Origin of the sequence: Niallia endozanthoxylica (assembly GCF_008710145.1) — a bacterium.
Taxonomy (GTDB): Bacteria; Bacillota; Bacilli; order Bacillales; family Cytobacillaceae; genus Bacillus_BD; species Bacillus_BD endozanthoxylica.
The window spans coordinates 1-115,343 of record NZ_VYKL01000018.1 but is presented as its reverse complement, the minus strand read 5'-3'; the positions used below and the strand labels follow the sequence as shown (position 1 = coordinate 115,343).

Genomic DNA, 115,343 nt, shown 5'->3' with positions numbered 1-115,343 from the left:
AAAGGCTCAAGGAACAACCCGGGCTATTATTTCCATGCAAAAAGCAACGCGTTTACATGAAGGAGGAATTTATGCCATTGGCAATGCGCCAACCGCGCTGCTGGAGTTAATTCGTTTAATGAAAGAAGGGGAAGCAAAACCGGATTTAATTATTGGAATGCCCGTCGGATTTGTATCAGCAGCAGAGTCGAAAGCGGAGTTAGCGGTGCTGGAAGGAATTCCATTTATTACGAACGCAGGGAGAAAGGGTGGCAGTACCGTGACAGTCGCTGCACTTAATGCCATTTCGATTATGGCGGATGAACGAGCAAAAGAAACAAAATAAAAAAGACCCTTCACAAATGCGCCACGGCTACACAACGGGAGCCTGTGCAACAGCGATGACAAAGGCAGCATTGCAAGCTCTCGTTGTGGGAAAGGTACCAGATGAAGTCACGATTTATTTACCGGCTGGCCAGTATGCAACATTTAAAGTATCCGCATTTCACCTGTCAGAAGACGGGGTAATGTGCGAAACAATTAAAGATGCCGGGGACGATCCTGATGCTACACATAGAGCACGAATTCAGAGTACCGTTCGTTATTCAGAAGAAAAAGGCATTCATTTAGATGGCGGGATTGGTGTAGGGCGAGTGACAAAAGCGGGACTACCTGTACCAGTTGGTCAAGCAGCGATAAACCCCGTACCACGTAAAATGATATATGGGGTTGTACAAGAAGCAATTGAAAAATTTAAATTGGATTGTGGAATTAAAGTAATCATTTCTGTTCCGGATGGAGAAAAAATTGCTGAAAAAACATTGAATAAGCGGTTAGGCATTATCGGCGGAATTTCGATATTAGGTACACGGGGAACGGTGGTTCCATTTTCAAGTTCTGCTTATATGGCAAGTATCGTACAAGCGATTAATGTAGCAAAAGAATCCGGATGTGAGCATGTAGTCATTACAACGGGTGGACGCAGTGAAAAACATGCTATGCAGCAGTATCCTCATTTACCAGAAGAAGCATTTATAGAAATGGGCGATTTTGTTGGTTTTACATTAAAACATATTGCACGGAAGAAGATTCCGAGAGTCTCGTTAGTAGGGATGATGGGTAAGTTCTCAAAAGTTGCCCAGGGTATTATGATGGTTCACTCCAAAAGTGCACCTATTAGTTTAGAGTTTTTAGCAGGTATTTCCAATAAAGTAGGTGTTGATGAGGAGATACAGCGAGAAATTTTACAGGCGAATACAGCTTCACAGGTTGGAGAGATGCTTCAGGGAAACGAGGCATTCTTTACGGCACTTTGCAAGAACTGCTGCTACTATGCATTGAATCATATGAATACTGACATCAACGTATCGACAACCTTGTATACCATGAATGGAGATTGTTTAGGAAAGGCTGAGAATATTGACAAATTGGATGAAGATGATTGGTATAGGGGATAATGGCGCGGAAGGATTGCTCCCCCAATATACTGAGTGGATTAATGAATGTGATGTACTTGTAGGCGGGGAACGTCATTTACAATTTTTTTCAAAAATGAATAAAGAGAAAAAAATAATTAAAGGCGGTTTGTCAGCATTAACAGCTGAATTACAGCAAGAAACACGAAATGTCGTTATTTTAGTGTCCGGTGATCCACTGTTTTATGGACTTGGCAGTTTACTTGCGAAGAAGCTTCAGTTAGAGATTTATCCTTATACCAGTTCGGTACAGCTCGCTTTTTCTAAAATGCAGGAAAGCTGGCAGGATGCGTATATTATCAGCTTGCACGGCCGTTCCATAAAAGGGTTTGCACAAAGAATTGATGGGCGTAAAAAAATGGCTATTTTAACAGATGAAACGAATTCTCCGCAGGCAATTGCAAAATATTTAAAGCGATTCGGCATGACAGAATATGATGCCTTCGTTGCTGAAAATTTACAAGGTGAAAAGGAGCGGTGCCGCTATTTCACTTTGGACGAAATGGAGCAAACCTCCTTTTTTCCATTGAATGTTGTGATTTTGAAACAGCGTGAAGTAGTGGAACGTTCTTCTCTTGGAATCCCGGATGATGCATTTCTTCAGCGAAAGCCAGATAAAGGATTAATTACTAAAAGGGAAATTCGAACTCTTTGTCTGCAAGAGTTAGGGCTTAAGGAGAATAGCATTGTTTGGGATATAGGAACCTGCACAGGTTCGGTTGCGATTGAAGCAGCGAAAATAGCTCGGGAAGGTGCCGTTTATGCCATTGAAAAAAATGAAGGTGACCTTGAAAACTGCCTGGGAAATCAATTAAAACATCGTACAGATTTTGTTGCAGTGTTGGGGAAGGCACCCGACCGTCTAGATGAATTTCCAGATCCAAATGCGATTTTTATTGGTGGCAACGGTGGAAATATGGAGCATTTATTGCAATCATGTATTTCACGCTTAAAGCCACATGGACGCCTTGTTATGAATATTGCAACGATTGAAAATCTTGCAGAAGCGCTGCAGCATCTAAAATCATTAGGTTGTGAAGTATCCATATTACAGGCGCAAATTTCAAAAAGTAAACCAATCTTAAATTTAACGCGTTTTGAACCATTAAATCCAATCTATATTTTGACAACAAAGAAAGGAAAAGAATCATGAGAATAGGAACTTTATTCGGATTAGGTGTTGGGCCAGGAGATCCAGAATTAATCACAGTAAAAGCATTTCGCCGATTGCAGGAAAGTCCGGTCATTGCTTATCCCAAAAAATTAAAGGGGAGTAAATCTTATGCTCACCGTATTGTTGAAGTGTATATAAACCCGGCAGAAAAAGAAATGCTTGGTTTAGTATTCCCCATGACAAAAGATGAAGATACACTACGTGCGGAGTGGACAAAATCAGTAGAAGCTATTTATAGCTATTTAGTTCAAGGAAAAGATGTCGCTTTTGTAACTGAAGGGGATCCGATGCTGTTTAGCACATTTATACATTTAATGAACTTAATGAAATCGATGTACCCTGATGTTCCGATTGAAACGGTAGCAGGCATTTCGTCGTTTAATGGTTCTGCTAATCGCTTAGGGATTGCATTGGCTGACGGTGATGACCATGTCGCCATGATTCCTGCTACGGAGGATATGGAAGAAATGCGCCAAGTGATTGAAAACCACGATGCGATTGTCTTTATTAAAGTAGCAAAAGTTATAGACGTAATGCTCAATCTTTTGGAGGAAATGAATTTATTAGAAAAAGCACATGTCGTTACAAAAGTTACATCTGATGAAGAGGTAATTTGGAAAATCAATGAACTACGGGATGCAGAATTAAATTACTTGTCATGTATGGTGGTGCGCAAATAATGAGGAAAATGTGGATTATCGGAGCAGGTCCGGGCGATCCGGATTTAATCACGGTGAAAGGTTTAAAGCTATTAAAAGAAGCGGATGTTGTGATGTATACAGATTCACTCGTAAGCGAAACTTTGGTAGCGGAAGCGAAGGAGTCGGCAGAAATTATCCGTACAGCAGGGATGCATCTTCAGGAAATGGTGGATTGTATTGTCGAGCGTGTCAATGCAGGTAAAAAGGTTGTACGTTTACATACAGGCGACCCAGCAATGTACGGGGCAACGATGGAGCAAGTGGCGCTGCTGAAGACGCATGATATTAGCTATGAAGTTGTTCCAGGTGTAAGTTCTGTTTTTGCATCTGCAGCAGCGGTTGGTGCAGAGCTGACGATTCCTGATTTAACTCAAACACTCATTTTAACGAGAGCAGAAGGGCGTACACCTGTGCCAGAGCATGAAAAATTACAGGCGCTGGCAAGCCATCACTGTACGATAGCAATGTTTTTAAGTGCGACATTAACAAAGAAAATTACTAAAGAATTGCAGGCAGCAGGCTGGGCAGACGATACGCCAGTTGCTGTTGTGCAGCGTGCTTCGTGGCCTGACCAAAAAATTGTGCGGACAACACTGTCTGAATTAGATGAAGCAATGCGTGTCAATGGCATTCGTAAGCATGCGATGATTCTAGCTGGCTGGGCATTAAACCCGCATATTCATGAAAAAAATTATCGTTCGAAGCTTTATGACAAAACCTTTACTCATGGCTTCCGCAAAGGTGTGAAGGAGAATGATTAGTTTACGTGAAGGTGAAATTCCTAATATTGTAAAGCGCAAACCATATGCCCTCGTTGCCATAACGAAACATGGGGTGGCACATGCAAGAAGCTACACTGAAAAATTCCCCTATGCGGACCTATATTATATGAAGAAATTCGAGCAGGGTGACGAAGAGGCCCGTCAGATTCAGTTATTTGATGGTACGGTTCGCCTATTATTACCCGCTTTGTTCCAGCAGTATAAAGGAATCATTTGCATCATTTCTCTAGGTGCTGTTGTTCGTATGATTGCTCCGCTTTTGATTGATAAAAAGAAAGATCCTGCAGTGTTAGTAGTAGATGATAAAGGCCAATATGTCGTCAGCGTTTTATCAGGTCATATTGGCGGTGCCAATGCCTTAACCCATGAATTTGCAAAAGCAATTGGTGCTGTCCCAGTTGTAACAACAGCTTCAGATGTGCAAAAAACGATTCCCGTCGATTTATTTGGCGCCCAATTTGGGTGGATGTGGGATAGTGAAGAAAAATTAACACCTGTTAGTGCATCGGTTGTCAATGAAGAGCATGTTGCGATCGTGCAGGAAACGGGTGAAAAAAATTGGTGGATGTACGATCGCTCAATGCCTGACCATTTAAAAGTTTATCCAACGATAGATGAAGCGATTATGGCAAAGCCACAAGCAGCACTGCTTATTACAGATCGTTTAATTGAGGCACATGAAGAGATGCTGCTCGAGAACGGAGTTATATATCGTCCAAAATCAATTGTACTTGGCATTGGCTGTAATCGTGGGACGACAATGGCAGAAATTGAACAAGTCATAGATGAAACATTAGCTGAGCTGTGTTTAAGTAAAAAAAGTGTCAAAGCTGTTGCGACCATCGACTTAAAGAAAAACGAAAAAGGCCTGCTTGAATTAACTGCCAAACATAACTGGTCGTTTGTAACTTATACACCTGACCAGCTAAATGAAATACCGATGCAAAACCCATCGGAAACAGTCTTTAAATATACAGGTGCATATGGAGTCAGTGAGCCGGCCGCATTGCGTTATGCAAATGCAAAAGCGTTACTGCTGGAGAAAAAGAAAAGCGGAAATGTGACTATATCCATTGCACGTGTCAACTTTGAGGAGGAAGCACGATGAATCGATTTGTTCTAGCCGGCACAGGAAGCGGTGTTGGAAAAACAACATTCACAATCGGCATTATGCGCACGCTTATGAAGCGCGGATTAACAGTCCAGGGTTTTAAATGCGGTCCGGACTATATTGACCCAACGTATCATACAGCTGTCACAAAACGCCCTTCTCGTAATATTGATAGTTTCATGATGTCCCATGATACAGTCCGTGCTATTGTCGCAAGAACGAGCCAAGATGCAGATGCAGCTATTATTGAAGGGGTGATGGGCTTTTATGATGGTAAATCTCCATTATCAAATGAAGGATCTGCTGCTCATATTAGTGAGATTACCAAAAGTCCCGTCATTTTAATTGTCAATGCAGCAAGTATGGCAAGAAGTGCAGCTGCGATTGTTAAAGGATTTCAAATGTTAGATGAAAACTCCACTATTGTTGGCGTTATTGCCAATCAATTAGGAAGTAAAAGCCATTTTGAAATGATCAAAGCAGCCATTGAACAAGAATGTGGAATTCCCGTCATTGGCTATCTGCCAAAAGGAGCCGTACCTTTGATGCCAAGCCGTCATCTGGGTTTAGTACCAGCCATTGAACGTGGTGATTTAGATTCCTATTTTGATAGTCTTGCAGAAGCTATCGAAGAAACAGTGGATATTGAACAACTTCTGGAAATGACAAAAACACAATCATTGGACGTTTCTGAATCTATCTTTGATGCACAGCCGCAAAGACAAGAAGTACATATTGCAGTCGCAAAGGATGCTGCCTTCAACTTCTATTATGAAGAAAATCTAGAATTACTCCGTACGTATGGTGCCACGTTGCATTACTTCTCTCCCTTACAAAATGAGGAAGTTCCAGAGAAAGCAGAGGGGCTGTATATCGGCGGCGGTTTTCCGGAAGAGTTTGCAGAAAGCTTAGCGAAAAATGAAGAAACGAAGCAATCCATAAGAGCAGCGCTTGAGCGGGGCGTGCCAACATTAGCAGAATGCGGCGGTTTCATGTATTTAACAGAGGAAATTGTCAATCGTCAAGGGCAGGTCTTCCCGATGCTCGGGATCATTCCGGGACGTGTGCGGATGCAAGATAAATTAGCGGCACTTGGATACCGGGAAATTACAGGTGTTCCAGGCAACTTTCTAATCAATGAAGAGGAGCAGGCAAAAGGGCATGAGTTCCATTACTCAACGTATGAGGGGGAGCATACATCACCTGCTTATTTTAGTAAAGGCCGTTTTCGTGCTCAGCAAGAAGGTTATCTACATAAAAATATTGTTGCTGGTTATACACACTTTCACTTTGCGTCGAACCCACAGCTTGTGAAAAATTGGCTGACAGCATGTTTGGAGGATAAACAATGAAATATTTCCCATTATTAATGAATATTGACTATAAAAAGGTTGTTATTGTTGGGGGCGGACATGTAGCTCGTCAAAAAGTAGAAGCGCTGCTGCCAACAAAGGCACTAGTGACAGTAATAAGCCCAGCTGTAACTGAAAAATTGCAGCACTACATCAATGAAGGGCTTGTGACATGGAAAGAAAAAACATTTGTACCTGCTGATTTAGATGATGCAGCACTGATTTTCGCGGCTACAAATGACGAAGAAGTAAATAATGCTGTGGAAGAAGCGGCACAGCATTGGCAATTACTCAGCCGTGCGGATGCAAAAGGGCGAGTGGATTTCATCAATCCAGCAGTTGTTCGACGTGGTGATTTCGTATTGACTGTATCGACGTCTGGAGCAAATCCAGGTCTGACACGTCAAGTAAAGACGGATTTAGAAGAGCAATTTGGAGTACAATACGCGCAGTATGTTTCATTTTTAAAGGAAGCACGTCAGCGGATTTTACAAGAGTTTACGGGTGATGAGAAAAAACAGCTATTAGCAGCGCTTCTGGAACCACAGTTATTACAATGGATGGAACAAGGTGAAAAACAAAAATGTGAAGAGTGGCTGCTTAAGCGTATAGGAGAAAAACAGTGAGCGGATTTGTATATATTGTAGGAGCTGGTCCTGGTGACCCAAAACTATTGACCATTCGTGGACTAGAGTGCATTCAACTAGCAGATGTGATTTTATATGACCGACTAGTGAATGCTGAATTATTAAAACATGCGAAAGCAGATGCCGAACGGATTTATTGTGGAAAAGAACCAGGCAGGCATGGAATGATTCAGAATGAAATTCATCGTGTGCTAGTGGAACAAGCCAATCTTGGCAAGCAGGTTCTCCGCTTAAAAGGCGGTGACCCGTTTGTCTTTGGACGTGGTGCCGAGGAAGCTACGATTTTGCGGCAAGCCAATATTCCATTTGAAATCGTACCTGGTATTACAGCGGGGATTGCCGCGCCTGCTTATGCTGGGATTCCAGTGACACATCGTGATCATGCTACAAGCTTTGCAATCGTTACAGGTCATGGCCGCCCGGAAAAGGAGCAGGACTTTTTAAATTGGTCCGCGCTTGCTCAAATTGATACGGTGGCCTTTTATATGAGCATAGGCAATATCGCGCATATATCGAAAAGCTTAATAACCTATGGCAAAAGTGAAACCACTCCTGTTGCCGTTATTGAATGGGGCACAACCAAAAATCAGCGTACCATTACAGGCAATCTCTCCACGATTGCCCAAGATATTCAAATCCATCGTATGTCAAATCCATCCATGATTTTAGTTGGCAATGTGGTTAGTGTTAGGGATCAAATGGCCTGGTTTATAGAAAAGGAGCAGGAATTATGTTAGATGCATTAAAAAAGCGCCGTGCGATTCGTCAATTTGAAACGCGTGAAGTGGAACGTGACAAAATTGAGACATTATTAGAAGCTGCAACATTTGCACCAAATGACCGAATGCGTGAGCCCTGGCATTTCTATGTATTACAGGGAGACAGCTTAAAACGTTATGGGCAGGTGGCGCTTGATTATTTACAAAAACGTTTTCCAACAAAACCACATTTAGTGGAAAGCTCAATGGAAGCCATAGCAAAAACACCACTTGTCATTGTGGTGACATCTGCGATTGTCGATGGAGATGAAGGGGCAACTAAAGATAATACCTTTGCAGTCAGCTGTGCAATTATGTCGATGTGGTTAATGGCCGAACAGCTGGGTTTAGGCATGGTATGGCGTACACGTGGTGTCGGTTTAGTGCATGATACAGCATTACATGATTTTATTGGTGCAACGGATGGGGAGCAATTAGTAGGGACCTTATGCATTGGGTACCCTGCAGAAGAAATTACGTCTGCGAAAAAACGTACACCATTTGCAGAAAAAACAACTTGGCTATAGGGAGGTTTGTACATGACACGACAGGGGATGCTGTTAGTTTATACAGGAGAAGGCAAAGGAAAAACAACTGCTTCACTTGGTGTGGCATTACGTGCAATTGGCCGCGGCATGAAGGTGAAATACTTTCAATTTATTAAATCACCTGAACGTACATATGGTGAACAATTGGCGCTAAGGAAGCTTGGTGTTGAAACCGTGCAATTAGGTATCGGTTTTACATGGACAAAAACACCGGAGGCGCATCGCGAAGCACTTGCTAAAGCCTGGCAGACTATAAAAGAAGAGTTAAATGATGAAACAACAGATGTTTTAGTACTGGATGAGTTGAATAATGCGTTAGCCATCACACGTTTTCCAATCGATGATGTATTGCCCTTACAAGAGGTGTTAGCGGCCATACAAAACCGTCCCAAAACGATGCACCTTGTCATCACAGGCCGTTCTGCACATCCATCTCTACTCGCTTTAGCTGATCTAGTGTCAACGATTGATGCCACAAAACATTATTATGCTGATCAGGATGTCAAAGCGATGAAGGGGCTTGAGTTTTAAACACCAAGGACGCCATGGTTAAATCACAAACTGGCGTCCCATTTACCAGAGAAGAATTGTCCATTTATTATGTCGAGATTGAGGAGAAAATTCAATGATAAAAGGATCCCCTCTACACTTTGATTTTGAAAAGCTGTGGAAAGTAGGAATGTTAGACTGGCATGGCAAGATGCCAGAACGAATGATTGATGATGAGCTGGAAGAAGCTTTTTGGGCTCAGTCCATGAAGAAAAAAACATACAAGCAAACCGATGACTATGCAAAAAAAATGTACGAAAAAATGAAACAGCATATTCCGCAACATTCAACTTGTATTGAAATGGGTCCGGGATGGGGCAACTATACCTTCCAACTCCGTCAAGATGTCACAAGTTTAACGTTGGTTGATGGTTCTGGAAGTGTGCTAGATTATTTAAAACCATACTTTAACAACGATGCAAATGTTCAGTTCGTTCATAGCAAATGGGAAGAAGCGCAAATAGCGCAGCATGATGTTGTTGTTGGGGTGAATTGCTTTTATCGTATGTATGAAATGAATGCGGCGCTGAAAAAAATAAACAGGCTTGCCAAAAAGCGAGCCATCATTGGCTTAACAACAGGACCTATTCAGCCGCATTACGTTATTTTAGATGAGCAGTTTGGCTATGACATTAAATATCCGCGCCGAGATTATATTACCATCGTTAATATGCTTTACCAGTTAGGTATTTATGCAGATTGTGAAATGCTTAAGCTAGAGCGTGAGTTTCGTTATGATACATTACAGCAATTATATGAAGCACAAAGTAAAAAAATCTTATCACCCCGGTTTGATATAGCACATGTGAAAGCATCACTCGAACGTTTTATTGCTATGGAGGATGGCCAGTATGTGTACCGTCATCCATTCTATGCTGCAATCATTACTTGGGAGCCGGCGAAGTTACCTGGCTAATTTTCATTTTAACCTTACTAATACGGGCTTTAATCGGGGTACTGTTGATATAACAAAGAGATATAGAGGATACAAGATGATGGAAGAGGGGGAGGTTACTTTATGACAACATGGAATCTAATGCAAATGCAGCGTCACCTGCTCATTTGTAATGGGGCCACCTGTATGGGAGCAGGAGCTGAAGAGGTCACGCAGCAAATTCGTGATGAAATCCGTAAAAACCGTTTGGATGAGCATATTCATACATCGCGTACACGCTGTAACGGCCGCTGTAAAGATAAATGCGTCGTAATTGATTATCCAAAAGGAACATGGTATTCGGTTCAACAGGAAGAAACCGCACGCAATCTTGTTCATGAAGCAGTTGAACAAGATGCAATTATTTATTCAATGGAGCACGGTGTGCGGAAACGCAGCGAAGACCGCATAAAAGGAATTGAAAAATACAAGAAAGGGAATGGACCGATGAAAAAGGCTGTATTATTTGTTGGACATGGCAGTAGGCTAGAGGCAGGGAATATAGAAGTTCGCGAATTTGTCGGGCAGATGAAAGAATACATTGATCCAGCCCTTTTAGTAGAAACATGCTTTTTAGAATTTGCATCACCAACTATTGAAGATGGGATTCAGTTGTGTATTGAAAAAGGTGCGGATGAAATACATGTCATTCCAATCATTTTATTACATGCAGGGCACTCTAAACTGCACATTCCTGCAGAAATTGAACATGCTAAAGAGCATTTCCCAGATGTTCAATTTACTTATGGCGAAACGATAGGTGTTCATGAGGAAGTTTTTGAAATTTTAAAAACAAGACTTATGGAAGCAGGTTTTGATGTGAATCAGAAGCATGAGGAAACGGCCATTTTATTAATTGGACGAGGCGGCAGCGATCCATATGCTAATGGTGATTTTTATAAAATTAGCAGATTATTGTGGGAGAAATTAAATGTGCCTATTGTTGAAAGTGCCTTTATGGGGGTAACGACGCCAACGGTGCAGGATGGGATGGAACGGTGCATTAAATTAGGCGCAAAAAAAATTATCATGCTGCCGTATTTTTTATTTACGGGAGTTTTAATGGAAAGAATGAATAAAATGGCCGAACAATTTAAAGAGTCTTATCCGCATATATCAATTGATATTGCTCAGTATTTTGGCTATCATCCAAAGTTACGAACGGTACTCTTAGAACGTATGAATCAGGCCTTAAACGGCACTTCGACTGGAATGCAAGATTTAGAAAATTTCCGTAAATACGCGGAAGAACATGGGTATGAACATCATCATCACCATAATTAGAGGATAGACAACCGGATTTTGTTTATAGTCCGGTTTTTCTTAGTAGTATGTTTTTTGTTGTCCAAGAAGAGTGCGAGTGACATATGGTAACGGGTTCCATCAACCTAGTTGTGATTCATGACAATACATTTCAGAGGAGTCAATGGTGCTTTAGGTTGGTCGGAAATTAAATCAAGAAATGTAAGGAGTACAAAGAAGATGGCTAAGACTCTTAAATTGATGTTTCAAGGTACCAATTCGGATGTCGGCAAAAGTGTCGTCGTGACGGCTTTTTGCCGTATATTCGCCCAGGACGGATATAAAACGGTTCCTTTTAAGTCACAAAATATGGCGTTAAACTCTTATATTACAGTGGATGGAAAAGAGATAGGAAGAGCACAGGGAGTCCAAGCCGAAGCGGCAGGGATTCAGGCGACAACTGATATGAATCCGATTCTGCTCAAGCCGAATCGAGATAACCAATCCCAAATTGTAGTCCATGGAAAACCGTATAAAAATATGGAGGCCAGTGCGTATCGCAAGGAATTCTTTCAAACGGGTATTGAGCTTATTAAAAACTCGCTTGCTGTTCTATCAGAAAAGTACGAACGGATTGTCATTGAAGGGGCGGGCAGTCCTGCCGAGATTAATCTGAATGACAGGGAAATGGTCAATATGCGGGTTGCAAGAATGGCTGACGCCCCTGTGATTTTAATTGGGGATATCGAAAAAGGTGGAGTTTTTGCCAGTTTAGTAGGAACCCTTCAGCTCATGGATCCTAATGACCGTGATCGAATCATCGGTGTCATCATCAATAAATTCCGCGGTGATATACGGCTTTTGGAATCTGGATTAACATGGTTTGAGGAATATACAGGAAAACTGGTTCTGGGAGTGATTCCCTATTTGGAAAATTTAAACATTGATGCCGAGGATTCCGTGAGATTAAATCAATATACATCGGTCCGAAATACCGCAAAAGAACTTGATATTGCGGTGATTCAGTATCCGAAAATCTCCAATTTTACTGATATCGATCCCTTTTTTACCGAACCTGATTGCCATGTCCGGTTTATTACAAGAGCAGACCAATTACACAGCCCAGATTTAGTGATTCTTCCTGGGAGCAAGAATACGATTGAGGATTTGCTGTTTTTAAGAAAAAGTGGTATCGCCGAGAAAATCGTGGAATTGCAGCAAAAGAACGAATCTCTTCTATTTGGAATCTGCGGCGGCTATCAAATGCTTGGTGAAAAAATCGAGGATCCGTTTGCCATTGAGTCCCTTCACCAAGAAATCAAAGGTCTCCGCTTACTGCCCATCAGGACGATCATTACAAAAGACAAGACGACCGTGTCATCAAACGGACTCTTACACTTTAACTGCAAACATTTCAACGTGTCAGGTTATGAGATTCATATGGGAGAAACGTGGACGACCCGAGAATCTCGGGGACTAATTGATACACAAAGCCGATTAGATGGCTGTAAAACCGCAGATGAAAGAATCATTGGTACTTACTTTCATGGGATTTTTCATAATGATGAATTTCGTAAGGAGCTGCTGAATCAGATTCGTCAAAGAAAAGGATTGGAGCCGATTCATCAGCGTGTCTCCTTCAACCAATTGCGTGAAGAAGCATTTGATCTGTTAGCGGATCATGTAAGGTCGCACGTAAAGCTTGATTTGATTGAACAAAAAATGAAGGAATTCCCAAAAAGAGGCATCAGCCAATGAACGGTGTTCAAACAGTTATCAGCTCCTTGTTGGTTGAACACCGGATGAAATAAGAACTTTCACAATAAGAATAGGTAATGGAACATTTGGAGAACTTGTTCAAGGGATAAAACTTCACTAGAATTAACAAGTGTGAATTCAAAGGTGAAAGCAATTAAAACTGGAGAAATTTACATTTTTTAAAAGTTCTTTCTAATTTGATGGAAATCCAATATGGGAAAAGTCTATATAGCTTGGAAAGATCTTCAAAAGATGTAACTTCAATTACCGCCCATATTGGAATGACTCCATCGTATTTTTTAAAATGGTGTTGAATAAACTATCCTTTTTCCCTAATTGTGGAATTTATTTCAAAAAGCTAGGTAATTTTAAGTGTTTTATTTGATAACCTGATGAAAAATACTTAAATATCAATAATTTACAATGAGTGGATAAATCCTATAGTTAATGTAGGAAAAAAGTAAATTAACTGATCTGGATGTTTTTTATTCCTTTAATATACGTTTTGCTCCTACATAACGGTCTTTCCAATACTTGGTATTAAGTGATTGATATTTCACTCCTTTTGACGTTGCAGCCAGAAAGTTGCCATTCCCGTCGTAAATACCCACGAAGGAGATACCTTTACCATCCGTATTAAAAAAGACTAAATCTCCTTGCTTTAGTTGTGACTTTTCCACAGATTTACCTAATTGATATTGACCTTTCGATGAATGTGGCAAATTCATTTTTGCGGCAGAAGTTTTGAAAATATACTGCGTATATCCTGACGCATCGAATCCTGCTTTAGGAGTATTACCAGCCCACTTAAATTTTGTTCCAATATAGCGTTTTCCTACTTCTACTACTTCCTGCCCCCAAGAAACAGATGCTTCCGCTTTCAATAAAGGGGTAAATAGAAGAGCAAACCCCAGAATGACAGAAGAAAGAATCAACAAAAGGTTTTTTGGTAATCTGATAGACATTGACATTCAAATTCCTCCATTATCAATTGTTTAGTTTCATCACATATTCATAGAAGTGTTTGGATTTACAGGTTTTCAGCTTATGAACCGTTCTTTTTGCATTTATTATTTTTATCACATCGATAATTCCCCCTTTACAGCTCTTAAAACCATAACTATCTATTTTGGTTGTAAATGCGCAACCGTACCAGTACCGGTAATCATACATTCCATGTCTCCTATGTTTTCAATTAACTAGGGTAGGAGCTTTACTAATTTTCCAGCCTTTCCTTTCATCAAATCGGAACGAAACAAGATATTCATCATGCTGTCCTGTATCTCCAATAGGAACCGTTAACGTATAGATTCTTTCATTCCCGGTAGTAGAGTCATAGACTGCGACCGCATGATTCCATTGAAGGAGAGAGCCGCCGTCTGCTTCTAACTGGGCTAATTTTCCTTTATGAACAATGATTCCTTTATTCCTGATGTACTGTTCAGCATAATCTGTTGTTAAACTCGTTTTTAAATAACCAATCAGTTCCTTTTTTGTGTCGATTTCCTTTGATAGGTAACGATAGGTTTGTTTCTTATATATAAATGTTTTATACTCACCTTCCTTGTAATCTCCGCCCCCTGAAATATAACTATCCAGCATCATCCACTCGGAAACATTTTTTACTACCAGCTCATCGGTTATATAATCTTGCATTTGGACCATTTCCACATGAGGTGCATCGCTACTATGGGCAAATCCTTCTTCTGTTTGTAAAAAAGCACTTCCGAAAATCAATGCTGCTATGCCAGTCATTACAATTTTTTTCACCTTTGTTGCCCCCCAATTGTTTTGTGTGATTTGATATGATTTCATCATATTCCTTTTCGAGCATTAAGAAGTTACAAAATGGTAAACAAAAGGTTGAAAGAAGGTAACAGTTTTGCAGCCTCTAATATTCGTTCAAAATAAGGAAAAAATTCACTTTTAAGTTTTTCATCTTGTTCAAAAGGGTCAACAACAGTTATTTAAATAAATATAAATAAAGTAATATAAATGGATATAAGTTAACAGTCTGCTTTTTGATTTGGTATGGTATATTCATGGATAAATTATTATTAATGAAGGAAGCAACAAAATTGTTAGGTTTTACAACAAAAACTATTCAACGTTGGGATAACGAAGGGAAAATAAGAATTATACGAACACCTGGTGGACGCAGAAGAATACCTTTGAGCGAAGTCGAAAGATTAATGGGAAAAGATAAGACTTCAAATGTTTCAAATAGAAAAATAACAATATATGCAAGAGTTTCTTCCTCTGAACAAAAACAAAAAGGAGATTTGGAAAGGCAAGTCAATTTTTTAAAGGAAAAAGTAGAATCTAATTTTTCAACAACTGAGGTTATTACTGATGTCGGTTCCGGATTAAACGATAAACGAAAAGGTTTACTAAAGTTAATGGAATTAGCAAAAAATCAAGAAATAACCGATATAGCTATTCGTTATAAAGACCGTTTAACCCGTTTTGGTTATGGTTATTTAGAAGAATACTTCGACAGTCATCATGTAACGATCCATGTATTCGATGACGACAAAACGAATAAAACAGTTCAAGAAGAATTAGCCGACGATTTGATTAGTATTATTTCTAGTTTTTCTGGAAAGTTGTATGGTTTAAGCAGTAAAAAACATCAGGAATTAAAAAAAACATTTGAGGAGACGATTGTGGATGTTCAAAACTTATCAAACGAAAATAAAGAACGAACCAATCGTTCTTTCAAATGATAATATGATCCCTGTTTATGAATATTTTCAAGATTATGCACGCGAATTCGGGAAACTGGAACGGAAACTTTTTGTTGATTTATATGTGGGTAAAAAAAACATCAAATCCATTAAAAAAGTTATATTGTGCTGCATACAATCTTACTTCTAGACAATACAACAGCATCAAAAAACAATTGGACGGACGCGTTTCCTCTGTACAGGAATTAAATCTCCTTCATATAGAGAATTTAAAGGGGAGAATAGAAAAAACAGAATCTACTATCAATCGAAAATGGGAACAAAAAGAAAAACAACATCAATCTTTAATAAAGATGAAAGGCAATGAAAGAAACTTTTTTAAAAAGGTAGATAGATATCGCAAATTACGACAACATATTCACCAGAAGAAAAGGAAATTGCATTCTTTAAAGTTAAAATTAGAAAAATGAAACAAAGATATAGAAAACAAAGTTGTTCGTTTATGTTTTGGTTCCAAAGATTTGTTTCATAAACAATTTCATTTAGAAGAAAACAAATTATCTTTTAAAGAATGGAAAAAAGAATGGCAAAATGCAAGAAGTGCTCAATTTACTTTTGTGGGTTCTAAAGATGAAACATTTGGAAATCAAACTTGTACATATGATTTGGAAAACAATATCCGTATTCGAGTTAATACAAAAGAGGAAGAAGTTTACGGAAAACATATCGTTCTACCTAACGTGACGTTTCCTTATGGTCAAGAACAAATTGATAAAGCAAAAGTTCCAACGGTTGGTTATACAAAAGGAAAAGGAAGCAAAGTCAATTATTATCGAGCTTTGACATGTAAATTCATTCGAAATAATAACCAATGGTATTTGAATACGACAGTGGATGTAGATGCTTCCGAGATAAAAACAATACAAGGAAGTGGATATATTGGAATAGACTTCAATGTAAACCTCCTAGCTGTTACAGAAGTGGACCGTTTCGGAAATTATCTTCACTCCTTTCAAGTTCCTTTCCATGCATACCATGTATCAAGTGAACAAGCGGAGCAAAGTTTGAGTCAAGCTTTGAAAGTAGTTATGGAGTATGCATTGAAGAAACAAAAGCCTATTTCTTATGAAAATTTAGATTTTCATAAGAAATAGAAGCAACTAAAAGAAATGTCTACTAAACAAGCCCATTTATTAAGTGGTTTTGCTTATTCTTCTTATAAGAGAATATTGAAAAGCAAATGTGCGATGGCAGGAGTCCAAGCAATGAAAATTAACCCTGCGTACACAAGCCAAATCGGACATCATAAATTCATGAAAAAACATGGAATTAGTTCCCATGAAAGCGCAGCGATGGTTATTGCGAGAAAAGCAATGAAATTTAATAAAATAGAAAAAGTTCCTGTTAAAAATATTCTTCAAAACAAGGATAAAGTTCTTTTGAAAAAGCGTTTTGAACAGTGGAAAGAACTAACAAAACAATGGAAAACTTACACTTTTGGTCAAAAAAATTATCTTTTGTATAAAGTCTTTAATATTAAATGATCATTTATTATTTTGAATAAGTTGCTTTACGATGGCAATGCCACATTGAACCTGTAAGGAAGAAAATGTGCTCATGAAATCGTAGCTTTTGGCAACATTGGATTTAAAACTAGCTGGTATTAGATTACCCATCAGGGCGGTAGAACCGGTCCTCAAAAGTGATAAAATTTATTTTGTCATGAATGTGTGATGTATCTTTAAACCTTTGATGTAGAAGTGGGAACCTTCTCATGCGAATCGTAAGGGGGACACCGTTCTTGCTCTTACCTCTATGTCTGCTTATGTATACATAGTTTCGAACGGTTTAGTTGTACGAAAAAAAGAAAAAATACATTGCTTAAAATTGTAAAAAACAGGATATTTTTTTGCGCATTATCTAAATTTTCATTCTATGTATTAAACATTTAAAGAACAAGAAATGGTCATTTGTATGCAACTAAGGAGGGCTATTCTTTGGCTAAGATATTTCAAACCAACAGACGGCAGCTCCATGAGTAAAATGGAGTGGGTAACCGTTGAAGGTGAGACTGCACAGGAGGAAGCTGTCACGGTTGATCATAGCTTGGAGAAAACAATTGAAGGAATGAGTGTAGCGTTATCTTTTGAACCAGGTATAGAGGCTGAGAAGGAGCTTACGATGAAATTCACCTTAACAGAGGGGGACACGAAAGAACCAATTTCTGACCTTGAACCCTATCTTGGATCGATAGGTCATGTAGTCGTTTTATCTGAAGATGGTGAACGATATTTACATGTCCACGCCTTGGAAAATCAGGGAAGCGGACCTGAAGCACTTTTCGAAACAGAATTTCCGGAAAGTGGAATATACAAGGTTTGGGCCCAATTCAAAAGAAATGATGGTAAAGTTGTTACAGTGCCTTATGTGGTTGAAGTTCCTTGAGACACCGTTTGAGACGTGAGACGAGGGGGTAAGTATCTTGATTCCATTAATAACCACTTTGGTACACAGAATAAACTGAACAGGCAATCAAAAAGCATGGATGAGTTTCCTTTCATCAAGGAAACTCATCCACGCCTCATTCTAGATAAGAGGCTTGCCTGCATCTGGCGAAAGATTTGGGTCGCCGCCTCCAATAATAATCGCACCGTCTGGCTGCTGGTCATTTTCAGCAACATTACTTATGTCCTTGCGATTCGCTTTCCCAGTTAAATCCCGCTTTAAGTCATGTTGAAATTCCTGTGGAGTATGGTTATCCTTGTTCATTCTGCCACCACCTTTTTAGTGCTAGTGTGTGTTTATTGTAATCATTTATGCAAGTTTTAAGGACTTCGATAAGAATGAGGAAAAACAACCTGTTACGTAAATAATTTAAAAGGGATAGAGAAGTTCAAAATGTAAAGATTATGTAAATGTTATTCTTTCACTCTGGTTATCATAATATGTATAATGTTATACTTCTGATATCGAAAACCGATATCGAAGTTCAATATTATTTGGAGGTGAAAACTTGGAAGAAAAGGTTCTTCGGAAATTATTTCTTGGTTTCATTCAAATACACATTTTACATCATGCAAAGGAACATCCTATTTTTGGTGTTTGGATGCTTGAGGAACTGAAAGAACATGGCTATAACATCAGTTCAGGCACCCTCTATCCCATTCTTCACTCGATGGAGTCTGATGGGCTCCTTATTAAAGAAGAAAGGAATGTAGAGGGGAAAATTCGAAAGTATTATTCAACCACAGAAAAAGGAAATAAGGTTCTGAATGAAGCAAGGAATAAGGCATATGAACTTTTTAAAGAAATTAAAGAGTAGGAAAGGGAGATATAATGAAGAACAACAAGGAGAAACGAGGTTTTAAGTCTCTTCTAGAGATTCTTATGGTTTCAACTAGGCTGGGACTAACATCTTTTGGGGGACCCATTGCACATCTTGGCTACTTTCATAATGAATATGTTCGTAGAAGAAAGTGGATGGATGAAAAAAGTTATGCTGATTTAGTCGCTCTATGTCAATTCTTGCCTGGTCCGGCCAGCAGTCAAGTAGGAATTGGGATTGGAGTGGTGCGAGGAGGTATTTTAGGAGGTATTGTTTCTTTTATTGGATTTACCCTTCCCTCTGTTATTGCACTGATTATTTTTGCACTCATTCTCCAAGGAATGGATGTGGGAAATGCGGGCTGGATTCATGGTTTAAAAATGGTCGCAGTGGCCGTTGTCGCACATGCTATATTGGGGATGGCGAAAAATCTAACTCCTGATTTAAAAAGAAAAGCCATTGCTTTATTTGCATTAGTTGGAACGCTTATGTGGCAGACCGCATTTACTCAAGTTGGCATAATCATCCTATCTGCCTTCATTGGCTTTCTTCTTTATAGACAACATACTGAAAATAATGATGCAAAAATACAATTTCCAATATCTAAAAAGTTCGCGGCTATTTGTTTAATTTTATTTTTTAGCTTATTGTTTCTTTTGCCTATTTTGAGAGAGGTCACTTCTTTACATTGGATTGCCCTGTTTGACAGTTTTTATCGTTCGGGTTCTTTAGTTTTTGGTGGTGGACATGTGGTTTTACCATTGCTTGAACGGGAATTTGTCCCTACTGGATGGCTGAGCAAAGACGAGTTTTTAGCTGGATACGGTGCGGCCCAAGCTGTTCCTGGTCCTTTATTTACATTTGCTGCATACCTTGGAGCGGTTATGAATGGATGGGCAGGTGGAATACTCGCAACCATTGCTATTTTCTTGCCAGCCTTCTTGCTTATCCTAGGTACTTTACCATTTTGGGATTCATTGCGTCGCAACCCGAAAATAAAAGGGGCGTTAATGGGAGTAAATGCTGCAGTTGTTGGGATTTTAATTGCCGCATTTTATCAACCTATATGGACCAGCTCCATCCTTTCTCCGATTGATTTTGCATTCGCAGCTATTCTTTTTAGTATGTTAGTATATTGGAAGCTGCCACCATGGGTTGTCGTTGTGACAGGAGCAATCGGCGGGTCCCTTATGACATTAGTTTAAAGAAAAAAGGCCTTCACGTGTGGAGGCCTTTTTTCCTTTGATGGAAAACATGTCTAATGTCTGATTTTGTTATTTATTCACTTGAAAAATAGGTAAATAAAAACTTGCGAATTTTTTGCTCTTATCAATCATGTATTGAAATGCATATAAGAAAAATGCCTTATAAAAGAAATAGAAGAAAAATTGAAATTCATTCAATCGAACAAGTTTAACGAGTTTTATTTTATCCATTACTCTCATGATAATAAAAACGAAAAACGCATGTATAAAGGCATTAAGTAATAAAAACTGTTTGAAGTTTCCGTAAGTCCACTTTAATATCCACAAGGATACTACAAGAAAGGGCCCAATATTAAAAGAAAATTCGCCAAAAATATAGGATTTTGGTTTATTGTAAAAAACCCACCATTTTTGTTTTTTCGCCATTTGAACATTCCAGGCTTCTAAAAGAACCACAAGTACCGATGCAGGAAGAAATTTTTTTATATTACCTCTGCCATAAAAGGATAAAGATAACCATGACAGTAAAACCATTGTGATATTAATTAACACTTGTTTTTTTAATACCATATTCATTTAGCTCCTATTTTTTTCTGTTTTTACATTATTTGCGTTCGCCATTTATTTCTTTAAGATATTATTTGCGTATGCAAAGATATTATTTGTTTTTTGGTCATTATTAATGAGATTTTCAAAAAAGGAAAAGAATGCTTTTTTATAAGCAGAAATTGTTTAAAGGCTTTTGAGGTGGGAACAATGAGTATACTTTGATTTTCAGTAAGGAGCATAAAAATGGAGTCAGGTAAGGAATTTATTGCTAAAAGTCATTTAGTTTTTAGCTTTGTTAGAGGTCTTTTTTTATTACTCGAAGATGATTTGAAAAAAAAGATAAAACATTACGGTTTAGCTGTTCCTGGTTTTAGAATTCTTTGGATTTTATATTTCGAAAATAAAATGAATATGTCGGAACTTTCCTTTATAGCACAAACAAATATTTCAAATATATATCGTCAACTTATTAAACTGAAAGATCAACACTTGGTTGATATAGATAATGGAGAAGATGCACGCATTAGAGAAATTTCATTAACAGTAAATGGCCAACAATACATACATGATTTTTTATCTAAACATGTTTCGGCAACAGACTTACAGATCATTTCTATATTAAAAAAGATGCCTAAAGAAGATTTAGATAAATTCATTGAAGTTGCAGCAAGATTAAGTTCTGAATTAATAGGAAAACCGTTCACGGATTGGGTAACAAATACAGCAGATAAAATCATGGAAATTTAGCTTTATTACACTGAATAAACTTGAATCTGATGAATATATACCTAATCAAATTAGACAAGCCGAAGAAAATGTTAAATATTTTAGGAAAAATTGTAACATTCTATCTTCTTTTGTAGAAAACAAACCATTCCCTAAAAAATTATGTTAAAGTAATAAAAATACATCTGAGGAGGAAAGGGAATGGAGTATATTGACAGTTTCGGTTGGAGCTTAAATATTATTCTACTGATATGTTTCGTTACAACCCTATTGATGCTAATGAAAAAACCAAAAGATTACGATAAGAAAAATAGATAATATTGATTATGGATTTTCCATCGTATTAACGAATTAGATTCAACGTAAAGAGATTTGTAACGAGGATTAGGAAAAATTAAATAAGCATTTGAAAAAGTAATAGTAAGCGCTCTCATCTTTTCATTATCAGAATCTTGCGAGAAGAAACTAAATAAAAGAATCGATATAATTGTTTTATATTTCTTTGTAAGCTGCAATCATTTTCAATCAAAATACAATATAGCAAATAAAGACGTTACCATTTTTCAATGTTTGAACGTTTCCACGCAAGGCTGCCTACCACCGAAGAGGCAGCCTTTTTTATATTTTTCAATAATGTTTAATTCCGTTTAACTGGTTTTATTGAGAGTCAAGGAAATGAACTTAGAACTCTATCATTAAATGTTTCTCTATGAAATCAAAGATTTTATCAGGTGAAAAGGAAGGGATAGATGACAAGGAGGTATCCCTCCTTTTATCCTTCAACGGAGTAAGGTTTATCAAAATTTTGCAACAAAACTTTTAAGCCTTAGGAAGAGGCAAGGCGACTATCAGAGGGAATCTATGTCTAGAGGCTTCATTAATATTAGTTGAATATGTGATATAGTATAACTTATAAGTATTGGAAAGGAGATGTTGTTTTTATGAATAGCAAGCAAAGTTTTGAGATTGTAACAAACGGGGAGGGTTGTGCAAAATAATTCATGCATAGAACCTCCCAAAGGTTATGATCTAAACTTTAGGAGGAAATGAAGTTGAACAAAATTGATATGAAAAATTTAGGACTAACTGAAGAATTAATACAGGAGTCTACAATATATACGAATCTCTTTATTGGTCGGGTTTCATCTCAATATAAAAATTTATATAAGGTGCTGACGGAAAATGGTGAGATTTCAGGTGAAATTTCAGGGAAATTTCGCTATCGTGTAAAAGAACGTTCTGAATATCCTGCTGTTGGAGATTTCGTTATGATTGATCGAACAGATAATTCATCGGGAAACGGAATGATTCACCATGTACTTACACGACGAAGTGTTTTTTCACGTAAGGTGGCAGGTTCTAAGAAAGATATTCAGGTTGTTGCGGCAAATATAGATATCGTTTTTATCTGTATGTCATTAAACAATGATTATAATCTTCGTAGACTTGAGCGTTACCTTTCTATTGCTTGGGACAGTGGTGCTATACCGATTATTGTCCTTACAAAATCGGATCTATGTAAGAATATAGAAGCAAAGCTTACTGACATTTCTTCTATTGCCGTAGGTGTAGAGGTGCTTGTGACAACAAGTACGTCTGATGAAGGGTATCAACCACTAAAAAAATATCTTTCTAGTGGTAAGACGGTAGCGTTTATCGGATCATCAGGAGTGGGAAAGTCGACTTTAATCAATTGTTTGCTCGGTCAAAATCGATTAGATACAAATGAAATAAGAAATGATGATAAAGGCAGGCACACTACTACAAGGCGTGAACTGATACTGTTGCCGAGGTTAGGTGTTGTGATTGACACTCCGGGTATGAGAGAACTTGGGATTATCAATGCCAACTTAACAAAATCCTTTGCTGATATCGATCAACTAGTTTCTGATTGCAGATTTAATGACTGTACGCACAAGAATGAGCCAAATTGTGCCGTGCAAAAAGCCATTAAAGATGGAACACTTTCATCTGAAAGGCTGGAAAGTTATAGGAAGCTTAAAAAAGAAACGAAGTATGAAGGCTTAAATTCTAAAATGATTGAAAAAGAAAAAATAAATGAAATGTTTAATAGCATAGGCAGCATGAAAAACGCGAGAAAATTTATCAAAGAACAAAATCGAAAAAAAGGAAGATGAAAAAAGGAAAGTTCCACAACGATAGTAAAATCGTTGTGGAACTTCCTTTTTTATCTTTGGTTCAAGTGAACCCTAGGTCCCTCCCTAATTATTTTAATAATTGTCCATTCAAAAAATATTCAGATTAAGCTAATATAATAAATACCATATTGATAATCATTATCAATTATATGATTTCTATAATACCCCAACTAGTAAAGTGATCGGATATAAAACCGCATGAATATTTCATATGGAGGAGATTTTCAAATGAATGAGACAGAAATTTTTGGCGTGACAATTATTGGCGGGGGACCTGCAGGCTTGTTCTCATCCTTTTATAGCGGTTTACGTGAAATGAAAACGAAGATTATTGAATATCAAAATCAACTAGGCGGGAAAGTTCATGTTTATCCTGAAAAGATGATATGGGATGTAGGAGCCATGACCCCTATCTAAGGGAACAGTTAATCAAACGGATGACAGAGCAAGCATTAACGTTTAATCCCGAAGTGGTTTTAGGAGAAAAAGTCAAAGAGATAGCTAAAAATGAAGAAGGGCATTGTTAGCATAATAATGAATCATTACGCTGGAGCAACTGTATGAAATGTTTTTTCACGGATGCGTCAAAAATCCGGCTTATCAACATGGCTCACTAACAAAGCTTAAATAAAAGACAGATTTGTTAGACTACTCAAAATATTATATAATAGTATACTAATAGATGACAGGCGCTATCCGGAAACTGGATGGGCCTGTTACTCTTTTATATCGTGTACAGGTTGTTATTTTCTGTACCGGTTCATTTTGAAATTGAAATAGTAGGTGTCTAAATGAAAGATTGGCGTAAAAGCCGGGGATTGTTTTTAACAGCAGTATCGGCAGGAGCGATGTTGAATCCTCTTAATTCCTCTATGATTGCACTGGCAATTCATAATATTCAAAAGGATTTTGGATTATCCTATGTAACGGTTTCTTGGTTAATTTCCTCTTTTTATTTAGCGAGTGCAGTGACACAGCCGATAGCTGGGAAACTTGGTGATCTCATTGGAAGAAGGAAGATGTTTCTGTGTGGGCTGCTATTAGTTGCTATATCTGCTATTGGTGCTCCTTTTGCCCCAGCATTTGCTCTGTTATTGATTATGCGATTGTTTCAAGCAGTCGGCAGCGGGTCCATTTATCCTGCTGGAATTGGCATGATACGTGATCATATTCAAGAGAGACAAGGTGCGGCACTTGGTTTCCTTGCTTTAGTCATGTCAACGATGGCAGCACTTGGACCCACCATTGGCGGAGTTCTCATTGCATGGGGAGATTGGCCGGCCATCTTTTTAGTTAATATCCCTGTTCTGTTTGTATGCTTTTTACTAGGATGGTTTGTCTTGCCTAAGGATGAAATGAGAAAGAAGTTACCACTAAGTGACGTTATTCAAAAAATGGATGTATTAGGTATCCTGTTCTTCTCGATTGGGGTTATTGGACTTCTCTTGTTTTTATTATCCTTTAAAACAAAGGTGGATTACGTATCAGGGGTAATTGCGGTTATTTTCATCTTATTGTTCTGCTGGCACGAATGGAAAACAAAAGTTCCCTTTATCGATATTCGTTTATTTCGTAAGAACCCCAAATTATCTTTAGTGTTTATGCAATATATTGTTGTGAACTTTATTTATTATGGTTTATTTTTTGGATTACCGAGTTATTTTCAGGATGGACTGAATTTAAGCGTCGGTTACAGCGGCTTGTTAATGCTTTTTGTGACAGGAACAGGAATCATTACAGCACCTTTAATTGGCCGCTGGATTGACAAAGTGGGGGTTCACTTACCTATTTTCACGGGAAATCTATTAATCGTTATCGGCAGTGTATTGCTTTGGATCTTCTTTCATCATGTACCAGTGATCGTCATGGCCATAATTATATCTCTCATTTCGGCAGGCTGCAGTTTTGGAAATGTTACGTTACAATCTGCCATGCTCCAAGCCAGTCCAGCCTCTGTGGTGGGAGTTTCAACTGGATTATTTCAAATGTGCCGCCACATTGGCTCGATACTTTCTGCTGTTTCCCTTGGTTTGGTATTTGGCAGCCATTTCGATCCAGAGCATTTCACAACACTGATTCTCGTATTTATTGTGGCAGGTGTCATCATTTTACTGCTCGGTATAAGACATTCCCGAATAAAACCTGATTCAGCAGGTGCTTGAGTTTTATTACATAAAACGGAACATAAAGTGTCAGCATTATCTAGAAATAGGATGGTGCTGACACTTTTTTCTTTTCCGTACAAATCTAAAAATAGATTCCATTTCTTAAAAAAGTCAGACATTTTACAAGAATTTACGGAAAAAAATATTATTATTACTACATAGTGTAGGTACAAATGATATAGAATATGTATTATAGTTAAAATACAGAAAATTTAAAATAGTATTGATGATATATTATTAAGAATGGATATGACAGATAACAGGGGATTAATGATGATCCTATTAAACGAATCAGCAAATTTAATTAGGCTATGCTAAGCCTATTTTAGTATATGAGAGAGCAACGAAGACGTAAGAATTAAGGGAAAAGGATGTTATATTGAATGAAAAAATCACGGCCAATCATAAAAGAAGTTACAAAAGATATTTATTTAGTATCGATTCCTATTCCTTTGATGAAGCAGGTTAATTGTTATTTATTTCGGGGAGAAAAAGGGTTTACTCTTATTGATACTGGCCTTTTTACACAAGAAGGAATAGGGATTTGGGAAGATTTAATTGCATCAGGATTTAAAATAGAAAAAATCGTGCTAACCCATTTTCATATTGATCATATCGGCTTCGCTAAATGGTTTCAGGAAAAGCACCATGTGCCTGTTGTCATTTCGAGACTCGGTTATGAGGAAATGAATCAAAGGAGAAAAGGTGTTTACACCGATTGGGTGATTAATCTTTTTCAAGAACATGATAGTCTTAGGTTTTATCAAACGGTTATTGAGAATCCGATAGCCTTAGAAGAACAGATGATGTATGCCTATGAATTTGAACCGGATGAACTCTTGGAAGATAACCAATATATAATGTTAGGAAAGGAACTGTATGAAACCGTTTGGACTCCGGGACATTCCCCAGACCATTTTAGTTTCTATAACCATGAACGAAAAATAATGGTGATAGGTGATCATATAATGGACCATCTATCTCCGGTTATCTTACTCGAATCACCGAGCGATGTGAACCCACTAATGAGTTATTTTGATTCTTTAGAAAAAATAAAGGAATATTCGATTCAGCTTGCGCTTCCCGGTCATGGTAAATTAATGGAAAGTCTAAATAAACAAATAAAAAAAATTAAATCTGGTCACCAATATCGTATGGAGCAAATAATAGGTTCCCTTCAAAACGAAGAAAAAACAGCAGGTCAAATGACGCAAGAGATTTACAGAAAAACGAGCAGCGTGTTAGGCTATAGTCCCGTCATGTCCACGATTATAAGATGTATTTATTTAGAATCAATTGGGAAGTTACATTCAGAATGCATAAACGAAAAAAGAGTATACAGATTAGCCGACTAAAAACACTGAACATATTCTTAAATGGATAGTGGGTTGGCTGGGACCGAGGGCTGCTTGTACAAACTATATACAAAACAAGCAGTCGCACCACAATCTTCCTTTTTAAAACTAAAATTAATAAGGAAGATTGCCGACATACTGTGTTTCATTTATATGAAAATATGTAAAATTAATAATCCAAAGAAGACGAATGCCGTTTTATAATGAAACCTTCTTCTTTTTCCAGTTGCTTTCTTTTTTCTCAAAAACCCGCTAAATAATAAAAGGAGAAGAAGGCTGAATGTAACTATTCCGCTAATTGTTTTTTGTCCCCATAAATGTCCCCATTTTCCGTAAATCATTGTGATAATATGTATGAAAACAAGGAGCGAAGCAGAAACGGCTACGGGAATATGAAATGTCATCAGTCGTTTAGAGATTTGAGCAAACTTTACCTTTATCGTTCTTTTTTTGCTTTTTCGTATGAATAGAAATACAAAATACATATTGAGGTTCACTAAAAATAGAATAAAGGATACTTGTGCGGCCACTTTTCCTATCATAATCGTGTTAGAGCCATAGCCTTGATATATGCTGCTCCATAATAGGATGGTAATGACCGTTACGATATTAACCGCTAGCCATCTGGCAACCATGGAATCCCTCCAATTTTTCCACCCAATATAGCATACTTATCATTCTATTTCTACTCTCTATAGTGGGGAAGCGGTTAAAATCTACAGGTGTAAGTAATAGGGAAAATATAAATAGGTGCTAGTGTAGTTCCCGAAATGTATTGAAACAACGAGTTTGTTTCGATACACTTCGGGCTTTATTGTTTATCAAATCAATTTGATTTTTTCGCTAATAGTCTCATATATTTTGTTCGGAAGGCCGTTCTTTGAAAACAGTCATTCTTTCTTGATTTAACACCATTTTTACTTTGCTATTAACAGTTTGGATTATTTTCCCTACAAACAAAGCAATGATTAACGTTCCTAATCCTACCGGACCGCTAAGTATAAAGCCTAATAACGTACCGGTTAATTCAACAACTATTCGGGAAACGTTAATACTCCAATCGAATCGATTGTGTAAAGCTAACATTAGCCCATCGACAGGAGACTTAGGAAACTTTGCTTCAATGTAGATACCGATTCCAACTCCGATAGCAAGGGTTCCGAACAGAAAAACCAACCACTGGATAAGAAAGGAAGATGGAATTTCCATCCGATCAAATAAAAGGAATATCCAGAGGTCTAAAAATATACTACGGAGGATGATCGCAAGCATCGATCCATATTGAAATCTTTTTCTTTCAACGACTTTCGTCATCAGTACAATCAAGACTTGTATGGCAACGGTCCAAGTCCCAATTGTTAATCCGAAATAATTGTTCATTCCAATAGCTGCAGCATCCCAAGATCCTACTCCCGCTGCGGAAAAAATGGTCAAGGCAATTCCTAATGCATTGATGGCCAATCCAACTAAATAAATCGCTATTCTGCTAAGCACTTATGGCACCTTCCTAATCTACTAATATTAATAAAAAGTTACTTGCGGTGATATTTTATCTTCACTGAACTTGTTATTCGGTGAAGACCACCAATGCCAATAGTTAATAAGTGAAATACAATGAACTATCCCTATCCCATAGGATGTGACCAGCTGTATGAAACAATTTTGGTAAATCTATAGGCCGGTATTATCATCGATACGATACGTTCAGTATTCTAATTATACCTTCAATTATAACCTTTTCAATATTGGAAATTTTTTATTGTGTTATAGTAACTTATGTACAGTATTTAATATAGAAAAATTATTAATATATACTTAAACTGAATGTGTATTCGGAAGGAGAAAATGACATGACAAATAGTAATGAAGTCAGCAATAAAAAAGAGCTGACACGAGAACAAAGTGAAGAGTTACTTCATGTATTGAAAGCTCGTTTTGAGAAAAATATGCATCGCCATAAAGAGCTTGAATGGGCTAAAGTCCAAGCAAGATTGGAAGTTAATCTAGAAAAACTTTGGTCGCTAAATGAAATGGAAAAAACTGGTGGTGAACCAGATGTTATTGAGTATGATGAAAAGAAGGATGAATATATTTTTTGTGATTTTTCAGCAGAAACTCCTAAAGGCCGCAGAAGTGTTTGTTACGACCGTGAAGCACTGGAATCAAGGAAAAAACATAAACCAGAAACTAGCGCAATGGATATGGCAGCTGAGATAGGCATTGACATGTTAACAGAGGAACAATATCGAGAGTTGCAAAAAATTGAAAATTTCGATAAAAAAACATCGAGCTGGGTGCAAACACCCTCTGATATTAGGGAGCTCGGCGGTGCCCTTTTTTGCGATTATCGCTTCGGTCATGTTTTCGTCTATCACAACGGTGCAGATTCTTATTATTCTGTCAGGGGTTTCCGTGGATCGCTAAGGGTTTGACTTTTGCAGAAACGACAAATGTAGATTTGAGAAAAAATTAACAGAGGAAGGTTTTGTTAAACGGGTACTATCCTTAAAGAAGGACAAGTACCCTTTTTGTTGAATCTTATATACCAACGAATGCAGGAAAATAAAGAAATCTGCCATTTTATCATCGGAAAGTCAATAAAATCTGTAGCTTAATCGGTTATCTATCATTTTTTGTTGTCATCACAGCATTTCAAACACATGATGTATTTCTACAAATGAAAGAAGAAAGGAATGATTTCGTTGATATCAATAGATCCAACCCAAAATACGGAAAAAGAAAATTATAAATTTCTAATAGGAAGTATCATCCCAAGACCAATTGCTTTTGTCACAACAATGACAACAGACGGTGTTTTAAACGGTGCACCATTCAGTTATTTTAATATCGTCACATCCAATCCTCCGATGATTTCATTATCTATCCAAAGATCACAGGGAGAACAAAAAGATACAGCGAGAAACATCATCGAGTCCAAGCAATTTGTAGTCCATATTGTTGATGAACAAAATGTAGAAATGATAAACAAAACAGCTGCAAGTCTTCCTTCTAATCAAAGTGAGATTGAGTTAGCTAACTTAACTCCAGTAGACAGTGTGAAGATTTCTATACCCGGCGTAAAAGAAGCAAAAATTCGAATGGAATGTTTATTAGAGCATGCGTTGGAATTGGGGGGCTCAGATACACCGGGGTGCGATTTTATTATAGGGAAAGTTGTTCAATTTCATGTTGAAAATGATATTTATAAAAATGGAAGGATTGATCCGAGTGGTTTAACTGCGGTAAGCCGATTGGCTGGAAATGATTACGCTAAGATTGGTGAGATTTTTGAAATCAAAAGACCTAAATAGTACCTTTATACACTTAATGCTTTTAATAAAAACCCTAAAATCGACAACGATCGGCTACTCGTTACTCCGTCAGATAAATGAACATCTTTGGAAGTTCGCTTCTGCTCTATACAAAAACGCGATTAGCCTAGCAGCTAACCGCGTTTTCTTTTAAATATTCTCCTTCTTTAAGCTCTCGATAAAGTTTTCATTTTTTATTTTCATAATCGAATACAGCATCGCAGACCCGACAATCAAGAAAAAACACAATAATAACAAATAGGCTGCTCATCCATGGAAGGCTAAATTCATATTCAAAGGTGTATCCTGTGGAGCGATGAATCCCCAGCATGATAAGCACACATTTTATTAAAGCCTTTTGGGGTTATGCCAACGGACCTGAGCATCGCAAATTCACGTTTTCGCAGCAAAAAGCTCGTTTCCTTACGGTCATCTTCATAGAAAGTTTAGTCAGTTTGTAAAAATCAGTAGAATATTAGAGTTTAAATCAGCCTAGGGAGCAATTGATGTTTTTTCACACTCTGTTACTATTAATATATAATCAAACAAATGAAGATAAAGTGGGGAATGATTGATGAAAGAGATGATCTTAATCATAGCAGAAATCATTAACACAATGCATGATGTTATTTTAGATCTAATGGAGTTTGCAAACTTAGATTTAACTGATAAAGATCTGCATCTATGGATTATGGGGATAATTGGAATAGGTATATTTGGCTTCACCCATGTATTCTTTAAATTCCTTTTAAAGTATGGAATCACGGCAATCTCATTTGTTTATACGTTTACAGTCATGATTGTCATTGTATTTGCCATCGAGATCCAACAGCAAATAACAGGCCGAGGGCAAATGGAATTTGATGATGCCGTAATAGGTTTATGGGGCTTTCTGCTATTTTTTGCCGCATTTCTTTCAATAAAAGCCATTCATAAAGGAATGAATAACTTGTTAAATCGGAAAAAGAGTAAACCTAAAAATCGACGGTTTCGATCAGAACAAAATAAACGCTCACAGTAACAAATGAAATACTGTTGATTGATAGAGAATGGCGAGTAATTGTTTCGAAGATAGGCTTAGAACTACAAGCTTGAAATACTAGATTGATCACTAAGTATCAGCTATCTGAATCCCTCTCGTCAAGGAGTACCAAGCATAGCGGAAAGACTGTTAAGAAGGAATGTTTCCACTTAATAATCTTATACAGTTAAAACAAATGATTATCAATTTTGTAAAAGTAAAAGTAAAATAAAAACAATATACATATCATTTTAAATTTTCAAGGAGTGATAGATTTGAAGGCACAAGTAATCCATTCTTTTGGAGAGGCAGCTGTTTTTCAATTAGCTGATGTTCCTGTTCCAAAAGTAAAGCCAATGCATGTTTTAATAAAGGTGAAAGCTACAAGTTTGAATCCGATTGATACCAAAATACGCAGTGGTGTATTTGCTAAATTTGCTCCTGAATTTCCGGCTGTTTTACATGGAGATGTAGCTGGTATGGTTACAGAAGTGGGAGAAGGGGTTACGGATTTTAAAGTAGGTGATGAGGTATACGGATTTGCTGGTGGTGTGAAAGGAACAGGTGGCGCACTAGCAGAATATATGCTGGCAGATGCTAGATTGCTAGCCCATAAACCAAAAAACCTATCATTTGCAGAAGCAGCTGCCATGCCAGTCATATCTATCACAGCTTGGGAAGCTCTTATTAAACGGGCCAATATTCAATCTGGAGAGGAGATTCTAATTCATGGAGGTACAGGCGGTGTCGGACATATGGCCATTCAACTGGCAAAATGGGCCGGTGCAAAAGTTTTTACAACCGTATCCACTCCAGAAAAAGCTCAGATTGCGCAAGAACTTGGAGCCGATGTTGTCATCAATTATAAAGAAACACCGGTACGAGACTATGTAAATAAGTATACGGATGGAAAAGGCTTTAAATATATTTTTGATACGGTAGATCGTGAAAATTTAGAACGGTCCATTGAAGCAGCTTCGTTATATGGAACCATTGTGGCCATTGCTGTAAGCCAAAACTATAACCTTGCTCCATTTCTTTTGAAATCATTAAATTTCCAGGTCGTTTTCATCGAGATACCTATTCTTCATGAAGAATTCCGATACATAAATGGGGAGATATTAAAGAAAGTGACTCCTATCATTGAAGAAGGAAAGTTAAAGCCATTAATTGATCAACGATTATTCACCTTTGACGAAATAGCTGAAGCACATGACTATTATGAAGCCAAGAAAGCGGTTGGGAAAATTGTTTTAGTAAATAATTGGTGAATAGAATAATATAAGCAAGTTCAATGTTAAATATATGTTAAAGCTGCTATTTTGGCAGCTTTATTTTATTGAACAAACAGAGTGGCTTCGTCACAATATTAATCATACTACTAGTATGTAGAATGGTTATTTAAGAATCAAAAGAAGGTTTAAAAGTAGATAAGATAATGAATAACAATAATAGATTGAAAAAGGATTATGTCTTTATTTAAAATGAATCATAAGCCTGAAGCAACATAGCATCCCAATGAAAATCATACATATAAGAGAGGGAGTTATCATGGAATTCTGGGAATCAAGTTTTATCGAAAAACAAACGATGTGGGGATTTGAACCTACAGACTCTGCCATCTTAACAAAGGACTTTTTCCTTGAAAAGAATGTGAAGGACATACTTGTACCTGGTATTGGATATGGAAGAAATGCAAAGGTTTTTATTGACAATGGAATACATGTTACAGGTATTGAAATTTCTAAAACAGCGATTGAGTTGGCGAAGCAACAGGGGCTTGATATTCCTATTTTTCATGGTTCAGTAACTGATATGCCTTTTGATCATAAACTCTATGATGGAATATTTTGTCATGCCCTTATTCACTTATTGAATCATCGTGAGAGAGATAAGTTTATTCAAGATTGTTATAATCAGTTAATGCCTAATGGATATATGGTTTTTACAACTGTTTCAAAAAAAGCCCCTATGTTTGGTAAGGGCAAACAATTGGATAAAGACTATTTTGAGACAATGGATGGCGTAAAAATCTTTTTTTATGATTCTGACTCCATAAAACAAGATTTTGGACAGTATGGACTAGTAGAGATTTCAGAAATTGAGGAGCCTAGTAAGAACAAGAAGAGTGCACCTCCAATACACTTTATCATGATCAAATGTAAGAAAGAATGATAGGAATCACTATAAAAAAATCCTATCAAGAAGATGCTAACGTACATAAAAGCGGCTGAAAAGAAAGCGTACATTTATTCCGAAACTGCTTTCATTTTTAAGTAATATAAATCGAAACCCTTTGGAAAAATAATAGGAGCGAAATATATTTTACAAAGGGGTAGCCATGGAAAAGCAGACTATTTTGTTTAATCTTGATGACACATTAGCTTATTGCAACAGATACTTTAATCAAATAATCGGAATGTATACAGACCAAATGAGCACCTGGTTTCCTTCTTTAACGAAGCAGGAAATCAGACAAAAGCAGCTCGAAATGGATATACAAGCCATAAACGTCCACGGTTTGGATTCTAACCGTTTCCCTGAGTCCTTTGTTCGTGCTTACAATTACTTTTGTGACGTAACAGAGAAAGACGGGAAAAAGGACGAAAGGGATTATGTAAGAGAGCTGGGGTATAAAGTATTTCAAATCCCAGTTGAGCCGATTCCTTATATGAATGAAACGTTGCAGGCGTTAAAGGATGCTGGGCATGAATTGTATTTACATACGGGCGGCGATGAAGCCAATCAGTTCAGGAAAATCGCTCAGTTGGAGCTGACCACCTTCTTTGAACACCGTGTCTTCATTTCTGAACATAAGGATACGACCGCTTTGTCCGACATTTTAAAAACAATTGATGCTAATCCAGAAATCACGTGGATGGTTGGGAATTCAATAAGAACGGATATCGTACCTGCATTGGAGATGAAAATCAATGCGATTCACATTCCAGCTGAAATGGAATGGAAATACAATGAAGTCGACATCAATATAGAGCCGGAAAGGGCTTACTATCAGGTAGATTCACTTCAGGAAGTACCAGATGTCATTCACCAGCATATTGAAGAAGAGAAAGACGACTACCAAACTTCCTTTTATGAGCACCATCAGGATCATCATTTACACTAAAACTAAAACAGTACGGGAAACGAACAAAAAACGTATGGATTTTCAATCACCCATACGTTTTTTGTTCGTTTCCTGTTGATTAAAAAGATTGTAAAAGAAATCTTACGCCATTAGGATATTTTCTCGTTCATTATTTTCCATAAACGAATAGACGCATGAGGCTTTCGAGCGGTCCATTTATCTGGAACTTTTCTAAAACAGATGCGATTGTAACGGCTAGTATCCATATAAGTATAGCGATGATTGTGACTTCCATGTTATTTACTGTACCACCCAAACCTAATGCTACAGGCGACAGGAAGATAACTAACAAGGTTTCGTTTAAAACATAAAAGGTGAGCGATCGTTTTCCTAAAGCAGCTAAAGAATTGGATACCCAACCAGGATTGTTAATAAGGTTAGCTATTAAACCAAATAAGGCGGCATACCCAATTCCAGCAGCCATCCCTGTTATAATGTGAATGCCTAAAATTATCCCAGCTACAAAAAAACTAGGTTCCCAAACTTCCGGAATTAATACTAAAGGAAGAGCACCCATGATGGAGATGCTCATTCCAATCATAGCAATTGTTTTTAATTTTTTATGATGCAAATGGGAGTCAATTAAAAGCCGTTTTCTTCCGGCCCAAATCCCTATAAGTACAGAAGGAATGACAGGAAAAAGAAAATGAATGAAGACGGGAATGATAGGGAAGGACACAAGTACTTCCTTAAACAATGGTATATAACGTTCATTCCCCGAAAAGTCAGTCCCAAACCCATAGCTGCCCATTTCATGCATAAATGAACCCCATATAAACGGCAGATATAGTATGATTATTAAAGTGATGATGGCTATAGCTTTCATTAAAGCCTTGTTATCTCGAGGTAACAACCAGGCTGTCAAAAGACCAGCGATACCATAGGCCATCAGTATGTCTTCACCACCAATCAATACAGCTAATATCATTCCAAATAAAATTAAATAGTAACATCGTTGTCTAATGGTTTTTCCCGCTTCTTTATTAGACTTTCCTCTTGAGCGTTGTTTTTCAAAAATTATAACTAACCCATAGCCAAACAGAACAGCATACATGGGACGTGCACGATTATCTATAAAAAGTTCTCCGAAAGTGTTTATCCATGTATCTATAAAAGTAACACTTTGGGGACGACTCATTATGCCTGGTTCAGAAGCGTATAAATATAAGGGTGCATGAGCAAGTACAATTAATAAAAGCATACATCCTCTGGCTAAATCTAATGAAATGGCTCGTTTAGTAGCCGTTTTATTTTTGGTTATGTTGTTCATATCACACCCCTCCTATTTAGCATATTATCGTTAGCCTTATGTTATTTAATCTTCAAACCTAAACAAATCTTCTACTGATGCCTTTAGCACCTTAGCGATATATTTCTTTTTTCTTTGCAATCATCATTAGCAGAAATAATGAACATGATTATGATTTCTCTTAACTTGTGGAATCCTAGATGTTATTCAACAAGTTAAGAGGGTGAAACCAATTGAAGAGAATAAGTCTTTTAAACACTAATAGAATTAAGTATTTCTTCCTAATCACTGTAATCCTATTAGCATTACCGATACCTAGTTTAGCAGAAGGACAAAATCTAAAGAAAGCTGTAACTTTAGAATTGGAAATAGATAATATTATAAATGACCAGCGGCTTAAGGGAGCTATTACAGGTGTAAGCATTAGAAAAGCTGACAGCGGCGAGATTGTCTATTCTTCTTACGGGGATATTCGTTTACATCCCGCGTCAAACATGAAGCTCTTGACTGCAGCAGCAGCTTTAGAACAGCTTGGTCCCGATTATCAATTTTCAACTGAAGTGTGGATGGATGGCAGGATAAAGAGAAAGGTCCTTAAGGGTAATTTGTATTTAAAAGGGAAAGGCGATCCTACTTTGATGAAAGAAGACCTCGACCTTTTTGCTAAGAAATTAAAAGCAAAAGGGATTACTAAAATTAATGGGAATCTGGTAGGAGACGATAGTTGGTATGATTCTATTCGGCTCTCACAGGATTTAAATTGGTCAGATGAATCCTTCCATACAGGGGCACAGGTTTCAGCATTAACCCTCTCCCCAAGTAATGATTATGATTCCGGAACCGTTCTTCTTGAAATCAACCCTGCCGCAAAGATTGGGAAAAAAGCAAAGATTCAAGTAACGCCCAAAAATGAATATGTGACCATCATGAACCTTACAAAAACAGTTGAAACAACTCAAGCAAGTGAGGTTTCATTTGAACGATTGCACGGGGAAAATACCATCATTGTAAAAGGTACCATTCCTCAAAACAGCAGCACGATCAAAAAGTGGGCGGCTGTTTGGGAACCCACTGAGTATGCAATCCATGTTTTTAAGACCTCACTCAAAGAATATGGAATAACCTTTACAGGGAAATCTGAAATGAAGACAGGTGTTACTCCAAAAGAGGCATCTAAACTTGCCGTTAGAAAGTCGATGCCATTAAAAGACCTCCTCATTCCATTTATGAAACTGAGTAATAATGGACATGCAGAGGTGCTAACAAAAGAGATGGGGAAGGTCGTTTATGGTGAGGGAAGCTGGGAAGCAGGCTTACAGGTAATTAAAGAGACCGTATCAGAATTAGGTCTTCATGGGAACACTATTCAACTACGTGATGGGTCAGGAATGTCCCATAAAAATATGATTCCAGCAAATGAACTTTCCAAATTACTTTTTATCGCACAGAAAAAAAGCTGGTTTCCTGAATTTGAAAGATCTTTACCGGTTGCAGGTCAGCCAGACAAAGGAACAGGAGGCACATTAAGGAACCGGTTGAAGGACGAATTAACTATTGGAAACGTAAGAGCTAAAACAGGATCGATTTCAGGTGTTTCCACTTTAAGTGGATATGTAACAGCCAGAAACGGTGAAAAGTTTATTTTCTCTATCTTAATTAATAATTATCTAGCAGCGTCCGTCACAGACATTGAAGATCGCATTGTAAGAACCCTTGCTGAATACTAATCCCTCAACACAGGGGCTACTTTCTTGTTAAATCAAGGTGTCTCAACAGGCATTAATCTCCTTTTGAAACACCTTGATTTTCTGGTATATTCTCTAAAATTTGTTCCACCGGTATGGCTAGTCCTGTACCATCTTCCGTCATTTTCGCATAGACAACTCCAATCACCTTTCCTTCTTTGTCTATTACTGGACTCCCGCTGTTTCCTTTATATATAGGTGCCGAAATCATTAATAACTGATTCTTTTCTGATTCCTCCAGTATATCTCCTTCGTTGGCAATTTGATTATGAAAAAGCGGATTACCAATCACATAAATATGATCTTGAATCCTCCATTTATTAGGCTCGCTCAGAGAAAGAAACGGTAAATCTTCTCCTTCAACCTTTAAAAAAGCAAGATCCAGAACAGAATCCATATGAACGATGGAAGCACCTAAGATATCACCTTGCGGAAAAATAACGGTAATGGGATTCATATCTTCCACCACATGTCGATTGGTAATAATGAACCCATTTTCAGAAACATTAAAGCCCGTTCCTTTTGTATACTGATCTTGGATGGTGACAACCGCTTCTTTATATAGCTGGATATCTTCTTGCTTTGAAAGTTCTTTAGACTTTTGTAAAAACTTAATCGAAGGGAGATTGATTACCTGCGGCCAAATTTGATTAACGCTTACCAGCATGGCTAAAACCAATCCGATAGCCACAATTTTTACAAAAAAGGCTTTCCGTTTTTTCTGTTTTTCTTTTAAAAGCTGATCTTCTTCATTAGGTAAAAAATCCTCAATTGGAGGTTCATCCATATATTCCTTTTGTTCTTCCTGTTCATGATGATCCATATCGTTTATACCCTCTCACCTCATTTACCTGCTGCTTTCTTCAATTATGTTACAAAATCTAATTAAAAATCAAACATGTATATGATTAAAGACCAAATCTGTATAAGACTTTCCTTTACATGAACATGTATTCTAAATGCATAAAAGCAGACAGTTGAAGAAACTCTAATAGGGTATGCTTGTAACCTAATAAAAATAAGGGGGACTATGTTCATATATGTATCAATTTAAAAAGCACGTTGTTCAAGAGAAAGACAATCAATTAGTGATTTCATTATACTTAGATATACCGAATGTTGAATTTGCACAAGAATTAGGTAAAAGCAAGAATAATCAAGAAGACTTAGAAGAAAGCGCAAGAATATATATAAATTCAAAATTCCCTAATCTAAAAAATGCTTCCGTAAAAATCATGGCTGGTACCATGCTGATTGCTTCTTTAGCATTTGGTGCATCCAGCTTGTCTCCAACAAAAGCCGCAGCGGCTGAAGCAACACCAACGGATACTGTAGAAACAACAACGAATGCAGGGGGGACAGAAGCAAATACTGAGAATCCAATAACGGAATCAGAAGATCCTGCGACTGATTCTGAAGGTACTGCCACAAACGAATCTGAGGATCCTGCAACTGAGACAGAAGGCACTGCAAACGACACTGAAGATACCACAACGGACGCTGAAGGTGCTGCAAACGAGACAGAAGGCACTGCAAACGAAACCAAAGATACCACAACCAATTCCGAGGATACTCCCACAACGCAAAAAGAAATATTATTCAACGATACTGCTGGAACTTATTTTACTGAACCTGTCGAGGTATTGGTGGATAAAGGAGTCGTGTTTGGAGTTACCGATGATGCGTTTGTACCATATAGAGATGTAACAAGAGCAGAAGCGGCTGCTATGCTAGCACGAGCTTTAAATCTTGACACAGAAAAGGATGCAGGTGACCCTGTTTTTGATGATGTAACGGCTAGCAGTGATTTTTATGGTACGATTGCTGCCTTAAAAGAAGCAGGTGTTATTGAAGGGTATGATGATAATACATTTAAACCTAATCAAACCATCACAAGGGCCGAACTTGCCAAGATGATTGTTTCAACCTTTGCTAATTTAGAGGCTAATCCTGATGCTACCGTTCCGTTTACTGATGTTGGAGATCAATCAACATTTAAAAATTATATCGCTGCCATTCATGAAGCGGGCATTACAAAAGGAAGTACGGAAACAACTTTTGATCCTTACAAAAATACACGACGTGCTGAAGCTGCAACGATGATTTACCGCTCCATAAATGTGGAGCTGTTCGGTAAAGCAGACGGACGGGTCCCAATTGAAGCGATTAATGACACTTCTGTTACGGTAAATGGAAAAGCATTCACACTTTCAGAGAACATGAAAGGATTACTCAATCAAAACAACAGTGAAATATTGACTGATGCAGTTGTTTATCTGTCAACAGATAAACAAGATAACGTTGAAAAGATTCGTTATTTAGAAATTACTAATTCAGGTACAGAAGGAGCTCCTTTAACCTTAGACGGCGGAGATACCGTTATTAATGGTCCATTAGTTTTAAAAGGTGACTTTTTGTCAATCAATGGTGTAACCGTCAAAGGTGAAACCATGATAGAAGGAACGGCCGCAGAAGTTACATCTGCTGCTGCAAACACGACAGCTTCAGGCGGTAAAATAACCGTAGATCATTCTATACTTAGTGATGTAACCATTAAGAGAGACAATGTTAATTTTGAAACAAAGGATTCGACTATTTCAAACTTAATTATTAAAAACACAAATACAAAAGTAACCCTTAACGGAAATACAAAGATAGATAACTTAGCTATTCCTACAGGATCTAATCCAAATGACATTATTGAAGATTATGACTCCGTTAAACAAAACATTAAGAATATAGAAGAGGATTCAGTTGATGGAACGGATGGAACAGATCACCAAACTCCTACAACTGTATATGAAGGAGAAGAAGCGGCACCATTTGTTACTACTCAAAATTTTAATACCCATAGTGGAGCCGATTATAAAGGGCTAAATATTGGATTCAAACTTACAGATGAGCTAAGTATTGCAGATTTAGCGAATGTAACCGTAAGCTTGGTGGGCGAAGATGGTACCATATTAGCTACGAATACGGCAACGGATAAGTTATTCGAATTATCAGCGGATACAAAAGAATTGAGCACTGCATTTATTACGACAAATGGAACCTATGAGGAAGAATATTGGACAACGGATGGAACTTTATCTCAGGATGCTGTTCCTGTAAAAGCTGTGATTACATTAACCGATACATCCGGAAATCAGTACATTGTGGAAAATGAAGATCTTGTTGAAGCAAATGAAGTTAGCTATTTGGATGTGTTCCCTGACGTGTTTGAAGGAGAAGATGCAGCCACATATATTACCACTCAGAACTTTAATACCCATAGTGGAGCCGATTACAAAGGACTAAATATTGGATTCACACTCACAGATGAGCTAAGTATTACGGACTTAGCGAATGTAACCGTAAGCTTGGTGGGCGAAGATGGTACCATATTAGCTACAAATACCGCGACTGATAAATTATTTGAATTATCGGCGGATACAAAAGAATTGAGCACTGCATTTATTACGGCAAATGGAACCTATGAGGAAGAATATTGGACAACGGATGGAACCTTATCTCAGGATGCGGTTCCAGTAAAAGCTGTCATTACATTAACCGATACATCCGGAAATCAGTACATTGTAGAAAACGAAAATCTAGTTGAAGCAAATGGCGTAACCTACGAGGACACCTTTGATGCTTAAATGTTAGTAGGCTAAAGCCGATTGTATACGTAAATTCAAAAGTAGAGAGTTACCAATTAATTAATGGTAACTCTCTTTTATATTTCATTTATTATTTTTAGAACTAATTATTTTATCTTCTTTTCTTTTTATTATCACTTACTAATACCTGTTTCTTAACAATCTTTTCAAATTCCACCTGTACATGAACAACATTTTCTTTGACTTCCTGTACACTCACAACTTTTCCCTTGCGGCCTTTTATTTTAATGTTTTCATCTACAGTAGGAACCTGCTGCCGGCATTGACTTAATACTAAATTTCTTTTCTCATAAAAATGAACGGCAACCATAGTTGTTTTCTCCTTTTAATAAATTTTTCACAAAAAAGGGGAATTCGGAAACATTCATCTTCTTTAATAAAGTATTTAGGAAAACTCTATATTAGACCAAATAGACCTCGTATACATGAATTGATTTTAAAAAAAGAGAAGGGGGGAGAAGTGAATGACCTAATAAATGAAGAACATGTGTGATTTTTGCTATATGGATTTCCATAACTCTATGTTATTCTACATTTGTTAAGCATTGAGCAAATATAACAAACATTTTGGAGGTATGATATATGAGCTGTGGTTGCACAACAAATTTACACGATGGAAAAGCGATTGTAGATCATGTGAAAAGGAAAGGAAAAGCGGACCTTGCTCCAACAATTGCACATGAAATTACATGTGATTGTGGCGAAACATTTAGACTTGAAAAAGTCATTATGAATTGCCCAAAATGTGAAATGACCTATGCCGTTACACCATGTGGTTCAGATAATTATCATAATATCATGCAAGCAGGAATTAAATACGCATAATAAAATAAAAGGAAAATCCTTTAAAGCCAAGAGGATTTTCCTTTTATTTTATAAAATTATTCCTCTTTAAACCAGGTCAGTGCAATGGTTCCAGCCCCAGCATGAACACCAATTGCAGAGCCTAACGGACCAATAATAATTTCGATTTCCGGTAAAAGGGAGCGAACCTGCTCTTGAATGCTAAGAGCCTCTTGCTTTGCACTGCCTTCTAAAATATAGACAGTTTTTATACTCACACCTTGATCCAAATCATCCTTTAAACGAGCAACCATGTAGGATAAAGCTTTCCTTTGTGAACGGACCTTATCGTATGGAATCAATTTACCATCTTCAAATGTCAGAATCGGTTTTATTTGGAGAAGGCTTCCCATTAACATTTGAATGGCACTTACACGTCCGCCTTTATGCAACTGTTCTAATGAACCAATCATCACATACAGTTTATTGGATTGATACATCGCTCTCAATGTAGTTGCTGTGTCTTCTGGAGAAACTCCTTCACGAATTAATTCCTGACCTTTCCGAATCAGATGCGCCACCGGCAAAGAAATCAATCTGGAATCCACCAGCTCAAGAGGGAAGCCAGCCATATCAGCGGCTTGTTTTGTAGCATTAGCAGTACCGCTTAACTCCGTTGATAAATGAACAGCAATCGCTAAATCATATTCTGTTTTCAATTCTTCAAACAAATCCACTAATTCGCCAATGACAGGTTGAGACGTTTTAGGAAGGGTACGAGACGTAGAAAGTTTAGAATATAATTCTTCTTCTCTAATATCAATTCCATCTTTGTACGTCTCATTTTCAAATGTAATTCCGATTGGTACAACAAAGATGTTGTTTTGCTTTGCATATTCAGGATCAATATAACACGTACTATCCGTAATCCATGCAATCTTTTGCAAACTGAATTCCCCCTTAATCAAGATTTATTATTTTATCCCATCTATAACCACTTTACACGCTTACTTTACTTACTAAATCTTAATACCAGTTACTATATGTTGTATATATAATAATCTATTATCAGATTAAATGGTTCTGTTTTCCTATATTTTATTATCCCAATCTAATGCAACCCTTAAAAAAATATATAAAATGAATAAATATACATTTTTATTTTTATTAACCCGGTATTTTTCGCATGAATATTTTCCTGTTTGTATTTTTACTCAAATTTAAAGATTAAATAATACTTCCTTTGCAAGGTTTTATAGTGAACAATACGATACACTTATGCAAAATGACCCATATAAAACAAATGCTTGTCAGTCCTCAAACCTAATAAGTTATTTTGATGTTTTATAAACATCATCTCCGTACAATAAACGTTTTTACTATTTTTTTATCTGAGTCCATTTTGTTTGCATAATTAGTTTCAATTAAGGGGGATGAATATAAAAGTTGGGAGCTTTTATTAGAAGAATATAACTCAAATAAGGCCAAGTGGGAACATTCGAATAATATAAGTTAGGATGAAAACTCTACATTTAAATTGCATTTTTCAGATGAATCTGATTTACACAAAACTAATTATTACAGGGTTAATTGCAACCAGGAAGGATACGACATAGACGCATTGAAATCACATTTCACATCCCAATTGACAAAGTCATATGCATAACCGCACAGGCTATGAGTTATTATGTGAAGCGGAGGGGAGGAACGGGGAGAACGCCTTGCCTGATACACTTTATTATTTTAGTTTACATAATATATATTATAAGAAGTAATATAAAAACCGATTTTTCTGTCTCTATATTCAAGTAAACTCATAAAAATGAGACGGAATGAAAATTTTTAACTTTAACGCAGTTTGTTAATCATTTATTTATATTGAGTAAATTCTTATTATGATCAATTTTATATGCTTAAAATGATTCTTAAAATCTGCTTCTTGAATTATGACTTATAAACTACAACGGTATCGTTAAACTAAACTTAAATATCTTATATCTTTTTTACTGTTTAGCTTCTAACTCCTATTTTAATGAATCTCATCATTTTAACTATATTTCATAATCAGTCCTCGGGAATCCTCTTCTATTCTTTTGACAACTTTAGTTTACATAATATTATTATATATTTTTTATCCTGTCTTTTATCATTTACAAAAAATAAAATAGAACATACACCATTTGTATGTTCTATTTATCCTTATTCTTATCCCCTTTTTTTTCGCTGAGGGTTCTGTATATTTGGGTGTACATGCTGCCTTGAACAATATTTTCTAGAAAAAATTGGCCAATCAGCTTCCCGTACTCTTCATCAATAGACATTTTTTTACTTTGCAATTCCATTTCTGCTAGTCCCTCATAGGTTGCCATCAGACCATATGTATGATCTTCACCGGAAATTGGGGATAAAATCTCAATCTTGTGATCATAATTCTCGTTACGAAACTTTTTGATTTCTTTTAAATTATCGATTCCCTCTTTAAATTTGTCCTGTTTTATCACAAATGTCTGATAAACAATAACTGACACAGAATGCACCCCTAGAAAATATTTAACAAACTATCTAGTAGCATTCCCCAGGCTGTAATATTTATTCTCCCTCTTCCCCTTCCTTTTCTGTGATATAAGAACAGGAAAGGAATCCACTTTCAAATTTTATTCTACATAAAAAATTTGGACTCTATCTGGATTAGTTCTCATAAGATGTACAAGTTGACTGCTTTTTTAAGGAGGGTGAATTTTTCTGAATTTCAGTATTATGTTTAGTTACATTATACTAGGCTTTACTTTAGCAGCACCAATAGGTCCTGTTAATTCAGCCCGATTAGATAAAGGAATAAAGAATGGATTCTTGCATGCATGGATTGTAGGTGCAGGTTCTATGTTTGCGGACGGTATTTTTATGCTGATGGTCTATTTAGGATTAGTTAATTTTTTAGTCATTCCTATCGTCCAGATCTTTTTATGGCTTTTTGGAGGCTTTGTTTTAATCTATACAGGCATAGAAAGTATGATGAGTATAAACAATATCAATCTCTCCTACCATAGAGAGAAGGCTTCATTATTAAAAAGTTTTCTTATAGGTTTCTTCATGTCAATCACCAGTCCCTTGTCAGTTCTCTTTTGGTTAGGAATCTACGGTTCGGTCTTAGCTAAAACCGCTCAAATATATGATACTCAATTCCTGTTGCTATATAGTTTGATGATTTTTCTTGGACTGGCTCTTTGGGATATTTTTGTTGCAGCCTTGACAACTGGTCTGCGGAGATATCTCACACTAAATACCCTTAAAACAATCTCTATCATTTCAGGTGCATCATTAATCATATTCGGTTTGTATTTCGGATATCAAGGAATTGTTGAGCTTTGGGGGTAAATAGCGCTGTGAATAAAAAAGAAGTACGGTAATCCATACTTCTTTTTTACACTCAATCTGATGATTATGATGGTTTCATTTAAGCTAGGTATAGTTCTGCTTGTATTTGTTTTTGATGGGGCCAATACATCTGATCTCGTTTAAACGCTTTTTCGATATCCTGGTAAAACTGCTCATCCTGCAGATTTTGCAATGTAACATCTTTAAAGACATGATAAAATTCAACACGTTTCAGGATTTGCTCGGCTGTCGGGAATTCCTTTCCAAGGAGCCATTCAATATACGTTTTGACATCCTCTTCTTCTATTCTTTCATTATTTAACTGCAGCAGCTGATCTGGTGGTTGTTCCATCAGTATGGGGGTAAAATACTCAATTAATTCTTGTTTTGTTTTTTCAATCTGCAGATTTAAGATATGACTAACCTCTTCTTTATATTGTTCAATCTTATCACGGATTGCTTGGACTACTTTTTCAAATTCAGCTTTTTCCTTTACAAGCATGACCCGTCCATACTTTTTTGATAGCACACGCGTGAACTTTGACCTGCATTTATCAACCTCTTCCTTTACTGGTTTGGTATATTTAGAGAAGTCCTCATGAAATAGTGGATAGGTTGCTTTCAGCTTGTCCCCTAACCCCTTATTTTGTGTTCCTTGTAACAGTTCTCTCGGGATTTTTATCGTTGTTTGTTCTAAACGAGCCCCTTTGAATGTAATTTCAATAAATTGAATCATGCATCTAAATTCAGACAGTAATTGTTGTTTATTATAGTAATTATCCACGAAGTCTCCCCCCTTTTTTATTATTAATCACATCCATGTTATGCTGCAGTTAACATTAAAGCATTCTATTTATGTCAGTATATTAGCAATATACTAAAAGTAATACAAAAAATACTAGATTTTCGAATAAGAGTAGAAAGATTATCAGAATCACTCTAAATAAACAAAAAAATGTTCTTCATCGTAATCCATTGAAGGATATTTTTTTATGGTTTATTTGGAAAGCATGACAAAAAGACCCTTTTTGTTTGAGGGCCCTTTATGGTTATTAGGTTGAAAGTGATTTTTTGAAGATGAACTGGAGAAGTATTTTAATGATAAATCCAACTAGTACTCCAGGTATGACAAATAGCATAGGCAGCCAAACAGGTCCCAAAAGTTTTCCAAATATCGTTATCTTTGGCGAAAATATCAACCCCACTGTCACAAAATAGGCCGAGAAAACAAATGGCAGATACATAAAAGATGATTGTTTTCCTGCTGCTTTATAGGCATCCCACATGGCATAGAAATACAAACAAGGATAAAACATGAGCCATTGAAAATTCGTCACTTCTAATGCTTGTTTTACCTCTCCATGAAAACTAAGAAGAATGGCGTAATTAAATTTTGCTTGAACATTTATGATGATTTCAAGAGCAATAAATCCAAATCCTTTTAGATATTGTCTGTTTAAGAGCTGAGGAAAGCCTGGTAATGCAATGCTCCATAAAATATTTTCTAATATTTTCTCTTTATCCTTTGTCATAGGCGGCTCCACATTATTACGTCTTTGCTAAACTTTCACGGTCAGTTGCTAATGGAGGCTGCTCCAGCCAGCGATTCTTAATTAAAAGCTGTGCTCCGTCCTCGGCATATAAAGCTACTTCTGCCATTAGACGTGTATATTCTAAGGCAAGATCCCTTCTTTGTGAAACAGATGCACCTGCTCCGAAATAACCAACAGCAGCAGCAACTAAAATAACAATGTGATTTAACATTAATTTATCGGAAAAGGGAGGTACTGTTGAACTCGTTACTTCAGAAACCCAGGAAGCGGGAGAAGCTAATTCATCCTTGGTTAATAGCTTGGAGAGTATACCAAATTGTTTCTCACATATTTTTTTTCCTCTTTGGAAGTATTTTTTCACTTCATTATTTTGACAAACCTGTGCAAAGCCGATTTCCAATACAACTTTGACAATCACCTTTACCATGTTAAAGCTGACACCGCTGATTTCCGCAACATTTAAAGGCCGCTTTTTACCAAACCAACCTGTTAAATAACTTTCATTACCCACATAATCTACTTCGGTTGGTGGATTAATTCGAGGCGGTTTGCTATAAATCCCTTTCTTTAGCATTAAACTTGCAGTCCGTTTATATAGTTCCATTGTTTCCTGATTACATTCAATAAAATAATTAATTTGATCCTCTCGGGCTGAAGTAGCTATTGCACCGGCATATCCCGTTAATCCAAGTAAGGTCATCACATGCATGTAAATGAGCATAAATGTATCTGTAAAAAGAGGAGGCGCATTGATATTCACATCTTCTTCTAATGTAAAACCTTTAGGAATAGGAAAATTTTCTCTATTAAAAAACTCTGTAATTTTCTCGATATGTCTTTTTGCAAGCATAACAGCAAATTCAAGTATATTCTTAGTTTCCTCGTCTTCCGCCTTTTCAATGGAATGTGAAAGAATACATATTGAGGAGCTGTCATTTATGTATTGGGTCCAAAGATTGGCAATTTCAGCTGAGTTTAGTTCGATATGATTGCTTTTTTCCATATGTCCCTCCAATACTGCCTTAACCATTAGTTTTTGAAATCAATGCATTTATCGTTATTATCCTTATTTTAACAGTAAATTATTCGAGCTTTGTAATGGTGGAGAGATATTAAAGAGCAGAGGAATCAACTTGTAATATAGGGAGTTATTATTGAATTTTTTCAAATTTTCAAAAGAAGGCTGAGCCTACTCATGTCCTGCTCAACCTTCCCATATTATTTCTAACGACGATGTGTGGCAAGGTCGATAACTCCCAATACCATATGGGCTAATCCAAACCCAAATACCGTATTGGCAATCATTTTATTGGTTCCGCGTTTTTGCTTTAAAGCATATCCTGTAGCGGTAACGGCTGAACCTAAAGCTGTTGGAATAAGTCCTTCACGAATATTCATAGAAGCTTCCCCCTGCCCGAAGTTAGTTGGTGTTTTATCACCGTTATTAGTGTTACCCTCAAAAAAGGAACTATCCAAAGTTAATGATTCTGCTACCATTACTTCCTAAGTGAAGTACTCTAACTTAGCATTAGGGAAAAATTTCTCCATATAAGTGAAAAGCTTACTTTTCAAATCTTCCTCTTCTTCTTTTTGATAGATATATTTACCGATTCCATACTTTCCCCATTTATATCTACGTTTCTCTTCATCTAACTCTAGTTTCGTCATCGGATAATTTTTCTCGATGACTCTTTTTGCCGGTTTTGTAAAACGATGCTGAATAAATTCAAAGGTTATATCATCTCTTGCATCAGTGGGGAGTTCGGCATCTAATCGTTCAAACATATGATAGTATCCTTCCTCCCATCCTTCATGCATATAAATAGGTGCGACAATAAAGCCTAACGGATATCCGGCACGGGCAACTTTGCCTGCTGCTTCAATCCGTTTTGCCAGTGGTGATGTTCCCGGCTCGAAGTTTTTAATAACATAATCGGCATTAACGCTAAAACGAAATCTTGTTTTGCCGTTGTGTTTGGCATCAAGTAAATGGTCAACATGATGAAATTTCGTCACAAACCGCAGCTTTCCATATTCAGACTCTGCAAAATGCTCGATGGCTCTTTTTAACGTATGGGTCAAATGATCAATCCCGACGATATCCGAGGTACAGGCTGCCTCAAATCTCGTCACTTCAGGGGCCCGCTCTGCCATATATTTATCGGCAGTCTCTAATATTTCCTCCACATTCACATAGGTCCGAATATATGGTTTACTCCCCATTGTGGTTTGCAGATAACAATAATGACAATGGCCCATGCATCCAGTAGCAAATGGAATGGCGTATTCTGCAGAAGGCTTTGATGTGTCAAATTTAAGTGTTTTTCGAATGCCAACAACGAGTGTTGATTTCGCCACCCGGTATTTCTGCAGGTCCGTGTCACCTGGTAAATTTCTCACCTGATTATGCGAGGTTGTATATCGTATTTCCACATCCATCTTTTCAAATTTCTCCTTCAGTTCTAAGCCCAAAGGATATTCCAATGCTTTCGGTTCAAAATAGACTAGCTTAGGAGTAAAAGGATTCATCATTCCACATCCCCTCTGAATCCCCATAATAGTACTGATAGGCTTGATTCGCTTCTGCTTCCGTTTTATATATGGCTGTTTCCTCTGTTAAGGGATAATAAGTCTCGTATAAAAATAAAGCCAATTCTCCTGGTTTCTCAGGGTTATTGACAACGGCTGCTGCTTGTATATTAGCCACATCCTGGGTATGCGGGTTTCGATAGAAAACGTACACGATATCTCCAGCTTGATAAGCTTGATTTTCGTTGGTTAGATCCATTCCATCACCTTTTCCTCTATTGATTACTTTCTGTTATGGTTTACATTATTAAAATTTTGCCTTGGATTCCTGTAATTATGTTTACTTGTAAATGGTAAAGGAGTGAAGTTGCAGCCAATTTTTATCCAATAAATTGGTCGTTTAATCCTTTCTATATAGCTAATAATAACTTTGGTCAATCAATAAATTTTAGGAATGGAGCTGAAAAAATGGAGGCTGGAAACTCTACAGAATCCGCATTGTTGAAATACAAAGAAGGCCTTGGTGTGTTTACACAAAAAATGCCTGAATTTGCAAGTAAATTTAATGAGTTTACGCAGGAATGCTTTAAAGCAGGCGCCCTGACTCAAAAGGAAAAGCAATTAATCGCCTTAGGCATAAGTCTCCATGCACAGGATGAGTATTGTATCATTTACCATATAAAAGGCTGTTTAGACCAGGGTTGTACAGAGCAGGAAATACTTGAAGCTGTTGGGGTTACTGCCGCATTTGGAGGCGGCGCAGCGATGAGTCAGGGAGTAACACTGGTGCAAGAGTGCATTTCTGAATTGAATCAAATGATGCAGTAAAAGTGTATTATATTCATTTTATGAATGGGGCAGTATCCGATAGTAAAACCAAGATACTTGCCCCTTTTAGATTTCTTCTCTTCTTACACTAATCCTCGATTGTTTAAAGTTGTTCGCTGTAAAGAATCTATGCGTCCGACTTGCTTTGTACCACTGATAACAGAGGATATAAATAATCACGGCATCTATCGCATCCCCGCCGTAGTACATCAACATCGCTCCTATCTCTGCATCTACGGCAGGAACTCCTAACGGCGGATGGACATAAATATATTTTGATAAGATACCGTGAAATGCCAAAGCAATTAAGAGAACACAAGCTCGATAGAGAAAGCTAGTTCTATGGGGTGTCGGCTCGATGCCAATCATGGATAAGATAAAAAAATAGCCTGCTAAAAATACATGGACATGAATCATAAAATGAATCAAAGGACTATCATGTATCATCGCAAATAAATCAGTTGTATAAAGAATCCACAATCCTCCAATATTCAGGATGGAAACAACAATCGGATCTGTAATAAAACGAATATACCTGCTTTTTAGTATCCTTGACAGACGTCTAGCTTCCGATACTTTGAGTGTTCTTAACAATAGAGTCATGGGTGACGATAGGACGAGAAAGAGCGGTGCAGCCATTCCAAACAGTAAATGACTCAGCATATGAGCTTTAAAATCGTAATGAGAAAGGTTTGCTAGCGGTCCAATGCATACTGCAGCTGTACAACATACCCCAATCAACCAATAAATAGATCGATAGAGCGGCCATTTCTTATAACAGCAGCTTGATACAGCTGCAGCCATAAGATAAATAATAATGATTAGAACAAAGAACAATCCTATAAAAACCTCGAATGCTTCTCCATTTAATTGATAGGGATGCATACCTTTTTCATGTTGAATGTGATTATGGATGCTCATGTGTGACAGCCTCATTTTTCTTTTTGATAAGAATCATACCTGCAGCAACCATTAGAATAGAAAGGATATTCCAAGTTAAGTCATATGGGAGAATATCCACGTTATACCGAATCTGATGTAATTTCATCAACTTGTGCTGAATAGTCCCGTCGTAAAGCTGAAAGATACCTCCTCCGAGAAGCATCCCTCCTACCCATCTAGTAATCCACAGTGCTTGAAATTTCTTCAGTTCAGCAAACATAAATAATGACCCGATGGTGGCAAACCAGCTAAACGCATGAAAAAAACCATCTGAAATTAAACCAATAGACGTAGTCGATTTGTCGTAAAAATGGTGCCAATGCAAAAGTTGATGAAAAACAGCTTCATCAATAAATGCTACTAACCCTATTCCAAATAAGAATCCAGACCATAGGTTACGAGAAAGATTTTTTTGACTCATATTATTTTGTGGGACTCCGAATTTTGCAGCCATTCAATCAACTCCAAGAAGATTTCCTTATTCGTTTTTATCTTGTAGTATAACCAAAATGAGGAAAAACATTTAGATTAAAAAGAATCGAAAAAATAGTAAAAAAGGATTGTACACGTGGCACATCCTTTTTCGTAACAATATTAAGAATTTAAATCATGAAGACCAGGACTATGTTCATTCGGCATTTCAGGAAGGATTGGAACTGGATATCCAGTTGGTGGGGGAACAACCTCCAGATTACCGTCATCTCTGCTTGGTGATTCGCCTTGGAATATTTGACCCATCAGCGTTTCATCCAATCTAAAATTAAATTGGGCATTGTGGAAGCCCATTTCTACATATTTACGGCATTCTGGATATTTATTGATGTCATAATTTGGTACAGGGAAAATCTTGCCCCAATTGACCCCAAGAGTCTCTAAAGCCTTTGCAAAGGCATTTTGATGAGCATTATCACGTACGATTAGAAAGGCTAATGTTTCTCTAAAAGTTTTGTTTGAACTCATTTCATAAATACGCGTTTTTTGCAGTACTCCTGTCGATTCTAATACAACGTTATCTAGTAAATCGGCGACTAAGTTTCCATGATTGTATACATAGTTACCATTCCAGGGATTACCGCCAGCATCTACTGGCAGAGAACTTTGTGCACCCATAATATAGTGATGTGGGTTTGCATGTTCTTTAACAGCGTCTTCTAAAGGAGCACCGGTGCTTCCTCCTGCACCGACTGCTTCTTCACCGGATCCATTCAAAAGCTGATTAATAGTCGTTTGTACGAGCTCCACATGGCTGATTTCTTCAAGAAAGATGCCACGGATAAGATCACGAAACGGTTTGGCGTTACCTCGGAAGTTAGAGCTTTGAAAGAAAAATTGCATCATCGTACGCATTTCTCCAAATCTGCCACCCAATGCTTCTTGAAGCACCTTAGCTGCTGCAGGATCTGGTTTGTCCGGAACGATGATATTAATAAGATCTTCTTTGTAGAAATACATAACTAACTACCCCCAATAAATAAGTTACTAAGATAGGTTTTCCCATTTGGATATGCTTATCCTAAAATACTGATTTAATTACTCATTTTTGTTTAGAAGAGAGAATGTATGATTTCAATTTGGTTAATCAATCTTTTAGGTACTTTCAATCCGTTATGGTAAACGTAAAAACACCTATTTTCTTTACAATAGAAAATAGGTGTTTTACCTTTATTATTCTTCTATATTCACCATCATGTCGCCAGCCTCAGGTATAGTGCTGATTAATCCTGTCTCCTTCAGCCAATGTGCCACTTCATCCCATGATTGTTCGTCTTGAGACCCAAAAGCAGCCCCTTCTCCTTCCATTTTTGGCAATAATACTTGAAGGCTTTCCTTCTCAATTATCTCTTCCAATGGAAAGTTCGCTTGATCTTGATTGTCTAACAGAATTGTAAGTGCCTCATCTGGATTTTCTTTCATAAACTGATAGCCTTTATTAGCTGCTTTCCAAAAGGCTTGAATGGCATCTTTTTCCTTCTCCAGCGTTTCATCACTTGTGACAAGAACGATTTCATTATAGGCGGGAACCCCATAATCAGTTGGATTAAAATAGCGTGTGTTAAATCCTTTATGTTTTAATACAGGAACTTCATGATTAATAAACGCTCCACTGACTGCATCAACGTTTTCAGTTACAAGCGATGAATTTAACTCAAAACCTATGTCAATGATATTGACTTTATTGATGTCCCCTCCATCATGTGTAACCATCGTTTCAAGAATGGCTTCATTTAAAGGGATTCCTGGATAGCCTACTTTCTTTCCTTCTAAATCCTTCGGTGACTGGATGGAACGATTCTCTGCAAATACCACATGATTTAAAGGAGAACGTACAATAGAAGCAATGGACTTAACCGGAACATTCTCATTTGCACGAGCAATGATCACGTCAGGCTGATAATATAAACCTAATGTCACTTTACCGGCTGCAGCTAGATTCAAAGGATCAGTCGGATTCGCGGGGAACTGAATATCTACCTTTACTCCTTCTTCTTCAAAATAACCTTTTTCCTGTGCTACGTATAAGTAACTATGGACAGCATTTGGATACCAATCGAGCATAATGCTGACTTCCTTTAATTCTTTGTCTTCTTTATTCTCTTCCCCGGAGCTTTTGGAAGTGGTATTCCCCCCGCAGGCTGCCAGCAATAAAATAAAGATCATACTTACAAGCATCATTACATGTTTTTTCATTATTCTTTTCTCCATTTCAAACATATTTTTTCTAACCATGAAACCAATGAAAATAAAAGGATTCCAACAATAGAGAGTAAGACAATGGGAGCGAAAACGGCTGCCCCGTCCATTTGTGTCATCATTCTCCGGCTAAAATAACCAAGACCCGCTTCTGCCCCAAGCCACTCTCCAATGGCTGCACCAATCACACTCACGGTAACAGCCACCTTTAATCCCGAAAAAACAGCAGGCAAAGCGGAAGGTACATCTAATTTTAAAAAGATATCTTTCTTAGAAGCTCCCATCGTAAGAAGCAATTCTTTTATATCCTTATTTGAGGAACGAAGACCATCAAAGGTGCTGACTGTTAAAGGGAAAAAGGTAATTAAAAAGGTGACAAATACCTTGCTCCAAATCGAATAACCAAACCAAACGACAAATATAGGTGCTAACGCAATCGACGGAATGGTCTGGGAGGCAATAATCAGCGGATAAAAGGTTTTTTCCGCAATTTTACTTATATTCATCCAAACAGCAAGTCCAATACCAACGATGATGGAAATAAGAAGTCCGACCACAATGATGAGCAACGTTGCGGGCAAGTGCATAAATAATAAAATCGTTTTTAACTCCCATAACTTTTGCAAGATATCTGTCGGTGACGGCAGGATAAAACTTTTATTATAGACACCTGCCCCGATTTCCCAAATAATCAATAGAACAAATACAAGCAGGCTAGATGCCAAATAGGATCTCATACGGTTCATTTGCTCACCTTTGAACGAAGCTGATCAATTAACTTCTCCTTTAATGTCACCATTTCAGATTTACTAACATCACGAATAGTGCGCGGGCGTCCTAAAGGTATTTTAACTTCTTGAATGAAAGTATGCGGCTTTTGCTGCAAGACGAAAATACGGTCTGATAAAAATAATGCTTCGTCGACATCATGTGTAATAAATAATATGGTCTTCTTCCTTTTCATCCATTGTTCGATTAACCATTCCTGCATGGTTAGTCTTGTAATCGCGTCTAAAGCGCTGAACGGCTCGTCCAATAATAAAATATTGGATCCACTTAAGATGGTTCTTAAAAAGGATACTCGTTGTCTCATCCCGCCTGATAGATTACCAGGAAGAGCGTTTTCTTGCCCCTGCAAGCCAAAATCATCGAGCAATTCCCTAACTTTAGCTTGTGCTATTTCCTTTTTGATGCCTTTAATTTCTAAAGGCAAGATTGCATTGTCCAAAACAGTCCGCCACGGCATAAGTAAATCCTGCTGTGGCATATACCCGACAGCTCCTAATCGGTTCGTTACATTTTCTCCATTTAATAAAATGGATCCTTTAAAAGGTACTTCAAGTCCAGTTATTAGACGGAATATCGTGCTTTTCCCTGAGCCGCTCGGGCCAATGATACTAATGAATTCATTTTCATAAATCTGTAAATCAATTCCATCAAGTATAGGTGCTTCGCTATTTTTATAATGAAAGATTACTTTATTAAACTCCAAGACTGGTTTATTCATCGGCTGGCCACGTTTCCTTGTGATAAGCCATATTCCAGAATAAATACTCAAACCGTGTTGTATTTAAGAAGATTTTTTCTAACTGAAGAAGCTCCTTTTCCGGTTTTCCTTCTGCTAATTTATCCAATAGATCAATACACCACTGTGCTGTCTGGCCAAATTCCTTTGAACTGTACATAGTAATCCAATCACCATATAATTCATGATCTAAAGCGTTTGGAATTTCACTCAGTTCTTTTCCGATTTCCCAATAGCTCCAGGCACAGGGAAGAAGCGCAGCCACAAGTTCAGCCAGTGTTCCATTTTGTGCTGAATGCAGCATGTAATGGGTATAAGCTAACGTGACCGGAGAAGGGGCGGCATTCTCTAATTCACTCTCTGAAATACCAAATCGGGCTGCGTATTGGCGATGAAGAGACATTTCTTCATTCATAGTTGCATGCAATAAATTGGAAAAGATTTTCATATCTTCTAAGTCTGCTGCTTTAACAGCACCAAGTGCAAACAGCTTAGCATAGTCAATTAAATATAAATAATCCTGAATCATGTAAAAGCGGAACTTCTCTGGATCTAGTGTTCCTGCGCCCATTTCCTGAACAAAAGGGTGGGTGTGATTTTTGCGCCAAATCGGCTGCAGCTTTTCAAGTAAACGGTCAGAAAACTTCATGTTCTACACTCCCATTCTAGCTATTTAGTTTATTTCAATAAAAAAACCACTGCCCTATTGAAGGAAGTGGTTACGGTTTATCACATGTTATATTTATGTACAGACAGGTATATATAACTTATAATAATGTACACTTTCCTTCGCTAGCATTACCTAGTGCAGGTTCAAGGGTTAAGGCCAATGCCTCTCTCAGCTTATTTAAGCGCCCCTAGTGTTACTTTTTTATTAAATTGTATATTCATATAGTTACATAATTCAAAAAGTAAATCAATAGCTATTTTTTCAGTTTTTATACTTTTTTGTCTATTATCGTTGAAGACACAAACATTCCTTGAAGGTTTTTCCAATATAAGAATAAAAACTTATGGTAAAATGAAGATTCCCTCAATTGGTTAACGTGAAGTAATTACACTTAATTGGCAGGTGTTCATCTATGTTTAACAGACAAAAAGCAATCATTATTGGCGGGGGTATCTCTGGGAAACTCGCTGCACGAGTTTTATCTGATTTTTTTAAAGAGGTAATCGTTATTGAACGTGATAACCGTCCTATTGGACCTTTTCCAAGAAAAGGCGCCCGACAAGGTGAACATATACACGCTCTTCTTCTTGCTGGTCAATACGGGCTTGAAAGGCTATTTCCAGGGATTACGGAAAAGTTCTATACCACCGGGGCGGTAGAAATGAATTCAACAAAGGACCTTTCCTGGTTTCATCATGGCGTTTGGAAGCTTCGCTATGATGGCCATTACCGAACCACACTTCAAACACGTCCACATTTAGAATGGCATATTGAGCAATCTATTGACAATCTATCAAATGTAACAGTCTTCTATAACCAGTCTGTCAGAAATATCCTCTATCATGCGAAAAAAAATCGTGTTTACGGGGTTGAGATTGTAGATAAGGAAAAGAACATAAGAACCTTAACAGCTGATTTAATTGTGGATGCAAGTGGTTCAAGCAGTATTACAACTAGCTGGTTAGAGACTCTCGGAATTCAGATTCCTCGTGAACAGGCTGAAATTGGATTGACTTATGTGAGCAAATTCTATCAGCTGCCGGACAATAAAACGAGGGACTGGAAGATAAAAATGATTTATCCGGATCCCCCTGCTGAAAAAATCGGTGGTACAGTCTCCTTGGTCGAAGGAGAACGTTATACTGTTACGATTATGGGCTACCAAAATGCTATCAAGGAAAAAGAAGTTGTCAAAAATGATCAGGGATTTCTAGAGTTAGCTAAAAAGCTGCCGCAATTAGATATTTATCATGAAATTAAGGATGGTACTCCCTTATCGGCTACTTCTATATATCGTATTCCAAAAATCATTTGGAAGCGATTTGATCAAGTCAAGCAACTGCCAAATGGTCTGATGTTAATAGGTGATACGATTTGTCGTATTGATCCTGTTTTTGGCCAAGGCATGAGTATTGCAGTTTTTGAAGCACTTGCACTGCAAAAGATTTTTCAAGATGGTAATTGTTCATTACAAAAAAACATTATAAACTTTCATAAAAAGGCGAGAAGAATTATATCCCCTATTTGGAATATGGTCGTTACTGAAGATTTCCGTTATCCAGGTATTATTGATAAAAAGCCAATCAGTCTCTCCATCCAGCAATGGTATGCAAAAAAAATCTTTCTATTATCATCCCAGCATCAAGATATCTATGATTCTTTTGCTAAGGTAATGAACCTTCTTGAACCAATGACAATATTGATAAAGCCAGAAATTTTAAAAAGAGTATTACGTCATACATTTAGTAAGAAATAACAAAGCAAAGCAGGCACCGCAAATGGACAGTATCGAATACTTTGTCTTTTTGTGGTGCCTGCCTATCACTTACCGAAACCTCAATGAATGCAGGGCCTGAAAAAAATAAGTGGCTCCTATGTGTATAAGGAATGAGGATAAAGGCAAATTAATAATAGGTTTTGGAGGTTAATTTAGGAGGAATTTTGATGAAGCACCTATGGGCTTTATTAATTAAATTTGCTGCAGTGGGAACGGTTGTCTTATCAGTATATGGAATTTTCAATGCGGATTTATTTGCACTTGTGATGATGTCATTGGTTCTTACTTTAGTTGCTTATGTTATAGGAGATTTATTTGTTCTTCGCAGAATGGGAAACTTCGCAGCCTCTCTTGGTGACTTTGTGCTTTCATTTGGATTATTATGGGTGATGAGTTTCCTTTTTATTAATACAGAAATGAATCGGCTGACTGCTGCCTTCATCTCTTCTTTTGCCATTGCTGTCATTGAAGCAATATTTCACCTGTATATTAAAAAGCATATTTTTTCAGATTCAGCTGACAGTTACATCCCTGGTGTTATCCGTGAGGATCGTTTTGTTACTGAGTTTTCTGAAGAGCTTGATGTAAGGAACAAGAAAAATCATAAGGATAACAAATGAGAAAAGGCTTGACCTCAATGCCACTTGCATGCTTCTATTACGTCAGAAACATGCAAGTGACTGAGTATTTGCTATTATTTCAATGCCTCAAGAGGAATGGGGTTTCCTATTTCAATAGGCACAATTAATGTTTTTCCTTTTATTTGTTCAAAGTTTGTTACATACTGCCCCTTCATGTTATTGACCTCTGTTGTTTTAAATTCTTCTGTTCCCAAAAGGTTTATTTGTTCATCCAGAGGTATTTGAGTGTCCAAACCCTCTCTTTTCACTACAATCAGTTCAGTTATATCATTTATGGTATGGTCGTACCAATAATTGAGACCAATCATACCGAGTATCAGCAGAATTCCAATGATGCCAAGGATATTCTTTGTATTTTTCTTCATAAAAGTCTCCCCCCTGCTCTTATTTGACTAACGCCAGATTTCCATAAAAAATAATCATTTGTTCTTTCATAAGATATAGTAGAGTTCATATTTTTATATGCTGAAAATTTTTAAAAGGCTTTAATGTCACATTTTCATGAACTGTCTTATGGTTAATTGAATAGTGTAGGGGTATGGATGTTTTATTCAAGTAGGTCATTCGGTAAGCCACATCCGCTTAAAACCTAAGGGGGAGTTTTAGATGGGGCTGCTTTTCGTTTCTATCTTTTTTTGGGGATTAATTTTTGTTTCTGTATGTTTATCCATTTGGGGTTTGTGGAAAAAATCATGGAAGGCATTTGTTTGGAGCGGAACTGCTTTTGTCATACCGTCAATCATACTTGCAACACAAAAGGGATTGTTAACTTTATTTATCCTCCTTCCCCTTCTTTCATTAGTTGCAGCCTACCTTACGTATAAAGGTCAAAAAAGGTAAAGACCGGATATCTGCAGAAAAAATGATAAATGATATTTCTCCAATGCATAAAGACCAAATCAAATTTGATTTGGTCTTTATGCATTCTTTCGGTTTGTGAATCAATCAAGAAAAGCTCTCCAAAGAAGCTTTTCTTCAGAGTATTAGACTTCCTTCATCTGTAACTTTTCTAATGCCTGTCCAGCATAATCTCTTGCCTGTTCTGCAGTTTCGGCAGTTGATAAGGCAACAGCAATTCTGCGGCCAACTTTTGTAACTGGTTTGCCAAATACACGTACCTGCGTATTTGGCACCGCTAATGCTTCTTCTATACCTGTAATGGTATAATCATTAACCTCTGTCTTTGCTTTCAACGGTCTGCTGGCACCAGGCGACAGCTGTGTAATTTCAGGAATGGGGAAGCCTAAAATAGCGCGGACGTGCAGCGCAAACTCAGAAAGATTTTGCGTAACAAGTGTGACTAGACCTGTGTCATGCGGTCTTGGTGATACTTCGCTGAAATAAACCTTATCTTCTGCTAAGAATAGTTCCACACCAAATATACCGTAACCACCAAGCTCATCAGTAATGGCTTTTGCTATCTTTTCGGCCTCTTCAATTTGAGCTTCTGTCATGTGATGCGGCTGCCATGATTCAATATAATCCCCGTCTTTTTGAATATGACCGATAGGCGCGCAGAACATCGTTCCATTTACGGCACGAACGGTGAGAAGGGTAATTTCTGATTCAAAGCGGATAAATTCCTCGATAATCACTCGACCGTTTTGAACACGGCCGCCTTCCATAGCTATGTTCCAGCATTCCTCTAATTCCTCTTCGGAACGGCAGACACTCTGGCCTTTTCCTGAAGAACTCATGATTGGTTTAATCACACACGGGAAGCCGATTTCCTTTGCTCCTAAGACAAATTCTTCGTATGTATCCGCAAATTTATATTGAGCAGTCGGCAGTTTTAGTGTTTCAGACGCTAATCTGCGAATGCCTTCACGGTCCATTGTCAGTTTCGCTGCACGTGCAGTTGGAATGACTCTGAATCCTTCCTCTTCCAGCTTAACAAGCTCAGAAGTAGCAATGGCCTCAATTTCTGGAACAATTAAATCTGGTTGTTCTTTTTCAACAACCTCTCTGACTTTATCTGGATTAAGCATATCCACACAATAGCTTCTATGTGCGACCTGCATGGCAGGTGCATGCTCATAGCGGTCAACTGCAATAGTTTCCAATCCGAGCCGTTGGGCTTCAATGATCACTTCTTTACCAAGTTCACCTGAACCAAGCAATAATACTTTTTTCGTTTGATACATGCTGAACACTCTCCTGTTCGATTAATATAACAGTTACAATAAATTCAATTTTTTATTGCATCTCTTTCTTCCATTCTACCGCGAAATATTCTAATTTTCGACAATTTTTTGTCGATTTATTTATTAGATTTTATTGTTGAATCTTATGGAGCAAGCTCGATAAAAGTCCGGGCGTACATTCGACGGGACGAATTTGATTCTGTTTTTTAACCTTGCCCTGATTCTTTAGTCAATTTTTTTAATCACTTTTGCTGGATTTCCACCTACGACCACTTGATCTGGAACATCTTTTGTGACGACGGAACCAGACGCGATGACGACATTATGGCCAATTGTAACGCCTGGATTGATTATCGATTTTCCTCCAATCCAAACATTATCACCAATGTGTACCGGGATGCCATATTCTGCTCCAGAATTTCTAGCTATGGGATTTAGCGGGTGGGTAGCAGTATAAATGTGAACACCAGGTCCCAAAAGACAGTTATCTCCTATCTTTATTTCACAGACATCTAAAAAGATACATTCAAAATTAGCATAGAAATTCTCACCCACATGGATGTTATACCCATAATCACAGTGAAAGGATGGTTCAATGTAAAAGCTTTGTCCTGTTGATCCAAATAGTTCTTTAATTATCGATGTTCTTTGGCTGTCATCACTTTCAATTGATTGATTAAATAATCTTGTTAGTCTGCGTGCTCTTCTGCGTTCTTCCGTTAAGACGGGATCTGCCGATTGATATAGCTCCCCGTTTATCATTTTTTCCTTTTCCGTTTTCATAGACAAAAATCACCTTTTGAAGTAATAATACATGTTATCTATTCTATTTTGATTCTTTTTCACGCAAAATGCAAAAAATCATTTGTTCTATACTGTCCGAAAAATACGCAATAGAGAATTCGCTCCTGATTCATTTGCCGTTTCACAATGGACAATCACTTAATATATATAAGTATATTTAGAAAGAAAAGAGTGAACTGTTGTGGATGAAAACATCAAGGATTGTGATTGTGAAGGTGATAACTTCCCTTATAATGATGATCAGAGTAACCAGATAAGTAAAGATTCGATTTCCTTTATGACTTGGAATCTATATCTTGGTGCGGATTTATCTCCACTTTTTTCTGCAACGATACTTGAAGAAGTTCCCCGACGGGTTACAGAAGTCTATCGCCAATTTCTCGCTACTAATATTGGGGAGCGAGTAAAAAAAATAGCCCAACAGATAGCCTTGTTGAAACCTGATTTTATTGGATTGCAGGAAGCTGCGTTATGGCAGCTACGCCAGCTAATGGTTCCGGATGTTCCGCACGTAACATTTGATTACGTTGACCTTCTGTTAAGGGAATTGCAGAAAAAAGGATTATCCTATGAAGTAGCAGCCTGCAATAAAAACTTCTCAGCTCAATTGCGATCCAGTCAAGGAAACTTTGTAAGGTTGTCGGACAGGGATCTAATCCTCATTCGTAAGGACTCACAACTTAAGGTTGTAAAGAGGCAAGAAGCCAACTTTAAAACAAATTTAATCACAAAACTTGGCGGGCAGCGTGTGGAGCTTCTTCGGGGATGGTCATCCATAGATGTTAGTCACGCTGATCATCTCTTTCGGGTCATTACTACTCATCTAGAACCTGCTTCAACCTTGATTAATTTACACCAAGGATATGAATTGCTTGATGGGCCGGCTAAGACGAACCTGCCTATCATTCTGCTTGGGGATGTTAATATAAATAAAGAAATGGCTTTGCCTCCAACTACTTATGGGAATTTTCTTCATGAGGGTTTCCAGGATGTCTGGAACGAAGTAGGTCAAGGCCCAGGTCTGACCTGCTGCCAAGACTCTGATCTTCTGAATGCGTTTTCAACATTAAACAGAAGAATTGATTGTATTCTATACAAAAATGGATGGAAGCCAATATCAGCAAAAATTATTGGAGCAGAGCAAACGGACCGAACGTCAAATGCCCTCTGGACATCTGACCACGCAGGAGTAATAGCCAATTTGGAAGCATAGGGCCGTTTCCTCTGCTTCCAAATTGGCTATGAGCAGGAATAGGTTAAAGTCAAAAATACCAGACAATGACTAGGACTGTCTGGTATTTTTAGATTGATTCTTTTGAACGGAAATTTAAATAACGCCTAGTACCTTTTATCGTATAAAAAAGATGGTAATGGGGATAGTTATCAAGCTGATGAGCGTAGTGACTAAAGTTGTAAACGATAGCAAATCGGGTTTTACATTGAATTGAACCGCCAGCATCGTGGTATTGGCTGCAATCGGCATGGCCGCTAACAGAATAAAAACTTTATGGATGAGATCATTCACAGGCATAACGTTTACTAGCATGACGGCAATAATTGGTGATAGTATCATACGAATAATGGTAACGGTATTCACATATTTAAGGTCAAATTTGGCTGATTTAATTTCGGCAAGCTGCATTCCTAATATGAGCATAACGGTTGGAATAGAGGCTGAACCTACAAGGCTGATTCCTTCCAAAATCGTTGGCGGTAGTTCAATATGGGCTGTCTGAAAAATGATACCAAGTAAAACACCATAGATGACAGGCATTTTTAACACACTTTTGAATGCATCTTTAACTGTAGTTGACCTTCCGCTCCCATAGGAAGCAATAAAAATACCAATTGTATTAATAAGTAAGGCATGAATGACCATAATAATAACTGCATAATCAAAACCGGCTGAGCCAAAAGCAAACAATGCCACCGGAGCACCGTAATTTCCGCTATTTGGAAAAATAGTTCCTAACTGCAATGCTGAGAGTTCTGATTTATCCGATTTCATCCATTTTCCAGTAAGATTGGTAATGCTAATAATAATGATAACAAGCAAAAGTGAAAACAGAAACATATAGAAATATTCAATATTTAGTTCCTTTGTATAAAAGGTATCAAAGGTTAAAAATGGTAACATTAAGTATAATGACATGGTTGAAATAGACTTTATATTTAATTTAAGAAGTTTTTGACCGATAAAGCCCGTCCCAAAAATGAGAAATGCCGGTAAAACGATTAAAAGTAGATCCACAAAATAAAGCTCCTTTCTCTATCCCGGATACATATATATTGGAAAAAAGTATAACATTATAGAATAATAATATAATAGGTATATCATACAACCTTTTAAATATCAAACAATTTTCGTCATAAATTCCCAGCCGACAATGTTTTCAAAAAATAGAAGCAAGAGTCCCGCTCTTGCTTCCTAAATATAATTACTTATAAATTATGAGGAAATGAGTGTGTGTCATAATGGCTATCTTAAAAAATGATTGGGCTCCTTTACTCGAGAAGGAATTCGAGAAGCCTTATTATCAGCATTTAAGAAATGTTTTGAAGACTGAATACCAAACAAAAACGGTCTATCCGGACCAAAATGATATTTATAATGCCTTGCATTTTACTTCTTTTAAAGAGACGAAAGTAGTAATTATTGGCCAAGACCCTTATCATGGTCCTGGACAGGCTCATGGATTAAGTTTTTCCGTGAAGCCTGAGGTTGCCATTCCTCCTTCTTTGAAAAATATTTATAAAGAGCTGCATTCTGATTTGGGCTGTTCTATTCCGAATCATGGGTACTTAGTTGAGTGGACGAAGCAAGGGGTTTTGCTGCTTAATGCAGTATTGACTGTGCGCGCTGGTGAGCCCAATTCTCATAAAGCTCTAGGCTGGGAGATGTTTACAGATAGAGTAATTGAAACCTTAAATGCGAGGGAAAACCCAATTGTCTTTATCCTTTGGGGACGTTTTGCCCAAGAAAAGCAGCGTTTGATTTCTTCAACAAGGCATTTGATTATCAAGTCCCCACACCCTAGTCCTTTATCAGCTAATAAAGGTTTCTTCGGCAGCAGGCCTTTTTCTAAAACCAATGAATTTTTACGGGAAATTGAGAGTGAACCAATTGATTGGCAGATTACGAATCGATAGTTTTATGCTCTTTCTTTCGGAGCTAAAAAAAGACTAAATCTAATCAGCAGATTTAGTCTTTTTTTTAAGGAATAATAGAATCTAGCCTATATATAAAACGGTAAAGAACAGGTTGAAAAGCCATAAAAGGATGGTCTTTTATTTTTTTCCTCCGTAAGGAATATTAGCGTACATCCTGCTGATTCTTTTTTACAGCGTTATAGAAGGTTTGTTGATTATCAACGGTAAAGAAAATCCGTTTTTTATGACTAACCTTTCCAAACAGTCCTTTATTTTCCACAGGGTTTTCCAATACTACTTCAAAGGTTGGATCAGCCAAACCTATCAAAGATAAATCAAGAACATCTTTATTTTTCCGATCATTTTCGTAATGGAGATTCCCTTTTCTAATTTCTTTAATGTGCTTAACTGGGATCTTCACTGTCCTTCGAATACCAATTTTTAATGACAGGATATCGTTTTCAAGTGTTATGGGGTGTTTCTTAACTGCACGCAAATCAGCGAGAAGAAAAGCAATCACGAAAATGGAGAGGCTCAAATGAATCCAGTGCAGAATGGGACTCCATTTGATTAGAAGAAAGGATACGCCTACAGCCTCGATAAGAGAAACAGAAATCATGGCCCATACAAAAGCAGTATAGCTGGACTCTTTGTGATAGGTAAAGTGACCTTCATCGTTTTTGTTCTCATATTCATGGCAATGTATGGATGAATTCATTATTCCAGCTCCTTTCCTCATTCTTCTTTTATCACTATATGGTGCACTCTTTTTAATACATTGAAATAATTTAGGATATCTTCTTCAGAAAACTTCATAAAATATTGTTCAAAAATCATATTATCCTCTATATTGTAAAGGATTACTTAACCCAGGAACAAGTAAAAGTCTGAATTGTGCGAAAAAACAGCAATAAGGAGCATACTTACATGCTCCTTATTGCTGTTTTTTTTGTAGATATCGGTTGTCATGCATAAACATTTTCCAAAAGTAAATAAATCCAGGAAAGAGGATGGCAAATCCTGCTATGTATGTAGCAAAGATGGCACGGAAGGAATTTGGATCTGTAAAACCTGATTCGATTGTCACATGTGGATAGACCATATAAGGCATATGAGCATGTCCATAAACAAAACTCGCCAATAAGTATTGGAGTGTTACAGCAATTACAGCGACTCTGGGCATGCCCATCTCTTTATTTTTTGAAAAATGAGGCAGATATAGTGCGACACCTGCAATGACGAAACAAATGACGGATAGGATCAGATATGGCAGCTCATCCATCATTTTTTCATAAATCCAATTAGCCTCTTGTTTTAATGTAAGCATGATGAGAAAGGCCATTACTAGAGAAATCGGTCCTGTAATCATAGCATCCTTTCGATAAACTCGATAAGCTTCTAACTCACCTGATACCTTTGAGTAGTCTGACAGAAGCAAAGAAGATAAAAACAACGTACTGCTGATTGCAAACCCGATGAAGGCATACTCATTTGGACTCGTGAACAATTTTCCTAAGTCCAATGTTTGGCTGTTATCATCAAAAATAACATAATTTCCGTGTGTGATAGGCAGTACGCTGATTAATAAAGCAGGTAACAAAATGCCGGCAATCCCGGAAATATAGGTAAGAACCTTCTTATACTCCTCTGCAATATGTGAAAATACTAGAAAGGCGCTCCTCAGTGCCAATAATAATAGAATAATGCTCCCTGGAATGAGCAGGATGGTGCCAAGGGTGTAAGCTGCACCGGGAAACATGCTGTATACCGCAATGACTAATGCGACAATAAAGGTATTGGTAACCTCCCATGTCGGAGATAAATAACGATTGGCAATATTTGTTGCACCAGTTTTGGTCCGATTGATATAAACCATTGACCAAAAGCCAGCGCCGAAATCCATTGTTGCCATAACCGAATAAATAAACACAAAACCCCAGAGTACAATGCTAGCAATAATTGCATCTGACACGAAATCCCCTCCTTTACGAGTTCGTACTAAACAATGGAACACCTTTCGCTTCTGCTCTATGTAAATCATCTTCAACGGTATTTCTTTTAAAATAATACAGCAGTACAAATAATACAGCTGCCGCCAAAATAACGTAGACAATAATAAAAAAGGTAAAGAGAACGCCGAGATTTCCAGCTGTCGTGACAGAATCGGCAGTCGAAAGAATACGATAGATGGTCCAAGGCTGTCTGCCTGTACATGCAAAAATCCAGCCGCTTTCAATGGCTATGACGGATAAGGGTCCGGATAAGACCAAGAGCCACATAAGCAGTTTTGGAAAATCCTTTTTCAGCCATTTATTCCAGAATAGGGTGAGTGCGGCAAGCAGAATGAGAAGCGAACCGATGCCGACCATTACATTGAATAAAGTATGAATAAACAGCGGCGGCCACCATTCTTCAGGAAAGTCATTCAATCCGATGACTTTCGTATCGAAGCTGTTACCAGCAAGAAAGCTTAAAGCCCATGGGATTTCAATCGCCCATTTCACTTCCTGTGTTTCCTTATCTGTAAACCCTCCAATAGCAAGTGGCGCATGGGTTTGCGTTTCGAATAGACCTTCAGCAGCCGCCAATTTTTCAGGCTGATATTCATGTAAATACTGGGCAGATTCATGTCCATTTACAGCAGTAAGTAATGAGAAAATTCCACCAACAACCACACTTAGGATGAGTGCTTTTTTGTGGAAAAGATAAAGCTTGGAACCAACAGCATTCTTTAACATTTTAAAGGCCGCAATGGAAGCAACGACAAATGCGCCTGTCGTGTATGCTGAAAGAGCCACATGTCCAGCTGTCACAAAAAAACTTGGATTAAAAAATGCTTTCCATGGATCGACATCTACGATTTCTCCATTTTCAATTCGAAACCCGGCAGGTGTACCTTCAAAGGCATGTACATTTGTAATGAGGACAGCTGAGCCAAGGGCACCGATGGCCACTAGTGTGAGACTAACAATCCTCATCCATGGAGGGATTCGGTCAGCCGCATACACGTAAATAGACATAAAAAGGGCTTCAATGAAAAACGCATAGATTTCAATTTGGAATGGCAGAGCCATAACCCTGCCGATGACCTCCATAAATCCCGGCCACAGTAGGGAAAGCTGTACTCCAGCAATTGTACCAGTAGGAATACCCACTCCAAGCAATACAGCAAAAGCCTTCGTCCACCGTTTGGCCATGACCGCATATTGGAAATCTTTTGTTTTCTGATACATTAATTCAGCCATTAGAATCATAAATGGCAGACCTACCCCTATCGTTGCAAAAATGATATGAAAGGCCATTGTTGTCCCAAACATAGACCTAGCTATAACTAAATCATCCATCCTACTCTTCCCTTCGTTTGTATAATCTTGTGCTAGTATTTGCAATTAGAAAGGAAATTATTGATGTCATTTCCAAAGTTTTCAATGAAAGATTTATGAAAAGGCTAACCGCCATTTAGGTGATTAGCTCTTTTTATTCTGCCGTATCAGTTGATTAATTTATGTCCGTTCATCGTGCATCTGGTTTTGAATCATCATTTTCCTTCTGTAATAATGCGCTTATGTATATGGTAATACTAACGAAATGATATGCAATGTATCTGTATATAACATTAGGGGGGAAAGATTTTGGAGCAAACATGGCTTTCTCTGATACCATTTGTCATTGTGATTTCCATGTCTATATGGTTAAAAGATATATTGCCGGGACTTGTCGTCGGTCTGCTTGTCGGATCGACGATTGTGACATCAGACATCCTGAACGGAACTCAGCAATCAATAGACTATATGGTTACGACATTCTCTGATGAAAACAATATCAAAATCATAAGTTTCCTCTATTTATTTGGCGGTTTAGTAGGTATGATGAACATCGCTGGGGGAATCAAGGGGTTTTCAGAATGGATTGGCGCCAAAATAAAGACAGAACGCGGTGTACTAGGAATTATATGGTTTACACTGCCTTTTACCTTTATGATGCCAATGTTTCGAATCATGATGATTGGACCCATTGTGAAATCTTTGATAAAAAAAATGAACCTGCAAAAAGAAAAGGTGGGCTTGACTCTCGACATCTCTACAGAGTCTGTCATCGTTCTTCTACCGGTGGCGACAGCATTTGTCGGCTTTATGGTTTCACTAGTAGAAGGTGGAGTTAGAGGACTAAACTTAGGTATGTCTCCATATGAAATTTTTTTATTAAGTATTTTATTTAATTTTTATGCCATTGTCATGCTCTTAATCGGTATGATTCAAACAGTCTGGCCTTCAAAAAAACTAAATCAACTCAGTAAGGAGGTCGACCATGAGCAGCTTGATGAGGAAGAGCACGAGTTTCATCGCGCGGGAATCAAAAAAGAACTATCTCTCGTAAAAGCACAACCTTGGCATTTAATTATCCCTGTCTTTTTGCTGCTTAGCTTATCCCTTTTTCTTCTTTGGGAAGATGGAGTTTCTTTAGGAGCCAAAACCCTATTCGAAGCTTTCGCTATGGCTGATGCAACGTTTGTCATGCTGTTAGCGGTGTTTATTACCCTTATTTTCACTTTTATATTTTATATTGTCAGGAAGCAAAAATTAAACGAAATTATGTATCATTTTTATGATGGCGGAAATCAAATGATGCAACCCATCAGTTTGCTTATCCTGATTTGGGCACTTACCTTATCAGCAGAGGACTTGGGCTTTTCCGATTTCATCAGTTCCACTCTTGGTTCGTTCTTACCTGGATTTATGACTCCTGCTATTATCTTTTTGATTGGATCAATTACAGGTTATTTTATTGGTTCCTCATGGGGAACTTGGGGGCTATTTATGCCATTAGGAATTGCCTTAGCGCTTTCAACAGAAGCCTCTATTCCTTTAACAGTCGGGGCTGTATTTGCGAGCGGCGCATTCGGTGCTATTACTTCACCATTAGGTGACACCACCATTACAACCGCCTCCATTTTAGACATGGATATCATTGAATATGCTCAATATAAATTGAAAATCTCTTCTATTGGTGCTATTATTTCGACCATTTTGTACATTGTTGTCGCATTAATGATTTAAAAAAGGAGTTCAGTTGTTTGCCATGAAACAATTGAACTCCTTTTTTAGATGGCTGAGAAGGAAGGATTTGACCCCCTGAAGCCTATTGCCCGAATTCCCCATTGTCTTAACTTACTAGTGTATTTACCAACTTGATAGCCCTGTCCAACCGCTCATAATAGTTCCCTTTTATCTCTTGATACAGAATCCCTTTCCTATCAAGCATTCGTTTTAATTCTAAGTGATTGTTTTCCCTAATGGTTTGTTCTCCATGAACCCTCAATCCATCATCCACCCATTTAACGTCCGGCTCTAATAACAACCAGAGGTCATAGTCTTGCAAATCACCGATTTCATCGAGCACTTTTTGTTCCTGATTACAATAGAGCTTTGAATAATATTGCGTTATCATTGCTTCTGTATCGATAAATACAACCTTATTAGCCTTTTGAATGGCTTGGTGCTCTAAAAGCTTGTGGCCGTATGCAATCCGTTGAAAATCTTCTGGCAGTAAAAGCCCGTCACAGCCTCCCAGTTCATCACAAACCATCCTTCCGTATTCTTCCACAACGGTCGTATTAAACAATTTTGCTAAATATCTAGTCAATGTCGATTTACCGCAGCTTTCAGTCCCTACGATAACGATTTTCTTTACAAAATATGGCTTCACTACATCCGGAATATAGTTCCAATGAATAAAAGGTCCTTCCTTGCGAATCCTCGTAGCTGATATAGGTATTTTCCTTCGTGTCTCGTCTAACAGTATATGTTCTGAATTGGGATAGATTTGCTTAAAAATCGGAGTATAAGCAGTCTCAGAGCTAAAAACGATATCAATCGGTTTGCCAATGGTATTTCGTATCGCCATACCTCCTTGGGCCCAATCATATTCTTCCTCGTTCTCTGCTTCATCTTTAATGGAAAGGACATGAACATTCTCCATATCTTTTGTGAGCTGACTCAACCATCTTAACCTGACTTGGGCTGAAATATAGTCAACTTTGCTATTGTCACAAAGAGATCTATCTCTTTTTTCAGAATGACTAAGAATAACAAACAATTCATCTACCATACACGCGGCCTTGGTGATACTATATACATGGCCCAAGTGTAAAGGTAAAAACTTTCCTCCAATAAATCCAACCGTCATGCAGCATGTCCCCCCTGTCTGATATAAATTTTTTTCCAATTATAATAGCCGTAGATGGCATTAAATAAATAGGCTACCCACATAATAAGGACCGTCACATCATTCCCCGAAGTCAGAAAAGCCGTTAGCCACATCCAAATGGAAACCATGTCGACAATAATCCATGTAATCCATTGTTCTACTAGTCTCTTAATCAGAAATAATTGAGCAGCTATTTGTAAAATAGTAGTAGTAGCATCTACATAGGGTTGGGCACCGCCCATTTTCTGTAAGACATTGCCTAATAAAATCGTTGCTGCAACAATAATGATTCCCCAAATTATTTTTTTCTTTTTATCCAACATGCTTACAGCAACATCACTTATATCCTGATTTTTCGCTTGATGTTTTTTCCATAACAGGAGTCCGATTATTTGCATCGGTAAAAAATACAGAAGATTTAAAGCAACCTCTCCATAAAAGCCCTGTTGATAAGACAAATAAGCGTATAACACAACATTTAATATACCGGGATAATAGTTACCTAGTTTTCCTTTTGCAACCAGTACAACACATAGCATCCCTGACAAAGAAGTAATTAGGCCAAGAAACGAATCTTGCCAGGCAAAAAAAAGATACAGATTAATAGCTGTGAAAACCATGAGCCAGGCCTTCTCAAATAAAGTCCAATGGCTAAACACCTGTTTTAACAATCCCCTCACCCCGTTGCTTGTTTAGGAAGCCGAAGAACGGTCTCTCTGCCGCACTAGCTCTTGTGCTAGTTGTGAATTCTTGTTTTTGTAATAAGGCGTCTTTGAACTTGCCTGGTATCATTTAGTAACCGCAGGAGAGACCGGCTAGTCCGCCGGCAATAGCAGCAACAGTATCTGTGTCGAAGCCTTCGTTGGCTGCACCGATGACAACTTGTGAAAAGGAGTCGCTTGTGAACAGCCAGTATAAGACCCATTTCATCGTATTCACTACGAAGCCATCTGGGGGACAGTCGGGTTTTTCTCCGGTAATAGAAGATTCATACATCGTTCCTTTGATTTCATCATGAATGGCATTTTTGAGTGGTTTTCCATGGAGAACGTGGAAGGCGATTCGATTATAGATAATACATGCTTCAGCGGCCAACCGATCAAAATGAGTCATGTTGGATTGATCCCTTGTGACAGCTTCTACTTTTTTCACATCTTGATAGTAAAGAGCAACAGGGAGGCATCTCATGAGAGAGCCGTTCCCAGCAGATCTTTCGTGAAGCATATGATAATGGGCATTTTTTGCACTATCAAACCAATTACCATTAAACGTACTTAATACCGTACTGATAATGATACCAACATCTTTAGGCTTTGTGGCATACCATTTTAAAAATTCATTTCCTATCGAATCAACCGGATGATCAGGATTTGCTAGAATCCCTTTTGCTACTGCCAAAGTCATTGCCGTATCATCTGTTGTTTCCCCCTTTTCTAAATGCCAACAGCCGCCGCCAATGATGTCCTGAACTATGCCATATTTTCGGGCAATTTCTCCTTTTGTCAGAAATTCAGTAGTACCGCCTAATGCATCCCCAATTGCCAACCCGAATAATGCCCCTTTTACTTTATTTAACACGGGATTCACCTCGCCCATTTGATAGAACAGAATTCTATTATTGATATAATCGATGTTTCAAAGCATATTCTAACGCAGGCTGTGGAACTAAATATCGCACACTTAATCCATCCTTTATCCTCGAGCGGATAAGTGTTGAACTCGTTTCTATATTGACCCCTTTACTCAGACAGTCAAAACGATGTTCATTTTTTATCAAGAATGAATCTTTTGCGATAATATCCGCCATATCATAGCCTTCTCTGCCCATTACTATAAAACAATTGCTTTCTATCAGTTCATGTCCTTTATGCCAGCTCACAATGTCTTGCAGATTATCGGCTCCCATGACAAATAATAACTCATCGTTTGGAAATTCCTGTTTTAGCTTTTTCATCGTTTCATACGTATACGTTTCCCATCCTTCTGCATCCATTTCAATTGTATTTACTTGGATTTTTGGGTTATCAGCTGTGGCCAGCCGAGCCATGTTCAGCCGATGCTCATTAGAGGTTAAATCTCTCCCTTTATCCCTTCGTTTAATAGAGGACGGTACGAGAATCATACCGTCCAGCTTTCGTCTATCAATGACCATTTCCATTGTGACTAAATGTCCAATGGTAATAGGATCACATGCAGAACCAAACACACCATAACGCCCCATGAATGACTTCCTTTCTAGAGAAAATGACTAAAGGCTTTCAACCTTTTTTCTGACCTGCTTAATCTTTTCCATTTTATTTTCCCAGCATTTTGGACTTAAATCGACCGGGTATTCTTCAGGGTTCAACGGCCGTTTATATTCATCCCAAAGTAAAATAAGATTTTCTTTTACAAATTGTTGAATGTCCTTCAGCGGTGGAAGCTCATAAACTAAGTTTCCATTCTGATAAATATCCTTATGCAATTCCCGTGCTTCAAATTGGGTAACCATTTTACTGATATACGTATGAACGGGATGGAACATGTGCAGACTTTCTTCTTCGTTCGGTTTTTCATGTTCTAATGTAATATAATCGCCTTCGGACTTTTGATCTTTTTTATCAATAATTCGGTAAACTCTTTTCTTTCCTGGTGTTGAAACTTTTTCTGGGCTAGATGAAATCTTTATTGTATCTTCGAGCTCACCGTTTTCGTTTTCTATCGCTACTAATTTATAGACAGCACCTAAAGCCGGCTGGTCGAAGGCAGTAATCAACTTCGTTCCCACTCCCCAGCTATCAATTTTGGCTCCTTCCTGTTTTAGATTCAAAATCGTTTGCTCATCAAGATCATTGGAAGCCACGATTCTTGTCTTAGTAAAACCAGCATCATCCAGCATTTTTCGTGCTTCTTTTGAAAGGTAGGCTAAATCACCGCTGTCGATTCGGATGCCATTGAATTCAATGGTGTCTCCCAATTCCTGGGCAACTTTTATGGCAGTTGGCACACCGGATTTTAACGTGTCATAGGTGTCGACTAGGAACGTACAATTCTTATGTGTTTTAGCATATTTATGAAACGCCGTATACTCATCTTGATAAGCCTGAACAAAGGAATGGGCATGTGTACCAGCCACTGGAATTCCAAATAGTTTTCCTGCTCTTACATTGCTAGTTGCATCAAAGCCTCCAATGTAGGAAGCTCTTGCACCCCAAATCGCTGCATCCATTTCCTGGGCCCGTCTTGAGCCAAATTCCATAAGGATATCATTTCCGGTTACTTGTTTCATACGAGCTGCTTTTGTTGCAATTAATGTTTGATAATTGATGATATTTAAAATTGCTGTTTCAATCAGCTGTGCTTCAGCCAAAGTGGATTCAACACGTAGTATCGGCTCATTTCCAAAAACAAGCTCGCCTTCTTGCATGGAACGAAGGTTTCCAGTGAAACGAAGTTCCTTTAGGTAATCTAGAAAACCCTCTTGATACCCCTGTTCCCGTAAATAATCTATATCTGTTTTTGAAAATCTGAAACCATTTAAATACTCAATTACTTTCTCCAATCCGGCAAATACGGCAAATCCATTTCCAAAGGGCATTTTGCGAAAATAAAGATCAAAGACTGCCTTTCGATTATGAATCTGGTCCTCCCAATAAGTTTCCGCCATATTTATTTGATATAAATCCGTATGAAGGGTTAAACTGTCATCTATATGATTTGCTTTCATTACGAAGCCTCCTGTAATTGTTTTATCCGAACATCTTTAAAATGTTATTTTTTACAAAAAAAGATAATTTATAACTTAATCAAACTTGCTCACCGATTTTCCTTTAAACAACTTTGGCTCCTAGTGAAGAAACAAAATGCTGTAGTGCCCACTCATGTCCGGCAGGGTTGAAGCTTGCTGTTGCCTGTTTGTGTATGACGATGTTAAAGCCTTTATTATAAGCATCAACAGCAGTATGAAGGATACAAATGTCCGTGCAAACCCCGGTCAAATGAATTTCTGTAATCCCGCGTTCACGCAGTTTCAGTTCTAAATCTGTTCCAGCAAAGGCGGAGTATCGGGTTTTGTTCATCCAATAAACATGCTCTTTGTGCTTATTATTCTCATAAATGGTGTTTAATGAACCATATAAATCGCGTCCTTTTGTTCCGACGATATTATGCGGTGGAAACAACTTAGATTCCGGGTGCATATGGTCATCTTTCTGGTGTGCATCAATAGCAAATACAACATAATGTTCTTGTTCAATAAATTCCTTTGTGATGTTAGAAATAGTCTCTTCAATTTCCTGACCAGGCTCTCCACATGTTAATGCGCCCTCATCAGCAACAAAATCAACGGTATAATCAATCGAAATTAATGCTTTTTTCATGGAATATTCTCCTTATTGGCAATTAACGATTAACATAATGTTAATCAATAACCCCAAAAAATATATGGCTAATATTTAGCACTATAAATGGAAACAAATGGCTCATAATCATTAAACGTATAGAGCTGAGCATTTCCCTTTGACCATTTGTTTGTCTTTTTCGGCTCTCCGTTATGCATGACCTTTTCAATAAAAGGCAGAGACGGAGCTTTTCTAAAAAACTGTGAATCTAATTTAATCCATGGCTCATCTAGTACGGTCAATAATACTCCTTGCAGCTCAGAAAGAACAAACTCCCTTGGCAGGAAATTTTTCGCTAATGTTGTAAGAGACATATCTTTTTTTATAAACCAGAGGGCATCATTAATGACCTGTGCATGGTCAAAGGCAAGCTCAAGCTTTGTCAGTTCTTTCATATCAAATAACTCAACCTCAGAAGCATCATCTGCCGCTTTTCTTTTTTCCAATACGGTCTCTGGAACAATGGCATAATGGGCATTTGAAATAATCCAGCCGCGCCGGTCTCTGCCATATTTATCATAGACACCAAAATGCTTAATCTTAACCCCATTTATTCCAGTTTCTTCTTCCAGTTCGCGGACCGCTGCTTCGTAAGCCGTTTCATCAGGTTGAATAAAGCCGCCCGGAAGTGCCCATTTCCCGCCTTCTATATTTGGCAGTCCTTCACTATTTAAAGCTGCCCGCTTAATTAGCATAAGCTTTAAAGTTTTCTTAGGCGGCTTATACGCCCCCACCTCCTGTGAAATGATCGTGAAAACAGCTATATCAGAAGTGTAACCATCTGGAGTTCGATATTTACTCGAATCATAATGCTTCAACGCCTCTTCATTGGATTGAAAACTAGACAATAAATCACCAGCTTTCTTGTTATATACTTTTCGATTAACAAATCGTTAATTGTTAATCTTATTATATGCGAAACTATTCTGGAAGGCAATGGTTTTTTTGCAAAATATAGAAAAAAGAAGTTTATTCACTACAGAACTAGGAATCAACTTCTTTTATATGTATATGGTAAAACGTAGTAAGCTATGATGTTCAAGTATTATAACGTAAATTTATCTATTTCAACAATGACATCCTTACTTATAGCACTTAATTGATTAGCTGAAGCGGAAACTTCTTCTGTAGAAGCATTCATTTGTTGGGAGGAAGAAGAAATTTCTTCAGCTGAAGCAGCCACTTCCTGTGCTACAGCCGAAGCACCTTGCAGTTTGTCCAAGATGACACCTTGATTTGTTTGCAGTTTTCCCATTGAACCATTAATGCTTTGCATTTTAGGAATAATGTCGTTAATCGCACGAATAATGTTTTTAAAGGAAATGACTGAAGTATTGGTCACTTCAATTTGATCATTTACATCTTTAATCATATCATCTGATGTATTAACCATATCCTTCGTTTCTAAGGAAATTTCAACAACCAGTTTATGAATGTTTTCTGATGAAAGCTTGCTTTGTTCAGCTAGTTTTCTGATTTCCTCAGCTACAACAGAAAATCCTTTACCAGCTTCCCCTGCTCTAGCCGCTTCAATGGAAGCATTGAGTGCTAATAAATTGGTTTGGTCTGCTATACCATTAATAAGATTGGTTATATTACTAATTTTATTAATGCTGGATTCGAGGTTTGATATTTTGTCTTTTAAAGCTTTTGCAGCAGAATTTACTTCAATGATGGAATCTGATAAAACAGTCATTTTTGTACTGCTATCCTTAGCCATTCCATCAACATGCCCTGCACTCTCAGCCACTTTGTTTATGGATATGACGATGCTGTCCATTTCCATTCGGAAGTCATCCAAAATAGTTGTTATATCTGCTAAATTCTCTGATTGAGAGCTGGTTCCCTTTGCTACTTCATTAATAGACTGAGAAACACTTTGAGTGGCAGCTGACATTTCTTCAAAAACGATACCTAAGTTATCCGCCTGATATTCAATATGCTTCGATTTTTCTTTGACTGTAAGAATCATGGTCTTAATATCCTCAACAGTATTCGCCAATGCTTTCTTCATTAGACCAAATTCATTTTGATAACCCTGATCAATTTTCAGTGTGAAATCTCCATTTGCCACAGTATTCAACAGAGAAATCATTTCTTTTGCTGAACGCTTGATAGAAATGACAGTGATTACGACAATGAATCCAAATATAATAGCAACAGAACTAAATAAGTAGAAAATAGTCTTATTGCTGCTTTCATAGGTTTGTAAACTGTTATTATTAGCGGATTTAGCTTCTTGTTCATTCATTTCTTTTAAAGCAGTCAGACTAGCATATAAATCTGTTCCAATTAAATCAAGCTCATCAAATTTAGTATCAGAAAGTATACCGGTAGTATCAATTTCTTGTTTGGCATCCTCCCATGTTGATAGATAAAGTGAAAGCTGTTTTGTAATATTTTTAACATGCATCGCTTCATCATTTTGAGAGCTTTTAATATAATTAGCGCGAGAACTGCTATAGGAATGAATTAAATCAGTAATTTTTTTATAATCTGCTTGGATTGAGTCTGGAAGCTTTACATCCTGTCTAGTCGAATAATCTCTTACACTAATTCTTATATTGGAAAAAGTTCCTCTCATACTGCTTATTTGTGTAAGCGGAATTAAATTTTCATTGTACAGCAATCGGTTATCATCATTCATACTGGCCATTCTGTTTGTGCTGAAGAAACCAATAATACCCATAAATAGAACAGCTATAATGGCCATTATTGTTACGATATGAACAATTTTTAAGTTCTTTCTCATATTTAACAACCCGTTCAACTCCTTTACATTAACTATTAGAAAAATGTATTCTACCAAATTATAATATATTAAAATAACAATACATATGGCAGTGGCTGAAAGATTGTGAACGATTCATGAAAAGATAAAGAGTGGCTGTCCTATAAGATATCAAGCATCCAATTTTATTTATATCTAGTTGCCATTTTACGTAAAGTGATACTAGTTATTGAATAGTGGTACCTGAAACCTTTACTCTTAGGACAGCCCTTAGTGCTTTCATCTATATTTGGATAACCATTTATAATGTAAGGAATTTTCTTGATGACTTTCGTGAAAAAAGTTTTCTAGGAATTCTACCATGTACTCATGTCTTTCATTAGCAAGATTTTTCGCAGCTGGTGTGTTCATTCTATCCCTAAGTAAAAGGAGTTTTTCGAAAAAATGATTAATCGTGGTTGTTTGCTGTGATTTATAATCTTCTGCTGTTTCGTGTATTTTCGGTTCAATTAATGGATTATATAGTTCTCTCCCCCTTAATCCACCGTATGCAAAGGTCCGTGCAATACCAATCGCTCCTAATGCATCTAATCGGTCCGCATCCTGGACAATTTGTCCCTCCAAGCTTTTCATAGCAACTTGTACTTTAGCACCCTTGAAAGAAATATCTTTTACGATTTGGCAGACATGAGTGATTACTTCCTCGTCAACCTGCAGTGATTCCAGCCATTCCCTTACTATCTTTGGTCCTATCGTTTCATCCCCATCATGGAATTTCCAATCAGCGATATCATGCAGGAGAGCAGCCAGTTCAATTACTTCCTTTTGTACTGCTTCAGTCGTTTCGTGCATGATTTGTAAGCTGTTTGCATAGACACGTTCAATATGCCACCAATCATGGCCTGAGCTATCACCGGATAATTTTTGTTTTACAAATTCCTTTGTTAATTTTACGCTGTCATACATGTGTTGCCTCCAGTTTTCGAAAAAGTATTCCCTAATTTTTAATCCATCTTTTAGCATTGTGTTTTATTTGGCTAATATATACGTGGATAGATGTTAAAGTTTATGCAAATTATTGGGGCGAGGATATGATTTTATTGTGTAATTAGCACATAGTGTTATTTGTTTTATCTTTTCGGATGATCATAAAAAAAGTTCTTGTAATAAATAAACGTCCTTTTTGAACGAAATCAGCTGATTTTTCATAAAATATCCTAAAATATGGGTTAGGATGTGTAGAAATTGTATCCTTGGTATCGAAATCAGCCGATGTTGATTGGTCAGGCCTGGATGGGCAAGCATGTGATAATCATAAAATGCCAAATGGATACAAATTTGGTATTGCAAGTCCATACAAGCTATCATGCACCAATGGAACCGATACAAAAAAATTGTGCTGAAACCTTGTCCCAGCACTTGAGTATCGGCTATCGAGTGATTGATGTAACATATATTCCTCCAAATGCCGTACAATATCTGTTAGTATTAGAAAACCAACTATCTACTAGCCGCAATCTGTTCAATTTGCTCTGAAGGATAAATGCTAATACCCTTCTTATTCATCTGAGCAATCTTATACATAGCTAAAGCGACGGTCCTGCCTTGAATTGCCTTGTACTTTTTCAGTGGACCAATAAATAAAAACGGGAAAATCGTAAAAACAAGTTCACCTGCTTTTTCCCCAAACCGAAATTCATCTCGTTCACCTAATAATAAGGATGGCCGCATAATTGAGATACTTTCGAATGGAACCTTGCTAATTTTCTCTTCAAGCTCTCCTTTCATCTTCGCATACCAAATCGAAGAATGAGGATTCGCATTCATCGAGCTGACGATAAGGAATTGATTTGCTCCATTTTCACTTGCCAGCTTGGCCATTTGAACAGGATATTCCACATCTATTTTGTACATAGATTCCTTCGTCTTCGCTTTCTTAATTGTCGTTCCTAAGCAGCAATACACATCATCTACCGCAAACCTATCCTTGTATGTATCCAGGTCATCAAACGATATGATTTTTTCCTCTAACTTTGTATGCTTTAGGTTTAACGGAGATCGTACGATAGCGATTACCTGATCATATTCTTGTCCTTCAAGTAAATAATGAAGCAATTCAGTGCCTACTAAACCGCTGGCACCAGCAATTAACGCTGTTTTTTTCTTCTGCAAAATGGATGCCCCCCTTTCAAATCACCACACTCATTCTACTTTATCGAGGTAGGAAAATCACGATTTTTCCATACTTTTGTAAAAAAGTATCATCTATTTATTACTGATATAAGCAACTACCTCTTTTGATTGCTATAATCTTAATAGAGAGAATATAGTGAACGAATGATCTATTTTGAAAGAAGAAGAAATATTAAAACATAAGGAGGGAAATATGATGCAGAGAAAAGTTCCCTATTCTCGAAGGCAAGTTTTTAGGGAGGAATTACGTTATTTAAAGGAAAATAGCTATATTGATGAAGATGATTATCAAAAAATACACCTTGCGTACAATCAATATGTACAGGAGCTGGATGAACAACAACAAATAATTGAGTCTGCTGCCCTTAAAAAACCTAAATTTGAAAAACCAAAACCAATCAAAACAAAAACAGCCCTGACAGCAGAACAAATAAGAGAACGAAATATTACTTGGGCTTTGATACTTGGTGTTATTCTCCTCTTCATTGGCGGGTTAGTCTTTGGCACCAGCAAATGGAGTTCATTAAATAATCTGTTTAAAGTGCTACTAGTTTCTATGGTATCGGGTGTATTTTTTGTCAGCAGCTATGTCGCAGATAGATATTTGCACATTCAGAAGACTGCTTTTGCGTTTATGACATTAGGAAGCTTATTTCTTCCCATCTCAATACTTTCCATTGGATTTTTTGGACTGCTGGGAAGCTGGCTTTCCTTTTACGGTGGAGGCAAATATTTATTTGGTTTTATTGGCAGTAGTATCTGCTTGATGCTTTACATCTATCTAGCAGCCCAATATAAACACCGTTTATTTATCTGGTTTTCCTACTTAACTGCCACAATCAGTGTTGGCTTTTTACTTTCAATGACCTATTTACCACGTGATTTTTTCTATCTCGGGATTATGCTTTATAATGCACTGTTATTGTTCGGCTATTATAAGTGGAAAACAAATAAACGTTTGGAATTATTTACGAAAGAATTGCCTCTTTATGCGCAATTAAATTTAATAGTCAGCACTTTACTTATGCTATTTTTCTATGAAAATGCGATTCTTTACAGCTTTAATATCTTATTGACAGCAGCACTCTATATTTCGATGGTTTATGTTAATAAAACAAAACATTATCACTATATTTTCACTCTGCTCTTTGTTTATGGCATGTACCAATTAATCGAAAATACCTACCTGGAATCTATTCGTTATATAGGCTTTGCCTTTATTGGGATTCTTTATTTACTAGTACAAAAATATGCAGATAAAGAGAACCATTTCAAAAGGATGTTTCAAATTACAAGCGCAATTATTTCCTTTTGTGCCTTTCTATTTATTAGTATTCAAGGGCTGTTATTACGCTCAGATGAAGATTCCCTTGTGTTGTTTGCAGCTTATATCATTATTGCAATCAATTATGTCTACTTATCCAATATTGCGAAGCCGCGGATTTTCCGCTTTTTAGCACCCTTTTTCCTACTAACAGCCGGCCTGCAGAGTTATTATATTCTTTTTAAACATGTGAATGGCAACTATGTAGATTTATATCTGTTTGCCTTTGCAACGATTATGTTTCTTGTCTTTTATCTAAAAAATAGCTTTACATACTTAATCCCAATAAGAACAAGTAGTTTCATCATCTCAGTTGCTACCATGATTCTCATGATTCTCGTTGCTGTAGGGAATAGAGAATTAATGCATGCTTCTATTCTCTTTTTCGCATTTGGGCTTGTTGCTCTCTTGGCCTATAAATTCCCATTGAACGAAAAATGGCAAAAGGTATCCACATGGGTTTACTCCGTTGCTTGGGTATGTTCATGGATTTGTCTATTCGATTGGTTAGATCGACATGTACCTGTTTACCGCTACGAGGTAGAAATCATGGGCCATTTAGCTCTAGGCGGATTGCTTTTGTTGGCGGTCAGTTATGTTTGGAAATCGAAAAACCAGCATGCATTAGATTTAAATACGTTTATAATAGCTGCAGCACTTTACACACTTGGAATGTTATCTACTCTGTTAGAGGGCTCTGAGCATCCAATCTTAACATCTTCTATCTATGCCATTGGAATCGCTTTTTACATTCTGCTTGTATACAAAGTCAAGATTATAGGATTGTGGACGCTCGTCAGTGTGACGACCATCGCCTTCTTCGCTTCTTTAGCGCAAGTCTTTCAGCTTGAAAACAATAACACGTTAGCTGTGATGCATTTCTTACTGATTCCCGTCTTATTACTTGCCGTTTATGAGTTTATCGGCAGAAAAGTAAATGATTTAAGGCCATATTTTTTCTGGTCAGCCCATGCCTTTTTAGTACCAGTCTTTCTCGTTTCACTCTTTTATATTTTCTTTGCAAAATTACAGCCTGCGATTCTTTTAATCGGAATGGTGCCTTATCTTTACAGTGCGTTAACTCGAGTAAAGGAATGGGAAATAAAATTATTTTTATATGCAGGCTTCAGCACCCTGCCACTTTTTATTTCTGTTACAATCCGCTTTTATCACTGGGATCAATTATTTAGAGGGGAACACTTATTTATCCTTGTCTCGGGAATTATTTCAATTGTATGGTTGCTTGGGAATGATACGTGGAAAAAACGGATCGATTGGTATTTAGTGCCACAATCTTGTTTAGGACTGTTGATTTTCATTCCATTCGTAAATGAGCTTGAACCTTTCAATCTAGTATTAGTGGTTATCTATACGGTTTTCATCTTATTTTTACTTCATCGCAGAAGCTGGAAAATGTATACGATCATTCCCTTATTACTCTCAACCGTATACTTAACCGTTACTCTTTCTTTTTGCGAAAAGTGGATGAAAATCGGCCTTGTCTTAGTAGCTTTTCTGGCACTTCATCTATTCGGCCGTTACGCTTTTGCAAGACTAGTTTCAATCAAGCCGCTGCAAATTGATTGGTACACAGTGATTTCGAGTATATATGTATGGATGCTGTTTGTCATTATTCACAGTGACGACCCATTATGGCTAAAGCTGCTTCCTTCTTTATTAATTGTTTATTTCTTCTATAGCCTAATTAATCGATTTACATCGATTGTAGAGAAAATGATTGTCAAAACCATTACAGCCATTTCCGTATTGTTACCGTACTACATTACATTAGCAGAGTTCGAAACGAATCAATACATTGAAACAGAGCTATACACCCTGCCATTCATCGTATTAACCATATTCTTAAGCACACATACGTGGAAGGATTATAAAAAGATGATGAGGGTGATTCAATTAGTCGTACTCCTCATAGTCACCATTACTCTTGTAATCGACGCACTATACAGTAATACGATTTATGATGCGATTATTATCGGAGTCTTGTCACTAGGGGCCATCTTAAGCGGCATGCATTTTCGCATTAAAGCCTATTTCTTTGTCGGCATCAGCGTACTGTTACTGAACGTCTTATTACAGACTAAACCATACTGGGGCAACTTCCCGTGGTGGGGCTACCTCATCATTGCCGGTTTAACCTTGATCGGCTTTGCAAGCTCCTACGAACTGCAAAAACAAAAGAAAGACAGCAACAAAAGATCATTTTTCCAAAAAAAGAAAGAACAAATCCTTCAGAAATTTAAGGATTGGGATTAAGGAGAAAGTACATCACTTTCTCCTTCTTTTTTTCTTAAACGATGTTTTAATAACTAAATCGCGAAAAAAAAAGATCAACCAGAAAGAACATCTGATTGATTTCATCAATATTATTAAAGGAATATCTCAATGGCTTACCAACCATTTGTCTTATATTATATAGAAGAAATATTACTATAAGATATTATTGAGTTTAATAATCTTAACAATTTCTTTTCACCTTCATATGATTTCGTAAAAATAGAGGTAAGCATTTACAATTTTCAATATTTTTCAATGATTTTATACAAAAATAAATCATCAGAGGTTCCGTCCTCTATATTAACTAAAAACGGTAGTCGGTATCAGTGTATTGTTACTGAACGTCTTATTACAGACTAAACCATACTGGGGCAACTTCCCATGGTCGGGTTACCTTATCATTGCCGGTTTAACCTTGATTGGCTTTGCAAGCTCCTACGAACTGCAAAAACAAAAGAAAGACAGCAACAAAAAATCATTTTTTAAAAAAAAAGAAAGAACAAATCCTTCAGAAGTTTAAGGATTGGGATTAAGGAGGAAGTATATCGCTTTCTCCTTTTTTTCTAAAACGATGTTTTGATAACTAAATCGCACAAAAAAAAATCAACCCGATAGAGTATCTGGTTGATCTTATCCATTTATTAAAGAAATATCTCAATGGCTTACCAACCATTTGTCTTATATTATATAGAAGAAATATTACTATAAGATATTATTAACTTTAATAATCTTAACAATTTCTTTTCACCTTCGTATGATTTCGTAAAAATAGAGGTAAGCATTTACAATTTTCAATATCTTTCAATAGTTTTATACAGAAATAAATCATCAGAGGTTCCGTCCTCTATATTATCTAAAAACGGTAGGAGGAACATCAAATTGATGCCATAAGAATAAGATAAATATTATTGAAATCACCCAAGCAAATGGCGGTTTTCGGTGATGAATAGCTAAGCTGGTGAACATGACCACGTTAAAAAGAATCGACCATATTAAATTCCAGCCATTATAGTATTTTATAAGATGAAAGTATAGATCCATCAGTTCGTTAAAAGAATATAAAATAACCCAAAAGGCTATGTATAATACCTGTTTTAGAAATTTATGCTCAGGAAAGTGCGTTAAAAAAATGATGGTTGTTGCCGGATATTTAATAAGCATAATCGATAGAGTTATGTGAGTATTAGTTAAGCCTAATTTACCATCACCATCTGACGGATTGTATTTCCACATGGGGTAATGGTCTGACAGCAAATATAAATATAGAAAATCTCCTATCATAAAAAACAGAAGGGTTGGATAATACTTATGCCAATTCTTCCAATCACCCCATTTCCATAAAGCAAATAACCAAATAAAAGTATAGATAGCGTTAGTCATTATGTTACTCCTTTTCTTATCATATAATATTCAAAAATTCAGATTAATCATATTATATTAAAATGATGATATGAAAACTATTCTACTTTAGTATCATTATGATAACGATAGTTGCGTACAAAAGGATTATTAGTTTTAATAAATAAAACTTTTATAAAAAAACAAATTTTTTATATAGATGATAAAAGGACGTTCTTCTATTAAAGAAACGTCCTTGGTTATTGCTATTTTGACACCTCATTATTTTTTCTGCTGAAAACGAGAGGAAGATGATTATATAAATTATATGATTAACCATAATCAAACAGAAACAACTATTCGTATAATACAATTTTTACGAATAGTTTACCATAATTTAATTATGTTATTTAATTGATTGAATCCCACTCACACCTGGAAGGGGGGAGGTTATTTATTTTTGTTCCTCTGGATAATAAAGATATTTCCGCAAACATACATCACGATGCTTTAATGTTTCACCCTTAAAACGTAACCATATTTCATCATCAGCCATGACACCATGTGTTTTACGGACAATAGCCCAGCGATTGTAGCTATTTAAGCCCAGTGCAGCAAGTAATTCATCGGCATTTACTCTTGTTTCGGGAAACACACGCCACTTCAACCATCTTTCTAGCTCATCTTTAGTAATATAGCCCTCTAGATAAGGTGAAAATTGCTTATTAAAGCCTGTAATATAGTTGATAACATATGGTTTATCGCTCCCGTTAGGTTTTAAATCAACACTCGCGATAACATCATCCATCAACATCACATGAACCTCTCACGACTAAAGTCGCGAGTTTCTAACAGTCCTGCAGACTGAAAGGACTCGACTATTTGACCTGAAGCTAGTCACGAAATTCCTGCTTCACAGAGAACGGCATCCCATTACGAACGTCTTACACTCTCTCCATTGTCCAAATGCTCGACAAACAGCACACATGATGCTGACAGGCACACCCCGCGATTCCCGCGGTAGAGGATAAAACTAAGCACTTTTGGATGCTCGTAAAATGCGAATACCTTCCTCTTTTATATTAACTGCTGCATTGATATCCCGGTCGTGTTCCTGACCACAATTCGAACATACCCAAATACGGTCTGAAAGGGATAATAAAGTGTTTTTCTCCTTACAACCATTACATTGCTTGGAGGAAGCAAAGAAACGGTCGATTGGAACCACTTTTTTATTGTCCCAAGCAGCTTTATACGTAACATAGGTAACAAAAGTAGCCCAACTGACATCCGCAATACTACGTGCTAACTTTTTATTTTGAATCATTCCTTTTACATTCAAATCTTCCAACACGATCACTTGGTTTTCGTTGACCAGTTTTCTAGATTGTTGATGCAAAAAATCTTTACGCGTATTGGCAATTTTTAAGTGAAGTTTCGCAATCTTTCGTTGTAACTTTTTATAATTAGAAGAGCCTTTCTTTTTGTTTTTTAATCTACATTGTAATTTTGCCTATTTATACAGGTAATTCTTTAAAAACTGAGGATTATCGACTTTATTCCCATTAGAGTCAATTAAAAAGTGGGTTAACCCAAGGTCACAACCGATGACTTTATCTGAAGGAATCGTGGTCCAATCGATTTCATTCTCCAATGGAATTGTTTCTTCCAATTTTAATGAAATATGCGTTTGACCGCCACTGTGAATAGACACAGTAGCCCCTTTGATTTTACCTTTTATTCCATTTTTCTTAAACAACAGACGCTGCTTTTTAGAAAATTTTACTTTTACCCAACCCAATTTAGGTAATTGAATATGTTGGTTTTCCATATCTAATTTAATATTTCCATTTGTTTCTTTTGTAGAATAGCTTTGTTTAGATTGGTGTTTTGATTTGAACTTTGGATAGCCGTTTTGACCTTTAAAAAATCGGTCAAATGCATCATCCACCTGTTCCATTGCACATTCTAAAGCAAATTTATCAGGCACTTTTAACCATTTAAATTCAGGATGGTCTTTTAAACTAAGAAATGCCTTTTTGAATTCACCGTAGTTTAACGTTTCACCTGTTTCCCGATACACTTCTTTTTTTTCATTCAAATAAAAATTATAAGTAAAACGAGCGCACCCAACAGACTGCACGATTAATTCATGCTGTTTTGGTGTTGTCATGGCTCGAACTTCCATCCCATAAAGATGTAGTTTCAAACCTTGTTTTGCCAGTTCTTTATTCCGTTGTTCAACGGTCTTCTTTGCCATAACAAACACCTCCTTTTATCTGATAGTCTTATTTTACCAAACAGAACTGATGTTTGCCATTAGATAGCGCGCTTATTTAGAAAAAATACCTTTATTGAACAAAAAAACACCCTAACTCACGACTGAAGTCACGAGTTTGCGGGTGTTTCGTTATCAAATTTTAAATAATCAATCAATCATTTTCACCTCGAATCAGTAGCGTAAACTAGATCGCTTATCGAATCTTTCTCTTAATATGTAAGAATGGTTTTAGTAAACTGCATAAAGTCTACTAAATGGTTTTCTATAATTTTTTGTAGAATGAGCAAATTAATTTCTTGATAATCATGAACAGCGATATTTCTAAACCCAACCATTGCTTGCATCTTTTTTGAAAGGGATGAGGGAATGATTCCTTCTGTTTCCAATATGGTAAATGCATCACGACTAGTTTGAGGCAGTCCTAATTTTTTCTCAGCAACAATATGCATAGCTAGGTCAATACTAGCTTCACAAGCTCGTTGAAGATTTAATATGATCGAATCTTGTTTAGTGAAATTTTTCAAATGCTCAGGATCATTAGCGTATTCTTCATGTATCCGTTTCATACAGCGCTCAATAATGCTGATTTTATTGAGAATAACGTCATTTTTCATATATTGTCCCACTTTCCTCAATATTTTTTAGTATGGGAGAACGTTCTTCATTTAATTTAGCGTATAACTTTAAGGCTTTCATCTCAAATTGAGCTTTCTTATATTCATCTGTACAATAAATTACTTTTCCGGTACTTACTATTTGGGCTTGGAATACTGTGCTGGCCTGACTTAAATCAACCAGATCAACATCTTGATGAAGTATGGAGGCAAGTTCCTGAGCTATCAAGAATATCTCATATGGGTCAGCAACCTTATTATCGCTAAGAAAAGCAACATCAATATCACTACTTTGATGAATGTTTCCTTTAACGGTTGAACCAAATAAGATGATTAAAAATGGAGATAATTTTTCCGTTAAAACGTCAGTAATAATCTTTTCTATATTCTTACTCAATGGCCAATAACCTCCAAATATTTCCTTTTATTATAACAGAGATCTAATTAACTTTTCATCTATTCGTAAAATATGGATTATACGAATAATTTATTAACTTTTTTCCTTACTTCCCCATACTCACAACGTTCAATTTATTACTTAAGTATTAAATTAATTGCTTTGACTATACATGGTTCGAAACAAAAACAATACTAACAGCATTTAAAAGTTTTAAAGTCGATTTTGATAATCTATATGTTGAAGTTAAAGATTTGTATTTTAATCGAGTTATCTTTCCTTTATCAATAACATTTAGCTTTTCGTTATGAGTTAGATTGTAAATAATCTTGGACACCTGTTGTATTTACGGAGAATTCTTTCCAAACATTAAATTAATAAAGTTAAGTGCTATGACAACTATCCAGATTTAGAAATCGGAATGATATTATGCGATGGTCCTAAATATGCAGTAACTTGAAAACCGCCTTTGTTGGATTTCACGATTTCTGCTGATTTGTTCCAGTCAATGACCAGCGCATGGAAAGAGCTTGTCCATTTAGGGGAGTTGGCAAGCTAACTCGTCGACCATTTGAACAGTGAAAAATCTAACGATTCCAGGATGTATAAATAAAAATAGTCTGTTTGTTCTTTTTTTCAAATAAAAGTAGTCACGTAGAACCTTACGTGACTACTTTTATTTTTTTAGCTGCAAAAGGGCACGAGGTGCGGGTAGGACTTAATATCATGATAGAAAGGACAGCAGCTTTCACATTTACATTATCTTAGGCTTTCTTTGGCAGATTTTAATGTATTATACATCAGCATGGTTATTGTCATCGGGCCGACCCCTTTTGGAACAGGGGTAATATATCCCGCCTTTTCACTCACCTCATCAAAGGCAACATCTCCGCAAAGCTTGCCGGCTTCATTGCGGTTAATCCCGACATCAATGACAATAGCACCTTCTTTTATGTGTTCTGCTTTGATAAAGTTTGCTATTCTGACATCAACAATCAAAATATCCGCCTGCGTCGTATGTAATTTTAAATCCTTCGTTTTAGAGTGACAATAGGTAACGGTGGCATTCTGGTTCAGCAATAATTGTCCAATCGGTTTTCCAACAATATTGCTTCTTCCAACCACCACAGCATTTTTACCGGAAACAGAAATTCCGGACTCTTCCAGTAATACCATAATCCCATATGGTGCGCAAGGGAGGAAGGCATTTTGGCCCGTCATCATTCTGCCGATATTGATTGGATGAAAGCCGTCAACATCCTTTGCAGGAATTATTGTTTCAATAACTTTTTTTTCATCAATGTGTTTTGGAAGCGGAAGCTGAACCAAAATGCCGTGGATTTTTGGGTCCCCATTCAATTCTTCAATCTTTGCCAACAATTCTTCCTCTTTTGTTTCTTCAGGCATTTCAATTAATAAGGAGTACATTCCAAGTTCTTCACATGCTTTTTGTTTAATGTTTACGTAAGTCCGGGAGGCGTGGTTATTTCCGACAAGAATCACTGCCAATCCAGGAATTACAACCTTAGCTTTAAGCTGTTTAACTTCTTCGCCGATTTCTATTCTTTTTTTTGCGGCAATTTCTTTTCCGTTGATGATTTTAGCAGTCATTTTTTTCTCTCCTTAACTTTTTGTGACTCATCAAGCAATCTTCATCCGGAATATGCTTTACCTTCGAAAGAACACCATTTAAACTTGATTGACTGATCCTACCCATTCATGATCTTCGTTAAAACTGGGAGTTCAACTCCATTTTAAGAGAGTCTTCCCCTTTGGTGTCATTTTATAAACGTGCTTTCCAGAATTACATCAAATTGTGGTTTTGAAACTTGCACCTTCGGTGGCTTGTCGCATCGCACTCTCTCATAACCATCATCCGCTCATATTCAGTTTTTTAAGCTTAATAATTGTAAATAAGAAAAACCGGGCAAAAAAACCGCCCGGTCCTTTTCTGTTTAGCGAATATCCGATATTTTGTTGTACTCTATGAATGTACACCTTTATAATACTCCGGATACATTTCTCCCCCACACTTTTCGCATGAAAACATTGGTGGTGTGGTTGGGTCTCAATCATCCATTAAGTCAAAGTCCCTTACCACACTTAACGGAATCTCCCGCTTCAAATTTCGTTAGAAATTAAGCGATGAGCTAAGGTTCCATTCTGAAGGCAGACTGATTTCTTGAGTTCATAGTAACACGAGCCCTTTGAACAGGCCATCGGCTTGGAATTGAGAATTGTCATTTATACGTTTGTACATACTTTCTTATCTGTATATAACAGGTATATTATATACAATTTGTAAAATCTATATTATACGAATAATTGAATACCCCCACATTTGTAATAAACTGTCATTTTGTGTAATCTACAAAGACAAAAAAGTACGTACAGCCTTGGGCAAAAAACTTAAGTTCGGAAATTTTATTAATTGCTCTATAGTCAAACCCAAAACAAAGTGACCACTAAAAAGTGGTCACTTTGTTTCTCTAAGGTTTAATTTTCTCCTATGAACTTTCATGGCTTAAAGTTGCCAAACAAGGCAAGGTACATAAAGTAGATGATGTAATTTGGAATACATCAGTTGGAAAAAAAGCTGCCAACTTAATGCTAGATGTTATTGAGAATTAATTCTTAAAATAGAGAAATAAAAAAGACCTCTTCAGAGCCTCCTCCACAAGTTTGTCTACAATCGTATTCCTCCCCTAAACATAAATGCCAATAACTATGTCAAAGAAACTGCTCAGAAAAGCTACTGTCGAGAAAGATGCAGTAAGCGCAACAATTAAACACTCTCGTAGTCGGTGTTTTTCTACTGGATTTAGTTTTTGAATGGCTTTAAGAATATCAGTTGCTCTCACGATCATCAACAACTTTTATATAGTTAAACCCATTTTGGAACATAAGTTCCTATAAATCAAATTATCAACAACAATCTTTAACAGAGCCAAATATAAAAGAAGGCTGCCTGAGTTAAAACCCAAGCAGCCTTCTTTATTTATTTATTTGGATGTACTTACAGTTTTTTCATTATAGTCATACTTTGTCCGATCAATTGGCTTAAAGCCTTCAGGTGTGTAGAAGCGCAATAAGTCACCATTAACTACTTTATCCGACATCGCCAGCTTTTGGTCCACAATTTCGTGGTACTTTTTCGCTTCTTCTAACTTGTCCTCAGGCAGCTCTAAACCAGTTGTTGAATCATAATACTTGTCACCAACAGCTGTAATAGTTGGACTTACATAGTCGCCATTTCGGAATGGCACAAGATCATCGTGCTGTTCAGACAGTAAATCCGTACCGAATTGAACGTATTGTTTTGAATCACTTCCTAACAAATGAAGAAGTGTTGGAAGAATATCTACCTGACCGCCGTATTCGTGATTAACCCCGCCTTGAATTCCAGGTACACGAATAAATAACGGCACACGCTGAAGTCCTGCGCTTTCAAATGGAGTAATTTCTTTTCCAAGCACTTTTTCCATTGCTTTATTATGGTTTTCGGATATTCCATAATGGTCACCGTACATAATAATAATGGAACGGTCAAGTAAGCCAGTTTGCTTTAAATAATCAAAGAACTCTTTTAACGCTTCGTCCGCATAACGGGCTGTTTGGAAATAATCATCGACTGAAGCATCGCCTGTTGCAGCAGGTGCGATGGTCGTTAGAGATTGCTCCATTTTATATGGATAATGGTTTGCAACCGGAATAAATTTCGCATAAAACGGCTGTGGCAAAGTTTCCAATAATGCAGTCGATTGTTGATAGAACGGTTTATCCACCATTCCATATTCCGCTTTATTTTCTTGACTTAATTGATAGTAGTTACTATCAAAAAATTTATCGTAACCAAATGATTTGTAAATTTCATTGCGGTTCCAAAAGCTTCCTGAATTAGCATGGAATACCGCAGAAGTATATCCCTGCTGACCTAAAATTCCCGGAGCCGATTGGAAAGTGTTCATTCCTTTCGTCGTAAAGGCAGCACCTTGCGGCAGTCCATATAAAGAGTTTTCAAGCATAAACTCAGCATCTGCTGTTTTCCCTTGACCTGTTTGATGGAAAAAATTATCAAAATAAAGGGTATTGGCGTCATTTGTTAACGAGTTTAAAAACGGTGTAACTTCTTCCCCATTAAGCTTGTAATTCATAAGGAAATTTTGAGTTGACTCCAAATGCAAATAAATGACGTTCATTCCTTTAGCTGCACCAAAATAAACCTGATTCGGCGTTGCATAATGGGAATGGGTATAGTTCCTCACATCAGTGATATCGTCGCTGCTAGCCATTACACGCTGCGCCGATGCCTTTGTGCTTGTCACCGCATCGTAAATAGTATAATTGTACATACCTAAATATTTAACAATATAGTTTCTGTCAAATCCTCTTGTTAATAATTGCGGACGGTCTACCTCTGCTAAAGAGAGATTGGCACAGGAAATGGCAAGTACCATTGAGAATAGAACAGCCACCTTTTGACGGCGCATATCTATTTTCTCGATTTTCACAATCCGAAAAACAAGTAATGCAACTAATAGAATAAGATCAATAAAAAATAAGAAATCATATGGTTTCAATAAAGTTGACACACTTCCGCTGACATCGCCAAAGTTTTGTGTCTGAGTCAATGTTGGCAACGTAATGAAATCATTAAAGAATCGATAGTATACCACATTGGCAAACAATAAGAACGATAAAAGAAAATCTATCACAATCAGTGCAATATATTTTTTTCTCCCTTTAAATAAAGCAGAGAATCCTAAAAATAGTAACGCTGAACCTAATGGATTAATAAATAATAGAAACTGTTGAATAAAGTTTTGAATTTCTAAGTCAAATTGAGTTAATTGGGTAACATATGTTTTCATCCAAAGAAGAATGACGGCCAAAAAGAAAAAGCCAATATATTTTTGAGAAATACCTTGAACTTTTTGTTTCATTAATTAAGCACCTACCTTCTAGCAAACCATTATTACATAATCTAGCTTATATATAAATATATGATTAATACTATTTAATCTATTAATTAGCTTATATGGAAATTATGAACAAACTATGAACAAACCAAAAGAAGGTGCTTAGCACCATAGCCATCAAGTTAATAAAAAATGACAGTGAGTTTTTTACCTCCTGTCATTTTTTATGTTTATTTATACACGATTGTTAAATTAAGCATACTCAAATAAGCCTATTGAATAGACTTTTTAAATTTCCACTTAATATTTTCACCAAACCAGCTTGTTATTTAACTGTTAAGCAGCGTCCCTTTTACTCTTGTTGTAGGCAATGCAAAGTATATCGAATGGGGATTTTTTCTTGTAACGGTGTGATTTAATTCCGTTTTTTTCAATTTGGTCTAACATGATCTCGATTGGATCAAGTATTGCATCTACTCCCTCCAAGATTGCTTTGTGAAGCGCTGTTATAAATTGTCTTATAATTGATATAGCTAAATATTCACTAATTTCCTTTCTTTTCTTCATATAGAGTAGTTCTCTGATTTTAAAAGCTAAGGTAGAAGTGATGAGTAATGCAATGAAAGTTCCATATAAATGACACTCAAATCGTTCCACTTTCATTTTCTTTACCTCGTGAATATGGAAAAGTGATTTCCAAGTTTTAAATAATAGCTCTATTTGCCAGCGAAGTGAATAGAAAGATTGTAATTCTTCCTTCGGAATACTTTGTTGTGGTATATTAGTTATGAGGGTGCTTAACCTAGATAGGTTAAGCGTTTGGTGTGAATATTTCACACCTTTTTTACTTTGTTGTTTTTTTCTTCTCTCAAGCCTTTGTTTTGTCTGTTCATCTGTTAATTTACATAAAATCAAACGGGGAATCTTTAACTTTTTTTTGCCTACATAGATATTTTCTATTTCTCTTACTTCACCAATATCCATTTCTTTCATTACTCCTTGTAAATCTAGCTTAATGAATTGCCCCCATTCATCCTTTACATAGATAACAATTTGAGGTCTTAACCTTGAAATATAATAAGCTTCCTTTTTGTCTATTTGTTCTAATTCATCAAATGACAAATAGCCTAAGTCACGCATAATTAAGTCCTTTTTTTGTATAGTACTGATTAGCGTGGGGCCAAACGCCATATCACTATCTCTGCCATTTTGTACAACACAATGAAGAAATTCTCCGCTTAATAGCTCATACTCCAGCTGAATCTTAACCCCTGATTTATGATATCCCACATACTTTTCTGCGAATAGACATGGGAGTTCAAAACCTGATGAATCTAAGATCCGGATCCGCAAAATATCAGGATAATATAAATTTGGAAGTGAATGAGATAAAAAGTCTTTAGTAAAGAGCTCTTGGAAGACTTTCTTCAATAAATTGACTCCCTCTTTACAATATCGCAGGTTTAACCCCTCTGTACTAAGAGAGACATTTCGCGTTGAAGCGAGGACAGCACATAATTGAGTTAAGGATTTTGTCCCAGAATGATGATTAAAAAAAACGCAAAGGGAGACGAAATCAAGTGGACTAAGCTTTCTGGCGCGTTTAAGAAATAATTCTTTTCTGGCAAGTTTATCAAGGTAGTTAGAATTAAAGATTTTTGTTAATTCCTCAGAAATCAGTTGGAAATCTTCTTCGACACTTAATTTTCGATTCAACATAAATAAGACCTACCTTTCATCTATCCTCAATGAAATAATAGGCCTTTTTTAATAAATTTGGTATATATTATCTAAACTTGATGGCTATGGTGCTTAGCACCTTCTTGCTTTTACTGATTCAGCTATAAATTGTATAAGAATAACAAACAAAATGGCGGAAATAAGCGTGGTCAAATAAATTTGATTGAGTTAATCAAAGAAGCTCTCTTTGCGTCCAATTTTCTATTTTCGAACGTTTGTCCTATTTCAAAGGATGCTGTGTTTGCATTTACTAATAACATAGTTTTTAAAAAAAGAAAGGGTGTGAAGTTTCTTTGGAGGTTTTTATTGTACCTGATGATTTCTCTACCATTCAGTCGGCTGTCACTGCAGCGAATCCTGGAGATGTTGTCTTCGTCAAAAATGGCGTCTATCATGAGGAGGTAGTTGTGGATAATGATGCAATTCGTCTCATAACGCAAAGCCCGCGTGCAGTCCTAGATGGACAAAATACATTGGGCACTATCCAACCTCTTTATTGGCAGTTCTAAATTTGTTTTGCAATAAGCACTCCGAACAATAAATAGCCCTTCATCAATCTCAATCGTTCCTTCTTTTATAAAAGGAATAAGCTGGTCCAAGTTAAAAGCAATAGAATGTTGAATAGATATTTCCCCTGCCTTCATCGAAATATAAACACTCTGCTCATTTTCCCGAACCCCTACATGTTCAATTCCCCAAGCTTCATATAAAAAATCAATAAACGGATATAATATGTCTTCCCCTTTTGGAATATGGATATGAACATAGCCCTTATAATCTAATGTCTCTTTATGAATTTCATAACAAGGTTCCAACCCATATTTTTCAATTCCTTCATTATATTCCACCCATTTTTGATAGTATGGAAGATAAAATCCCCAATTTAACTCCTCATCTTTTATCACCCTAGCAGATGTACTATCTTTAGATTGAAAATACTGAAAAAGCGCAATGTCATAGTTAGAATCATAATATTCATTTTTCCGAACACGTTCAGATTCCAAGGACTGAAACAAATCTTTTGCTACTACGAACACCTCTTCTGAGATGACATAATTTGTTCTTTCATCACCGAAAGGTACCTCCACGGCTTTAATGGTTCCATCCTTGATATATTTATAGACACTTTGAACAGATAAACCTAACTATTTTGCTACTTCTGAAGGACGCATTCCGGTTGATGCCCTTTCTTCTCCTCAGCTAAACGGTCTACTTCTTCTTTATAATATAGAGCCTCCCGGTACAATCGATGTGGGTCTCCATAGATTTAGTTGAAAAGATAAGAAAAAGCACCTAAATATAGCTTAGGCACTTGAAAAATAGATCTATTATCTATGTATCTTAAGAGGTTCCATTATTCTTAGAACATGGGTATTTTTAGAGTTTCAGAAGAGGACTCTATTAAAACTGTACAGATTTCCAATGTTATGCAAACAATACTACATAAAATGTTTAGTCTAGCGTAATGAGCATTAATTAAAAAGGATGCTACGCTGCATAACACTCAGAAATTAATGTGGATGCAACCCCTCTACCCCGAGCACTCGTAGATACATTTAGCATCCATAATTCTGGATAATCAGGTCATCTTCAACAAGCCCTTTGTATTAGCCCATTTTAGGAGCAAATAAAACAACACTCCCCGCTATTTCTCCATCAATCTCCGCTACTATTTGTTCAATATGAGGATGTATCTTCTATACATCTGACGAAATTTGCTGATATAGAACCTTTCAATGATTCTTAGGAATCTTATGAGCGGAAGCATGTTCTTTGTATACCTTTATTCTTAGTTCTCGAATAGCTGGTAATTCTTGCTCTAAAGCATTGCGATATTCACCCTTATCACTCGCTATTTCACATTCTTTTAAGGCCAGATGCTCTTTTTTTCATTGAATGTAGCACAGTTCACGGCCACAAACGGTTTGTTTTTTCTCATACTATTTTCATGTATGAACTGTGAAAGTACTTCTTTTCCTGTCCCGCTTTCGCCAATTAGAAGCACAGACATATCCCGATTGGCAACCTTCTTTAATTTTTCCAACAAACTTAGCTATCAAGGAGATTCCCCGATTATTTTATTTTGTATAGCATCATTCACTGTCGACATACCATCGTTGGTTGAGAATGCTCTTTTACCGCTTTGAGATTTGTAGTCTGAAGAAGTTTTTTTTACATTGCCCTCAGGCTGTCGCCTCATTTGGATAAGGGCACCAATAATCCGATCTTTGTAATATATGAACTGAAGATCTCCACCCGATGAATCTGTGGAAAAAGGCAATGGGCGCTCATGAGCTGTGGCTAAAGCAGAAAGACTCAATACAGATTGTTCCTGATTCATCTGGAAGAACTGATACCAATCAAATGGGCTGCTCCAATCTTGCTGCTTGAAGAATTCCGAATCATTACATCGAATAATCTGTCCTTCAAGATTAACAACAAGGAGGATATCTTTAGACGATCGCATGTCTTTCTCCAAATATGCATTTTCTAGATAAAGTCTATGAATCTGCAGTTGGTTAAAAACTTCCATCTCCAAACTTTTGGCTAGCGTTTCAGTCAATTCTACGGCATTGGTTGGAAAATCCTCAGGAAAGCAGGTTAGATTCAATACGCCGATGATCTTTCGGTTGATCGGATCGAGAATCGGGACACCCGCATAAGATATTACCTGCCAGCTCTCACAGAAATGCTGCGCATCGTGGATCACAACAGATTTACCGGCAGCAAGCGTCGTTCCACATAATTCCTCGCTCCATACTCCTCCTGGAACCGCATTAAAGGTTTTCAGCAACTCCATCAAATCCTCCTTAGCATATAGCCCTAGGAGCCTTGCTTGGTTGTCTGCTAAAAGGAAGGAATAATTCGAATTAGAAAATGATTTGATTTTTGGGATTATGGTTTGGAACTCATCGTATAGCAGGCTAGATGTCTGCTGTTCTTGAGTATCCATTGGATTTAATACTTTAGGAGATTTAGACAAATGTAGATCTACTTTATAGGCTAAACTTCGATTCCTAGATTCCGAAATAATCAATGGAGTATCAGAATGAACTTGTCCGCTAGCTAGGAACTTTTCTCTAGCAAGAAACCGATTCATTTTCATATCCTAACTTCCTCCTCATTTTTCTATTAAACTCTTATATCTTAGAGCTCTTTCTATAATCCACTTATGCATTACCGATATATATGAAGAAAATCCCTTTAGTCTTTTGGACCAAGGGATCTTCTTTATAAAATAAAACTGAATATTAGAATGGAAACGGACGGTTCTCCTTCTGAACGGATACCCAGCGAGTTGTCGTAAACTCATCAAGAGACCAATGTCCGCCATATCGGCCTACACCAGAGGATTTTTCTCCACCGAACGGAACGTTCGATTCACAGTTTACACTTTGGTCATTTACGTGAATCATTCCAGTTTGTATTTGTAATGCCACTTCAACACCATGCTCTAAATCACCAGTAAAAATGGAGCCGCTTAAACCATATTCGCTATCATTTGCGATTCTAATAGCTTCTGCTTCGCTATCTACTGGTAAAATAGCTGCAACAGGTGCAAATTGCTCATTCTTTGCGATGGCCATATCATTTGTCACATTTGTTAGAATAACAGGCTCCATTAGTGTTCCTGTCACATTACCCCTTTGGATACATACTGCCCCTTCACGGATTGACTCATCAATCCACTCTTGAACTTGTTCTAGTTGATTCTTAGAAATGAGCGGCCCGACGAATACTTCTGGATCAGCCGGATTTCCGGATTTTATAAGTTGTGTTTTTTCCTTAAATACTTGGACAAATTTATCATAAATTTTCCGATCAACAATGATTCTATTCAATGCCATACAAATTTGGCCTTGATGCAAAAACTTTCCAAACACAGCGGCGCTCGCTGCTTGATTGATATCAGCATCCTCAAGGACAATCATCACATTGTTTCCGCCAAGCTCTAAGGCTACACGTTTAAAGTGCTTCCCACAAATCTCGCCAACCCGTTTTCCAACCGCTGTTGAACCTGTAAAGGAAATGACCTTTGGAATTGGATGTTCAATAAAGACATCTCCGATTTCACTGCTAGAGGCAACAACCGCATTTAATACCCCTTTCGGTAATCCAGCCTCTTCAAAGATTTTTGCAATAAATAACCCGCCAGAAATGAATGTTTGTAAGCCGGGTTTTACAACCACACCATTTCCAACGGCTAAAGCTGGAGCAATGGCACGCATTGACAAATACAATGGAAAGTTAAATGGACTAATGACACCCACAACTCCCACTGGCAGACGATACACACGGTTTTCTTTACCTGGGATCACGGATGATACAACTGACGTTTCCATTTGAAATGGCAGTTCTGCAAATTCATTAATATCAGCAATCGAAAAGTCCACCTCAGCATTAGCTTTTGCAAAGCTGCTTCCCGTTTCAGCAATAAGAATCTGGACAATTTCCTCTCTACGATTTTCTAACACTTCAGCGGCTTTTTTCAAGATAGCTGACCGTGTTTCCGGACTTGACTTTTGCCAGCTCTTCTGAGCTTTTGCTGCTGACTGATACGCTGCATCAATGTCCTCAACGGAAGCCAATTGAATTTTTACTAACTCAGAGTGGTCAAATGGATTCTGATTACTATTTTCACTTTGGCTCTGCCCTTTTCTCCATTCTCCACCGATATATTGATTACTCCATTGACTAAACTTTGTCATTACTGTTGTCATAAAGTCCATTCCCTTCTAAGTCATTTCTCCAACTTTATTATCCATTTAATAGTTATCCGGTTTTTGGAATCAGCTATAGCTTGTTTAGTATCTTCAAAACTATTTAAACTGAACTAAATTACTAAGTAATATTATGGTGATATTTGGAGTTTTTAACAGACCCTTTTCATGATATTACTTGGGAAAACACCAAACTCAAGTTTAATCAAATGTCTTTAGGTTCATCATGGGTTTTATTTTTCTATAACACTTGCTTATCTGAGTCATAATTTTCCAAATCAACATTCGATTCCCTTTTCTTTTGTATAAGCATAATAGCAAATGCTGCGATAATTCCTGCTACAGCAAAGGCCATAAAGCTTTGGTATAATGCCAAATTCATAGAAAGAAGGACTCCTCCCATCATTGGACCAGAGATAGCGCCAAATCTTCCAACCGCAGACGACCAACCAATGCCTGTTGAACGTATGTGAATAGGATAATACTGAGAAGTAAAGGAGAATAGTAGAATCTGTGTACCAATGGTTCCCGCTCCGGCGATGGCAATAAGAATATAAAGAAGAACGATGTTTGGCTGAAGTCCCAGTGAAACTAAAGATACTGCTCCTATGAAAAAGAATAGAACAAGAACAGTTTTAGCATTCCAGCGGTCTGATGCCCACGCTCCCAAAATCGAGCCTCCAATTGCTCCTAAGTTTAAAACTAATAAGAACATTAAACTTGAACCCATTGCATATCCTGATTCAGTCATAATTTTTGGTAACCAAGTATTTAAACCATACATCATTAATAAACACATAAAATATGCAATCCAAAACATGAAAGTATTGATAGCACGGCCATTTCTAAATAATTGTGAAACAGTTGTACCTTTTTGTTTAGGAACAACGATTTCATATACATCATTTTTACTAGGAATAAAGCTAGGATCTATTTTAGATAACATTTTAGCAATCTGTTTATTTTTCTTTCGAGCCACAAGAAAACCAGGAGACTCAGGAAGAGATTTATACATTATAGGGATTGTAAGTAATGGGATAGCTCCTACTAAAAACATGGATTCCCATCCAAATTTTGGAATCAAATAGATTCCAAGAGCTGCTGATAGTATCCCACCTAAAGAATAACCACTTAACATAATAGAAACTAAAGTATTTTTAGATGACTTTGGAGAAAACTCGGTCATAAGTGCAATCGCATTTGGCATCATTCCTCCTAAGCCTAGACCTGCTATAAAACGAAAAAGACCAAACTGAGTAGTATTCGTAGCAAATGCAATTAATCCTGTAAATAGACTAAAAATCGTTACACAAAGAATAATGATATTTTTACGCCCAAATTTATCAGCTAATGGACCAAATATAAACCCACCAAACATCATACCTAAAAGCGCATAACTACCTAAAGCACCTGCTTGAATCCCTGTTAATGACCATTCTTCCATAAGTGCAGGTACAATGGTTCCATATACAACTAAATCAAACCCATCGAAGACTAGAATAAAAAAACACCAAAAGACAACAAGTCCATGAAAGCGATTAAATTTTGATTCATCCACAAATTCTCTAACATTAATTGAATTCATATTTTACCCCCTCATCCAGATAAACGTGCTTTCAAACTAAACCTTTTTCCATTAAAACTTCAGCATTCAATCTTTGCTCAGAAGGACGATAAGAGAACTTTCTAATCGTCCTTCTGAGGTATTACGCAATATTCATTTTATTGTCTAAAATGGAAAAGGCCTTGGTACCTTTTGAACAGACACCCATCTTGTTGTTGTAAATTCATCTAAAGACCATTCCCCACCATATCTTCCCAAACCAGATGACTTTTCCCCGCCAAATGGAATATTTGGTTCACAGTTGACGCTTTGGTCATTGACGTGAATCATTCCTGTGTGAACTTGGAGAGCTACGTTTACTCCATGTTCCACATCGCCAGTGAAAACAGCACCACTCAGTCCACAATCACTTTCATTTGCGATCCGAATTGCTTCTTCTTCGCTATCAACCGGTAAGATGGCTGCAACAGGACCGAATAATTCATTTTTGGCTACGGCCATATCATTTGTAACATCTGTTAGAATAATTGGTTCAACGAAGGTACCTTCGATTTTACCTTTTAGGATACAATTTGCTCCTTGTTCAATGGACTGATCCACCAATGATTTAATTTTGTTTACTTGCCCCTCGTTTATAAGTGGCCCGATAAATACTTCTGGATTGGCAGGGTTTCCTGCTTTTAGCATCGCTGTTTTTTCCTTAAATACTTGTACAAATTCATTGTAAATATTACGGTGTACGATGATACGATTCAGGGACATACAAATTTGTCCTTGATGTAAAAACTTACCGAACACAGCAGCGCTAGCCGCTTGATTCACATCAGCATCATCCAGCACAATCATGACATTGTTGCCACCAAGTTCTAGGGCAGCGCGCTTTAAATGTTTCCCGCACAACCCACCAATACGGCGACCTACAGCTGTAGATCCTGTAAAGGAGATAACCTGTGGAATCGGGTGTTCTACAAAAGTATCACCTATCTCAGCAATATCCACCACGACTACATTGAATAGACCTTTAGGTAGTCCCACTTTTTCAAATACTTTCGCGATGATGAGACCACCCGAAATATATGTTTGTAAATCCGGCTTCGCTACGACTCCATTTCCAGCTGCAAGTGCTGGTGCAATGGCGCGCATAGATAGATAGAATGGGAAATTAAATGGACTGATGACCCCTACGACACCCACCGGAAAGCGATATACTCTATTTTCTTTATCCGGTATCACAGAGGAACGGATTTCACTGTTCATTTTAAATGGAATATTTGCGAATTCTTGAATATCTGCGATTGCTAAGTCTACCTCAACATTGGCTTTAATCACACTGCTTCCAGTTTCGGAGATGAGAACACTGACGATTTCTTCTCTCATGCTTTCGACGACTTCCGCAGCCTTTTTCATCATATCCGCACGTTCACTCGGATTACTTTGCTGCCAATGAATCTGAGCTTGCTGTGCTTCTTTATAAGAAGCATCAATATCTTTAATAGAAGCCAATTTGATACTTACTAAACTTGATTGATCAAACGGGTTTTTATTTGTATATGAATTTTGGCTGTTGCCTTCTTGCCATTCTCCACCAATATATTGCTTTGTCCAACTATTAAGTGTATTTGTAACTGTTGACATTTTTTCGCCCCTACTTTTTTAATATTATGAAAATTATGAATATTGCAACTGATGTTAGATACTACCTCTTATTTAATAGCTTGTAGGTCTTCTTTATTGGATTCCTCTTTTCGTTCACCCTCACTTACTACAGTTAGCAGATGAACATCAAGAACAGCTGAACGTCCTTCTTTTACAGCTTGCAGACACTCTTTAAGAGCATCCTGCAATTGTTCTGGATCTTTGACACTCTTGGCAAAAGCGCCTCCCGCTGCTTCTGCGATTTTTGAAAGATCCGCAACCGGTGTAAAATCAACGAAGAATTCATTGGTTTGTTGGGCAATTCCAGTAGGGTGGACACCAAGGGTAGATAGTTTTGGTGATTTCCATCCATGATTGTTGTAAATAACCGTTAAAAATGGTGTATTATATCGGTTGGCCATCCAATGAACCGTTGATGGAATACTAAACATATAAGCTCCATCACCAGTAAGACTAATTACAGTTTTATCTGGTTTAGCCAGCTTCACTCCAATGGCTGCTCCTCCATTCCACCCTAATGACCCTGCGCCGCTACCAAAAAGAGTACCACTTTGGTTTACATTCAGATGATTTGAGATTGTCGGATAGTTGGAGATTCCTTCATTCAAAACAATCGTATCCTCATCCATGATTTCACGAATACACGCTGTTAAATATTCCGGTGTAATATAGTCATGACTTGCTTCTTCTAGTAAGGCTAGGGATTGTTTTTGACTTTCGTGTACTTTTGCATAAGTCTTTAGTCGCTTACTAACAAGCTCTGAATCAATATTTTCATTATTGCCTAATTGCCCGTTTAACTGTTGTAAAGCGATGTGTGAATCTACTTTGAAAAATCTCTTAGAAGGGATGTACCATACAGGCATTTCTTCTTTAATCGGGTCAATATCAAAGTAATAAATAGTCGCTTGATCAGACGGCTTGTTTTTTAATGGAATCCAAGGAACGTCACTGTCCATTACGAGAATAAGGTCCGCATCTGCGATTAATTCATTTTGTCCTGGTGTATTCCATTGATACCCGCAATGTAATGGGTGATCAGAAGGAAAGTTCATATAATTTGGACATGATTCAATGACCGGGATAGACAAAAGCTCACAGAATGTAACTAATTCGTCTACTGCCTCTGGATTACGTCCTAAGTAAGAAGTAACCACAAGTGGTTTTTCAGCCTTCAGTAAGTCTTGAACTACCTCATTAACAGATTGAGGAGGCATAGCAGTCGGCATGATCGGCTCCCACAGAGACGTATCAATTGTAACTGGTTCGACTTCTGCTTCCATGACCTCCCGTGCACCCATTAAGTAAACAGGACCTTTCGGATCACTTTTAGCAAATTGTAGAGAACGATGTACGATTTGTTTGATATTCGTTCCCGTACGAATTTCATTATTGTATTTAGAATACCCACGCATAATTCCACGCTGGTCAAAAACATCCTGAATCCAGTGAATAAATTCGTTCCGGCTTCCTGTTAACTCGCCTTCTTGTGTAAAAGGAGAAGCTCCCGCAAATATAAGAACCGGTACTCTTCCTTTTGATGCATTATGAATAGCACCGCCCAGGTTCTGTGTGCCACATTCAACGTGAATAATAACAGCTTGAGGTTTTCCTGTAATTTGTGCATATCCATGCGCTGAACTTAATGCTACCATTTCATTTGGACAAATAATGACTTCCGGTAATTTTTTATTTTTTAATTTAGCCTCAGCAAGGCTTTCAATAATGGCTGGATGATCACTTCCCAAATTAGCAAATATATAAGAGACACCTGCTTCCTGCAGAGCTTCTAAAAATGCGGTACTTGCTGTATACATATAAATCCCTCTCTCTATTTAATTTGCAAATAGTGTATTAATCTCTTCTACTTTTGTCTTGATCTTTTAATAGAAATCAGCCGTTTTAACTATAGTGATAGGGTTACACTCTAAATGCTTTTTCCAATGCCATTATTTAACGACCGTTCCTATTAATAGCTACTACATATTTTTTTCATTTATCTACTAGCATTTATTTTATTTTGAAACAGATTCTTTGGTTTTCTCAGCATCTGTATTAAGATTTTGTATATCATACGTATTTTCAATCGTACAGATTAAGTTATACAATGCTTCTGTATATGGAACTTCTATATTTACCTCTTTAGCTTTTTTAACGATTCCTCCATTAATAAAGTCATTTTCTGTTCTTCTTTTATTAATAATATCTGCTGACATGGAGGTAAAATGATCTTTATGAACCTCAAATGTAGCTGTTAAACTCTTAATGACAGATTCTTCCGATACATCTACTCCATGAGCATTAGCCACAGCTACGGCCTCTTTTGCAATGGTATAAACAAGATGTTTTCCCTGCTCTGTTACTGCCATACCTCCGCACGGTATTCTGCAAATCGCAGTTGTTGCATTAATTGCTGCATTAAAAGCAACCTTTTCCCAAATTGCTACCATCACATCTGGTACAATTTGACCATTTAGTCCTGACTCTTGTAACGCGTCTTTTATGAAATACAACATTTCATTTTCTATACCGTTAACTGACATAATTTTTGTATAACCCGAACCGTGTGAACTGATTTTTCCAATCCCCTTAACATCACTTGGGTGATTTGTAACCCCGGCAATTATTTGGTCGTATGGAACATATTCGCTGATTAATTCTATATTCCCTAAACCATTTTGAAGGGTTAACACATAAGTGTCCTTACCTAAGAACTTTTTTGCCGACTCTAATGCAGATCTTGAATAGATTGTTTTTGTAAACAAAATAACCAAATCTACTTCTTCGTTTATATCTTCAGCAAACGCAGCCTTAATAGAAATCAAATGATTTCCATCATCAGCTTCTAGATGTAAACCTTCGTTATTTAGTTTTTCTATAACAGCAGGAGCAACATCGACCATTGTAATATCATAACCTTGCAAAGCTAATCTGCCTCCAAAAAGCATCCCCATTGCACCTGAACCAATAACTACTATTTTCACACTTGGCCCTCCTCATAGATTATCAAATTTATATATACCCAAATAAAAGGAATACATTTAAGCTATAATATTTTCGTTTTCACTAGTAAGTTCAAGATTTCCCCTATAAACTGCCTCTACTTGCTTTTTCTTTTTTCTACTAAAAGCACATTATTGCAAAAAAGCAGCGAGTTACTCTCAAGTACCAGCTATTGCAACGTTCATTAACATTCCTCCAATATTCAGTTGATGTAAATTTATATTAAAACGTTTTCAATCATTGAACAATTCTAATATAACTATTCAATAATAGTTTATAACTATTGTTAAGGTGTTTAAGTCAATAAATAAGCGGATTTTTGATAATCAAATAAAATAACAAAAACATTAAATTTTTAGAATTTTATGTAGAATAATTACGAAATCTATACAATATCGGTACAGGTATTTCCTTTAAGATACTAGATTAGATTCTAATAGCCAGGAGGATAGAACTTACCTTGAATATCTGGCTGCTTATTAAAGACTTCTGGCTCTGCCAGGTATTGATTAGGAATTAAAATAAAAGAAGATGGACTCTATGAATATAGTGTCCATCTCTTTGTTAATCTTAAAACCTCTTTGGAATATCCTTTACTGGGATAAATGATATATCTAAGGGTTTTGTTCCTTTTTCGTAGTTATTTAGATATATAATGATTATTCTTTGGTTTAGCCCCAAAATCAGTACTCACTATTTTCTCATACCATTGAGAATACAGTTCTGGGCGCCAATCACAGGAATCAATAGATTCGTTGTATTCCCAAAGGCTGTTAAGAAAAGAACTTTCAACGCATGAGAGATCTATAGTTGCTGTTGCAACAGTACCTTCATCTGCACCAGGATCAAGAAATTTTTGACCCGTATAATAATGAATATGTGGTGGTTTACTTGAGGGACCAATGATGCTAGATCCGCCCATAAAATAAGTAGTTACATCCTTATCATATAAATTAGCTGTGGCTATAAACATGTCATTAGTACTGGACAAATACTCCAAAGAAAGGTTCCCATAATAGCCACCTGCTCCCCCGCTCTCCTCTGTTCCAATAGCAGAACAGTTAATAAATAGACGTGATCCCATTGCTCGACAGTACCGCATAATTTCTGGGAAACAATAGGTATCATAACAGATTCCAACCCCAGCAGGTCCCCAAGGAGTTTCGAATAAAACTGGAGAACTCCCTCTATCGGCCCAATTCATTTCTGAGAAAGGTAGATGGATTTTGCGGTAAGTACCTATTACCCCTTCCGGCCCACAAATAGCTGCCGAATTATATACTTTTGTTGGATCATTAATATCTCTCTCCGCAAGACCGTATAAAACATAAATACCGTATTTTTTAGTTAATTCTGCCATTGCATTAAATAAGGGACCTGGTACCGTTATGCATTTTCTCCTCCACGCGCTTCCCTTTATCGTCATCATAACCTGTTTTTCACTTGAGTTTTTTATCTAAAAAGGTTGTTAGTGTAACCTATTTAATTGATTGGTACCATTTCAAAGGTTACAAATTCCCACGTAAAACAAACTACAAAAAATTCAGTACATCGCTCAAGAACAATCTATTGCTATATTTCCAGCCCTCCTATTATCAACTTGATGTAAATTTATGTTAAAATGCTTTCATTAATTGAACAATCCCTGTATAACTATTAAATAGATTTTAAAAAATAACTTACTACCTTTCTGTTAATTAAATAAGAAAACAAAACATATTAAATTTTCAATGTTTTATGTGACTTTCTGACAAATTCCTCTAAAATAGAAGTACATATTTCTTTTCAAAAAAGAATTCATTCATGCATTGCTGTTATAAGTATAGATGAAAGAGGTATTTAAACTATGGACCTACGACTTCTTGAATATTTTCTTGCTGTTTCTGAAGAACTTCATTTCACAAAGGCTGCTGAAAAATTAGGAATTAGTCAGCCGACACTTAGTCAACAAATCAAAATCCTTGAAGATAGATTGGGTGCTAAGCTTTTCAAACGTATAGATAGAAAAGTTTATATGACAGATGCAGGAAATATTTTATTAAAACGTACCCTACGAATCTTTAATGAAGTAGAGCAGGCACAAACAGAAATCAATGAAATTATGGGTCTTAAACGGGGAACATTGACAATAGGTTGTTCAGGAAGTCATTTACTTCGGGAGTTTGTCCTGTCCTTTCATGAACAATACCCTGGAATTCAATTGTCTATCCTTGAATTTCCGACCGAAGAAACAAGACTTAGGCTTCTAAAAAATGAATTAGATCTTGGTATCGTCTATATGCCCTTAGAGGATGACCAACTTGAGACCATTCCTTTATTTTACGAAAAGTTTTCTCTGGTTGTTTCCTCCAAACATAAGCTTTCCAATGAGCCTTTTGTAAAGCTAGAACAATTAAAAAAAATACCTATGATTTTGTTAGCGAAAAACTACATCGTTCGTCAATTTATAGATAGTGATTGTAAGGAAGCAGGTTTTATATTAAAACCAATCCTTGAACTGTCTACTTATGAATCTTTATTACATTTGGTAAGCCTTAACTTAGGAACAACCATTCTTCCTAAATCATATCTCGCAAGGATAAATGATGAACAAATTAGAGAAATTCCAATCGTTGATCAAAAACTGAAGAAAAGAGTAGCTGCAATTTATAGAAAAGATATATTTATTGATAAACCACTAAAAACACTTATTAACCATCTATCCCATAATTTTGAAAAAGAGATATTTTAGTGTAAATAGATAAGTGTTTTACTGATTTGAATAGAAAACGGCACAAAAGAACAGCAGTATACTTAGAAAAGGGAAGCAGATAAAAAGGATTTATATTTCTATGATCTGCTTCCTCAATTTACCTTGCAAAACTAAGTTATACACAGTAATTGAAAATAGCCATGATTTTTATGCCGGACATGCTAGCCATAAGGATTATATCCTCACGAATTTAATATTCCGATTAAAGGATTTTAGAATTAGAAAAAGCACTAAGTAAATTTATGATTGAACCTTAAAAAAGCACTTTATATGGTTCTGGTGCAAAGATTGCATTTATTTGAATGAGGTATATAGATTTCTAATAGAATCTGGTCTTATGTAGCTATTCCAAATAGCTGATGAATGAACATCACTTGATTTTGGACAGACTTGTCCCGTAAAGTAAGTTGTCCTTTTTTAATGATATGCATTGCTTCTATTCCCGAAAGAATAGATTTGGCTGTACGAAAAGATTTCAATCCTAACATCGTACGAATTCTCTTTTTAATAAAACGATGGTCTTGTTCCACAATGTTATTCAGATATTTTACCTGCCTTATTTGGATGCCTACGGGCATCTTTTTCTCTTTTTTCAACTCTTCAATCGCTTTAGTATAGGCTAGGTTCTTGTCTACTGTGATAACACGGAGCTTTGAAACATGAAAAGACCGCAAAGCTTTCTTAAAAAGGCGCTTTGCAGCCTTATGCTCTCTTGTTTTGCTTAAATAAAAATCAATCGTATTTCCTTCTGAATCAACAGCACGATAAAGGTACATCCATTGACCCTTGACTTTCACATACGTCCCATCGACTCGCCAAGAATCATTGGTTGACTTAAGATGGCGCCGTACTCGCTCATCTAATTCAGGACCATATTGATGAACCCAGCGCATGATGGTTGTATGAGCAAGAGATAAACCACGTTCTTCCATCATTTCGACTAAATCACGAAAACTTAGGTTGTACCGTAGATACCATCTTACCGTTAATAAAATTATATCAGGCTGATAGTGTTTCCATTTGAACAAATTTTTCTTTTCCATACCGATCACACACCTTTTTTAGAGTAATAGTATCAGTATGTCCAAGATTCAAAGATTACTTACAAGTGGTTTGGAATTTTTGCACCAGAACCACTTAGGGTGATGGGGAAATTGTGACTAAAATTCTAACCTTTTCTGAACAGAGGTAGAGTCAAAACAAATTGTGGATTTTAAATCCACATTATGGAATAATGAGATGCTTTTATTTGCCCTGCCTTCGCTTAATTCCTGACCTTTATCCGTCATTTTACCTTTGGGTCAAGAAAGATCTCGTTGCGCAAGTTACCGACCTATACACTTAGCAGGGGAGCACCTCTTCAGCCACCGAGTGCTCGATCAACTAATATAGAAAATGGTTCCGCAGGTAGGATTCAAACCTACGACCAATCGGTTAACAACTGATTGCCCTACATTGAGCTACTGAGGAACACTAAATAAAACGATAAGTAAGACCTCAGTCAAAAAAACTGAAGTCTTTATTCTTACTAAATAAATTTTAAATTTTAAAAGCTTCATCAGCTGCCAAAAAGTCATCAGCATTAATCACTCGATCACAGAATTTCTGCACTGTTTGAAAATCAACTTTTCTCCCAATTAAAACCGATAGACATTGAAACTTCTTCTTATCCTTTGTACTTCTATATTCTTCAAGGAATTCATCTGGAAGATTGGCTTGGCCATCTGTCACAAACACAATGTCAGCTTGTTTAAAACGACTTTCATTTATAAGTGATAAAAATTGTTTCAATGGGTCGTAGAAGTTAGTTCCACCGCCCAAAAAATTTCCAGCTAAGTGAATGAGATCATTCGTGGTACTTTTCCCTTTTGGAAATACCGTAACTTCTGCATTTGTAGAAAATGTGATTAATGCAAAATCCCTTTTCTGTTTTCGCGCAATATTCATCAAAGCAAGAGCGAATCCCTTGCTTTGAGTATCCAGTTTTCTCATAGATCCAGATTGATCCAGACATAAAATAATTGGCCCTTTCCCCAATGTATCCTTTCCTTTTTTATCAAACATCATAGTCTGTCCTTCTGCAAAACGCCTAATAAAATCAACTTTTGCCTGCGGTATAGCCAGACTAGAAAGCTCAATTGGGAGTAAACGATCTACTTCATTTCCGATCGTTACGCCACTACGTTCAATAGAATTTCGATGTAAATGCTTCTGTTTAGCACGAGCAATCTCCTTAAACCGGCCGGCCCAATCAGCAATCTCTATCATATTTTGATTTTTTTGCAGCATTTCAGCCAATTCAAATTGTTCCTTCACTGGGACTTTTTTAAGTTCACTTTTACTATCGCCTTGCCCCATTCCACTGATAAGCTTTTCCATCTTATCTTTACTGTCTTTTGCGTCAGCCACTGAGGTTTTCAACATAGACTGAAGTTGATAACTTGAACCATTCAGTTTCTCTTGAAGTTGTTCAGATAGCTTCTGCATGCTTTGTTTCATTTGCTGTTTAGCTTGGTCTTGCTCATAGTTTTGTTGGTCTAATTGGTTTTGTTCATCCTGTTACTCAGTTTGTTGATGCATATCTTGAGCTTTCAGAGCTTGTTGAACCGCTTTGTTAAAGTTTTCATCTTCAAGTTGTTGATTTTGAATCCAGTCCAATACCTTATTGCCAAAAGAAATGGTTGAAAGGGCTGAAGAAACTTCATCAAACTTTGTATTTTTCCTGCACTCCTCAAATTCTTCATTTTTCATGATTGTTTGTATATAGGCATGGTTTGATGTTAATTCTTCTGGTATTTCTTCTAACAATTGTGGCTGGCTTTTATAAAAGGAACTCCAAATATCCCCCATTAATTGAGAATACAACGGAAACACAATATCCCCCTTACTTTTCAATTCCTGTAGTCCTTTAGATTTATTTAGCAAACTATTAAACTGCCTTTTATCGAATGAATCAGCATTGACCGTCGGATTTTTATACACTCTCTTTTTTCGATTTAAGCTCAACCTACTTGTCATATCCATTTTTGATCATCCCTTTCTAAATCAATTTTGAAAAAAACAGCCAAGAAAAGAAAATCTGATCCCTGGCTATTTTATAAAATTGGGCGTAAAACCCCTATCCCTTTAGGCTAGGGGATGTGCTTGCTTTTATCCTTGTTCTGCAACGATCAAATGACACATGAGTCAAAACTTGAAATGTTTTTTTGCATCATGATCCATGATTTCCTCGCACTCCTTCTCCTCATCTTAGAAAACTTTGGAATGGGCTTTAACTCCACCTTATCCCCTTTGATATCCATTAGAATGGCATATCCGGTTGACATACGTCCTTTAATGAAATATTCTTTCCCTTTGTGTTGAACCTTGTCAAACTTACGGAAGCTAAAAAGTTTTCCTGTTGGAATCACTTGTTCACTCCGAATGCCTTTGGTTTGTTGATAATCCCCATCCGATACACATTTCTTAAACAACAAGTTATTTGTTTGGAAAGTAGGAATCACCCCTTCTGTCGCAATCGCTACAGCGTCAAAGTAGTGTTCTTTTGGCAATCCCATAAGCTGACGATGTTCTTTCGTCATGAATCCAAAGGTTTCTTCTGCACAGGTTCTCTTTAATAATTGAACTCGAATACTGTTCATTTGTGTGGCATGATGGAGCTGCCCTTTTTTCTTGCCTTTCTTTTTAAGAACCACTTCTCCACAATGGAGAGCATCATGACACGTTTTACAAAGGGTCATAAGATTGGATTCTTCATTCGAACCGCCCATGCTTCTAAAAATGATGTGATGAACTTCTAACCGTTTGTTCTTTGATTTTCCTTTACAATGTTGACAACGATAACCATCTCTTGCTAACACATAAGCTTTTGTGTTGGCATATCCGTAGTTCACGCCTTTTTGATACAACCACTTGTTGGTAAGGACGGCTGGATTTTTTAACGCATGTGGATCAAAAGTAGCCGTTTCCACCACTTGTTTTGTAATCGGAAGGATCGATTTGACGAACTTCATTTCTTTGAGATGAGCGTGAATTTTACTTGTCATCGTAGGCGAAAAACGATCGGTTTTGATCGAGTTTTTACGATTGAGCCATCTAGCTTTCCGATAGCGTGTTTTTCGATTGCGTCTATTTCTTCTGTATTTCGAGCGTTGCTTCATTTTGTCGGCAATATCATTACGAATGTCTATTTATGATAGGTATAACACATGGCCTTTTTCATCCGAAACAGCAGAACCCACTTTGGAACTTCCGCTATCTAAGCCATGTGTCAACGTTTGTACATATTCTGTATCTGTTTTGTATCGTAATTGAATCGTAAAGGGCGTTCTTCGCTTCACTTTTGCTTTTCCTTGCTTCAAAAGCAATCTCGCCATTACCGAAGAGCACGGCATCAAAGGTCTTCCATCTTGATTTAAAACGTAAACCATGTCAAACATCCTTTCGGATAAAATCTCTACTCGAAAGTAGGTTATGCGTATCCTTGTACTGTAACCATACAAGGAATCCGACCTCACCTCGACAAGGTTCAAAAGGCTTTTGACATCCATGTCACCGAGCCTTACCTCAGCCCTACTTAAACACGGACGACAGAGCAACGGTCTGGTGCGTCAACCAAAGGTGTCATGACCTCATGAACGTAGCTAAGATTTCTCCTAGCTTAGTCTGGTGAACTCACCCTTGAAGGGACAAACCTAAAGACCATGTAGCTTCTTTTTTAGAAGCCACGATACCTTTAGGTTCGTGGTAGTTCACATACTCTCTCTCTTCGATTCAAACTCAACATACTTGTCATATCCATTTATGATCATCTCTTTCTAAATTGATTTTGAAAAAACAGCCAAGAAAAGAAAATCTAATCCCTGGCTGTTTTATTGCTTTCTACACATTCAGAATATTGTTGGCTATTTCATCTGCAAATCCCCGAATATTAGAACTCAATTCCAAAATCATTGGATGCTTCTGCTACTTATAGATTTCATCCAACTCATTCTGGATTGCCAAAAGTTTATTCCGAACTTCTATCCTTACTTCTACTGAAGCATCTCTGTCGATGGAAGTTTGTAATTCATTCACTTCCTGCTTTCTTTCTTCTATCAACTTTTGAAGCTTGTCCTGTGAATTCTCTTTCACGATGTGTACGGTTACGTCTTTCTGTTCAATGGTTTCCCATAACGTGTTTTGTAACAGCATAATATCGCTACGCAGCACTTGTTGTCTTCCTTCCATAAAAGCTTTCGCTCTCAAGAGTGACAAACTCTGTTTAAATCTCCGATCAGAAGGTCTGATTCCTTCTCCTTCGAGGTCCATGCGAATTTCAGCTAGAGTCTGATAAACCTCATCCGGAATATACATCATGTCAGTCATGAATTGGTACTCCAACAGTTCATTCATGGTCAAAGAAGGAATCTCTATATGATCAGTGTTCCCCTGTAGCATAGAAATGAAATTTTGGGTTTCATTCACATACTTCACTTCAAAACGCAGCAAGAATCTATCAAACAAAGCTTCCAATCCTTCTCCCTCGTCTGGATACTCATTCGAGGAACCAATAATGGACATTAATGGCGATTTTACAGGCATTTCACCGTTATAGAATAAACGCTCATTTATCAACGTTAGCAAACTATTCAAAATCGCTGAATTTGCTTTAAACACTTCATCAAGAAAAGCAAAATGAGCCTCCGGTAGTTTACTAGCTGTATTGCGTTTATACACACCTTTTTCCAGTTCATGAAGACTCAATACACCGAATAATTCCTCTGGGGTAGAAAATCGGGTAAGGAGCCATTGAAAGTAGTTACAATCCTTTATGATTTTTGAAAGCTCCGCTGAAAGGGCTGACTTACCTGTTCCAGCTGGGCCAATTAAAAGCACATGCTGCCGTGCAAGAATGGCCGTCAGAATGGCTTCGATTTCTTCTTCTCTTTCAAAGTATTTTTGATTTAATGCCTTCTTGATTTCTTGGATTTTGTTCATCTATCTCTCTCCCTTTTGATTTAAAATGAGTTTCTTTCAAATAAAAAAGGAAAGAAACCACATTGGCACATAAAATATCCAAGTGTTTTCTTTCCCATGTTTTTAATAAACGCAACTTTCTCTTTTTCATTTCGCTCTCTGCATAAGCGCTATCGATAAGTTTTTCAGCTCAACTAAACTATCACTCAATAATTCAAGATCAAGATTAACCACGCTTTGATACTCATTAAATGTTTTTACTACCCGACGAGCTTCATTGAGGGTATCAGTGATTTGAGCTTTTCTAGGATCAGAAAAATGGATGATCGATTTACATTTAGAGATAGCAGAAATCATATCATCACGGAGCTTTTTATTTACCATTCCTCTATTGTTTTTTGTATCAAACAAAGGAACAGAAAAAGCTTCTGAACTATCAAGACGATTTACCAAATCCACTACAGCGTCTAAGCTATCCTGATGATTTCGTGGAACGAAATAATACCGATAGGTAAGGCTTTGATGCTATCTCTACCTTTTCCCCC

General features: G+C 37.0%; 107 protein-coding genes, 1 tRNA gene, 6 pseudogenes and 1 riboswitch (1 of these 115 running past the window's edge). Of the genes and pseudogenes, 46 read left to right on the top strand and 68 right to left on the bottom strand.

What is annotated here, in order from left to right:
- From F4V44_RS12155 to F4V44_RS12090, 14 genes are all read left to right on the top strand, one after another.
- Positions 1–325: the end of a precorrin-8X methylmutase gene (locus tag F4V44_RS12155; protein ID WP_150440285.1), read on the top strand. Its footprint begins 350 nt before the window's first position; 325 of the gene's 675 nt are visible here — the last part of the coding sequence; the start codon falls outside the window, past its left edge; the stop codon is at positions 323–325.
- Positions 300–1,436: a cobalt-precorrin-5B (C(1))-methyltransferase gene (locus tag F4V44_RS12150; protein WP_150440284.1), complete on the top strand. Its 1,137-nt coding sequence runs from the start codon at positions 300–302 to the stop codon at positions 1,434–1,436. Before F4V44_RS12155 ends, F4V44_RS12150 begins: the two co-directional genes overlap by 26 nt.
- The gene (gene cbiE, locus F4V44_RS12145) at positions 1,411–2,607 is read left to right on the top strand and encodes a precorrin-6y C5,15-methyltransferase (decarboxylating) subunit CbiE (protein WP_150440414.1); all 1,197 of its coding nucleotides are present in this window, start codon (positions 1,411–1,413) and stop codon (positions 2,605–2,607) included. Before F4V44_RS12150 ends, cbiE begins: the two co-directional genes overlap by 26 nt.
- Positions 2,604–3,308, top strand: a complete 705-nt coding sequence (cobI, locus tag F4V44_RS12140) for a precorrin-2 C(20)-methyltransferase (RefSeq protein ID WP_150440283.1) — start codon at positions 2,604–2,606, stop codon at positions 3,306–3,308. The genes cbiE and cobI overlap by 4 nt, the downstream gene beginning before the upstream one ends.
- Complete coding sequence (gene cobM, locus F4V44_RS12135; protein ID WP_150440282.1) at positions 3,308–4,090, top strand: precorrin-4 C(11)-methyltransferase; 783 nt, start codon at positions 3,308–3,310, stop codon at positions 4,088–4,090. The genes cobI and cobM overlap by 1 nt, the downstream gene beginning before the upstream one ends.
- Positions 4,083–5,219 (top strand): cobalt-precorrin 5A hydrolase, encoded by a 1,137-nt coding sequence (locus tag F4V44_RS12130; RefSeq protein WP_150440281.1) that lies wholly within the window; start codon positions 4,083–4,085, stop codon positions 5,217–5,219. The genes cobM and F4V44_RS12130 overlap by 8 nt, the downstream gene beginning before the upstream one ends.
- Positions 5,216–6,574 (top strand): cobyrinate a,c-diamide synthase, encoded by a 1,359-nt coding sequence (locus F4V44_RS12125; RefSeq protein ID WP_150440280.1) that lies wholly within the window; start codon positions 5,216–5,218, stop codon positions 6,572–6,574. Before F4V44_RS12130 ends, F4V44_RS12125 begins: the two co-directional genes overlap by 4 nt.
- Complete coding sequence (locus F4V44_RS12120; RefSeq protein WP_150440279.1) at positions 6,571–7,200, top strand: precorrin-2 dehydrogenase/sirohydrochlorin ferrochelatase family protein; 630 nt, start codon at positions 6,571–6,573, stop codon at positions 7,198–7,200. The genes F4V44_RS12125 and F4V44_RS12120 overlap by 4 nt, the downstream gene beginning before the upstream one ends.
- Complete coding sequence (gene cobA / locus F4V44_RS12115) at positions 7,197–7,958, top strand: uroporphyrinogen-III C-methyltransferase (protein ID WP_150440278.1); 762 nt, start codon at positions 7,197–7,199, stop codon at positions 7,956–7,958. Before F4V44_RS12120 ends, cobA begins: the two co-directional genes overlap by 4 nt.
- Positions 7,952–8,506: a nitroreductase family protein gene (locus F4V44_RS12110; protein WP_150440277.1), complete on the top strand. Its 555-nt coding sequence runs from the start codon at positions 7,952–7,954 to the stop codon at positions 8,504–8,506. The genes cobA and F4V44_RS12110 overlap by 7 nt, the downstream gene beginning before the upstream one ends.
- Before the next feature lie 12 nt (positions 8,507–8,518).
- Positions 8,519–9,058 (top strand): cob(I)yrinic acid a,c-diamide adenosyltransferase, encoded by a 540-nt coding sequence (locus F4V44_RS12105; protein WP_150440276.1) that lies wholly within the window; start codon positions 8,519–8,521, stop codon positions 9,056–9,058.
- Positions 9,059–9,152: 94 nt separating this feature from the next.
- Entirely contained in the window at positions 9,153–9,992 is an 840-nt protein-coding gene (locus F4V44_RS12100) for a methyltransferase domain-containing protein (RefSeq protein WP_150440275.1), read from the top strand.
- Positions 9,993–10,094: 102 nt separating this feature from the next.
- Entirely contained in the window at positions 10,095–11,294 is a 1,200-nt protein-coding gene (locus F4V44_RS12095; protein WP_150440274.1) for a CbiX/SirB N-terminal domain-containing protein, read from the top strand.
- Positions 11,295–11,492: 198 nt separating this feature from the next.
- On the top strand, positions 11,493–13,010 hold the full coding sequence (locus F4V44_RS12090; RefSeq protein ID WP_150440273.1) for a cobyric acid synthase: 1,518 nt from the start codon (positions 11,493–11,495) through the stop codon (positions 13,008–13,010).
- Positions 13,011–13,164: 154 nt separating this feature from the next.
- Here F4V44_RS12090 and F4V44_RS28380 read toward each other — a convergent pair whose 3' ends face one another.
- From F4V44_RS28380 to F4V44_RS12075, 3 genes are all read right to left on the bottom strand, one after another.
- The gene (locus F4V44_RS28380) at positions 13,165–13,326 is read right to left on the bottom strand and encodes an Abi family protein (RefSeq protein WP_150440413.1); all 162 of its coding nucleotides are present in this window, start codon (positions 13,324–13,326) and stop codon (positions 13,165–13,167) included.
- Positions 13,327–13,495: 169 nt separating this feature from the next.
- Positions 13,496–13,981, bottom strand: a complete 486-nt coding sequence (locus F4V44_RS12080) for a C40 family peptidase (RefSeq protein ID WP_150440272.1) — start codon at positions 13,979–13,981, stop codon at positions 13,496–13,498.
- A 220-nt stretch (positions 13,982–14,201) separates the two neighbouring features.
- The gene (locus tag F4V44_RS12075; RefSeq protein ID WP_191090647.1) at positions 14,202–14,780 is read right to left on the bottom strand and encodes a DL-endopeptidase inhibitor IseA family protein; all 579 of its coding nucleotides are present in this window, start codon (positions 14,778–14,780) and stop codon (positions 14,202–14,204) included.
- Between the two features lie 272 nt (positions 14,781–15,052).
- Between F4V44_RS12075 and F4V44_RS12070 the strand changes: the two genes are divergently transcribed.
- The 5 genes from F4V44_RS12070 (at position 15,053) to F4V44_RS12050 (ending at position 18,142) form a co-directional block, all read left to right on the top strand.
- A complete protein-coding gene (locus F4V44_RS12070; RefSeq protein ID WP_150440270.1) occupies positions 15,053–15,736 on the top strand; it encodes an IS607 family transposase in 684 nt (227 codons plus the stop codon).
- Positions 15,737–15,810: 74 nt separating this feature from the next.
- Positions 15,811–16,167: a hypothetical protein gene (locus F4V44_RS12065; protein WP_150440269.1), complete on the top strand. Its 357-nt coding sequence runs from the start codon at positions 15,811–15,813 to the stop codon at positions 16,165–16,167.
- 51 nt (positions 16,168–16,218) lie between these two features.
- Positions 16,219–16,851, top strand: a complete 633-nt coding sequence (locus F4V44_RS12060; protein WP_150440268.1) for a hypothetical protein — start codon at positions 16,219–16,221, stop codon at positions 16,849–16,851.
- Between the two features lie 111 nt (positions 16,852–16,962).
- The gene (locus tag F4V44_RS12055) at positions 16,963–17,241 is read left to right on the top strand and encodes a hypothetical protein (RefSeq protein ID WP_150440267.1); all 279 of its coding nucleotides are present in this window, start codon (positions 16,963–16,965) and stop codon (positions 17,239–17,241) included.
- A gap of 430 nt (positions 17,242–17,671) precedes the next feature.
- Entirely contained in the window at positions 17,672–18,142 is a 471-nt protein-coding gene (locus tag F4V44_RS12050) for a hypothetical protein (RefSeq protein WP_191090646.1), read from the top strand.
- A 141-nt stretch (positions 18,143–18,283) separates the two neighbouring features.
- Here F4V44_RS12050 and F4V44_RS12045 read toward each other — a convergent pair whose 3' ends face one another.
- Positions 18,284–18,466 (bottom strand): hypothetical protein, encoded by a 183-nt coding sequence (locus tag F4V44_RS12045; RefSeq protein WP_150440265.1) that lies wholly within the window; start codon positions 18,464–18,466, stop codon positions 18,284–18,286.
- Positions 18,467–18,710: 244 nt separating this feature from the next.
- Here F4V44_RS12045 and F4V44_RS12040 point away from each other — a divergent pair, with 244 nt between their 5' ends.
- Both F4V44_RS12040 and F4V44_RS12035 read left to right on the top strand, forming a co-directional pair.
- Positions 18,711–19,019: a PadR family transcriptional regulator gene (locus F4V44_RS12040; protein ID WP_150440264.1), complete on the top strand. Its 309-nt coding sequence runs from the start codon at positions 18,711–18,713 to the stop codon at positions 19,017–19,019.
- Between the two features lie 14 nt (positions 19,020–19,033).
- A complete protein-coding gene (locus tag F4V44_RS12035) occupies positions 19,034–20,227 on the top strand; it encodes a chromate transporter (protein ID WP_150440263.1) in 1,194 nt (397 codons plus the stop codon).
- Between the two features lie 69 nt (positions 20,228–20,296).
- Here F4V44_RS12035 and F4V44_RS12030 read toward each other — a convergent pair whose 3' ends face one another.
- On the bottom strand, positions 20,297–20,797 hold the full coding sequence (locus F4V44_RS12030) for a hypothetical protein (protein ID WP_150440262.1): 501 nt from the start codon (positions 20,795–20,797) through the stop codon (positions 20,297–20,299).
- A gap of 222 nt (positions 20,798–21,019) precedes the next feature.
- Here F4V44_RS12030 and F4V44_RS12025 point away from each other — a divergent pair, with 222 nt between their 5' ends.
- The 5 genes and pseudogenes from F4V44_RS12025 to F4V44_RS12005 all read left to right on the top strand — a co-directional run bounded on the left by F4V44_RS12025 (position 21,020) and on the right by F4V44_RS12005 (position 27,181).
- Positions 21,020–21,523 (top strand): MarR family winged helix-turn-helix transcriptional regulator, encoded by a 504-nt coding sequence (locus F4V44_RS12025; protein ID WP_150440261.1) that lies wholly within the window; start codon positions 21,020–21,022, stop codon positions 21,521–21,523.
- Between the two features lie 1,031 nt (positions 21,524–22,554).
- The gene (gene rsgA, locus F4V44_RS12020; protein WP_150440260.1) at positions 22,555–23,640 is read left to right on the top strand and encodes a ribosome small subunit-dependent GTPase A; all 1,086 of its coding nucleotides are present in this window, start codon (positions 22,555–22,557) and stop codon (positions 23,638–23,640) included.
- 249 nt (positions 23,641–23,889) lie between these two features.
- Positions 23,890–24,179: pseudogene (locus F4V44_RS12015) on the top strand (thioredoxin reductase); the annotation flags it as partial.
- A gap of 273 nt (positions 24,180–24,452) precedes the next feature.
- Positions 24,453–25,823 (top strand): MFS transporter, encoded by a 1,371-nt coding sequence (locus F4V44_RS12010; protein ID WP_150440259.1) that lies wholly within the window; start codon positions 24,453–24,455, stop codon positions 25,821–25,823.
- A 386-nt stretch (positions 25,824–26,209) separates the two neighbouring features.
- Complete coding sequence (locus tag F4V44_RS12005; RefSeq protein ID WP_150440258.1) at positions 26,210–27,181, top strand: MBL fold metallo-hydrolase; 972 nt, start codon at positions 26,210–26,212, stop codon at positions 27,179–27,181.
- Between the two features lie 149 nt (positions 27,182–27,330).
- On the opposite strand, the gene F4V44_RS12000 is transcribed toward F4V44_RS12005, so the two are convergent.
- Positions 27,331–27,816: a hypothetical protein gene (locus F4V44_RS12000; RefSeq protein ID WP_150440257.1), complete on the bottom strand. Its 486-nt coding sequence runs from the start codon at positions 27,814–27,816 to the stop codon at positions 27,331–27,333.
- A gap of 217 nt (positions 27,817–28,033) precedes the next feature.
- On the bottom strand, positions 28,034–28,675 hold the full coding sequence (locus F4V44_RS11995) for a YczE/YyaS/YitT family protein (protein ID WP_150440256.1): 642 nt from the start codon (positions 28,673–28,675) through the stop codon (positions 28,034–28,036).
- A 356-nt stretch (positions 28,676–29,031) separates the two neighbouring features.
- On the opposite strand from F4V44_RS11995, the gene F4V44_RS11990 reads away from it, so the two are divergent.
- Positions 29,032–29,613, top strand: coding sequence for a DUF4256 domain-containing protein (locus F4V44_RS11990; protein ID WP_150440255.1), 582 nt, complete (start codon positions 29,032–29,034; stop codon positions 29,611–29,613).
- A gap of 270 nt (positions 29,614–29,883) precedes the next feature.
- Entirely contained in the window at positions 29,884–30,492 is a 609-nt protein-coding gene (locus F4V44_RS11985) for a flavin reductase family protein (protein ID WP_150440412.1), read from the top strand.
- A 150-nt stretch (positions 30,493–30,642) separates the two neighbouring features.
- Here F4V44_RS11985 and F4V44_RS27830 read toward each other — a convergent pair.
- Positions 30,643–30,911, bottom strand: a pseudogene (locus F4V44_RS27830) (ABC transporter permease); the annotation flags it as partial.
- Between the two features lie 155 nt (positions 30,912–31,066).
- Here F4V44_RS27830 and F4V44_RS11980 point away from each other — a divergent pair.
- From F4V44_RS11980 to F4V44_RS11965, 4 genes are all read left to right on the top strand, one after another.
- Positions 31,067–31,513 (top strand): hypothetical protein, encoded by a 447-nt coding sequence (locus tag F4V44_RS11980; protein WP_150440254.1) that lies wholly within the window; start codon positions 31,067–31,069, stop codon positions 31,511–31,513.
- A gap of 275 nt (positions 31,514–31,788) precedes the next feature.
- On the top strand, positions 31,789–32,784 hold the full coding sequence (locus tag F4V44_RS11975) for a zinc-dependent alcohol dehydrogenase family protein (protein WP_150440253.1): 996 nt from the start codon (positions 31,789–31,791) through the stop codon (positions 32,782–32,784).
- 280 nt (positions 32,785–33,064) lie between these two features.
- Positions 33,065–33,688: a class I SAM-dependent methyltransferase gene (locus F4V44_RS11970; protein ID WP_191090645.1), complete on the top strand. Its 624-nt coding sequence runs from the start codon at positions 33,065–33,067 to the stop codon at positions 33,686–33,688.
- Positions 33,689–33,854: 166 nt separating this feature from the next.
- A complete protein-coding gene (locus tag F4V44_RS11965) occupies positions 33,855–34,640 on the top strand; it encodes an HAD family hydrolase (RefSeq protein WP_150440252.1) in 786 nt (261 codons plus the stop codon).
- Positions 34,641–34,770: 130 nt separating this feature from the next.
- On the opposite strand, the gene F4V44_RS11960 is transcribed toward F4V44_RS11965, so the two are convergent.
- A complete protein-coding gene (locus F4V44_RS11960) occupies positions 34,771–35,931 on the bottom strand; it encodes a DUF418 domain-containing protein (protein ID WP_150440251.1) in 1,161 nt (386 codons plus the stop codon).
- 212 nt (positions 35,932–36,143) lie between these two features.
- Between F4V44_RS11960 and dacB the strand changes: the two genes are divergently transcribed.
- Positions 36,144–37,637, top strand: a complete 1,494-nt coding sequence (dacB, locus tag F4V44_RS11955; protein WP_150440250.1) for a D-alanyl-D-alanine carboxypeptidase/D-alanyl-D-alanine endopeptidase — start codon at positions 36,144–36,146, stop codon at positions 37,635–37,637.
- A gap of 52 nt (positions 37,638–37,689) precedes the next feature.
- On the opposite strand, the gene F4V44_RS11950 is transcribed toward dacB, so the two are convergent.
- Positions 37,690–38,478: a S1C family serine protease gene (locus F4V44_RS11950; protein WP_150440249.1), complete on the bottom strand. Its 789-nt coding sequence runs from the start codon at positions 38,476–38,478 to the stop codon at positions 37,690–37,692.
- A 217-nt stretch (positions 38,479–38,695) separates the two neighbouring features.
- On the opposite strand from F4V44_RS11950, the gene F4V44_RS11945 reads away from it, so the two are divergent.
- Positions 38,696–41,293 (top strand): S-layer homology domain-containing protein, encoded by a 2,598-nt coding sequence (locus F4V44_RS11945; RefSeq protein WP_150440248.1) that lies wholly within the window; start codon positions 38,696–38,698, stop codon positions 41,291–41,293.
- 112 nt (positions 41,294–41,405) lie between these two features.
- Here F4V44_RS11945 and F4V44_RS11940 read toward each other — a convergent pair whose 3' ends face one another.
- Entirely contained in the window at positions 41,406–41,624 is a 219-nt protein-coding gene (locus F4V44_RS11940; protein ID WP_150440247.1) for a hypothetical protein, read from the bottom strand.
- Positions 41,625–41,896: 272 nt separating this feature from the next.
- Between F4V44_RS11940 and F4V44_RS11935 the strand changes: the two genes are divergently transcribed.
- Positions 41,897–42,139 carry a hypothetical protein gene (locus F4V44_RS11935; protein WP_150440246.1) on the top strand — a complete coding sequence of 81 codons (243 nt, stop codon included), beginning with the start codon at positions 41,897–41,899 and terminating at the stop codon, positions 42,137–42,139.
- A gap of 56 nt (positions 42,140–42,195) precedes the next feature.
- Here F4V44_RS11935 and F4V44_RS11930 read toward each other — a convergent pair whose 3' ends face one another.
- Entirely contained in the window at positions 42,196–43,044 is an 849-nt protein-coding gene (locus F4V44_RS11930) for a DegV family protein (protein ID WP_191090644.1), read from the bottom strand.
- Positions 43,045–44,286: 1,242 nt separating this feature from the next.
- A complete protein-coding gene (locus tag F4V44_RS11925) occupies positions 44,287–44,625 on the bottom strand; it encodes a hypothetical protein (RefSeq protein ID WP_150440244.1) in 339 nt (112 codons plus the stop codon).
- A 229-nt stretch (positions 44,626–44,854) separates the two neighbouring features.
- Here F4V44_RS11925 and F4V44_RS11920 point away from each other — a divergent pair, with 229 nt between their 5' ends.
- Positions 44,855–45,472, top strand: coding sequence for a LysE family transporter (locus F4V44_RS11920; RefSeq protein WP_150440243.1), 618 nt, complete (start codon positions 44,855–44,857; stop codon positions 45,470–45,472).
- Between the two features lie 79 nt (positions 45,473–45,551).
- Here F4V44_RS11920 and F4V44_RS11915 read toward each other — a convergent pair whose 3' ends face one another.
- From F4V44_RS11915 to F4V44_RS11890, 6 genes are all read right to left on the bottom strand, one after another.
- Entirely contained in the window at positions 45,552–46,256 is a 705-nt protein-coding gene (locus F4V44_RS11915) for a hypothetical protein (RefSeq protein WP_150440242.1), read from the bottom strand.
- Positions 46,257–46,524: 268 nt separating this feature from the next.
- Positions 46,525–47,004, bottom strand: coding sequence for a hypothetical protein (locus tag F4V44_RS11910; RefSeq protein ID WP_150440241.1), 480 nt, complete (start codon positions 47,002–47,004; stop codon positions 46,525–46,527).
- A 16-nt stretch (positions 47,005–47,020) separates the two neighbouring features.
- Positions 47,021–48,028 (bottom strand): DUF3231 family protein, encoded by a 1,008-nt coding sequence (locus F4V44_RS11905; RefSeq protein WP_150440240.1) that lies wholly within the window; start codon positions 48,026–48,028, stop codon positions 47,021–47,023.
- A 221-nt stretch (positions 48,029–48,249) separates the two neighbouring features.
- Entirely contained in the window at positions 48,250–48,423 is a 174-nt protein-coding gene (locus F4V44_RS11900) for an asparagine synthase (RefSeq protein ID WP_150440239.1), read from the bottom strand.
- 105 nt (positions 48,424–48,528) lie between these two features.
- On the bottom strand, positions 48,529–49,557 hold the full coding sequence (gene splB, locus F4V44_RS11895) for a spore photoproduct lyase (protein ID WP_150440238.1): 1,029 nt from the start codon (positions 49,555–49,557) through the stop codon (positions 48,529–48,531).
- Entirely contained in the window at positions 49,535–49,813 is a 279-nt protein-coding gene (locus F4V44_RS11890; protein WP_150440237.1) for a transcriptional regulator SplA domain-containing protein, read from the bottom strand. The genes splB and F4V44_RS11890 overlap by 23 nt, the downstream gene beginning before the upstream one ends.
- A gap of 209 nt (positions 49,814–50,022) precedes the next feature.
- Here F4V44_RS11890 and F4V44_RS11885 point away from each other — a divergent pair, with 209 nt between their 5' ends.
- Positions 50,023–50,382, top strand: coding sequence for a carboxymuconolactone decarboxylase family protein (locus tag F4V44_RS11885; RefSeq protein ID WP_150440236.1), 360 nt, complete (start codon positions 50,023–50,025; stop codon positions 50,380–50,382).
- Between the two features lie 66 nt (positions 50,383–50,448).
- On the opposite strand, the gene F4V44_RS11880 is transcribed toward F4V44_RS11885, so the two are convergent.
- From F4V44_RS11880 to tenA, 7 genes are all read right to left on the bottom strand, one after another.
- Complete coding sequence (locus F4V44_RS11880) at positions 50,449–51,303, bottom strand: cytochrome c oxidase assembly protein (protein WP_150440235.1); 855 nt, start codon at positions 51,301–51,303, stop codon at positions 50,449–50,451.
- Positions 51,290–51,778 (bottom strand): DUF2243 domain-containing protein, encoded by a 489-nt coding sequence (locus F4V44_RS11875; RefSeq protein WP_191090643.1) that lies wholly within the window; start codon positions 51,776–51,778, stop codon positions 51,290–51,292. The genes F4V44_RS11880 and F4V44_RS11875 overlap by 14 nt, the downstream gene beginning before the upstream one ends.
- A 140-nt stretch (positions 51,779–51,918) precedes the next feature.
- Positions 51,919–52,776: a manganese catalase family protein gene (locus F4V44_RS11870; RefSeq protein WP_150440234.1), complete on the bottom strand. Its 858-nt coding sequence runs from the start codon at positions 52,774–52,776 to the stop codon at positions 51,919–51,921.
- A gap of 213 nt (positions 52,777–52,989) precedes the next feature.
- On the bottom strand, positions 52,990–54,012 hold the full coding sequence (locus F4V44_RS11865) for an ABC transporter substrate-binding protein (protein WP_150440233.1): 1,023 nt from the start codon (positions 54,010–54,012) through the stop codon (positions 52,990–52,992).
- Positions 54,012–54,752 carry an ABC transporter permease gene (locus F4V44_RS11860; RefSeq protein WP_150440409.1) on the bottom strand — a complete coding sequence of 247 codons (741 nt, stop codon included), beginning with the start codon at positions 54,750–54,752 and terminating at the stop codon, positions 54,012–54,014. The genes F4V44_RS11865 and F4V44_RS11860 overlap by 1 nt, the downstream gene beginning before the upstream one ends.
- Before the next feature lie 5 nt (positions 54,753–54,757).
- Positions 54,758–55,522: an ABC transporter ATP-binding protein gene (locus tag F4V44_RS11855; RefSeq protein ID WP_150440232.1), complete on the bottom strand. Its 765-nt coding sequence runs from the start codon at positions 55,520–55,522 to the stop codon at positions 54,758–54,760.
- Positions 55,515–56,189 (bottom strand): thiaminase II, encoded by a 675-nt coding sequence (tenA, locus tag F4V44_RS11850; protein WP_150440231.1) that lies wholly within the window; start codon positions 56,187–56,189, stop codon positions 55,515–55,517. Before tenA ends, F4V44_RS11855 begins: the two co-directional genes overlap by 8 nt.
- A gap of 118 nt (positions 56,190–56,307) precedes the next feature.
- A riboswitch (TPP riboswitch) is annotated at positions 56,308–56,409 on the bottom strand.
- Positions 56,410–56,622: 213 nt separating this feature from the next.
- Here tenA and F4V44_RS11845 point away from each other — a divergent pair.
- Both F4V44_RS11845 and F4V44_RS11840 read left to right on the top strand, forming a co-directional pair.
- On the top strand, positions 56,623–57,966 hold the full coding sequence (locus F4V44_RS11845) for an NAD(P)/FAD-dependent oxidoreductase (protein WP_150440230.1): 1,344 nt from the start codon (positions 56,623–56,625) through the stop codon (positions 57,964–57,966).
- Positions 57,967–58,154: 188 nt separating this feature from the next.
- Positions 58,155–58,607: a YndM family protein gene (locus F4V44_RS11840; protein ID WP_150440229.1), complete on the top strand. Its 453-nt coding sequence runs from the start codon at positions 58,155–58,157 to the stop codon at positions 58,605–58,607.
- 74 nt (positions 58,608–58,681) lie between these two features.
- Here F4V44_RS11840 and F4V44_RS11835 read toward each other — a convergent pair whose 3' ends face one another.
- Positions 58,682–58,993 (bottom strand): hypothetical protein, encoded by a 312-nt coding sequence (locus tag F4V44_RS11835; protein WP_150440228.1) that lies wholly within the window; start codon positions 58,991–58,993, stop codon positions 58,682–58,684.
- A gap of 241 nt (positions 58,994–59,234) precedes the next feature.
- Here F4V44_RS11835 and F4V44_RS11830 point away from each other — a divergent pair, with 241 nt between their 5' ends.
- Positions 59,235–59,468 carry a hypothetical protein gene (locus tag F4V44_RS11830; RefSeq protein WP_150440227.1) on the top strand — a complete coding sequence of 78 codons (234 nt, stop codon included), beginning with the start codon at positions 59,235–59,237 and terminating at the stop codon, positions 59,466–59,468.
- A 143-nt stretch (positions 59,469–59,611) separates the two neighbouring features.
- Here the strand turns inward: F4V44_RS11830 and purT are convergent, their stop codons facing one another.
- Positions 59,612–60,772, bottom strand: a complete 1,161-nt coding sequence (purT, locus tag F4V44_RS11825; protein ID WP_150440226.1) for a phosphoribosylglycinamide formyltransferase 2 — start codon at positions 60,770–60,772, stop codon at positions 59,612–59,614.
- A 225-nt stretch (positions 60,773–60,997) separates the two neighbouring features.
- The gene (locus tag F4V44_RS11820; RefSeq protein WP_150440225.1) at positions 60,998–61,555 is read right to left on the bottom strand and encodes a maltose acetyltransferase domain-containing protein; all 558 of its coding nucleotides are present in this window, start codon (positions 61,553–61,555) and stop codon (positions 60,998–61,000) included.
- A 202-nt stretch (positions 61,556–61,757) separates the two neighbouring features.
- On the opposite strand from F4V44_RS11820, the gene F4V44_RS11815 reads away from it, so the two are divergent.
- The gene (locus F4V44_RS11815) at positions 61,758–62,789 is read left to right on the top strand and encodes an endonuclease/exonuclease/phosphatase family protein (protein ID WP_223881870.1); all 1,032 of its coding nucleotides are present in this window, start codon (positions 61,758–61,760) and stop codon (positions 62,787–62,789) included.
- A 135-nt stretch (positions 62,790–62,924) separates the two neighbouring features.
- On the opposite strand, the gene F4V44_RS11810 is transcribed toward F4V44_RS11815, so the two are convergent.
- Positions 62,925–63,827, bottom strand: coding sequence for an AEC family transporter (locus F4V44_RS11810; RefSeq protein ID WP_150440224.1), 903 nt, complete (start codon positions 63,825–63,827; stop codon positions 62,925–62,927).
- 224 nt (positions 63,828–64,051) lie between these two features.
- Between F4V44_RS11810 and F4V44_RS11805 the strand changes: the two genes are divergently transcribed.
- On the top strand, positions 64,052–64,726 hold the full coding sequence (locus F4V44_RS11805) for a uracil-DNA glycosylase (protein WP_150440223.1): 675 nt from the start codon (positions 64,052–64,054) through the stop codon (positions 64,724–64,726).
- 163 nt (positions 64,727–64,889) lie between these two features.
- Here F4V44_RS11805 and F4V44_RS11800 read toward each other — a convergent pair whose 3' ends face one another.
- From F4V44_RS11800 to F4V44_RS11790, 3 genes are all read right to left on the bottom strand, one after another.
- Positions 64,890–65,444, bottom strand: coding sequence for a hypothetical protein (locus F4V44_RS11800; protein ID WP_150440222.1), 555 nt, complete (start codon positions 65,442–65,444; stop codon positions 64,890–64,892).
- A 216-nt stretch (positions 65,445–65,660) separates the two neighbouring features.
- On the bottom strand, positions 65,661–66,698 hold the full coding sequence (locus F4V44_RS11795) for a cytochrome d ubiquinol oxidase subunit II (RefSeq protein ID WP_150440221.1): 1,038 nt from the start codon (positions 66,696–66,698) through the stop codon (positions 65,661–65,663).
- A 13-nt stretch (positions 66,699–66,711) separates the two neighbouring features.
- Entirely contained in the window at positions 66,712–68,070 is a 1,359-nt protein-coding gene (locus F4V44_RS11790; protein ID WP_150440220.1) for a cytochrome ubiquinol oxidase subunit I, read from the bottom strand.
- A 288-nt stretch (positions 68,071–68,358) separates the two neighbouring features.
- Between F4V44_RS11790 and F4V44_RS11785 the strand changes: the two genes are divergently transcribed.
- Complete coding sequence (locus F4V44_RS11785; RefSeq protein WP_150440219.1) at positions 68,359–69,783, top strand: Na+/H+ antiporter NhaC family protein; 1,425 nt, start codon at positions 68,359–68,361, stop codon at positions 69,781–69,783.
- Positions 69,784–69,889: 106 nt separating this feature from the next.
- On the opposite strand, the gene nadR is transcribed toward F4V44_RS11785, so the two are convergent.
- The 9 genes from nadR to F4V44_RS11740 form a co-directional block, all read right to left on the bottom strand.
- Positions 69,890–70,912: a multifunctional transcriptional regulator/nicotinamide-nucleotide adenylyltransferase/ribosylnicotinamide kinase NadR gene (gene nadR, locus F4V44_RS11780; protein ID WP_150440218.1), complete on the bottom strand. Its 1,023-nt coding sequence runs from the start codon at positions 70,910–70,912 to the stop codon at positions 69,890–69,892.
- Complete coding sequence (pnuC, locus tag F4V44_RS11775; RefSeq protein WP_150440217.1) at positions 70,909–71,553, bottom strand: nicotinamide riboside transporter PnuC; 645 nt, start codon at positions 71,551–71,553, stop codon at positions 70,909–70,911. Before pnuC ends, nadR begins: the two co-directional genes overlap by 4 nt.
- Before the next feature lie 172 nt (positions 71,554–71,725).
- The gene (locus F4V44_RS11770; protein WP_223881869.1) at positions 71,726–72,511 is read right to left on the bottom strand and encodes an ADP-ribosylglycohydrolase family protein; all 786 of its coding nucleotides are present in this window, start codon (positions 72,509–72,511) and stop codon (positions 71,726–71,728) included.
- Positions 72,512–72,548: 37 nt separating this feature from the next.
- Complete coding sequence (nadD, locus tag F4V44_RS11765) at positions 72,549–73,154, bottom strand: nicotinate-nucleotide adenylyltransferase (protein ID WP_150440215.1); 606 nt, start codon at positions 73,152–73,154, stop codon at positions 72,549–72,551.
- A 27-nt stretch (positions 73,155–73,181) separates the two neighbouring features.
- Positions 73,182–74,639 carry a nicotinate phosphoribosyltransferase gene (locus tag F4V44_RS11760; protein WP_150440214.1) on the bottom strand — a complete coding sequence of 486 codons (1,458 nt, stop codon included), beginning with the start codon at positions 74,637–74,639 and terminating at the stop codon, positions 73,182–73,184.
- Between the two features lie 103 nt (positions 74,640–74,742).
- Complete coding sequence (locus F4V44_RS11755) at positions 74,743–75,291, bottom strand: cysteine hydrolase family protein (RefSeq protein ID WP_150440213.1); 549 nt, start codon at positions 75,289–75,291, stop codon at positions 74,743–74,745.
- Between the two features lie 68 nt (positions 75,292–75,359).
- Positions 75,360–76,160 (bottom strand): NUDIX domain-containing protein, encoded by an 801-nt coding sequence (locus F4V44_RS11750; protein ID WP_150440212.1) that lies wholly within the window; start codon positions 76,158–76,160, stop codon positions 75,360–75,362.
- 197 nt (positions 76,161–76,357) lie between these two features.
- Complete coding sequence (locus F4V44_RS11745; protein WP_223881880.1) at positions 76,358–78,064, bottom strand: methyl-accepting chemotaxis protein; 1,707 nt, start codon at positions 78,062–78,064, stop codon at positions 76,358–76,360.
- Positions 78,065–78,322: 258 nt separating this feature from the next.
- Positions 78,323–79,009, bottom strand: a complete 687-nt coding sequence (locus tag F4V44_RS11740) for an HD domain-containing protein (RefSeq protein WP_150440210.1) — start codon at positions 79,007–79,009, stop codon at positions 78,323–78,325.
- Between the two features lie 279 nt (positions 79,010–79,288).
- Between F4V44_RS11740 and F4V44_RS11735 the strand changes: the two genes are divergently transcribed.
- Complete coding sequence (locus F4V44_RS11735; protein WP_223881868.1) at positions 79,289–79,579, top strand: hypothetical protein; 291 nt, start codon at positions 79,289–79,291, stop codon at positions 79,577–79,579.
- On the opposite strand, the gene F4V44_RS11730 is transcribed toward F4V44_RS11735, so the two are convergent.
- Positions 79,544–80,215: an oxidoreductase gene (locus tag F4V44_RS11730; protein WP_150440209.1), complete on the bottom strand. Its 672-nt coding sequence runs from the start codon at positions 80,213–80,215 to the stop codon at positions 79,544–79,546. The two genes, F4V44_RS11735 and F4V44_RS11730, sit on opposite strands and share 36 nt — an antisense overlap.
- A 214-nt stretch (positions 80,216–80,429) precedes the next feature.
- Between F4V44_RS11730 and F4V44_RS11725 the strand changes: the two genes are divergently transcribed.
- Positions 80,430–83,834 (top strand): SCO7613 C-terminal domain-containing membrane protein, encoded by a 3,405-nt coding sequence (locus F4V44_RS11725; protein ID WP_150440208.1) that lies wholly within the window; start codon positions 80,430–80,432, stop codon positions 83,832–83,834.
- Positions 83,835–84,704: 870 nt separating this feature from the next.
- Here F4V44_RS11725 and F4V44_RS11720 read toward each other — a convergent pair.
- The 18 genes and pseudogenes from F4V44_RS11720 to F4V44_RS11625 all read right to left on the bottom strand — a co-directional run bounded on the left by F4V44_RS11720 (position 84,705) and on the right by F4V44_RS11625 (position 107,517).
- Positions 84,705–85,235 carry a CBO0543 family protein gene (locus F4V44_RS11720; protein WP_150440207.1) on the bottom strand — a complete coding sequence of 177 codons (531 nt, stop codon included), beginning with the start codon at positions 85,233–85,235 and terminating at the stop codon, positions 84,705–84,707.
- 412 nt (positions 85,236–85,647) lie between these two features.
- Positions 85,648–86,007 carry a hypothetical protein gene (locus F4V44_RS11715; RefSeq protein ID WP_150440406.1) on the bottom strand — a complete coding sequence of 120 codons (360 nt, stop codon included), beginning with the start codon at positions 86,005–86,007 and terminating at the stop codon, positions 85,648–85,650.
- 219 nt (positions 86,008–86,226) lie between these two features.
- Positions 86,227–87,366 (bottom strand): annotated as a pseudogene (locus tag F4V44_RS28130) (RNA-guided endonuclease TnpB family protein).
- A gap of 317 nt (positions 87,367–87,683) precedes the next feature.
- Complete coding sequence (hepT, locus tag F4V44_RS11700) at positions 87,684–88,088, bottom strand: type VII toxin-antitoxin system HepT family RNase toxin (RefSeq protein WP_150440204.1); 405 nt, start codon at positions 88,086–88,088, stop codon at positions 87,684–87,686.
- Positions 88,078–88,485: a type VII toxin-antitoxin system MntA family adenylyltransferase antitoxin gene (mntA, locus tag F4V44_RS11695; RefSeq protein WP_150440203.1), complete on the bottom strand. Its 408-nt coding sequence runs from the start codon at positions 88,483–88,485 to the stop codon at positions 88,078–88,080. The genes hepT and mntA overlap by 11 nt, the downstream gene beginning before the upstream one ends.
- A 759-nt stretch (positions 88,486–89,244) precedes the next feature.
- Entirely contained in the window at positions 89,245–90,096 is an 852-nt protein-coding gene (folD, locus tag F4V44_RS11690; RefSeq protein ID WP_150440202.1) for a bifunctional methylenetetrahydrofolate dehydrogenase/methenyltetrahydrofolate cyclohydrolase FolD, read from the bottom strand.
- A gap of 1,145 nt (positions 90,097–91,241) precedes the next feature.
- Positions 91,242–91,352: pseudogene (locus F4V44_RS11680) on the bottom strand (IS1595 family transposase); the annotation flags it as partial.
- 135 nt (positions 91,353–91,487) lie between these two features.
- Positions 91,488–93,428 (bottom strand): LTA synthase family protein, encoded by a 1,941-nt coding sequence (locus F4V44_RS11675; protein WP_150440201.1) that lies wholly within the window; start codon positions 93,426–93,428, stop codon positions 91,488–91,490.
- Positions 93,429–93,740: 312 nt separating this feature from the next.
- Complete coding sequence (locus F4V44_RS11670; protein ID WP_150440200.1) at positions 93,741–95,123, bottom strand: IS4 family transposase; 1,383 nt, start codon at positions 95,121–95,123, stop codon at positions 93,741–93,743.
- 476 nt (positions 95,124–95,599) lie between these two features.
- A complete protein-coding gene (locus F4V44_RS11665) occupies positions 95,600–96,232 on the bottom strand; it encodes a hypothetical protein (protein ID WP_223881867.1) in 633 nt (210 codons plus the stop codon).
- 779 nt (positions 96,233–97,011) lie between these two features.
- Positions 97,012–97,188 (bottom strand): sigma-54 factor interaction domain-containing protein, encoded by a 177-nt coding sequence (locus F4V44_RS11660; protein WP_263406659.1) that lies wholly within the window; start codon positions 97,186–97,188, stop codon positions 97,012–97,014.
- A gap of 12 nt (positions 97,189–97,200) precedes the next feature.
- On the bottom strand, positions 97,201–98,250 hold the full coding sequence (locus tag F4V44_RS11655; RefSeq protein WP_150440199.1) for a GAF domain-containing protein: 1,050 nt from the start codon (positions 98,248–98,250) through the stop codon (positions 97,201–97,203).
- 145 nt (positions 98,251–98,395) lie between these two features.
- Entirely contained in the window at positions 98,396–99,865 is a 1,470-nt protein-coding gene (locus tag F4V44_RS11650) for an aldehyde dehydrogenase family protein (RefSeq protein WP_223881866.1), read from the bottom strand.
- A gap of 241 nt (positions 99,866–100,106) precedes the next feature.
- A complete protein-coding gene (locus F4V44_RS11645) occupies positions 100,107–101,450 on the bottom strand; it encodes an MFS transporter (RefSeq protein ID WP_150440198.1) in 1,344 nt (447 codons plus the stop codon).
- A 144-nt stretch (positions 101,451–101,594) separates the two neighbouring features.
- Positions 101,595–103,064, bottom strand: a complete 1,470-nt coding sequence (locus F4V44_RS11640) for an aldehyde dehydrogenase family protein (RefSeq protein ID WP_150440197.1) — start codon at positions 103,062–103,064, stop codon at positions 101,595–101,597.
- Between the two features lie 68 nt (positions 103,065–103,132).
- Positions 103,133–104,902, bottom strand: a complete 1,770-nt coding sequence (locus F4V44_RS11635; RefSeq protein ID WP_150440196.1) for a thiamine pyrophosphate-requiring protein — start codon at positions 104,900–104,902, stop codon at positions 103,133–103,135.
- 198 nt (positions 104,903–105,100) lie between these two features.
- A complete protein-coding gene (locus F4V44_RS11630) occupies positions 105,101–106,069 on the bottom strand; it encodes a ketopantoate reductase family protein (RefSeq protein ID WP_150440195.1) in 969 nt (322 codons plus the stop codon).
- Between the two features lie 659 nt (positions 106,070–106,728).
- Positions 106,729–107,517: a carbon-nitrogen hydrolase family protein gene (locus tag F4V44_RS11625; protein WP_223881865.1), complete on the bottom strand. Its 789-nt coding sequence runs from the start codon at positions 107,515–107,517 to the stop codon at positions 106,729–106,731.
- Between the two features lie 417 nt (positions 107,518–107,934).
- Between F4V44_RS11625 and F4V44_RS11620 the strand changes: the two genes are divergently transcribed.
- Entirely contained in the window at positions 107,935–108,819 is an 885-nt protein-coding gene (locus tag F4V44_RS11620) for a LysR family transcriptional regulator (RefSeq protein ID WP_150440194.1), read from the top strand.
- A 356-nt stretch (positions 108,820–109,175) separates the two neighbouring features.
- Here F4V44_RS11620 and F4V44_RS11615 read toward each other — a convergent pair whose 3' ends face one another.
- The 7 genes and pseudogenes from F4V44_RS11615 to F4V44_RS11585 all read right to left on the bottom strand — a co-directional run.
- Entirely contained in the window at positions 109,176–109,883 is a 708-nt protein-coding gene (locus F4V44_RS11615; RefSeq protein ID WP_150440193.1) for an IS6 family transposase, read from the bottom strand.
- 353 nt (positions 109,884–110,236) lie between these two features.
- Positions 110,237–110,310: transfer RNA gene (locus tag F4V44_RS11610), tRNA-Asn, on the bottom strand.
- 69 nt (positions 110,311–110,379) lie between these two features.
- On the bottom strand, positions 110,380–111,339 hold the full coding sequence (locus F4V44_RS11605) for a vWA domain-containing protein (RefSeq protein WP_150440192.1): 960 nt from the start codon (positions 111,337–111,339) through the stop codon (positions 110,380–110,382).
- Positions 111,340–111,399: 60 nt separating this feature from the next.
- Positions 111,400–111,864: a hypothetical protein gene (locus F4V44_RS11600; protein ID WP_150440191.1), complete on the bottom strand. Its 465-nt coding sequence runs from the start codon at positions 111,862–111,864 to the stop codon at positions 111,400–111,402.
- A gap of 146 nt (positions 111,865–112,010) precedes the next feature.
- Positions 112,011–113,270: pseudogene (iscB, locus tag F4V44_RS28125) on the bottom strand (RNA-guided endonuclease IscB).
- A gap of 535 nt (positions 113,271–113,805) precedes the next feature.
- Entirely contained in the window at positions 113,806–114,819 is a 1,014-nt protein-coding gene (locus tag F4V44_RS11590; RefSeq protein ID WP_150440190.1) for an AAA family ATPase, read from the bottom strand.
- Positions 114,820–114,945: 126 nt separating this feature from the next.
- Positions 114,946–115,293 (bottom strand): annotated as a pseudogene (locus F4V44_RS11585) (DUF6744 family protein); the annotation flags it as partial.
- Positions 115,294–115,343 lie beyond the last annotated feature (50 nt).

Coding starts and splice junctions, on each gene's coding strand:
- F4V44_RS12005 (WP_150440258.1), top strand. CDS start 26,210: ATGAAAAAATCACGGCCAATCATAAAAGAAGTTACAAAAGATATTTAT.
- F4V44_RS11950 (WP_150440249.1), bottom strand. CDS start 38,478: ATGGATCATCATGAACAGGAAGAACAAAAGGAATATATGGATGAACCT.
- F4V44_RS11820 (WP_150440225.1), bottom strand. CDS start 61,555: ATGAAAACGGAAAAGGAAAAAATGATAAACGGGGAGCTATATCAATCG.
- F4V44_RS12125 (WP_150440280.1), top strand. CDS start 5,216: ATGAATCGATTTGTTCTAGCCGGCACAGGAAGCGGTGTTGGAAAAACA.
- F4V44_RS11980 (WP_150440254.1), top strand. CDS start 31,067: ATGAAAGAGATGATCTTAATCATAGCAGAAATCATTAACACAATGCAT.
- F4V44_RS12150 (WP_150440284.1), top strand. CDS start 300: ATGAACGAGCAAAAGAAACAAAATAAAAAAGACCCTTCACAAATGCGC.
- F4V44_RS11760 (WP_150440214.1), bottom strand. CDS start 74,639: ATGAAAGCAAATCATATAGATGACAGTTTAACCCTTCATACGGATTTA.
- F4V44_RS11965 (WP_150440252.1), top strand. CDS start 33,855: ATGGAAAAGCAGACTATTTTGTTTAATCTTGATGACACATTAGCTTAT.
- F4V44_RS11590 (WP_150440190.1), bottom strand. CDS start 114,819: ATGAACAAAATCCAAGAAATCAAGAAGGCATTAAATCAAAAATACTTT.
- F4V44_RS11800 (WP_150440222.1), bottom strand. CDS start 65,444: ATGAATTCATCCATACATTGCCATGAATATGAGAACAAAAACGATGAA.
- F4V44_RS11605 (WP_150440192.1), bottom strand. CDS start 111,339: ATGAAACAAAGCATGCAGAAGCTATCTGAACAACTTCAAGAGAAACTG.
- F4V44_RS12070 (WP_150440270.1), top strand. CDS start 15,053: ATGGATAAATTATTATTAATGAAGGAAGCAACAAAATTGTTAGGTTTT.
- F4V44_RS11790 (WP_150440220.1), bottom strand. CDS start 68,070: ATGGATGATTTAGTTATAGCTAGGTCTATGTTTGGGACAACAATGGCC.
- F4V44_RS11900 (WP_150440239.1), bottom strand. CDS start 48,423: ATGAATATTCGTGAAGGACTTATTCCAACAGCTTTAGGTTCAGCCGTT.
- F4V44_RS12100 (WP_150440275.1), top strand. CDS start 9,153: ATGATAAAAGGATCCCCTCTACACTTTGATTTTGAAAAGCTGTGGAAA.
- splB (WP_150440238.1), bottom strand. CDS start 49,557: ATGATGAATCCTTTTACTCCTAAGCTAGTCTATTTTGAACCGAAAGCA.
- F4V44_RS11905 (WP_150440240.1), bottom strand. CDS start 48,028: ATGGAAAAAAGCAATCATATCGAACTAAACTCAGCTGAAATTGCCAAT.
- F4V44_RS12110 (WP_150440277.1), top strand. CDS start 7,952: ATGTTAGATGCATTAAAAAAGCGCCGTGCGATTCGTCAATTTGAAACG.
- hepT (WP_150440204.1), bottom strand. CDS start 88,088: ATGAAAAATGACGTTATTCTCAATAAAATCAGCATTATTGAGCGCTGT.
- F4V44_RS11715 (WP_150440406.1), bottom strand. CDS start 86,007: ATGTTGATGGATGATGTTATCGCGAGTGTTGATTTAAAACCTAACGGG.
- F4V44_RS12120 (WP_150440279.1), top strand. CDS start 6,571: ATGAAATATTTCCCATTATTAATGAATATTGACTATAAAAAGGTTGTT.
- F4V44_RS11835 (WP_150440228.1), bottom strand. CDS start 58,993: ATGAAGAAAAATACAAAGAATATCCTTGGCATCATTGGAATTCTGCTG.
- F4V44_RS12010 (WP_150440259.1), top strand. CDS start 24,453: ATGAAAGATTGGCGTAAAAGCCGGGGATTGTTTTTAACAGCAGTATCG.
- F4V44_RS11840 (WP_150440229.1), top strand. CDS start 58,155: ATGAAGCACCTATGGGCTTTATTAATTAAATTTGCTGCAGTGGGAACG.
- F4V44_RS12045 (WP_150440265.1), bottom strand. CDS start 18,466: ATGAACAAGGATAACCATACTCCACAGGAATTTCAACATGACTTAAAG.
- nadD (WP_150440215.1), bottom strand. CDS start 73,154: ATGGGGCGTTATGGTGTGTTTGGTTCTGCATGTGATCCTATTACCATT.
- F4V44_RS11755 (WP_150440213.1), bottom strand. CDS start 75,291: ATGAAAAAAGCATTAATTTCGATTGATTATACCGTTGATTTTGTTGCT.
- F4V44_RS11620 (WP_150440194.1), top strand. CDS start 107,935: ATGGACCTACGACTTCTTGAATATTTTCTTGCTGTTTCTGAAGAACTT.
- F4V44_RS12130 (WP_150440281.1), top strand. CDS start 4,083: ATGATTAGTTTACGTGAAGGTGAAATTCCTAATATTGTAAAGCGCAAA.
- F4V44_RS11865 (WP_150440233.1), bottom strand. CDS start 54,012: ATGAAAAAACATGTAATGATGCTTGTAAGTATGATCTTTATTTTATTG.
- F4V44_RS11600 (WP_150440191.1), bottom strand. CDS start 111,864: ATGGATATGACAAGTAGGTTGAGCTTAAATCGAAAAAAGAGAGTGTAT.
- F4V44_RS11960 (WP_150440251.1), bottom strand. CDS start 35,931: ATGAACAACATAACCAAAAATAAAACGGCTACTAAACGAGCCATTTCA.
- F4V44_RS11830 (WP_150440227.1), top strand. CDS start 59,235: ATGGGGCTGCTTTTCGTTTCTATCTTTTTTTGGGGATTAATTTTTGTT.
- F4V44_RS12095 (WP_150440274.1), top strand. CDS start 10,095: ATGACAACATGGAATCTAATGCAAATGCAGCGTCACCTGCTCATTTGT.
- F4V44_RS11875 (WP_191090643.1), bottom strand. CDS start 51,778: ATGGCTGCAAAATTCGGAGTCCCACAAAATAATATGAGTCAAAAAAAT.
- F4V44_RS11675 (WP_150440201.1), bottom strand. CDS start 93,428: ATGAAACAAAAAGTTCAAGGTATTTCTCAAAAATATATTGGCTTTTTC.
- cobM (WP_150440282.1), top strand. CDS start 3,308: ATGAGGAAAATGTGGATTATCGGAGCAGGTCCGGGCGATCCGGATTTA.
- F4V44_RS11640 (WP_150440197.1), bottom strand. CDS start 103,064: ATGTCAACAGTTACAAATACACTTAATAGTTGGACAAAGCAATATATT.
- F4V44_RS11725 (WP_150440208.1), top strand. CDS start 80,430: ATGATGCAGAGAAAAGTTCCCTATTCTCGAAGGCAAGTTTTTAGGGAG.
- cobI (WP_150440283.1), top strand. CDS start 2,604: ATGAGAATAGGAACTTTATTCGGATTAGGTGTTGGGCCAGGAGATCCA.
- F4V44_RS11720 (WP_150440207.1), bottom strand. CDS start 85,235: ATGACTAACGCTATCTATACTTTTATTTGGTTATTTGCTTTATGGAAA.
- F4V44_RS11860 (WP_150440409.1), bottom strand. CDS start 54,752: ATGAGATCCTATTTGGCATCTAGCCTGCTTGTATTTGTTCTATTGATT.
- F4V44_RS11910 (WP_150440241.1), bottom strand. CDS start 47,004: ATGACAAAGGATAAAGAGAAAATATTAGAAAATATTTTATGGAGCATT.
- F4V44_RS12080 (WP_150440272.1), bottom strand. CDS start 13,981: ATGTCAATGTCTATCAGATTACCAAAAAACCTTTTGTTGATTCTTTCT.
- F4V44_RS12050 (WP_191090646.1), top strand. CDS start 17,672: ATGCAACTAAGGAGGGCTATTCTTTGGCTAAGATATTTCAAACCAACA.
- F4V44_RS11615 (WP_150440193.1), bottom strand. CDS start 109,883: ATGGAAAAGAAAAATTTGTTCAAATGGAAACACTATCAGCCTGATATA.
- F4V44_RS11880 (WP_150440235.1), bottom strand. CDS start 51,303: ATGAGCATCCATAATCACATTCAACATGAAAAAGGTATGCATCCCTAT.
- pnuC (WP_150440217.1), bottom strand. CDS start 71,553: ATGGTTTTCACAGCTATTAATCTGTATCTTTTTTTTGCCTGGCAAGAT.
- F4V44_RS11650 (WP_223881866.1), bottom strand. CDS start 99,865: ATGACAACAGTAATGACAAAGTTTAGTCAATGGAGTAATCAATATATC.
- F4V44_RS11885 (WP_150440236.1), top strand. CDS start 50,023: ATGGAGGCTGGAAACTCTACAGAATCCGCATTGTTGAAATACAAAGAA.
- cbiE (WP_150440414.1), top strand. CDS start 1,411: ATGAAGATGATTGGTATAGGGGATAATGGCGCGGAAGGATTGCTCCCC.
- F4V44_RS12055 (WP_150440267.1), top strand. CDS start 16,963: ATGAAAATTAACCCTGCGTACACAAGCCAAATCGGACATCATAAATTC.
- F4V44_RS12030 (WP_150440262.1), bottom strand. CDS start 20,797: ATGGTATTAAAAAAACAAGTGTTAATTAATATCACAATGGTTTTACTG.
- F4V44_RS12000 (WP_150440257.1), bottom strand. CDS start 27,816: ATGGTTGCCAGATGGCTAGCGGTTAATATCGTAACGGTCATTACCATC.
- F4V44_RS11870 (WP_150440234.1), bottom strand. CDS start 52,776: ATGTATTTCTACAAAGAAGATCTTATTAATATCATCGTTCCGGACAAA.
- F4V44_RS11845 (WP_150440230.1), top strand. CDS start 56,623: ATGTTTAACAGACAAAAAGCAATCATTATTGGCGGGGGTATCTCTGGG.
- F4V44_RS11635 (WP_150440196.1), bottom strand. CDS start 104,902: ATGTATACAGCAAGTACCGCATTTTTAGAAGCTCTGCAGGAAGCAGGT.
- F4V44_RS11625 (WP_223881865.1), bottom strand. CDS start 107,517: ATGATGACGATAAAGGGAAGCGCGTGGAGGAGAAAATGCATAACGGTA.
- F4V44_RS11945 (WP_150440248.1), top strand. CDS start 38,696: ATGTATCAATTTAAAAAGCACGTTGTTCAAGAGAAAGACAATCAATTA.
- F4V44_RS11745 (WP_223881880.1), bottom strand. CDS start 78,064: ATGAGAAAGAACTTAAAAATTGTTCATATCGTAACAATAATGGCCATT.
- F4V44_RS11935 (WP_150440246.1), top strand. CDS start 41,897: ATGAGCTGTGGTTGCACAACAAATTTACACGATGGAAAAGCGATTGTA.
- F4V44_RS11740 (WP_150440210.1), bottom strand. CDS start 79,009: ATGTATGACAGCGTAAAATTAACAAAGGAATTTGTAAAACAAAAATTA.
- F4V44_RS11920 (WP_150440243.1), top strand. CDS start 44,855: ATGTTTAGTTACATTATACTAGGCTTTACTTTAGCAGCACCAATAGGT.
- F4V44_RS11990 (WP_150440255.1), top strand. CDS start 29,032: ATGACAAATAGTAATGAAGTCAGCAATAAAAAAGAGCTGACACGAGAA.
- F4V44_RS11855 (WP_150440232.1), bottom strand. CDS start 55,522: ATGAATAAACCAGTCTTGGAGTTTAATAAAGTAATCTTTCATTATAAA.
- F4V44_RS11670 (WP_150440200.1), bottom strand. CDS start 95,123: ATGTTGAATCGAAAATTAAGTGTCGAAGAAGATTTCCAACTGATTTCT.
- F4V44_RS11645 (WP_150440198.1), bottom strand. CDS start 101,450: ATGAATTCAATTAATGTTAGAGAATTTGTGGATGAATCAAAATTTAAT.
- F4V44_RS12105 (WP_150440276.1), top strand. CDS start 8,519: ATGACACGACAGGGGATGCTGTTAGTTTATACAGGAGAAGGCAAAGGA.
- purT (WP_150440226.1), bottom strand. CDS start 60,772: ATGTATCAAACGAAAAAAGTATTATTGCTTGGTTCAGGTGAACTTGGT.
- F4V44_RS12090 (WP_150440273.1), top strand. CDS start 11,493: ATGGCTAAGACTCTTAAATTGATGTTTCAAGGTACCAATTCGGATGTC.
- nadR (WP_150440218.1), bottom strand. CDS start 70,912: ATGACGGTTGGATTTATTGGAGGAAAGTTTTTACCTTTACACTTGGGC.
- F4V44_RS11940 (WP_150440247.1), bottom strand. CDS start 41,624: ATGGTTGCCGTTCATTTTTATGAGAAAAGAAATTTAGTATTAAGTCAA.
- F4V44_RS11655 (WP_150440199.1), bottom strand. CDS start 98,250: ATGAAAATGAATCGGTTTCTTGCTAGAGAAAAGTTCCTAGCTAGCGGA.
- folD (WP_150440202.1), bottom strand. CDS start 90,096: ATGACTGCTAAAATCATCAACGGAAAAGAAATTGCCGCAAAAAAAAGA.
- F4V44_RS11805 (WP_150440223.1), top strand. CDS start 64,052: ATGGCTATCTTAAAAAATGATTGGGCTCCTTTACTCGAGAAGGAATTC.
- F4V44_RS11970 (WP_191090645.1), top strand. CDS start 33,065: ATGGAATTCTGGGAATCAAGTTTTATCGAAAAACAAACGATGTGGGGA.
- F4V44_RS12035 (WP_150440263.1), top strand. CDS start 19,034: ATGAAGAACAACAAGGAGAAACGAGGTTTTAAGTCTCTTCTAGAGATT.
- tenA (WP_150440231.1), bottom strand. CDS start 56,189: ATGAAGTTTTCTGACCGTTTACTTGAAAAGCTGCAGCCGATTTGGCGC.
- F4V44_RS12025 (WP_150440261.1), top strand. CDS start 21,020: ATGGAGTCAGGTAAGGAATTTATTGCTAAAAGTCATTTAGTTTTTAGC.
- F4V44_RS11890 (WP_150440237.1), bottom strand. CDS start 49,813: ATGGATCTAACCAACGAAAATCAAGCTTATCAAGCTGGAGATATCGTG.